Origin of the sequence: Mycobacterium cajalii (genome assembly GCF_045809005.2) — a bacterium.
Taxonomy (GTDB): Bacteria; Actinomycetota; Actinomycetes; order Mycobacteriales; family Mycobacteriaceae; genus Mycobacterium.
Genome location: NZ_CM141436.1, coordinates 55,952 through 170,116 on the forward strand (window position 1 = coordinate 55,952; position 114,165 = coordinate 170,116).

The 114,165-nt window shown below is 69.7% G+C and carries 108 protein-coding genes and 7 pseudogenes (2 of these 115 only partly in view); 52 read left to right on the forward strand and 63 right to left on the reverse strand.

The features are described from left to right. The 6 genes from ACJ512_RS00290 to ACJ512_RS00315 form a co-directional block, all read right to left on the reverse strand. A protein-coding gene (locus tag ACJ512_RS00290) for a sugar phosphate isomerase/epimerase family protein (RefSeq protein WP_407685436.1) crosses the window boundary here: on the reverse strand, positions 1-41 show its 5' portion. The gene continues 760 nt to the left of window position 1, outside the view; the window shows 41 of its 801 coding nt (coding positions 1-41); the start codon lies at positions 39-41; the stop codon falls past the left edge of the window. Positions 42-44: 3 nt separating this feature from the next. After that, positions 45-1,202: a sulfotransferase family protein gene (locus tag ACJ512_RS00295; RefSeq protein WP_407685474.1), complete on the reverse strand. Its 1,158-nt coding sequence runs from the start codon at positions 1,200-1,202 to the stop codon at positions 45-47. A 2-nt stretch (positions 1,203-1,204) separates the two neighbouring features. Next, entirely contained in the window at positions 1,205-2,332 is a 1,128-nt protein-coding gene (locus tag ACJ512_RS00300; protein WP_407685437.1) for an LLM class flavin-dependent oxidoreductase, read from the reverse strand. Between the two features lie 207 nt (positions 2,333-2,539). After that, entirely contained in the window at positions 2,540-3,637 is a 1,098-nt protein-coding gene (locus ACJ512_RS00305) for an inositol-3-phosphate synthase (RefSeq protein ID WP_407685438.1), read from the reverse strand. Positions 3,638-3,706: 69 nt separating this feature from the next. Beyond that, complete coding sequence (locus tag ACJ512_RS00310) at positions 3,707-4,249, reverse strand: PadR family transcriptional regulator (RefSeq protein ID WP_407685439.1); 543 nt, start codon at positions 4,247-4,249, stop codon at positions 3,707-3,709. Between the two features lie 175 nt (positions 4,250-4,424). Continuing rightward, positions 4,425-5,291 (reverse strand): DUF1707 SHOCT-like domain-containing protein, encoded by an 867-nt coding sequence (locus ACJ512_RS00315; RefSeq protein WP_407685440.1) that lies wholly within the window; start codon positions 5,289-5,291, stop codon positions 4,425-4,427. Between the two features lie 135 nt (positions 5,292-5,426). Here ACJ512_RS00315 and ACJ512_RS00320 point away from each other — a divergent pair, with 135 nt between their 5' ends. From ACJ512_RS00320 to ACJ512_RS00360, 9 genes are all read left to right on the forward strand, one after another. Beyond that, complete coding sequence (locus ACJ512_RS00320; protein WP_369736292.1) at positions 5,427-5,852, forward strand: DUF5318 family protein; 426 nt, start codon at positions 5,427-5,429, stop codon at positions 5,850-5,852. Next, complete coding sequence (locus ACJ512_RS00325; RefSeq protein WP_407685441.1) at positions 5,845-8,391, forward strand: transglycosylase domain-containing protein; 2,547 nt, start codon at positions 5,845-5,847, stop codon at positions 8,389-8,391. Before ACJ512_RS00320 ends, ACJ512_RS00325 begins: the two co-directional genes overlap by 8 nt. Continuing rightward, the gene (locus tag ACJ512_RS00330; protein WP_407685442.1) at positions 8,388-10,037 is read left to right on the forward strand and encodes a glycosyltransferase family 87 protein; all 1,650 of its coding nucleotides are present in this window, start codon (positions 8,388-8,390) and stop codon (positions 10,035-10,037) included. The genes ACJ512_RS00325 and ACJ512_RS00330 overlap by 4 nt, the downstream gene beginning before the upstream one ends. Continuing rightward, positions 10,034-10,675, forward strand: coding sequence for a DJ-1/PfpI family protein (locus ACJ512_RS00335; RefSeq protein WP_407685443.1), 642 nt, complete (start codon positions 10,034-10,036; stop codon positions 10,673-10,675). Before ACJ512_RS00330 ends, ACJ512_RS00335 begins: the two co-directional genes overlap by 4 nt. A gap of 142 nt (positions 10,676-10,817) precedes the next feature. Continuing rightward, positions 10,818-11,108 carry a 30S ribosomal protein S6 gene (gene rpsF, locus ACJ512_RS00340; RefSeq protein WP_407685444.1) on the forward strand — a complete coding sequence of 97 codons (291 nt, stop codon included), beginning with the start codon at positions 10,818-10,820 and terminating at the stop codon, positions 11,106-11,108. Positions 11,109-11,208: 100 nt separating this feature from the next. Beyond that, positions 11,209-11,745 carry a single-stranded DNA-binding protein gene (locus ACJ512_RS00345; RefSeq protein WP_407685445.1) on the forward strand — a complete coding sequence of 179 codons (537 nt, stop codon included), beginning with the start codon at positions 11,209-11,211 and terminating at the stop codon, positions 11,743-11,745. 42 nt (positions 11,746-11,787) lie between these two features. Continuing rightward, positions 11,788-12,042: a 30S ribosomal protein S18 gene (gene rpsR / locus ACJ512_RS00350; protein ID WP_407685446.1), complete on the forward strand. Its 255-nt coding sequence runs from the start codon at positions 11,788-11,790 to the stop codon at positions 12,040-12,042. Positions 12,043-12,075: 33 nt separating this feature from the next. After that, positions 12,076-12,534, forward strand: a complete 459-nt coding sequence (rplI, locus tag ACJ512_RS00355; RefSeq protein WP_407685447.1) for a 50S ribosomal protein L9 — start codon at positions 12,076-12,078, stop codon at positions 12,532-12,534. 534 nt (positions 12,535-13,068) lie between these two features. Further along, positions 13,069-15,717: a replicative DNA helicase gene (locus ACJ512_RS00360; protein WP_407685448.1), complete on the forward strand. Its 2,649-nt coding sequence runs from the start codon at positions 13,069-13,071 to the stop codon at positions 15,715-15,717. Between the two features lie 503 nt (positions 15,718-16,220). Here the strand turns inward: ACJ512_RS00360 and ACJ512_RS00365 are convergent. Together ACJ512_RS00365 and ACJ512_RS00370 are read right to left on the reverse strand one after the other, a co-directional pair. Then, on the reverse strand, positions 16,221-16,532 hold the full coding sequence (locus tag ACJ512_RS00365) for an iron-sulfur cluster biosynthesis family protein (protein ID WP_407685449.1): 312 nt from the start codon (positions 16,530-16,532) through the stop codon (positions 16,221-16,223). 157 nt (positions 16,533-16,689) lie between these two features. Beyond that, a complete protein-coding gene (locus tag ACJ512_RS00370; RefSeq protein ID WP_407685450.1) occupies positions 16,690-17,721 on the reverse strand; it encodes a fused (3R)-hydroxyacyl-ACP dehydratase subunits HadA/HadB in 1,032 nt (343 codons plus the stop codon). Between the two features lie 382 nt (positions 17,722-18,103). Between ACJ512_RS00370 and ACJ512_RS00375 the strand changes: the two genes are divergently transcribed. The 5 genes from ACJ512_RS00375 (at position 18,104) to ACJ512_RS00395 (ending at position 21,367) form a co-directional block, all read left to right on the forward strand. Further along, complete coding sequence (locus ACJ512_RS00375; protein WP_407685451.1) at positions 18,104-18,361, forward strand: hypothetical protein; 258 nt, start codon at positions 18,104-18,106, stop codon at positions 18,359-18,361. A 30-nt stretch (positions 18,362-18,391) separates the two neighbouring features. Further along, positions 18,392-18,613, forward strand: coding sequence for a hypothetical protein (locus ACJ512_RS00380; protein WP_407685452.1), 222 nt, complete (start codon positions 18,392-18,394; stop codon positions 18,611-18,613). Between the two features lie 83 nt (positions 18,614-18,696). Continuing rightward, positions 18,697-19,170, forward strand: a complete 474-nt coding sequence (locus tag ACJ512_RS00385; protein ID WP_407685453.1) for a GtrA family protein — start codon at positions 18,697-18,699, stop codon at positions 19,168-19,170. 16 nt (positions 19,171-19,186) lie between these two features. Further along, a complete protein-coding gene (locus ACJ512_RS00390) occupies positions 19,187-19,840 on the forward strand; it encodes a DUF1330 domain-containing protein (protein ID WP_407685454.1) in 654 nt (217 codons plus the stop codon). A gap of 177 nt (positions 19,841-20,017) precedes the next feature. After that, on the forward strand, positions 20,018-21,367 hold the full coding sequence (locus ACJ512_RS00395; RefSeq protein ID WP_407685455.1) for a DUF2254 domain-containing protein: 1,350 nt from the start codon (positions 20,018-20,020) through the stop codon (positions 21,365-21,367). Positions 21,368-21,379: 12 nt separating this feature from the next. Here ACJ512_RS00395 and ACJ512_RS00400 read toward each other — a convergent pair whose 3' ends face one another. Genes ACJ512_RS00400 through ACJ512_RS00410 form a run of 3 tightly spaced genes read right to left on the reverse strand, consistent with a single transcriptional unit; the run spans position 21,380 to position 24,361 of the window. Further along, positions 21,380-22,207, reverse strand: a complete 828-nt coding sequence (locus tag ACJ512_RS00400) for a mycofactocin-coupled SDR family oxidoreductase (protein ID WP_407685456.1) — start codon at positions 22,205-22,207, stop codon at positions 21,380-21,382. Then, complete coding sequence (locus tag ACJ512_RS00405; protein ID WP_407685457.1) at positions 22,204-23,766, reverse strand: flavin-containing monooxygenase; 1,563 nt, start codon at positions 23,764-23,766, stop codon at positions 22,204-22,206. The genes ACJ512_RS00400 and ACJ512_RS00405 overlap by 4 nt, the downstream gene beginning before the upstream one ends. Further along, the gene (locus ACJ512_RS00410) at positions 23,759-24,361 is read right to left on the reverse strand and encodes a TetR/AcrR family transcriptional regulator (protein WP_407685458.1); all 603 of its coding nucleotides are present in this window, start codon (positions 24,359-24,361) and stop codon (positions 23,759-23,761) included. Before ACJ512_RS00410 ends, ACJ512_RS00405 begins: the two co-directional genes overlap by 8 nt. A gap of 74 nt (positions 24,362-24,435) precedes the next feature. Between ACJ512_RS00410 and ACJ512_RS00415 the strand changes: the two genes are divergently transcribed. Beyond that, on the forward strand, positions 24,436-25,293 hold the full coding sequence (locus ACJ512_RS00415) for an acyl-CoA thioesterase (RefSeq protein WP_407685459.1): 858 nt from the start codon (positions 24,436-24,438) through the stop codon (positions 25,291-25,293). 16 nt (positions 25,294-25,309) lie between these two features. Further along, positions 25,310-26,029 carry an NUDIX hydrolase gene (locus ACJ512_RS00420; protein ID WP_407685460.1) on the forward strand — a complete coding sequence of 240 codons (720 nt, stop codon included), beginning with the start codon at positions 25,310-25,312 and terminating at the stop codon, positions 26,027-26,029. A gap of 1 nt (position 26,030) precedes the next feature. On the opposite strand, the gene ACJ512_RS00425 is transcribed toward ACJ512_RS00420, so the two are convergent. The 9 genes from ACJ512_RS00425 to ACJ512_RS00465 all read right to left on the reverse strand — a co-directional run bounded on the left by ACJ512_RS00425 (position 26,031) and on the right by ACJ512_RS00465 (position 33,822). After that, a complete protein-coding gene (locus ACJ512_RS00425; protein ID WP_407685461.1) occupies positions 26,031-26,657 on the reverse strand; it encodes a TetR/AcrR family transcriptional regulator in 627 nt (208 codons plus the stop codon). A gap of 2 nt (positions 26,658-26,659) precedes the next feature. Then, positions 26,660-27,727 carry an NAD(P)H-dependent amine dehydrogenase family protein gene (locus ACJ512_RS00430; protein ID WP_407685462.1) on the reverse strand — a complete coding sequence of 356 codons (1,068 nt, stop codon included), beginning with the start codon at positions 27,725-27,727 and terminating at the stop codon, positions 26,660-26,662. Beyond that, positions 27,724-28,596 carry an SDR family NAD(P)-dependent oxidoreductase gene (locus ACJ512_RS00435; RefSeq protein WP_407685463.1) on the reverse strand — a complete coding sequence of 291 codons (873 nt, stop codon included), beginning with the start codon at positions 28,594-28,596 and terminating at the stop codon, positions 27,724-27,726. Before ACJ512_RS00435 ends, ACJ512_RS00430 begins: the two co-directional genes overlap by 4 nt. 99 nt (positions 28,597-28,695) lie before the next feature. Further along, on the reverse strand, positions 28,696-29,043 hold the full coding sequence (locus tag ACJ512_RS00440) for a GNAT family N-acetyltransferase (protein ID WP_407685464.1): 348 nt from the start codon (positions 29,041-29,043) through the stop codon (positions 28,696-28,698). 288 nt (positions 29,044-29,331) lie between these two features. Further along, positions 29,332-30,231, reverse strand: coding sequence for a class I SAM-dependent methyltransferase (locus ACJ512_RS00445; protein ID WP_407685465.1), 900 nt, complete (start codon positions 30,229-30,231; stop codon positions 29,332-29,334). Positions 30,232-30,312: 81 nt separating this feature from the next. Then, entirely contained in the window at positions 30,313-31,170 is an 858-nt protein-coding gene (locus tag ACJ512_RS00450; RefSeq protein ID WP_407685475.1) for an LLM class F420-dependent oxidoreductase, read from the reverse strand. Positions 31,171-31,241: 71 nt separating this feature from the next. Beyond that, positions 31,242-31,931 carry a class I SAM-dependent methyltransferase gene (locus ACJ512_RS00455; RefSeq protein ID WP_407685466.1) on the reverse strand — a complete coding sequence of 230 codons (690 nt, stop codon included), beginning with the start codon at positions 31,929-31,931 and terminating at the stop codon, positions 31,242-31,244. Between the two features lie 83 nt (positions 31,932-32,014). Beyond that, complete coding sequence (locus tag ACJ512_RS00460) at positions 32,015-32,656, reverse strand: cutinase family protein (RefSeq protein WP_407685476.1); 642 nt, start codon at positions 32,654-32,656, stop codon at positions 32,015-32,017. Between the two features lie 419 nt (positions 32,657-33,075). Then, positions 33,076-33,822 (reverse strand): SDR family NAD(P)-dependent oxidoreductase, encoded by a 747-nt coding sequence (locus ACJ512_RS00465; protein WP_407685467.1) that lies wholly within the window; start codon positions 33,820-33,822, stop codon positions 33,076-33,078. Positions 33,823-34,025: 203 nt separating this feature from the next. Between ACJ512_RS00465 and ACJ512_RS00470 the strand changes: the two are divergent. Then, a pseudogene (locus ACJ512_RS00470) lies at positions 34,026-34,529 on the forward strand (formate/nitrite transporter family protein); the annotation flags it as partial. A 75-nt stretch (positions 34,530-34,604) separates the two neighbouring features. On the opposite strand, the gene ACJ512_RS00475 reads toward ACJ512_RS00470, so the two are convergent. Next, positions 34,605-35,537 (reverse strand): LLM class F420-dependent oxidoreductase, encoded by a 933-nt coding sequence (locus ACJ512_RS00475; RefSeq protein ID WP_407685468.1) that lies wholly within the window; start codon positions 35,535-35,537, stop codon positions 34,605-34,607. Positions 35,538-35,670: 133 nt separating this feature from the next. Here ACJ512_RS00475 and ACJ512_RS00480 point away from each other — a divergent pair, with 133 nt between their 5' ends. Then, positions 35,671-36,135, forward strand: a complete 465-nt coding sequence (locus tag ACJ512_RS00480; protein ID WP_407685469.1) for an ATP-binding protein — start codon at positions 35,671-35,673, stop codon at positions 36,133-36,135. Positions 36,136-36,160: 25 nt separating this feature from the next. Here the strand turns inward: ACJ512_RS00480 and ACJ512_RS00485 are convergent, their stop codons facing one another. Then, a complete protein-coding gene (locus ACJ512_RS00485; RefSeq protein ID WP_407685470.1) occupies positions 36,161-37,519 on the reverse strand; it encodes a WS/DGAT/MGAT family O-acyltransferase in 1,359 nt (452 codons plus the stop codon). Positions 37,520-37,636: 117 nt separating this feature from the next. Further along, positions 37,637-39,643, reverse strand: coding sequence for a 4-alpha-glucanotransferase (malQ, locus tag ACJ512_RS00490; protein ID WP_461479931.1), 2,007 nt, complete (start codon positions 39,641-39,643; stop codon positions 37,637-37,639). Positions 39,644-40,133: 490 nt separating this feature from the next. Here malQ and ACJ512_RS00495 point away from each other — a divergent pair, with 490 nt between their 5' ends. Continuing rightward, positions 40,134-41,363, forward strand: a complete 1,230-nt coding sequence (locus ACJ512_RS00495) for a transposase family protein (RefSeq protein WP_407689821.1) — start codon at positions 40,134-40,136, stop codon at positions 41,361-41,363. A 31-nt stretch (positions 41,364-41,394) separates the two neighbouring features. On the opposite strand, the gene ACJ512_RS00500 is transcribed toward ACJ512_RS00495, so the two are convergent. The 3 genes from ACJ512_RS00500 to ACJ512_RS00510 all read right to left on the reverse strand — a co-directional run bounded on the left by ACJ512_RS00500 (position 41,395) and on the right by ACJ512_RS00510 (position 44,518). Beyond that, the gene (locus ACJ512_RS00500; protein WP_407689320.1) at positions 41,395-41,787 is read right to left on the reverse strand and encodes an STAS domain-containing protein; all 393 of its coding nucleotides are present in this window, start codon (positions 41,785-41,787) and stop codon (positions 41,395-41,397) included. A 421-nt stretch (positions 41,788-42,208) separates the two neighbouring features. Then, complete coding sequence (locus ACJ512_RS00505) at positions 42,209-43,192, reverse strand: YihY/virulence factor BrkB family protein (RefSeq protein ID WP_407689321.1); 984 nt, start codon at positions 43,190-43,192, stop codon at positions 42,209-42,211. 78 nt (positions 43,193-43,270) lie between these two features. Next, on the reverse strand, positions 43,271-44,518 hold the full coding sequence (locus ACJ512_RS00510; protein ID WP_407689322.1) for a mechanosensitive ion channel family protein: 1,248 nt from the start codon (positions 44,516-44,518) through the stop codon (positions 43,271-43,273). Between the two features lie 225 nt (positions 44,519-44,743). Between ACJ512_RS00510 and ACJ512_RS00515 the strand changes: the two genes are divergently transcribed. After that, positions 44,744-45,628 (forward strand): cyclopropane mycolic acid synthase family methyltransferase, encoded by an 885-nt coding sequence (locus ACJ512_RS00515; protein WP_407689323.1) that lies wholly within the window; start codon positions 44,744-44,746, stop codon positions 45,626-45,628. A gap of 14 nt (positions 45,629-45,642) precedes the next feature. Here ACJ512_RS00515 and ACJ512_RS00520 read toward each other — a convergent pair whose 3' ends face one another. The 6 genes from ACJ512_RS00520 to ACJ512_RS00545 form a co-directional block, all read right to left on the reverse strand. Then, complete coding sequence (locus ACJ512_RS00520) at positions 45,643-45,903, reverse strand: YdeI/OmpD-associated family protein (RefSeq protein WP_407689324.1); 261 nt, start codon at positions 45,901-45,903, stop codon at positions 45,643-45,645. Further along, positions 45,900-46,376: a (2Fe-2S)-binding protein gene (locus ACJ512_RS00525; protein ID WP_407689325.1), complete on the reverse strand. Its 477-nt coding sequence runs from the start codon at positions 46,374-46,376 to the stop codon at positions 45,900-45,902. Before ACJ512_RS00525 ends, ACJ512_RS00520 begins: the two co-directional genes overlap by 4 nt. Positions 46,377-46,380: 4 nt before the next feature. Then, positions 46,381-47,256 carry an FAD binding domain-containing protein gene (locus ACJ512_RS00530; protein ID WP_407689326.1) on the reverse strand — a complete coding sequence of 292 codons (876 nt, stop codon included), beginning with the start codon at positions 47,254-47,256 and terminating at the stop codon, positions 46,381-46,383. Then, positions 47,235-49,457 (reverse strand): xanthine dehydrogenase family protein molybdopterin-binding subunit, encoded by a 2,223-nt coding sequence (locus tag ACJ512_RS00535; protein ID WP_407689327.1) that lies wholly within the window; start codon positions 49,455-49,457, stop codon positions 47,235-47,237. The genes ACJ512_RS00530 and ACJ512_RS00535 overlap by 22 nt, the downstream gene beginning before the upstream one ends. Before the next feature lie 11 nt (positions 49,458-49,468). Continuing rightward, entirely contained in the window at positions 49,469-50,512 is a 1,044-nt protein-coding gene (locus ACJ512_RS00540) for an amidohydrolase family protein (protein ID WP_407689328.1), read from the reverse strand. A gap of 82 nt (positions 50,513-50,594) precedes the next feature. Then, positions 50,595-51,350 carry a cutinase family protein gene (locus ACJ512_RS00545; protein ID WP_461479932.1) on the reverse strand — a complete coding sequence of 252 codons (756 nt, stop codon included), beginning with the start codon at positions 51,348-51,350 and terminating at the stop codon, positions 50,595-50,597. Positions 51,351-51,554: 204 nt separating this feature from the next. Between ACJ512_RS00545 and ACJ512_RS00550 the strand changes: the two genes are divergently transcribed. Beyond that, positions 51,555-52,442, forward strand: coding sequence for an SAM-dependent methyltransferase (locus tag ACJ512_RS00550; RefSeq protein WP_407687984.1), 888 nt, complete (start codon positions 51,555-51,557; stop codon positions 52,440-52,442). A gap of 36 nt (positions 52,443-52,478) precedes the next feature. After that, positions 52,479-53,255 (forward strand): PIG-L deacetylase family protein, encoded by a 777-nt coding sequence (locus tag ACJ512_RS00555; protein ID WP_407687983.1) that lies wholly within the window; start codon positions 52,479-52,481, stop codon positions 53,253-53,255. 39 nt (positions 53,256-53,294) lie between these two features. Here the strand turns inward: ACJ512_RS00555 and ACJ512_RS00560 are convergent, their stop codons facing one another. Then, a complete protein-coding gene (locus ACJ512_RS00560) occupies positions 53,295-53,867 on the reverse strand; it encodes a hemerythrin domain-containing protein (RefSeq protein WP_407687982.1) in 573 nt (190 codons plus the stop codon). A 204-nt stretch (positions 53,868-54,071) separates the two neighbouring features. Here ACJ512_RS00560 and ACJ512_RS00565 point away from each other — a divergent pair, with 204 nt between their 5' ends. Then, the gene (locus ACJ512_RS00565) at positions 54,072-54,800 is read left to right on the forward strand and encodes a hypothetical protein (RefSeq protein ID WP_407687981.1); all 729 of its coding nucleotides are present in this window, start codon (positions 54,072-54,074) and stop codon (positions 54,798-54,800) included. Positions 54,801-54,845: 45 nt separating this feature from the next. Here the strand turns inward: ACJ512_RS00565 and ctaD are convergent, their stop codons facing one another. Next, positions 54,846-56,573: an aa3-type cytochrome oxidase subunit I gene (gene ctaD, locus ACJ512_RS00570; RefSeq protein WP_407687980.1), complete on the reverse strand. Its 1,728-nt coding sequence runs from the start codon at positions 56,571-56,573 to the stop codon at positions 54,846-54,848. A gap of 194 nt (positions 56,574-56,767) precedes the next feature. Between ctaD and ACJ512_RS00575 the strand changes: the two genes are divergently transcribed. Continuing rightward, positions 56,768-57,922, forward strand: coding sequence for a DUF4185 domain-containing protein (locus ACJ512_RS00575; RefSeq protein WP_407687979.1), 1,155 nt, complete (start codon positions 56,768-56,770; stop codon positions 57,920-57,922). 30 nt (positions 57,923-57,952) lie between these two features. Here the strand turns inward: ACJ512_RS00575 and ACJ512_RS00580 are convergent, their stop codons facing one another. Both ACJ512_RS00580 and tnpA read right to left on the reverse strand, forming a co-directional pair. Then, positions 57,953-58,561: a TetR/AcrR family transcriptional regulator gene (locus ACJ512_RS00580; RefSeq protein WP_461480169.1), complete on the reverse strand. Its 609-nt coding sequence runs from the start codon at positions 58,559-58,561 to the stop codon at positions 57,953-57,955. A 138-nt stretch (positions 58,562-58,699) separates the two neighbouring features. Beyond that, positions 58,700-59,129, reverse strand: a pseudogene (gene tnpA, locus ACJ512_RS00585) (IS200/IS605 family transposase); the annotation flags it as partial. A 435-nt stretch (positions 59,130-59,564) separates the two neighbouring features. Between tnpA and ACJ512_RS00590 the strand changes: the two are divergent. After that, on the forward strand, positions 59,565-60,815 hold the full coding sequence (locus tag ACJ512_RS00590; RefSeq protein WP_407687978.1) for a cytochrome P450: 1,251 nt from the start codon (positions 59,565-59,567) through the stop codon (positions 60,813-60,815). On the opposite strand, the pseudogene ACJ512_RS00595 reads toward ACJ512_RS00590, so the two are convergent. From ACJ512_RS00595 to ACJ512_RS00610, 4 genes and pseudogenes are all read right to left on the reverse strand, one after another. Continuing rightward, positions 60,781-61,714: pseudogene (locus ACJ512_RS00595) on the reverse strand (NAD(P)/FAD-dependent oxidoreductase). The gene ACJ512_RS00590 and the pseudogene ACJ512_RS00595 sit on opposite strands and share 35 nt — an antisense overlap. 24 nt (positions 61,715-61,738) lie before the next feature. Continuing rightward, positions 61,739-62,956, reverse strand: a complete 1,218-nt coding sequence (locus tag ACJ512_RS00600) for a GNAT family N-acetyltransferase (protein ID WP_407687977.1) — start codon at positions 62,954-62,956, stop codon at positions 61,739-61,741. Between the two features lie 38 nt (positions 62,957-62,994). After that, a complete protein-coding gene (locus ACJ512_RS00605) occupies positions 62,995-64,206 on the reverse strand; it encodes an acyl-CoA dehydrogenase family protein (protein WP_407687976.1) in 1,212 nt (403 codons plus the stop codon). A gap of 4 nt (positions 64,207-64,210) precedes the next feature. Further along, positions 64,211-64,825, reverse strand: a complete 615-nt coding sequence (locus ACJ512_RS00610) for a TetR/AcrR family transcriptional regulator (protein WP_407687975.1) — start codon at positions 64,823-64,825, stop codon at positions 64,211-64,213. A 200-nt stretch (positions 64,826-65,025) separates the two neighbouring features. Here ACJ512_RS00610 and ACJ512_RS00615 point away from each other — a divergent pair, with 200 nt between their 5' ends. The 3 genes from ACJ512_RS00615 to ACJ512_RS00625 all read left to right on the forward strand — a co-directional run bounded on the left by ACJ512_RS00615 (position 65,026) and on the right by ACJ512_RS00625 (position 68,586). Further along, a complete protein-coding gene (locus tag ACJ512_RS00615; protein ID WP_407687986.1) occupies positions 65,026-66,354 on the forward strand; it encodes a sensor histidine kinase in 1,329 nt (442 codons plus the stop codon). 27 nt (positions 66,355-66,381) lie between these two features. Beyond that, positions 66,382-66,780, forward strand: a complete 399-nt coding sequence (locus ACJ512_RS00620; RefSeq protein ID WP_407687974.1) for a VOC family protein — start codon at positions 66,382-66,384, stop codon at positions 66,778-66,780. Positions 66,781-67,014: 234 nt separating this feature from the next. Then, positions 67,015-68,586 (forward strand): SulP family inorganic anion transporter, encoded by a 1,572-nt coding sequence (locus ACJ512_RS00625; RefSeq protein WP_407687973.1) that lies wholly within the window; start codon positions 67,015-67,017, stop codon positions 68,584-68,586. Between the two features lie 55 nt (positions 68,587-68,641). Here ACJ512_RS00625 and ACJ512_RS00630 read toward each other — a convergent pair whose 3' ends face one another. The 5 genes from ACJ512_RS00630 to ACJ512_RS00650 form a co-directional block, all read right to left on the reverse strand. Then, a complete protein-coding gene (locus tag ACJ512_RS00630) occupies positions 68,642-69,022 on the reverse strand; it encodes a hypothetical protein (RefSeq protein ID WP_407687972.1) in 381 nt (126 codons plus the stop codon). 50 nt (positions 69,023-69,072) lie between these two features. After that, complete coding sequence (locus ACJ512_RS00635) at positions 69,073-70,428, reverse strand: aromatic ring-hydroxylating oxygenase subunit alpha (protein ID WP_407687971.1); 1,356 nt, start codon at positions 70,426-70,428, stop codon at positions 69,073-69,075. 13 nt (positions 70,429-70,441) lie between these two features. Then, positions 70,442-72,214 (reverse strand): N-acyl-D-amino-acid deacylase family protein, encoded by a 1,773-nt coding sequence (locus ACJ512_RS00640; RefSeq protein WP_407687970.1) that lies wholly within the window; start codon positions 72,212-72,214, stop codon positions 70,442-70,444. Positions 72,215-72,394: 180 nt separating this feature from the next. After that, entirely contained in the window at positions 72,395-73,531 is a 1,137-nt protein-coding gene (locus ACJ512_RS00645; protein WP_407687969.1) for a phosphotransferase, read from the reverse strand. Between the two features lie 105 nt (positions 73,532-73,636). Further along, entirely contained in the window at positions 73,637-74,257 is a 621-nt protein-coding gene (locus ACJ512_RS00650; protein WP_407687968.1) for a TetR/AcrR family transcriptional regulator, read from the reverse strand. 400 nt (positions 74,258-74,657) lie between these two features. On the opposite strand from ACJ512_RS00650, the gene ACJ512_RS00655 reads away from it, so the two are divergent. Beyond that, complete coding sequence (locus tag ACJ512_RS00655) at positions 74,658-75,551, forward strand: fructose bisphosphate aldolase (protein WP_407687985.1); 894 nt, start codon at positions 74,658-74,660, stop codon at positions 75,549-75,551. Between the two features lie 10 nt (positions 75,552-75,561). Here ACJ512_RS00655 and ACJ512_RS00660 read toward each other — a convergent pair whose 3' ends face one another. Beyond that, positions 75,562-76,641 carry a DUF190 domain-containing protein gene (locus ACJ512_RS00660; protein ID WP_407687967.1) on the reverse strand — a complete coding sequence of 360 codons (1,080 nt, stop codon included), beginning with the start codon at positions 76,639-76,641 and terminating at the stop codon, positions 75,562-75,564. Positions 76,642-76,898: 257 nt separating this feature from the next. On the opposite strand from ACJ512_RS00660, the gene eno reads away from it, so the two are divergent. Beyond that, entirely contained in the window at positions 76,899-78,182 is a 1,284-nt protein-coding gene (gene eno, locus ACJ512_RS00665) for a phosphopyruvate hydratase (RefSeq protein ID WP_407687966.1), read from the forward strand. Positions 78,183-78,349: 167 nt separating this feature from the next. On the opposite strand, the gene ACJ512_RS00670 is transcribed toward eno, so the two are convergent. Both ACJ512_RS00670 and ACJ512_RS00675 read right to left on the reverse strand, forming a co-directional pair. After that, positions 78,350-78,643: a tRNA-binding protein gene (locus ACJ512_RS00670; protein WP_461479933.1), complete on the reverse strand. Its 294-nt coding sequence runs from the start codon at positions 78,641-78,643 to the stop codon at positions 78,350-78,352. A 356-nt stretch (positions 78,644-78,999) separates the two neighbouring features. Beyond that, entirely contained in the window at positions 79,000-79,596 is a 597-nt protein-coding gene (locus ACJ512_RS00675; protein WP_246133441.1) for a TetR/AcrR family transcriptional regulator, read from the reverse strand. Positions 79,597-79,715: 119 nt separating this feature from the next. Between ACJ512_RS00675 and ACJ512_RS00680 the strand changes: the two genes are divergently transcribed. From ACJ512_RS00680 to ACJ512_RS00710, 7 genes and pseudogenes are all read left to right on the forward strand, one after another. Beyond that, on the forward strand, positions 79,716-80,225 hold the full coding sequence (locus ACJ512_RS00680; RefSeq protein ID WP_461479934.1) for a carboxymuconolactone decarboxylase family protein: 510 nt from the start codon (positions 79,716-79,718) through the stop codon (positions 80,223-80,225). Positions 80,226-80,299: 74 nt separating this feature from the next. Continuing rightward, positions 80,300-81,697, forward strand: coding sequence for an IS1380 family transposase (locus tag ACJ512_RS00685; protein ID WP_407689789.1), 1,398 nt, complete (start codon positions 80,300-80,302; stop codon positions 81,695-81,697). Positions 81,698-81,970: 273 nt separating this feature from the next. Continuing rightward, a complete protein-coding gene (locus ACJ512_RS00690; RefSeq protein ID WP_407687940.1) occupies positions 81,971-82,573 on the forward strand; it encodes a carboxymuconolactone decarboxylase family protein in 603 nt (200 codons plus the stop codon). A 40-nt stretch (positions 82,574-82,613) separates the two neighbouring features. Further along, positions 82,614-83,618 carry a hypothetical protein gene (locus ACJ512_RS00695; RefSeq protein ID WP_407687939.1) on the forward strand — a complete coding sequence of 335 codons (1,005 nt, stop codon included), beginning with the start codon at positions 82,614-82,616 and terminating at the stop codon, positions 83,616-83,618. A 228-nt stretch (positions 83,619-83,846) separates the two neighbouring features. After that, the gene (locus tag ACJ512_RS00700; RefSeq protein ID WP_407687938.1) at positions 83,847-84,656 is read left to right on the forward strand and encodes an alpha/beta fold hydrolase; all 810 of its coding nucleotides are present in this window, start codon (positions 83,847-83,849) and stop codon (positions 84,654-84,656) included. Next, positions 84,634-85,176 (forward strand): carboxymuconolactone decarboxylase family protein, encoded by a 543-nt coding sequence (locus ACJ512_RS00705; protein WP_407687937.1) that lies wholly within the window; start codon positions 84,634-84,636, stop codon positions 85,174-85,176. The genes ACJ512_RS00700 and ACJ512_RS00705 overlap by 23 nt, the downstream gene beginning before the upstream one ends. Positions 85,177-85,242: 66 nt before the next feature. Beyond that, positions 85,243-85,380: pseudogene (locus ACJ512_RS00710) on the forward strand (dipeptidyl aminopeptidase); the annotation flags it as partial. Between the two features lie 263 nt (positions 85,381-85,643). Here ACJ512_RS00710 and ACJ512_RS00715 read toward each other — a convergent pair. Next, positions 85,644-85,772 carry a hypothetical protein gene (locus ACJ512_RS00715; protein WP_461479935.1) on the reverse strand — a complete coding sequence of 43 codons (129 nt, stop codon included), beginning with the start codon at positions 85,770-85,772 and terminating at the stop codon, positions 85,644-85,646. Positions 85,773-86,050: 278 nt separating this feature from the next. Between ACJ512_RS00715 and ACJ512_RS00720 the strand changes: the two genes are divergently transcribed. Then, positions 86,051-87,007, forward strand: coding sequence for a hypothetical protein (locus tag ACJ512_RS00720; protein WP_461479936.1), 957 nt, complete (start codon positions 86,051-86,053; stop codon positions 87,005-87,007). Here ACJ512_RS00720 and ACJ512_RS00725 read toward each other — a convergent pair. Beyond that, positions 86,967-87,563 (reverse strand): TetR/AcrR family transcriptional regulator, encoded by a 597-nt coding sequence (locus ACJ512_RS00725; protein WP_407687934.1) that lies wholly within the window; start codon positions 87,561-87,563, stop codon positions 86,967-86,969. The genes ACJ512_RS00720 and ACJ512_RS00725 overlap by 41 nt on opposite strands. Before the next feature lie 116 nt (positions 87,564-87,679). Here ACJ512_RS00725 and ACJ512_RS00730 point away from each other — a divergent pair, with 116 nt between their 5' ends. The 3 genes from ACJ512_RS00730 to ACJ512_RS00740 are packed head-to-tail and all read left to right on the forward strand — an operon-like array spanning position 87,680 to position 91,531. Further along, complete coding sequence (locus ACJ512_RS00730) at positions 87,680-89,899, forward strand: acyl-CoA dehydrogenase (RefSeq protein WP_407687933.1); 2,220 nt, start codon at positions 87,680-87,682, stop codon at positions 89,897-89,899. A gap of 8 nt (positions 89,900-89,907) precedes the next feature. After that, positions 89,908-91,116, forward strand: a complete 1,209-nt coding sequence (locus ACJ512_RS00735) for a thiolase family protein (protein ID WP_407687932.1) — start codon at positions 89,908-89,910, stop codon at positions 91,114-91,116. Position 91,117: 1 nt separating this feature from the next. Further along, positions 91,118-91,531 carry a Zn-ribbon domain-containing OB-fold protein gene (locus ACJ512_RS00740; protein ID WP_407687931.1) on the forward strand — a complete coding sequence of 138 codons (414 nt, stop codon included), beginning with the start codon at positions 91,118-91,120 and terminating at the stop codon, positions 91,529-91,531. A gap of 4 nt (positions 91,532-91,535) precedes the next feature. Here the strand turns inward: ACJ512_RS00740 and ACJ512_RS00745 are convergent. Further along, a pseudogene (locus ACJ512_RS00745) lies at positions 91,536-91,658 on the reverse strand (sulfotransferase family protein); the annotation flags it as partial. Positions 91,659-92,280: 622 nt separating this feature from the next. On the opposite strand from ACJ512_RS00745, the gene ACJ512_RS00750 reads away from it, so the two are divergent. The 6 genes from ACJ512_RS00750 to ACJ512_RS00775 are packed head-to-tail and all read left to right on the forward strand — an operon-like array spanning position 92,281 to position 98,522. After that, on the forward strand, positions 92,281-93,645 hold the full coding sequence (locus ACJ512_RS00750; RefSeq protein ID WP_407687930.1) for an amidohydrolase family protein: 1,365 nt from the start codon (positions 92,281-92,283) through the stop codon (positions 93,643-93,645). A 2-nt stretch (positions 93,646-93,647) separates the two neighbouring features. Continuing rightward, positions 93,648-95,954 carry a CaiB/BaiF CoA-transferase family protein gene (locus ACJ512_RS00755; protein ID WP_407687929.1) on the forward strand — a complete coding sequence of 769 codons (2,307 nt, stop codon included), beginning with the start codon at positions 93,648-93,650 and terminating at the stop codon, positions 95,952-95,954. 1 nt (position 95,955) lies between these two features. Then, positions 95,956-96,285 carry a hypothetical protein gene (locus ACJ512_RS00760; RefSeq protein ID WP_407687928.1) on the forward strand — a complete coding sequence of 110 codons (330 nt, stop codon included), beginning with the start codon at positions 95,956-95,958 and terminating at the stop codon, positions 96,283-96,285. Positions 96,286-96,295: 10 nt separating this feature from the next. Continuing rightward, positions 96,296-97,453, forward strand: coding sequence for a thiolase family protein (locus ACJ512_RS00765; protein WP_407687927.1), 1,158 nt, complete (start codon positions 96,296-96,298; stop codon positions 97,451-97,453). A gap of 5 nt (positions 97,454-97,458) precedes the next feature. Continuing rightward, entirely contained in the window at positions 97,459-97,866 is a 408-nt protein-coding gene (locus ACJ512_RS00770) for a Zn-ribbon domain-containing OB-fold protein (RefSeq protein WP_407687942.1), read from the forward strand. Positions 97,867-97,874: 8 nt separating this feature from the next. Continuing rightward, entirely contained in the window at positions 97,875-98,522 is a 648-nt protein-coding gene (locus ACJ512_RS00775; protein WP_407687926.1) for a MarR family transcriptional regulator, read from the forward strand. Here ACJ512_RS00775 and fadD1 read toward each other — a convergent pair. The 5 genes and pseudogenes from fadD1 to ACJ512_RS00800 form a co-directional block, all read right to left on the reverse strand. Next, the gene (fadD1, locus tag ACJ512_RS00780; protein ID WP_407687925.1) at positions 98,467-100,104 is read right to left on the reverse strand and encodes a fatty-acid--CoA ligase FadD1; all 1,638 of its coding nucleotides are present in this window, start codon (positions 100,102-100,104) and stop codon (positions 98,467-98,469) included. The two genes, ACJ512_RS00775 and fadD1, sit on opposite strands and share 56 nt — an antisense overlap. Positions 100,105-100,171: 67 nt before the next feature. Then, complete coding sequence (locus ACJ512_RS00785; RefSeq protein ID WP_407687924.1) at positions 100,172-100,939, reverse strand: SDR family NAD(P)-dependent oxidoreductase; 768 nt, start codon at positions 100,937-100,939, stop codon at positions 100,172-100,174. A gap of 38 nt (positions 100,940-100,977) precedes the next feature. After that, positions 100,978-101,538, reverse strand: coding sequence for a TetR/AcrR family transcriptional regulator (locus ACJ512_RS00790; protein ID WP_461480170.1), 561 nt, complete (start codon positions 101,536-101,538; stop codon positions 100,978-100,980). A 105-nt stretch (positions 101,539-101,643) separates the two neighbouring features. Continuing rightward, the gene (locus ACJ512_RS00795; RefSeq protein WP_407687923.1) at positions 101,644-102,933 is read right to left on the reverse strand and encodes a lipase family protein; all 1,290 of its coding nucleotides are present in this window, start codon (positions 102,931-102,933) and stop codon (positions 101,644-101,646) included. Positions 102,934-103,006: 73 nt separating this feature from the next. Then, a pseudogene (locus tag ACJ512_RS00800) lies at positions 103,007-103,993 on the reverse strand (extracellular catalytic domain type 1 short-chain-length polyhydroxyalkanoate depolymerase). Between ACJ512_RS00800 and ACJ512_RS00805 the strand changes: the two are divergent. Beyond that, on the forward strand, positions 103,992-104,441 hold the full coding sequence (locus ACJ512_RS00805; protein WP_407687922.1) for a MarR family winged helix-turn-helix transcriptional regulator: 450 nt from the start codon (positions 103,992-103,994) through the stop codon (positions 104,439-104,441). The pseudogene ACJ512_RS00800 and the gene ACJ512_RS00805 overlap by 2 nt on opposite strands. Positions 104,442-104,454: 13 nt before the next feature. On the opposite strand, the gene ACJ512_RS00810 is transcribed toward ACJ512_RS00805, so the two are convergent. From ACJ512_RS00810 to ACJ512_RS00825, 4 genes are all read right to left on the reverse strand, one after another. Next, positions 104,455-105,264 (reverse strand): polysaccharide deacetylase family protein, encoded by an 810-nt coding sequence (locus ACJ512_RS00810; RefSeq protein ID WP_407687921.1) that lies wholly within the window; start codon positions 105,262-105,264, stop codon positions 104,455-104,457. A gap of 219 nt (positions 105,265-105,483) precedes the next feature. Then, on the reverse strand, positions 105,484-106,848 hold the full coding sequence (locus ACJ512_RS00815; protein WP_407687920.1) for an alpha/beta hydrolase: 1,365 nt from the start codon (positions 106,846-106,848) through the stop codon (positions 105,484-105,486). A gap of 175 nt (positions 106,849-107,023) precedes the next feature. Next, entirely contained in the window at positions 107,024-107,236 is a 213-nt protein-coding gene (locus ACJ512_RS00820; RefSeq protein ID WP_407687919.1) for a heavy-metal-associated domain-containing protein, read from the reverse strand. Positions 107,237-107,312: 76 nt separating this feature from the next. After that, positions 107,313-108,134, reverse strand: a complete 822-nt coding sequence (locus ACJ512_RS00825; protein ID WP_407687918.1) for a mycofactocin-coupled SDR family oxidoreductase — start codon at positions 108,132-108,134, stop codon at positions 107,313-107,315. An 86-nt stretch (positions 108,135-108,220) separates the two neighbouring features. Here ACJ512_RS00825 and ACJ512_RS00830 point away from each other — a divergent pair, with 86 nt between their 5' ends. Then, positions 108,221-108,688 carry an SRPBCC family protein gene (locus tag ACJ512_RS00830; RefSeq protein WP_407687917.1) on the forward strand — a complete coding sequence of 156 codons (468 nt, stop codon included), beginning with the start codon at positions 108,221-108,223 and terminating at the stop codon, positions 108,686-108,688. Between the two features lie 118 nt (positions 108,689-108,806). Here ACJ512_RS00830 and ACJ512_RS00835 read toward each other — a convergent pair. Together ACJ512_RS00835 and ACJ512_RS00840 are read right to left on the reverse strand one after the other, a co-directional pair. After that, positions 108,807-109,034: pseudogene (locus ACJ512_RS00835) on the reverse strand (LLM class flavin-dependent oxidoreductase); the annotation flags it as partial. Further along, positions 109,031-109,672, reverse strand: coding sequence for a TetR/AcrR family transcriptional regulator (locus tag ACJ512_RS00840; RefSeq protein ID WP_407687916.1), 642 nt, complete (start codon positions 109,670-109,672; stop codon positions 109,031-109,033). The gene ACJ512_RS00840 and the pseudogene ACJ512_RS00835, both read right to left, overlap by 4 nt. Before the next feature lie 141 nt (positions 109,673-109,813). Between ACJ512_RS00840 and ACJ512_RS00845 the strand changes: the two genes are divergently transcribed. The 3 genes from ACJ512_RS00845 to ACJ512_RS00855 are packed head-to-tail and all read left to right on the forward strand — an operon-like array spanning position 109,814 to position 113,875. After that, a complete protein-coding gene (locus tag ACJ512_RS00845) occupies positions 109,814-110,443 on the forward strand; it encodes a TetR/AcrR family transcriptional regulator (protein ID WP_407687915.1) in 630 nt (209 codons plus the stop codon). A gap of 49 nt (positions 110,444-110,492) precedes the next feature. Continuing rightward, positions 110,493-112,292, forward strand: coding sequence for a flavin-containing monooxygenase (locus tag ACJ512_RS00850; protein WP_461479937.1), 1,800 nt, complete (start codon positions 110,493-110,495; stop codon positions 112,290-112,292). Continuing rightward, the gene (locus ACJ512_RS00855; RefSeq protein ID WP_461479938.1) at positions 112,289-113,875 is read left to right on the forward strand and encodes a flavin-containing monooxygenase; all 1,587 of its coding nucleotides are present in this window, start codon (positions 112,289-112,291) and stop codon (positions 113,873-113,875) included. Before ACJ512_RS00850 ends, ACJ512_RS00855 begins: the two co-directional genes overlap by 4 nt. Here ACJ512_RS00855 and ACJ512_RS00860 read toward each other — a convergent pair. Continuing rightward, on the reverse strand, positions 113,831-114,165 hold the final stretch of the coding sequence (locus ACJ512_RS00860) for a Zn-dependent alcohol dehydrogenase (RefSeq protein ID WP_407684995.1). It continues 823 nt past the right edge of the window; the window shows 335 of its 1,158 coding nt (coding positions 824-1,158); its start codon lies beyond the right edge, outside the window; its stop codon occupies positions 113,831-113,833. The genes ACJ512_RS00855 and ACJ512_RS00860 overlap by 45 nt on opposite strands.

Consider the following 114,165-nt stretch of genomic DNA (forward strand, 5'->3'; position numbering starts at 1 on the left):
AAGGTGACGCTGTGCACCGACAGGCGCTCGTGGGCCGGCATGGGTCAGGCCCGGTTCTCGATCGCGACGCCGAAGCGTTCGCGGAAGGGCCGGAACTCGGCGTGCAGGGCGTCGAGGTCCTCACCGATGTCGGTGAGTAGGCGGGTCGAGTAGGTGAACTTGCCGTGGCGGTCGCCGCGGTTGGCGGCCAGATAGTCCCGCATCGCCGCCTCGGGCCCGGCCGCCAGGTCGCGGCCGCAGAACGTGTAGTAGCGCCGCACCGTTTCGACCGGATCGGCGATGAAGTCGGTGTAGCGGACGTGCAGGATGCGCGGGTCGTCGACCAGGGGATTGCTCATCGTGTTGGCGATGCCGGCGCGGGTCAGCTCGAGGTGCATCGTGGCCGCGGCGTGCAGGTCGACCGGGCCGACCATGCCTTCGGCGATGTCGGCCATCATCATGGTGCGCGACGCGGCGACCTGGACCGGGTCGCGGTGCAGCCACACCATCCGGGCGTCGGGGTAGGTGTCGAACAGCTCCGCGAGCCGGAATCCGTGAAACCCTTTGAGAATCCAGCGTTTGCGTGGGCGCCGGTACTGCAGTTGCTGCAGCATGGCCTTGTGCAGCCGGTATTGTGCGGCCGCGTCGGTGGGCAGCCCGGCCACCAGCGACTGCATCGGCACCCGCCACCACGCGGTCGGCGTCATCACCCGGAAGTCGAAGGCCCAGGCGCGTTCGTCCTCGGGCAGCCCGTCACCCAGCATGTCGTTGTAGGGGTGGCTGTGCAGCCACTTGGGCATCTTGGCGTTGATCTCGCGCCAGTCGGCGTCGGCGCGGGCGCGGCGGGGGTCGTCCGGGCCGGCCAGTCCCGGCGGCGGCGACGGGTACATCACCTCCCAGAAGCGCAGCGCCCGCGCGTCCGGGTCGACGGACATCAGCGCGTGCATGAGCGTGGTGCCCGACCGGGGTTCGCCGGTGACGAACATCGGCGCCTCGATCACCTCGTCGCCGACGGGATGGCGGTTGCGGTCCTCGACGAACTCCAACCGCGAGGTCAGCAGCCAGTGGCACACCCGGGCCGCCTCGCGCGCGCCGTCGGCGTCCATGCCGAGCGCGTTGAGGTGGTCGACGGCGACGGCGAAGCGGTGCGGCAGCGTCGGGTCGGCGTAGTCGCGCAACCCGGTCTCGGCCTGCGCGGCCTCCAGCAGCGCCGCCGCGTCCAGGCTCACGAGACGGCCCCGCACAGCCGCAGCAGTTCGTCCTCGGTCGCGCGGACGTTGGCCGCCGAGGCCTCGGCGTACTTCTGGCCGGCCATGGCGCCGTAGTCGAGGATTTTGGGCACCCGCAGGCCCGCGTCCACGTACGCCTTGACGATCTCGGCGACCCGCCCCGGGGTGCCGTGCGGCACGACGGCCAGGACCATCTCGGGTTGCACCTTGTCCAGGAACTCCACGATCCGCTCGCGGGGCAGCGTCGCGGGGTCGATGTCCTGAAAGCCACGCCAGCCCCCGCCCATCGGGTGCTCGAACCCGAAGCCGCGCAACGTCTCCGCGGAGACCTGCAGCAGGAACGCCCGGACCAGCGGCGCCCGCAAGATCTCGGCGAGCGCGTCGTCGTCCGCGCCGATCAGGCACACCTGGATGAAGCACGGCGTGATCGCCATCGGGTCGCGGGCCGCGCGTTCGGCGGAAGCCCTTACCGCCGAAAGCATTTCCGCGTAGTGCTCCGGTGTCCAGGCGCCGGCCGGCCACCACCCGTCGGCGTGGCGGCCGACGATGTCGAGCATCCGCGGGCCGCTGGCGCCGATCCAGATCGGGGGGAACCGCCCGTCGTAGGGTTCGGTGTCCAACCGGGCGTGCCGCAGGGTGTAGAACCGCCCGTCGAAGTCGACCGGGCCGTCGCTCTCCCACAGCAGCCGGATCACGGCGAGCGCCTCCTCGAAGCGGGCGACCGGCCGGGCGAAGTCGAAGCCGTAGGGCACCGTGTTCTCGCTCTCGCCGCTGCCCAGGCCGAGGACGAAGCGCCCCCGAGCGAGGTGGTCGATGGTCAGCGCCGTCTGCGCGAGCATGCTCGGGTGGCGGCGGACCGTGTCGACGACGGCGCTGACCAGCGGGACGTTCTCGGTCAGCACCGCGGCCGCCGCCGCGACCGCCAGCCCGTCGAGGTGGCGGTGCGGCGACGGCGAGGCGGTGGCGAGGTCGGTGAACTCGGGGGTCCACAGCGCGTCGGGCCAGAAGCTGACCATGTGATCGGGAAGCCAGATCGAGTGGTAGCGGCCGGTGTCCAGTTCCGCGAGGCGAGACAGGTCCAGGGGCAGGGTGGTGCGCAGGAACGCGGCGGGCTGAACGGTCATCGAGAGATGATGCTAAGCAAGCGCACAGCATTCTGTCGACGAATTGGCGCTCGCGCGGGGCGGACGCCGGAGTGCTATCGGCCGCCGATCGCACCCGCCACTCCGGTACCGCCGAGAAGAGCACCACCCTTTCCCCCAAAGTGATAGCGCATGCGCTATCACTTTCGGGGAAAGCCACCTGATGCTCGGTGCGCCGCCGCGCGGTGCTTACGCCCCGATGATGAACTCTTCGAGCTGGGTGCGCGCGATGTCGTCGGGTAGCTGCTGCGGCGGGCTCTTCATCAGGTAGGCCGACGCCGGGACCACCGGGCCGCCGATGCCGCGGTCCTTGGCGATCTTGGCCGCGCGCACCGCGTCGATGATGACGCCCGCGGAGTTCGGCGAGTCCCACACCTCGAGCTTGTACTCGAGGTTCAGCGGCACGTCGCCGAAGGCGCGACCCTCCAGCCGCACATAGGCCCATTTGCGGTCGTCCAGCCAGCCGACGTGGTCCGACGGGCCGATGTGGACGTCCTTGGTGTTGAACTCGCGGTGCAGGTTGGAGGTCACGGCCTGGGTCTTGGAGATCTTCTTGGACTCCAGGCGCTCGCGCTCGAGCATGTTGAGGAAGTCCATGTTGCCGCCCACGTTGAGCTGCATGGTGCGGTCGAGCTGCACACCGCGGTCCTCGAACAGCTTGGCCATGACCCGGTGGGTGATGGTCGCACCGACCTGGCTCTTGATGTCGTCACCGACGATCGGGACCCCCGCGTCGGCGAACTTCTTGGCCCACACCGGGTCGGAGGCGATGAACACCGGCAGCGCGTTGACGAACGCCACGTCGGCGTCGATGCAGCACTGGGCGTAGAACTTGTCGGCCTCCTCCGAGCCCACCGGCAGGTAGGACACCAGGACGTCGACCTCGGCGTCCTTGAGCACCTGCACGACGTCGACCGGCTCGACGTCCGAGAGCTCGATGGTGTCGGCGTAGTACTTGCCGATGCCGTCGAGGGTGGGGCCGCGCTGCACCACCACGTTGGTGGGGGCCACGTCGGCGATCTTGATCGTGTTGTTCTCCGAGGCGAAGATCGCGTCCGACAGGTCGAAGCCGACCTTCTTGGCGTCCACGTCGAACGCGGCCACGAACTTCACGTCGCGCACGTGGTACGGGCCGAACCGGACGTGCATGAGGCCGGGCACCGACGACGTCTCGTCGGCGTTCTGGTAGTACTCGACGCCCTGGACCAGCGAGGACGCGCAGTTCCCGACGCCGACGATGGCGACTCGTACCTCCGTCAGCGCCCCTGACGGGTTGTGCTCGGTCATAGAGCGTTCTCCTAACTTCATAACTGTTTGAGCCTCGGTGTCTCGGCTGTCGTGCGTTTCGTGCGGGGATTACGTTTGTTCGGACAGGCCAGGCGCGGCCCGCTCCGCGGCGATGAGCTCGTTGAGCCACTTGACTTCACGTTCGCTGGACTCGAGTCCGAGCTGGTGCAGCTGCCGGGTGTAGCGGTCGAACGAGCTGCTGGCCCGTGCCACGGCTTCGCGCAGGCCTTCGCGACGTTCCTCCACCTGACGGCGGCGGCCTTCCAGGATCCGCATCCGGGCCTCTGCCGGAGTGCGATTGAAGAACGCCAGGTGTACCCCGAAGCCGTCGTCGGTGTAGTTGTGCGGGCCGGTGTCGGCCACCAGCTCCCCGAAGCGTCGGCGACCCTCGTCGGTGAGTCGGTAGACCCGGCGAGCCCGCCGCACCGGGGTGCCGGTCGGGGCGGCATCCTCGGCGATCAACCCGTCGGCTTGCATGCGCCGTAACGCCGGGTAGAGCGAACCGTACGAGAAAGCCCGGAACGCACCGAGGAGGCCGGTCAGCCGTTTACGCAATTCGTAGCCATGCATCGGCGACTCGATGAGAAGCCCCAGGATGGCAAGCTCCAGCATCGACCCACCTCCTTATGCATGTCCGGTTACGACGGCCCGACGCCTCGCGTCATCCTATCGCGTCGATATATTCGCCACAACACCGCCCATTCGCCCCGGCACCACCTGCGATTGGGGTGGCATTTGACCGGTGTTAACGCCGCGGGCGCGCCTCGGTAAGGCTGCGGCCCCGTCGTCACGACGACGGGTAATTCACCCGTTTGACGGTTCCGTCCGCGGCCAAGGTGATGTAGCCGCCACCGTAATCGCTCGAGACGTACACCGACAGCGACAGCGCGCCGGGCGTGGTGGGGGCCTCGCCGGGCTCCACGATCAGGTAGGTGCTCTTGACGTCGGCCGGTTTGATGCCGAGGGTTTCCGGGGCGCCCCGCAGGATGCCCACGGTCGTCTTGACGTCGAATTTGCTCAGGTCGACGAGGGTGGCGTCGGTGCTGCTCTTGGCGTTGCTGTTGGGGTCGCCCCACCCGCCCCGGTAGGTGTAGCCGAGCACGCGCCGGTCGTTTCCGGGGTCACGGCGGTCCAGCACCGCGTATTCGGGGTAGACCACGAGCCGGAAGCCCAGGGTGTCGCCGAACCGTTTGCGGGTCTGCTCCAGCAACCCGGTCAGCCCACCCAGGGACTGCAGCTGCCGGGGCGGGGTGAGCACCACGGCCGCGACCCCGTCGGGCTTGGCGCCGGGATCTTTCGTGAAGTCCAGCGGCGAGCCGGTGTTGCCGTAGAGGCCCCAGCCGATGCCGACGCCCAGCAGCACCGACGCGACGAAGGCGCCGGCCAGGATGCCCCACCGGCCCGGGATCGACGGCGGCTTGACGGCCGGCGGTGCGGCCGCGGTGTTGTCGGCCTGCAGGTCGGTCACCAGCTCGCGCAGGTCGCCGAGGGTCACCGCATTGGTGGCCGCGCTCACGCGTTGCCGGTGTTCCTCCATGGACAGTTCGCCGTCGGCGAGGGCGTTGTCGAGAACCTTGCAGATGTCTTGGCGGTCGCTGTCTTTTGCGCGCGTCCTGGCCCCACCACCGAGCGGTGTTCCCAGCCATTTCGCCACGCGGATGATCGTAGAAGCGCCGCGGCGAATCGGCACCGTAATCGGCGGTAGCCGGGCCGGGCCCGGGCCGACGAACGCGCCGGGCATCAGCTTGCCGCGTATCAGTGGGGCGGATGGCGACGTACTCTGGTGGGCGTGCGACTGCAGCGACAGGTAGTGGACTACGCGCTTCGGCGGCGCTCCCTGCTGGCCGAGGTCTATTCGGGCCGCACCGGAGTGTCCGAGGTCTGTGACGCGAACCCGTACTTGTTGCGCGCCGCGAAGTTTCACGGGAAACCGAGCCAGGTGATGTGCCCGATCTGCCGCAAGGAGCAGCTCACCCTGGTGTCGTGGGTGTTCGGCGAGCACCTGGGCGCGGTGTCGGGGTCGGCCCGCACCGCCGAGGAGCTGGTCTTGCTGGCGACCCGCTTCGAGGAGTTCAAGGTCCACGTGGTGGAGGTATGCCGCACCTGCAGCTGGAACCACCTAGTCAAGTCGTACGTGCTCGGCGCGACGCGGCCACCGAAGGGCACCCGCGGAACGCGCAGGGCACGCAACGGCGCCCGCACCGCCATTGAATGACGAAGGCCGCCACGAGCAGTCGTCCACCGGCTCGGACGGGTCGGAGACTGAGCGTTTCGGCAAGCATGCGAACACCGACGGTCCCGGCGACCCCGGCCGCCCGGGCCCCGGCCGGCGTCCGGTTCCGCCCGACGACCGGCTGACGGCGATCCTGCCGCCCGTCACCGACGATCGCGCCCCGCGGCGAGCGGACCCCATCGACGAGGTCAAGGCCGCGTTGGACAACCCGCCCTCGACGCCGCTGCAGGCCGAGCGGGATCAGCTCGCGGAGGTCAAGGCCGCCCTCGACGGCCGGCAGGACCGGCCGTTGTCCGGGCGACAGTCCGTGTCGGGTCCCCCGCCACCGCCCCGTCGGGGCGGCCCGGGTGGACCCCTTGGGCGTTCACCGGGTCCCGGCTCGAGCTGGGTGGAGCGGGTCAATTGGCGGTGGGTGCGACGGGCCTCCTACCTCGCGGCGGCGGTGCTGGTGCTGTTGCCGCTCGTGACCTTCGCCATGGCGTACGTCATCGTCGACATCCCCAAACCGGGCGACATCCGCACCAACCAGGTCTCGACTATTCTGGCCAGCGACGGCTCGGAGATCGCCAGAATCGTTCCGCCGGAAGGCAACCGGGTCGACGTCAACCTCAAGCAGGTGCCGGTGCACGTGCGGCAGGCGGTGATCGCCGCCGAGGACCGCAACTTCTACTCCAACCCCGGGTTCGACTTCGCCGCGTTCGCCCGGGCGATCAACCACGATCTGTTCGGCAACGGCGGCCTGCAGGGCGGGTCGACGATCACCCAGCAGTACGTCAAGAACGCGCTGGTCGGTTCGGCGCAACACGGGTTCAGCGGCCTGATGCGCAAGGCCAAGGAACTGGTCATCGCCACCAAGATGTCGGGGGAGTGGTCCAAGGACGACGTCCTGCAGGCCTACCTGAACATCATCTACTTCGGCCGGGGCGCCTACGGGATCTCGGCGGCCGCCAAGGCGTATTTCGACAAGCCCGTCGAGCAGTTGACCGTGTCCGAGGGGGCGCTGCTGGCCGCGCTGATCCGGCGGCCGTCCACGCTGGATCCCGCCGTCGACCCCAAGGGGGCGAGGGCCCGCTGGAACTGGGTTCTCGACGGCATGGTCGAGACCAAGGCGCTGTCCCCGGCTGACCGCGCCGCCCAGGTGTTCCCGGAGACCGTGCCGCCCGATCAGGCCCGTGCGGAGAACCAGACGACCGGCCCCAACGGGCTGATCGAGCGCCAGGTGACCAAAGAGCTGATGGAGTTGTTCAACATCGACGAGCAGACCCTGAACACCCAGGGGCTGCAGGTCACCACCACGATCGAACCGAAGGCCCAGCAGGCCGCGGAGAAGGCGGTGGCCAAGTACCTCCACGGGCAGGACCCCGACATGCGGGCCGCCGTGGTGTCGATCGACCCGCACGACGGCGCGATCCGCGCCTATTACGGCGGTCCCGACGCGAACGGCTTCGACTTCGCCCAGGCCGGGCTGCAGACGGGCTCGTCGTTCAAGGTGTTCTGCCTGATCGCCGCGCTGGAGCAGGGCATCGGCCTGGGTTACCAGGTGGACAGCTCCCCGCTGACGGTCGACGGCATCAAGATCACCAACGTCGACGGCGAGAGCTGCGGGACCTGCAACATCGCCCAGGCGCTCAAGCAATCGCTGAACACTTCTTATTACCGGCTGATGCTCAAACTCAAGGGCGGGCCGCAGGCCGTCGCCGACGCCGCCCACCAGGCCGGCGTCGCGAAGAGTTTCCCCGGCGTCGAACACACGCTGTCCGAAGACGGCAAGGGCGGGCCGCCCAACAACGGGATCGTGCTGGGTCAATACGAGACCCGGCCGATCGACATGGCGTCGGCCTACGCGACGCTCGCCGACTCGGGCGTCTACCACCGGCCGCACTTCGTGCAGAAGGTGGTCAACGCCGAGGGCCAGGTCCTGTTCGACGCCGCCAACTCCGACAACAGCGGTGAGCAGCGGATCGACAAGGCCGTCGCCGACAATGTCACCGCCGCGATGGAACCGATCGCGGGCTACTCGCGCGGCCACAACCTGGCGGGCGGGCGGCCGTCGGCTTCCAAGACGGGCACTACGCAGCTGGGTGACACCAAGGCCGACAAGGACGCCTGGATGGTCGGCTACACGCCGTCGCTGTCGACGGCGGTGTGGGTGGGCACCGTGAAAGGTGACCAGCCGCTGGTCACCGCTTCCGGCGCGCCGGTGTACGGGTCGGGGCTGCCGTCGGACATCTGGAAGGCGACCATGGACGGTGCGCTGAAGGGCACGCCCAACCAGTCGTTCCCCAAGCCGACCGCGATCGGCGGCTACGCGGGCGTGCCCGCCCCACCACCGCCACCGCCGCAGGCGCCCGCGCCACCGTCGGAGACGGTCATCCAGCCGACCGTGGAGATCGCGCCCGGGATCACCATTCCGGTCGGCCCGCCCACGACGATCCCGATCGCGCCGCCGTCGTCGGACACCGGGGCCGCACCGGGCGGCGTCCCGCCGGGCGGCCCGCAAGCCCCCCCACCGCCGCCGTGACCGGCGCCGCCGAGCAGAGCGCCGCCATCTCGCCTGGGCGGCTGGCCACCGACCGGCGCAGCCTGGACACCCGCGACTGCCCCAGCCGCACCGACTTTCTGGGCGCCGCCTTCGCCGACGTGGCCGGGGGGCCCGTCGGCCGGCACGCGCTGATCGGGCGCACCCGGCTGATGACCCCGCTGCGGGTGATGTTCGTGATCGCGCTGGTGTTCCTGGCGCTCGGCTATTCGACGAAGGCGGCGTGCCTGCAGAGCCACGGCACCGGGCCGGGGGACCAGCGGGTGGCCAACTGGGACAACCAGCGCGCCTACTACGAGCTGTGCTACTCCGACACGGTGCCCCTCTACGGCGCGGAGTTGTTGAACCAGGGCAAGTTTCCGTACAAGTCGAGCTGGGTCGAAACCGACGCCGACGGTGCGCCGCAGCTGCAGTACGACGGCCGGCCCGCGGTGCGCTACATGGAGTATCCGGTGCTGACCGGGCTCTACCAGTACGGGTCGATGGCGCTGGCCAAGACCTACACCGCGCTCAGCAAGCTGGTGCCGCTGCCGGTGGTGGCCGAGGTGGTGATGTTCTTCGACGTCGCGGCGTTCGGCCTGGCGCTGGCCTGGCTGGCGACGGTGTGGGCGACCGCGGGCCTGGCCGGGCGCCGGATCTGGGACGCGGCCCTGGTGGCCGCCTCGCCGCTGGTGATCTTCCAGATCTTCACCAACTTCGACGCCCTGGCTACGGGTTTGGCGATGGCCGGGCTGCTGGCGTGGGCGCGACGACGACCGGTGCTCGCCGGCGTGTTGATCGGGCTGGGCGCCGCGGCCAAGCTGTATCCGCTGCTGTTCCTGGGCCCGATGCTGGTGCTGGGCATCCGGACCGGGCGCCTCGGCGCGTGGGCCCGTACCGCCGCGACCGCCGCGGCGACGTGGCTGTTGGTGAATCTGCCGGTGCTGGTGCTGTTCCCGCGCGGCTGGTCGGAGTTCTTCCGCCTCAACACCCGCCGCGGCGACGACATGGACTCGCTGTACTCCGTGGTGAAGTCGTTCACCGGGTGGCGCGGCTTCGATCCCCACCTCGGTTTCTGGCAGCCGCCCACGGTGCTGAACATCGTGGTCGCGGTGTCGTTCGCAACGTGTTGCGCGGCAATCGCTTACGTCGTGCTCACCGCGCCGCGGCGGCCGCGGGTGGCGCAGCTGGCGTTCTTGGTGGTGGCGGTGTTCCTGCTGACCAGCAAGGTGTGGAGCCCGCAGTTCTCGCTGTGGCTGGTGCCGCTGGCCGTGTTGGCGTTGCCGCACCGCCGGATCCTGCTGGCGTGGATGACGATCGACGCGCTGGTCTGGGTGCCGCGAATGTATTACCTGTATTCCGAGCCGAACCGCTCGCTGCCGCAGCAGGTCTTCACCACGACGGTGCTGCTGCGCGACGTGGCCGTCGTCGCGTTGTGCGCGCTGGTGGTGTGGCAGATCTACCGGCCCGACGAGGATCTGGTGCGCATGCGTGGGTGCCTGGACGACCCGGCCGGCGGGCCGTTCGACCGGGCTCCCGACGCGCCGCCCGGCTGGCTTCCACAGTGGTTGCGCCCGGCCGGGCTGCGCCGGTCGGCGGCGCCGGCGGAGACTGACACCGAAGCGGCGACCATCCGGAGGATGGCATGACGCAAGTTGCGATCCCGTTGTTTCCCCGCTTCACCGCGCTCGACGCGGTGGGGCCCTACGAGGTGCTGCAGCGCGTCCCGTCGATCGACATCGTGTTCGTCGGTCACCGCCGCGGTGAGGTGCGGACGGAGAACGGGATGCTGGGCTTCACCTGTGACGCGACCTTCGACGAGGTCGCGGCGCCCGACGTGGTCGTGTTCCCCGGCGGCGTGGGCACCCGTCAGCTCATCCACGACGAGACGGTGCGCGGCTGGCTGCAGGCGGTGCACCCGAACACCACGTTCACGACGTCGGTGTGCACGGGCGCGTTGCTGCTGGCCGCCGCCGGCCTGCTCGACGGGCTGACCGCGACCACCCACTGGGGCGCGGCCGACGTGCTCAACGGGCTGGGCGGCAGCTACGTGGCCGAACGCGTCGTCGAGCACCTGCCGCAGCGGATCATCACCGCCGCGGGGGTGTCCAGCGGCATCGACATGGCCCTGCGGCTGGTCGAACTGCTCGTCGACCGCGAGGCCGCGCAGGCCGCGCAGCTGCTCATCGAGTACGACCCGCAGCCGCCGTTCGACTCGGGTTCGCTCGCCAAGGCCGACGAGGCCACGATGGCCAGGGCCGTGGAGTACGTGCGCGTCCGGGAGTGAGTGGCCGCCGGATTTCCCGGATTGCCCCGGATTTCGCTGGCCCGCCCGCCGTCCGGTACCCTGGGGCGGTTGCCGACGCAGGCGACTCTCCTGCCACGGAACGACCGTGGCCGTACAGACCAGAGGAGGTGGTGAGGTTTCCATGCGTCCATACGAAATCATGGTCATTCTTGACCCCACGCTCGACGAACGCACCGTCGCCCCGTCGCTGGAGACGTTTCTCAACGTCATCCGCAAGGACGGGGGAAGCGTCGACAAGGTCGACATCTGGGGCCGGCGCCGGCTGGCCTACGAGATCGCCAAGCACGCCGAGGGCATCTACGTCGTCATCGACGTGAAGGCCGCGCCGGCGACGGTGTCCGAGCTGGACCGCCAGCTCAGCCTCAACGAGTCGGTGCTGCGCACCAAGGTGATGCGCGCCGACAAGCACTGAGTCGACAGCACTGACTGTTCGCCGTCGGTGCGGCTGCGTAGGCTTCGCGAGAACATGCTCATGACATCGACCGTTGTAGCAGCGGACCCAGGAGGAAATTGTGGCTGGTGACACCACTATCACCGTCGTCGGAAACCTGACCGCTGATCCCGAGTTGCGGTTCACGCCCTCGGGTGCCGCCGTCGCGAATTTCACCGTGGCGTCCACCCCCAGGATCTACGACCGCCAGAGTGGGGAGTGGAAGGACGGCGAGGCGCTGTTCCTGCGGTGCAACATCTGGCGGGAGGCCGCCGAGAATGTTGCCGAGAGCCTGACCCGCGGGGCCCGCGTGATCGTCACCGGGCGGCTCAAGCAGCGGTCCTTCGAGACCCGCGAGGGCGAGAAGCGCACCGTGGTCGAGGTCGAGGTCGACGAGATCGGGCCCTCGCTGCGGTATGCCACCGCCAAGGTCAACAAGGCCAGCCGCAGCGGCGGCGGCGGCGGGGGCGGCGGCTTCGGTGCTGGCGGTGGCGGCGGCGGATCGCGTCAGGCGGCCCCTGCGGCTCCGCAGGCGAGCAGCACACCGGCCGACGATCCGTGGGGCAGCGCCCCGGCGTCGGGCTCCTTCGGCGGCGGCGACGACGAACCGCCCTTCTAGAACACGTGAACTTCACCCACGAGAACGGAAAGAACAACACACATGGCCAAGTCCAGTAAGCGGCGCCCCGCTCCGGAGAAGCCGGTCAAGGCACGCAAGTGCGTCTTCTGCTCGAAGAAGGGCCAGCAGATCGACTACAAGGACACCACGCTGCTGCGCACCTACATCAGCGAGCGCGGCAAGATCCGGGCACGCCGGGTCACCGGCAACTGCGTGCAGCACCAGCGCGACATCGCGATCGCAGTGAAGAATGCCCGCGAGGTGGCCCTGCTGCCCTTCACCTCCTCGGCGCGATAACCGCCGGAACGCTCAACCGAAAGTACGAAGACGATGAAGCTGATTCTGACGGCCGACGTTGACCACCTCGGGACCGTCGGCGAGACGGTCGAGGTCAAGGACGGGTACGGCCGCAACTTCCTGCTCCCGCGCGGCCTGGCGATCGTCGCCTCGCGCGGCGCCCAGAAGCAGGCCGACGAGATTCGCCGCGCCCGCGAGACCAAGATGGTGCGCGACCGCGAGCACGCCGACGAGCTCAAGTCCGCGCTGGCGGCGCTCGGGTCCGTCTCGCTGCCGGTGAAGACCGCGGCCGACTCCGGCAAGCTGTTCGGCTCGGTGACCGCCGGCGACGTGGTCGCGGCCATCAAGAAGGCCGGCGGCCCCAACCTGGACCGGCGGATCGTCCGGCTGCCCAAAGCGCACATCAAGGCCGTCGGCACCCACCGGGTGTCGGTGCACCTGCACCCCGAGGTCGACGTCGACGTCGCGATCGAGGTCGTCGCGCAGGGCTAACTCCCCCGTCTTTGCCTGCCTCCGGCAGCGGCCGTGCCCGGCCGCTGCCGGAGGCAGTCGTGGCGTCTGTGCACGCCGCTTTCGGCCGCGGGCGCGGTCGCACACGGCCGCTCCAGCGAACTCTTTCCGCGTAACGTCCGCGCGCGTTCCTTAACCCTGGTGTAACGAAGCGAAAATCTGGCCGAAAGGCAACACGCCCGGCGCAGTAACCTGGCCCGACACGCCGATCAGATTCTTGTCCACACCAAATGTGTGGCGTTGTATGACGCGTATCTGCGGAGATGCCGTAGTACGTCGATTTGATCCACAGGTTCTCCACACCCCGCTCAACACAGGTGTCGACGGATATGCACACACCATGCACAGCCTTATGAACAACGGCCCCTTTCAGTCCGCGCCAGCAACGTTTACCGTTCTCCCGGCACGAGGTGATGCGGGTGCTGTGGGTCGGGGGTGTCAGTGCCTTGGCTTATGGTCTGAATACCGGTTATCGAATGTACGTTCGGACACCTGAGTCAGAGGAGGATGCACCCGATGGCGGTCGTCGACGACCTGGCGCCCGGCGCGGAGTCCGCGCCGCCCAGTGAGGACTTCGGTCGTCAGCCCCCGCAGGATCTGGCTGCCGAGCAGTCGGTGTTGGGCGGGATGCTGCTGAGCAAGGATGCGATCGCCGACGTGCTGGAGCGGCTGCGGCCCGGGGACTTCTATCGCCCCGCCCACCAGAACGTCTACGACGCGATCCTGGACCTGTACGGGCGCGGGGAGCCGGCCGACGCGGTGACGGTGGCCGCCGAGCTGGACCGCCGCGGCCTGCTGCGCCGCATCGGCGGGGCGCCGTATCTGCACACCCTGATCTCGACGGTGCCGACCGCGGCCAACGCCGGCTACTACGCGGGCATCGTGGCCGAGAAGGCGCTGCTGCGCCGGCTGGTGGAGGCCGGCACGCGGGTGGTGCAGTACGGCTACGCCGGCGCCGAGGGCGCCGACGTCGCCGAGATCGTCGACCGCGCGCAGGCCGAGATCTACGACGTCGCCGACCGCCGGACGTCGGAGGACTTCGTCGCGCTCGAGGACCTGCTGCAGCCGACGATGGACGAGATCGACGCCATCGCCTCCAACGGCGGAATGTCGCGCGGTGTGCCGACCGGGTTCACCGAACTCGACGAGGTGACCAACGGCCTGCATCCCGGGCAGATGATCATCGTGGCGGCCAGGCCCGGCGTGGGGAAGTCGACCCTGGGACTGGACTTCATGCGGTCGTGCTCGATCAAGCACCGGATGGCCAGCGTCATCTTCTCGTTGGAGATGAGCAAGTCCGAGATCGTGATGCGGCTGCTGTCGGCGGAGGCGAAGATCAAGCTCGCCGACATGCGGTCGGGCCGGATGAGCGACGACGACTGGACGCGGCTGGCGCGGCGCATGAGCGAGATCAGCGAGGCACCGCTGTACATCGACGACTCGCCCAACCTGACCATGATGGAGATCCGCGCCAAGGCGCGCCGGCTGCGCCAGAAAGCCAACCTCAAGCTGGTCGTGGTCGACTACCTGCAGCTGATGACGTCGGGCAAGAAGGTCGAGTCCCGGCAGATCGAGGTGTCCGAATTCTCTCGGCACCTGAAGCTTTTGGCCAAAGAGCTCGAGGTGCCGGTGGTCGCGATCAGCCAGCTCAACCGCGGTCCCGAACAGCGCACCGACAAGAAGCCGATGCTCTCGGACCTTCGCGAGTCGGGATGCCTGACCGCCGCCACGCGAATCCTGCGCGCCGACACCGGCGCCGAGGTCACGTTCGGTGAGCTCATGCGGACCGGCGAACGGCCGTGGGTGTGGTCGCTGGACGAGCGGATGCGCATGGTCGCCCGGCCGATGACCAACGTCTTTCCCAGCGGGCACAAAGAGGTGTTCCGGCTCCGGCTCGCCTCGGGCCGCGAGGTCGAGGCCACCGGCAACCACCCCTTCATGAAGCTCGACGGCTGGACGCCGTTGGAGCAGTTGCAGGTTGGCGATCGCATCGCGGCGCCCCGGCGTGTCCCGGAGCCCGTCGACACCCAGCGCATGGACGAGTCCGAGCTGATCCTGCTGGCCCACATGATCGGCGACGGATCGTGCGTGAAGCGCCAGCCGGTCCGCCACGCGTCGATGGACGAGGCGAACCTCGGCGCGGTGACGATCGCCGCCGCCCACTTCGGCGTGCGGGCCATCCGCGACGAATACCCGGCGGCACGGGTGACCACGCTGCGCCTGCCGGCGCCGGAGCGGTTGACCCACGGCAAGCGCAACCCAATTGCGGCGTGGCTGGACGGCTTGGGGCTATTCGGCAAGCGTAGCCACGAAAAGTTCGTGCCGGAGGCGGTATTCCGCGCTCCCAATGACCAAGTCGCGCTGTTCCTGCGGCACCTGTGGGCGACGGCCGGGTCGGTGCGGTGGGACGACAAGTCCGGCCAGGGGCGTATCTACTACGCGTCGACCAGCCGGCGTCTCATCGATGACGTCGCGCAACTTCTGCTTCGGCTGGGCGTACAAAGCCGACTTACGCGAGCTCGCAAGGCGGGATATCGCGACTGGTGGCATTTACGCATCGACGGCTCGACCAACCAAACGGCGTTCCTCACCAAGGCAGGCGTCCACGGGGCTCGGAGCATGACGGCGCGGGAAGTTCTCCAGCAGCTCACCTTGCGAACACGGCGACCGGGCGCGGACACCATACCCAAGGAGGTTTGGACGAGCGTACGGGCGACCATGGCTGCCAAAGGAATTACGAATGACGCCCTCGGGCGCGCTACAGGATCGCCGTTTGGAGAGTCGAAATGGAACTATTCACCTGGCCGACTGAAATTGCATCGCGTCGCTGCTCTGCTAGGCGACGACTGCATTCATGATCTGGCTACCAATGATGTGTTCTGGGATTCAGTCGTTGAGATTACTAGTCTCGGAGAACAAGACGTCTACGATGGAACCGTAAGCGGTACACACAATTTCGTTGCTAACGGGATCGCAGCCCATAATAGCCTTGAACAAGATGCCGACATGGTGATCCTGCTGAACCGGCCGGATGCGTTCGAACGCGACGACCCGCGCGGGGGAGAGGCCGACTTCATTCTCGCCAAACACCGCAACGGCCCGACCAAGACGGTCACCGTCGCGCACCAGCTGCACCTGTCGCGATTCGCCAACATGGCGCGGTAACTGTGGGTTCTTGTTTCCTGAATGCAGAGGTGTCGGCCTTCTCGAGTCTGTACGAGGCGCTTCGCCGTTCCGCTTGAGAATGGCGAGAGTTAGCCATCCGTCATACTCCAATGGCAGGCGAAGCGTTGCACTCCTGGCTCGATGGAATTGCGCGGCGGAGCGGAGGTGGGCCCCTCTGAGTGGTCAACTGGACCACCAAACGGGTCCCCCTCAATCCCACTCGGCGATGCGCGCCGGATGAGACATCTCCGTGCAGACGTCCAACCTGTGGGCAGTGAGGACGCCGCGTTCACCGCGCACGCCTACCGGCGCAACGAACGGTTCTCGAGGACGCGCGCGACCCCGACGGCGAGGATGTGCAGACCTACCGTTCTGCCCCCGGCAAATGCCGTCGAGAGTCTCACTACTACCACCGCCGGGAAGGGGCGGGCGCCTTCATGGCGCGGCATCGGTCGATGCGCATCGGAACACTTTCGCCGGCGCCGGAACCGTTCCAAACGGTGTCAGACCGTGGGCGCCTGATTGTCCGGCTGCGGTGTGACCGCGAAGCTCAGCTGACCCTGGGCGTCCTGCTGAACGTCGAGGACCTTGTCGTCGAGGAACGCGGTGGCCTGCGGTCCCAGAAAGACCTTGGCACCGTTCTGGGTGCCGACCACCTGGTCACCGGCCTCGGGCTGGTCGGTCACGGACAGTGTGAGCCGAGCGCCCTCCGGATGCTCCTGCACCGCGAAGCGCAGTCCCGCGGACTCCTGCTTGCCTTGCTGGTTGGTCAACGCGCTGATCGCCTCGGCGGCTGGATCGGTAATCGCGAGCATGGTCATCATCCCTTCGGTTAGCGTGCGCTCGTCACTCCGACGGTAGGCGCCCGGCGCGCCCGTGTCAGGGGGGAAGGGGTGAAAGCCGATACCGGCTGACGGTCGCGATCCGCGCACGACGAGCGCGCCGTGCGGCTGTCACCAGCGCATAGTCGTTTCAGCGGAAGCGGACGTGCACCGTCGCCAGGCCGAAGATTTTTCTGCCTCCGGACTTCGCGGCGACGATGATCACGCCGGAGCGGGTCTCGGGATCCAAAGACTTGATCCGGCCGCTGAATTCGATGTCCGCACCCTTTGCGGCGGACACGATCGCGGGCTGGGACAGCCGCACCGCGTACCGGGTGACCGCGCCGGGGTCGCCCGACCATGCGGAGGCGAAGCCGGCGCCCAAGCCCATGGTGAGCATCCCGTGGGCGATCACGTCGGGCAGCCCGGCCAGTTTGGCGATGCCCTCGTCCCAGTGAATGGGGTTGGCGTCCCCGGCCACGCCGGAATAGTTGACCAGGTCGCCGCGGGACAGTCGGGCGTGGCGCACCGGTAGCTCGTCGCCGACCGCCAGGTCGTCGAAGGACCGCGTCCCCGGCGTGCGGGCAGCGCCTGCCCCGGCGATCCGAACCTCGCCTTCGGGGCGGACCGTCTTCTCGTAGGCGCCGCCGGAGTTGCCGATCGCCACGAGGTCGACGTCGTGCATCATGATTTTCGGCGCGGTCAATTTGACCGCCGGGTCGACGTCCTCGGCGGTGACGCCGACGACGGTGGTGTGCAGGGTGTGCACCCGCTCGCCGGCGGTGTCGGTGAAGGTGTTGGTCACGGTGATCAGGTCTCTGCCGGCGAACCGGCGCACGGACGTCAGTTCGACGTCGACGCGCAGCTCGTCGCCGGCCACGATCGGGCGGTGCTGCTCGAAGACCTCTTCGGTCTGCATGTAGGTGTCGTAGCCGACGACGACCGATTCGAACATGCGGCGGTTACAGGCCATGCCCGGCACCGAGGTGAACGTCAGCGGCGCCACCAGACCCGCATACCCCAGGTCGGCGGCGGCGGCGACATCCCAGTGCGCGGGGTGGTAGTCCTGCACGGCGCGGGCGTACTCGCGCACTTTCTCGCGGCCGACCAGGTAGGTGCCGTCCATCTCGTAGTAATGGCCGACCCGTGATTCGAGCACCGACGCTTCTGTTGTTGCGGTCATGAATTTGCTCAACTCTTCTATCGGCCTGTTCGCTGAGGCCAACCCATGCACACTAGCGTGCGAACTCCGCGGCGACGCGGTCCGATGCGCTTCGGCGGTTTGTTCCCCAGGGAGTCGCGACACCGCCATCCTGGCGCAGGCTGCCCGCGGCCGCGCGTTGCGGAAAGGCCCGCGATTAGGCTGAGCGGCGCGGGACAGCCGGGCCGGGCGCCGGTGAACGCCGCTGACGGCGCGACATCCGCCAAAGGGGCCGGTATGAGCCGATTGCCGCAGATGCACCACGTCGTCTACGCAGTCGCCCGAGATCGGCTCGACGCGGCCGCCACGTTCTTCACCGAAATCGGGTTCGAGTCCTCGAACTGGCCGAACTGGGGCCGGCGGCGTGGAACTGGTGATCCCCCTGGACACCGAGGCGGGACGCAGCAGTGCGGTGGCCGAATTCCTGGCGGCACACGGTGACGGTGTCTTCTCCATCGCGGTTCGCGTGGCAGACATGGCGGCCGCCGAGCAGGTGCCCGCGCGTTACGGCGCGGTGACGAAGTTCCGTTCGCACCGGGAGGGCGAGGGTTTCGAATCGGACGAATCCGAGATGACGGTGCAGGGGCTGCCCCTGACATTCCTCGCGACCGACTTGCCCTGAAACCGCGAACGCCGGAGCAAGATGTAACGCGTGAGTTGGGCGAGGCACGAGGGACGCGCGCTGGTGGATACCACCCTGAGCGGGGATGCGCTGTTGGCCGCGCTGGAAGACCGTGTCCGCGCGCAGAATCCGACGCTGACGGACGTGCGACTGGAGGACGCGACCGCGACCGAGGAGTACGACCCGGGCACACAGCCGCCCGGCCGGTGGTATTCGGTCACCTACCTGGCCGATGACGGCGAGGGCTACTAGCTGGGCCACACCGGGTCGTGCGCGTCGCGACGAGTTGGCCGACTGCTCACACGGCCGCTACCCGGGCGTGGCACGGTACACGCGTGCAACCCGACGTGAATGCAGGCCGGCTGCCCCTGGTCGAGCGATTCCACGGCGGGTGTGAGGCGTTCGTCGCCCGCCTCCCGTTGGGGCTCAGCTCGGTCGTCGCGCCGACGTTCGTCGGGTACTGCCTGATCAACGGCCTGAGCTTCGGCGCGGATCTGTCGCTGCTCACCGGCCTGCACAGCGGGCTCGGCGTGCCGGTGCCGGTCGCCGTCACGCTCGCCTACGTGTGCGCCTTCGCCCTCAGCTACGCGCTCAACCGCAGCGCCAACTTCCGGTCCCACGCGCCCGTCGGGCCGCAGGTCGCGGTGTATGCCGCGGTGGTCGTCGTCAACTACCTGGCGTTCATCCTCGGGGTCACCAGCCTGCTGGCGGCCCTCGGCGTGCAGTACCAGCTGTCGCGGCTGGTGGCGGGGACCTGCGAGGCCGCGTACATGTACTGTGCGATGCGATGGATCGTGTTCCGCTGCTGAAGTCCAGGTGAGCGACTTGTCCGTACCGAACGCCGGCTCCGGCGCACCGATCGCGATGCTGAACGCGTTGTGGTTCAAGCCCGGCGGAATGGAACTCTACGGCGAATACGGCGGGGCCGTCCTGCCGATCCTGGCCGACGTAGGCGCCGAGCTGTCGACCCCGTTCCTGCAAGTCGAGCAGTCGCTCGAGGGTGGCTTCGATCCCGACCTGGTCGGATTCGTCCGGTACCCTTCGGCGGCCGTGTTCGACGAGATGTGGCACAGCGAGCGCTATCGGCAGGTCGCGCACCTGCGCACCGACGCCGTCCACCGGGCGGTGCTGACTCGTTGCGCCATCGACCCTTCCGACGGCGGTGAGGCGGTGCTCGACAGCGGTGTCGTCGTGCTGAACATGTTGTGGTTCCACGAGGGTGGCCGCGAGCGCTACGACGAATACCTCGCGGCGGCAGCGCCTTTGGTCGAGGCCGTCGGGGGCCGCTACGTCGTTCCCCGGTTCCTTCCCGACTTGGCCTACGACGACGACTTCGTACCCGACCTGATCTTTTTGGGCAACTACCCCTCCACGGCGGCGGTGTTCGATCTTGTGACGGGGCCGGCCTACGCGGCGGTCTCCGAGATCAGGACGGCCGCCGTCGCGCGGTCGGCGACCACCGTCCTGCGGGTGCCCTGAGTCTGCGGCGCGAACCAGCACCGTTGCCCCGGCTCGAATAGCGCTGCGGTGTGGCGGCTTTGGACAGCGCCGCTGGGATGGAGCGGGCCATCGACGCGATTGGCGGCCTGGCCGGGCGCAAATCGGGCTATGGTGTGCTCGCGAGGATGCGTTCGGCAGGCGCACAACGGAGGTGGGATGCCGTCGACGAGATGGCGCGATCATGTCAGCGACGCCTTGCGGACGCGGCTGTGGCCGGTGCCCTTGATCGGCGTGCTCCTCGCGATCGCGGCCGGGATACTTCTTCCCGCGTTCGATCAGACGATCGGGCGCGCGTTGGCGCCGCTCCGGCCGGTGTTCGCGAGCAGTCCCGACGCCGCGCGCGAGCTGCTGGGCACGATCGCGACCGCGCTGGTCACCGTGACCTCACTGACCTTTTCCCTCACGGTGGTGACGTTGCAGCTGGCCAGCGGGCAGTATTCGCCGCGGCTGTTGCGGACCTTCGCCCGGGACAGGTTCGTGCAACGAACGCTGGCGCTGTTCCTGGCGACCTTCGCCTATTCGCTGACCGCGCTGCAAAACGCACACGACGAGCACGCCGGCGACACCGCCCAGGTCTCCGTGAGCGTCGCCGTGTTCCTGGCGCTGCTGAGCGTCATCGGGTTGGTGTTCTTTCTCGCTCACCTGGTCGCCGAGATTCGGGTCGAGACCATGATGCACACCGTGTGGGCCGACTCGATTGCGGCGGCCGGCCAGATCTTCGAAGCGACCGATGCCGCGGAAGAAGACGCGCGGATGCCCCAGCCGCCGCACGACGCCGATCTGGTCGACGCCGGCTCAACGGGGTTCTTGGTCAGCGTTGACGAGCAATCGCTGATGTCGGCCGCCGCGCAAGCCGAAGCGGTGGTTCTGGTCAACCGGGCTCCGGGCGATTGGCTGGTCTGCGGCGAACCGCTGGCCTACGTGTGGAGCTGCGACCGGCGCGACCCACTGGATCGCCGGCGGCTCGAGCTGCTCGCCGGCGCCGTGACGGCCGCCGTGCGGACCGGAAACGAAAGGACCCCGGTCCAGGACGTCGGTTACGGCCTACGGCAGCTGACGGACGTTGCGGTGAAGGCACTCTCGCCGGGAATCAACGACCCCACCACCGCCGTGCACGCACTGGGATACAGCTCTGCGCTGCTGTGTGATCTGGCCCAGCGCCGCCTGGGCTACAAATCGCTGCGCTGCGGCGAGGTGACCCAGGTGGTGATACGCCAGCCCACGTTCGCCGAGCTGCTGGATCTGGCGATCGCCCAGCCGCGCCGGTACGGCGCCGGCGATCCTGCCCTGCTCGCCCGCGTCTTCACCTTGCTCCGCGAGGTTGCGCGACAGGCCACCGACGCCAGGCACAAGGACCCGATTGCCGCTCAGCTCGAACGGCTTCGGCGCACCGCGTCCGCACAGGACTTCGATGCCGCCGAGCGCGAATTCCTGGTCGATCTCGGGCGCGACGTGGAGGCGGTGCTGGCCGGCACCTGGCGACCCCCGGTCGGTGACCGGTCGTGAGCGAACGCGACGCTAGATCTTGAGATAGCCCTTGTCGGCCGGGATCTGGGCGGCGGTGATCAGCGACGACGCGTCGCCGGCGAGCCACACCACGATGTCGGAGACCAGGTCGGGGTCGGCCAGCGACTCGGTGGGCAGCGCGCCCGGCGAGAAGCTGTAGATGTAGTGCGGGTGGTCTTGAAACACTTGGTACATCGACACGTCGTTGCCCATCGGGGTATCGGTGCCGTAGGGGTGCACGGAGTTGACGCGGATGCCGTACTCGCCGAGTTCGACCGCCAGCGAGTTGGTGAGCCCGACCACGCCGAACTTGCTGGCGCAGTAGTGGCCACAGCCCGGGACGGCCTTGATGCCGGCGGCCGAGCTGATCGCGATGATGGACCCGCCGTTGCCGGCCGCGATCATCGGCGGGACCGCGGCTTTGACGGTGTTCCACAGCCCGGTCAGGTTGACGTCCAGCACGTCCTGCCACTGCCGGGGCGAAATCTCCCACAGCCGGCCCCAATTCAGCACGCCGGCGTTGGCCACGACGATGTCGAGTCGGCCGAACTGCTCGACCGCGTTCGCCACGATCCGCTGCTGGCCGGCCAGATCGCGGACGTCGATCTCCCCGGCGAGGATCTTGCGGCCCTCGCCCTCGACGAGGCTGACCGTCTCGGCGAGGTCCTCCGGCGCCGCGGGCGGATAGCCGTTGTGTTCGGCCACGGGGGCGCAGGCGTCGATCGCGACGATGTCGGCGCCGGCGCGGGCCAGCCGGATGCAGTGCGAGCGGCCCTGGCCGCGGGCGGCGCCGGTCACGTAGGCGACCTTGCCGGCCAGCGGGGTGACGGGATCGGTCATGCCGACATCTCCTCTGCGTGCGGCGCGGCGCGCCGATGGTGGAATTCGTAGTCCGGCAGCGGGGAATGGCGGCTGAATCGCCTTGAGCCGGTGATTGTTTGGGGGCGGTGATAGACGGTGTCGCGCTGGGAGTTGACGAAGTAGGTGGACAGACCGGGGTTGCACGCCGTCAGGTACAGGTGCACGGCCTTGCCCCGGCGGTGCATCTGCTCGTTCCACCGGTCGAACGCCGCCGGGCTGACCGCGACGCTGTCCGCGCCACGCTGCCGGGTCTCGTCGATGACGCGCACGGCGTGGGCGGCCATCGTCCCGACGAAGTCCGGCCAGGCGAAGCCGACGAAGCCCAGGGGCCCGACGATCTCCCACCGGTTGGGCAGCCGGGGATGCGCGGTGCCGGCGTAGCTGCGCAGCCCGTGGGCGCGGTAGTCCTGGGCGAGGTCGAAGTCGTCGGAGCCCAGAATGGTTCCGGGGCGGTAGGTTTCGGGATCCGTCCACAACTCGTAGCCGGTGGCCAGCACGATGAGGTCGGCGGGGCGCTCGGCGCCGTCGGCCGTGCGGATGCCGGTGGGGGTGACCCGCTCGATCGGGGTGGTGATCAGCCGGGTGCCGGGGTGGTTGAACACCGGCAGGAAGCTGCTGGAGATCACCGGGCGTTTGGCGAGCAGGCCGTAGCGGGGAACCAGCGCGCGGCGGGTGGCCGGGTCGTCGACCACGGCACGCAGCAGCGCCCGGTACAGCAGCCGGCACCACGCGTCGTACAGGGGCATGAGCCGCACGAGGATTCGGTCGGGGAGCCGCGGCAGCAGGTGCACCAGCGGGGCGACCATGAACGCGTCCATGCCCGCCCGGCCCAGCGCGTTGGCGGCGCCGACGACGCCGGGCACCCGCCACAGCACCCGCATCCAGCGCGGGATGTCGAAGTCGATCTTGGGCAGCACCCACGCCGGCGTGCGCTGGTAGATGTCCAGGCCGGCCGCGCGGGCCGACAGTGCCCCGGCGATCTGCACGCCGCTGGACCCGGTGCCGATGATCGCGATGCGTTTGCCGGCGGGGTCGTAGTCGTCGTCCCAGGCGTTGGGGCGCAGGAGGGTTCCGGCGAAGTCGTCGAGACCGGCGATGCCGGTGACGTCCTTGGCGTTGACGTAGCCGCCGACGGAGTTGACCACGAAGCGCGCCGACACCGGTTGTCGGCCCGTGATCGCGAGGCGCCACAGGCCGGCCGACGCGTCCCAGCGCTGTTGGACGACTTCGGCGTTGGTGTGCAGGTGCGCGTAGAGCCCGAGGCGCTGCGCCGTGTCGCGCAGGTACCGGTAGATCTCGGGACCCGGAGCGAAGAAGCGCGTCCAGTCGGGGTTGGGGGCGAACGACAGCTGGTACCAGAGCACCGGGATGTCGACGGCCAGGCCGGGATAGTGGTTGTCGCGCCAGGTGCCGCCGAAGTCGTCGCCGCGCTCCAGAATGACGAAGTCGTCGATGCCCTTGTCCCGCAGTATTTTCGCCGTCGCGATGCCGCCCGGCCCGGCCCCTATGATCGCCACCTCGTAGTCGGGTTCAGCCACGGCCGGCGCCTTTGAGACCGGTGACGATGTGGTCGCCCACGAAGCGCCGCACCGCGCGGGGGTGATCCAGGTTGACCGCGATGGGCGGCACCAGCTCGAAACTGAACAAGATCCGGATGATCCATTCGCTCGCGCGCGCCGGGTCGAGCGTCGCATCGACCTCCCCGGTGCGCTGGGCGGCTTTGACCAACGGCCGCCACAACTCGACCGAGCGGCGCATCAACTCGTCGCCGCCGTGTTCGAGCAGCAGGACCAGGATGCTCCGGTCGATGCCCCGCGGCGCCGACCGGGAGCGCCGGCGGTGCGCGCAGATGAGCACCGCCACGGCCGCCGCCTGATCGGCCAGGGTCGCCTCCTTGGCCACCTCGACGGCCATGGTGTCGATGAAGCCGGCCGCCAGGTGATCGAGCGCGGTGGCGATGGCGTCGTTGCGGGTGCCCAGCGCGTTGTGCACGGTGCCCCGCGACACGCCGGCGGCCTCGGCGACCGCGGTCAGGCTGAATCGCCGCGGCCCGAGGTGGCGCAGCGTGTCGGTGGCGGCGGTCAGCAGGGCGCTCGGCACGGGCTTGGCTTCCGGGGGCGCATCGACCGGCATTTGCACACATTAGCGATATGTGTTCAAGCCGGTCAACATGCGGGCGCTCCGGTGGCCTACGGCATGATGCCAGGGTGACCTACCGTTCTCCGTCCCTCGCCGACGTCATCGCGACGCTGCGCGTCGACCGCACGGGCGAGCGGCACTTCGTCGCCGCCCAGCTTGACAACCCGGCGCACCACATCGTCGGCGGCCACATCGCCGGGCAGGCGCTGATGGCGGCCGGGCTGACCGCGCCCGGGCGCACGCCCCACAGCGTCCACGTCTACTACGTGCGCGCCGGGGACGCCCGGCTGCCGGTCGATCTGCACGTCGACGTCGCACGCGACGGGGGCACGCTCTCGACCCGGCAGGTCACGGCGCGGCAGGACGGTCAGATCCTGCTGGAGGCGCTCGCGTCGTTCAGTGCGCCGGTCGAGTCGTTCGCCTACCAGCAGCCCATGCCCGAGGTCCCCGACCCGGACACGCTGCCGCCGGTGCAGGAACAGCTGGCCGCCTATGCCGACGAGCTGGGCGGGCACTGGGTCAGGGAGCAGCCGTTCGAGCTGCGCTACGTCGACGCGCCGCTGCGGCTCGCCATCGAGGCGCCGGCACCCTCGCCCCGCATCCGCATGTGGTGGCGGCCAACCGAACCCGTGCCGGACGACGAGATGCTGCACTGCTGCCTGCTGACCTATCTGTCGGGCACGACGATGCTCGAGACCGCGCTCGCGATGCGGCGGGCCACGCCGCCGACCACGTTCAACGCGCTGATCGACCACGCGCTGTGGTTTCACCGGCCGATCGACCTGTCCGATTGGGTGCTCTCCGATCAGGTTTCGCCCAGCGGCGTCGCGGGACGCGGACTTGCGACGTCGACCATGTACAACCGCGCCGGCCAGCTGGTCTGCGTCGCCACCCAGGAGCTCTACTTCGGCCGGGGCAAGGGCTGAACGATAGGGTCGAGCGGTGACGATCAGCTACGACGACGCGCTGCGGGAGCGGATCCGCGCGCACGTGGCCGGTCACGCGCGCCGCACCGTGACCGACCCGAGCAAGCGGCACGCGGCCGTCGCGGTGGTGCTGGTCGATTCCGAGGTCGGCGAGGACCGGGTTGACCCGGCGCCGGTCGACGAGTGGATCGGCGGGCGGCCGATGCCCGAGGCCAACCTCGACGGCCGCATGGTCGACGTGTCGGGCGGTGCTGCTTTCCTGTTGTGCCGCAGGGCCATTCGGCTGTCGTCGCATTCGGCGCAGTGGGCCCTGCCGGGTGGCCGCCTCGACCGCGGCGAAACGGCGGTCGACGCGGCGCTGCGGGAGCTGGACGAGGAGGTGGGCGTCGCGCTGCCCGGGTCGGCCGTGCTGGGGCTGCTCGACGACTACCCGACGCGGTCGGGCTACGTCATCACCCCGGTGGTGATCTGGGGTGGCGGCCGGCTCGACCCGCGACCGGCGCCCGAGGAGGTGGTCGCGGTCTACCGGGTGGGGCTGCACCAGCTGCAACGCGACGACTCGCCGCGCTTCGTCTTTATCCCCGAAAGCCCGCGCCCCGTCGTGCAGATCCCGTTGGGCAACGACCTGATCCACGCGCCCACGGGTGCGGTGCTGCTGCAACTGCGGTGGCTGGGCCTGGAGGGGCGGCACGACCCGGTCGACGAGCTCGAACAACCGGTGTTCGCCTGGAAGTAGGTCAATCCGCGCGATGCCGTTCGAGGTAGGCGCAGATCACCTCGACGAGCGCCCGCTGTTCGCGGGTGGTGTCGACCGGTATGCCGGCGACGAGCTGAGAGACCACCAGCCCGCGCATCGCCGCCCAGATCAGGTCCCCGATCGCGGACGCGTGCGGGCTGTCGAGGCCCGCGGCGACGTCGCGGCTCAGGTCGTTGACGGCTTGCTGCAACCGGCGCAGGTGCCGGGTGGCGCGCCGGTCGCGCCGCGCCCTGGTGGCGATCAGGATCTCCAGCGACGCCCGCGTCGTCGGGCTGGAGAACACCTGCCAGACCGCGTCGATGACCAGGCGCACCCGCTCGTGGCGGGTGGCGCCCGCCGTGGCGGGCGGCAGGGTGCGCAGGGCGCCGACGAGTTCGGCCAGCCCGCGGTCGGCGACGGCCATCAGCAGGCCGTCCCGGTCGCCGAAGTGGTACTGCACCACGCCCCAGGTGACCCCGGCCCGCTCGGCGATGTGGCGGGCGCTGGCGGCGGCGAAGCCCTCCTCGTTGACGCAGCGCACGGTTTCGTCGAGCACCCGTTCGCGGGTGCGCTCGGCGCGCTCCTGACCGCCGCCGGGTGGCCGGCGGGGCGCGATCTTGCCCGCCACGCTCACCACATCGCGGTGTGCGCATGGGCCGCCGGAAGATCCTGCGCGGCAAGCAGTCCCGGCGGCGCGGCGCACACGTCGCCGATGGCGTTGACGGCCCGCGCGGCGGTGGCGACGACCCCGCCCTGGTTGTGGTCGACGCCGTCGAGGCCCAGGTGGGTGTTGATCTCCACACCCGGATTTCCCCGCACCACCACGCGGTGCACGCCCGGCCTGCCGTCGGGCGGGTAGGGCCAGTGGGGGGCCGCCGCGGCGGTGAGCCTGTTGACGTGCTCCATGGTGATCACGGGTTCGCCGCGGTGGATCCCCTCCACCGCGAACCGGACCGCGGCCACCCGCCCGGGCGGGACCGTCATCATCGTGCAGTCGATCTGGGCCGGTGTCACCCAGTTCTCGTGCCGCTCGCGGACCTCGTCGAGGGCGACGCCGAGCAGGGCGGCCAGCGACCGGACCTGCCCGCCCCACAGCGAGGCCAGCACGCCCGGCTCGAACATGATCGGACGCTGATCCGGGGCGAAGCCGAAACCGAAACTGACGCCGGTGAACTCGGCGTCGTCGTAACTTCCGTAGTCGCAGATCTCCGACACCGTGATCGCGGTGGCCCGACCCGCCAGCGTCAACGCGGTGTAGACCAGGCTGTCCCCGGAGAATCCCGGGTCGACGCCGTTGATGTACAGCGACGTGCCGCCGTCCTGGCATGCCTTGGTCAGCGGCTCGGTCAGCCACGCGTCGGCGTGCCGCGGGGCGACCAGCCAAACCATCGACGTGCCAACCACATTGGTGCCCGCGCGCAGGAAGCGGCAGATCTCGGCGATCGCCTGGTGGGGGCGGGTCTCGGCCTGGGCGGTGTACACCACGCAGTCGGCGCCCAGCGCCACCAGCGCGTCGACGTCGTCGGTGGCCACGATCCCCGTCGGCTCGGCCAGCCCGCACAGCCGCGCGGCGTCGCGGCCCACCTTGTCGGCGCCGTGGGCGTGCACGCCGGCCAGGCGAAGATCGGGACGCTCGACGATCATCTGCAGGGCGTGCCGGCCGACGTTGCCGGTGGAGAACTGGACGACGCTCTTCACAGCAGGTCCGTGATCGTCTTGAGGCCCGCCTCGTAGAGCACGCCCGGCAGCATGCCGCCGTCGATCTCGATCGTGGTGCCGTTGATGAAATCGGCTGCGCCGCTGCACAGGAACACCGCGGCGCGCCCGACCTCGGCCGGCTCGCCGGCGCGGTGCAGCGGTACGTCGGCGAAGTACCGGGCGCCGTCCGGGTCGTCCTTGGGCAGCACGAACGACTTGAAGTTGTCGGTCATCGTCGGCCCCAGCGCCAGACAGTTCACCCGCGCCTTCGGGCCCCACTCCTGGGCCAGCGACCGGGTCAGGTGGTTGAGCCCGGATTTGGCGGCGCCGTAGGACACCAGCGTCGGCGAACCCGCCGGATGACCCGCCCCGCTGGAGATGTTGACGATCGAACCCACCCCGTCCTGCGTGCGCATCTGGCGGAACACCCGGATGGCGAACCACAGGGGACTGATCAGGTTCATCTGGATCGCGAACGCGTGGAACAACATCGTGCGTTCGAGGTCGTCGGCCCCTTTGGGGGCGCCCTGGATGCGCTGGACCAGTTCGGGAACGTCCTCGACGTGCGGGGTGGGGACCGTGCCGCCGGCGTTGTTGACCAGGATGTCGACGCGGCCGTAGTCGGCCACCACCGCCGAGACGAACTCGTCGATCGCCCGATAGTCGCCCTGATCGCAGACCCGCTGCGACGAACGCCGCGCCCAGTCCGGGTTGTCGCTCACCCCCGGCATCGCGTCCAGTGCGCCCCGGGAGCAGCCGACGACGGTCGCCCCGGCCCGCAGCAGTTCATGTGCGATGCCGACCCCGACGCCGCGGCTCGTTCCCGTGACGATGGCGACCTTGCCCTCCAGCGGTGTCCCGTCGTGCATCGCGGCCGTTCCCTTCCGGAATATGCTTCCCCGAAGTAACATTGAATGCGCAATATAATTGCATGCTCAATGTTTCGGCGCAACGGTCGCGGCCCCGTATCAGCCAAGTTCTCTCGAGAAATGATGCGCCGATATCCGCAGGTGGTTCCTCATGTACAGCCGGTGGGCTGCGGCCCGGTCATCGCCGACACCCGAATCCAGATGGATTGCTTCACATTCGCGATTTCGCGCTTCGGCGATCACCCACCGCAGCAGCGCGTCGGCGTACCCGCGGCCGCGTGCTGAGGCCACGGTGCTCACGTCGTCGACATACAGGGAATGCCCCCACGCCGCCGACCACGCTTCCCGGAAGCCGACCACCGACACGGCCGCATCGGAGGGGCGTTCAAAAGCGCCGGCGAGCCGGTAGCCGGCGGGCCGCAGAACGGTATCGATGAAGTCGACCATCGCATCGGCGGTCTTCCATCTCGGCCGCAAGGCGAGCATTGCCCCGGCGGCCTGCGCTGTCTGCCCCGTCGCGATCTCACGTATTTCCACCATGCCAGGGATCCGACCAGACGAAACGGCATCGCATCAACCCGTTTTCCGATGGGTGCGGCGACCGCCGCGGCGTAGCCTCCGTTGACGACGAGAGAGTCACGACGATGCGAATAGGCATCATGCCCAACACGATCAACCCGAAGTCTGGCCCGAAACCGGCGCCGATTGCTGCGCCGACTGAAAAAGCTTTGACCGCTACGCCAGGGTCGCCGTCAGGTAGCCGGACGCGTCGCCGAACGAGGCCAGGTCGTCGTTCGGCAACTCGAAGCCGTGCTCGGCGTAGGCCCGCTCGGTCGTTCGGATGTCGATCCGCCAGCCGTGGCCGGCGAGGTACTCGGCGGCGGTGTTGCGGTCGCCGGTGTAGAACAACTCAGCCAGGTTGATGTTGGAGCCCAGCCGCCGCGACCGCTCGGTGAGCTTCTGGGCCCAGTCCGACGGGATGTTACGCAGGTCCAGGTGTTCGGTGGCGATCCTGCTGCCCGGCGCCGACAGCGCGGCGATGTTGTCGAACAGGCGGTCCTGCGCCTCGGGCGGCAGGTACACCAGCAGGCCTTCGGCGCTCCACGCCGTCGGTCGCCCGGCGTCGAAGCCGGCCGCTTGCAGCGCCGCCGGCCAATCGTCGCGCAGGTCGATCGCGACGGTGCGCCGCTGCGCGGCGGGTTCGGCGCCCAACCCGGCCAGCGTCCGCGTCTTGAATTCGATGACCTCGGGCTGGTCGATCTCGTAGACCACCGTGTTCGCAGGCCACGGCAGCCGGTAGGCCCTGGTGTCGAGCCCGGAGGCCAGGATCACCGCCTGCCCGATCCCGGAGCCGGTGGCCTGGATGAAGAAGTCGTCGAAGAACCGGGTGCGCACGGTGATCTGCTCATTCATGGCCTGACGGTTCAGCAGGGGATCGTCGGCCCGCTGCAACTCGCCGTCGATGAGCTTGATGAACGTGTCGATGCCCACCGCCCGGACCAGCGGGTCGGCCCACGGGTCGTTCAACAGCGCGTCCGGACCCTGGGACGCCGTCGCGCGCGACGCGGCGACCGCCGTGGCGGTGGCGCCGACGCTGGACGCGAGATCCCAGGTGTCGTTTTCCGTGCGGCTCATCTGCCGAACCCCTCTCTGCGGCCAAATCAATTAATTAGTTGAGTTAAGTATACCCGGAGCGGGGAGTGAGGCGCGGCGGCGCTACTTCAGGTCGGCGGCGACGCGTTCCAGGACGGCAAGATGGTCGTCGACCGTCGTCAGGCCGGCGTTCATGGTGTTGACCGAGACATGGGTGGCCCCGGCGGCCTTCCAGGCCTCGAGGTCGGTGGCGACCTTGTCCGGGTCGCCGGTCCAGCTGACCCGGCCCTCCATCCCGAGGCCGTCGACGTCACGGCCCGCGGCCGCCGCCGCGGCGTTGACCTGCTCGCGTGCGTGGTCGAGCTTGGGGCCGGGCTCCACCATCGGGAACCAGCCGTCGCCGAGACGTCCGGCGCGTTCGTAGGCGCGGTCGGAGGCGGCGCCGAACCACACCGGGATCGGCCGTTGGGTGGGCAGCGGGGCCAGACCTGCCGCGGTCACGGTGTGGTACTTCCCGGAGAACGTGACCGAGCGTTCGGTCCACAGCTTGCGCATGAGCTCGACCTGCTCCTCCGAGCGCCTGCCGCGGTCGCGGAAATTCTCGCCGAGGGCCTCGTACTCGACGGCGTTCCAGCCCAGGCCGACTCCGAGCCGGAAGCGCCCCTCGGTCAGCAGGTCGACCTCGGCGGCCTGCTTGGCCACCAGCACCGTCTGGCGCTGCGGCAGGATGATGATGCCGGTCACGAGCTCCAGCGAGGTCACCGCGGCCAGATAGCCGAACATGACGAACGGCTCGTGAAACGTCGAGTCGATGTCGTAGGGGCCCTGCCAGTCCCGGTGCACCCGCGGGTCGGCGCCCACCACGTGGTCGTAGGCGAGGATGTGGGTGAAGCCGAGTTCTTCGACGCGCTGGCCGTAGGCGCGGACGGCCGCCGGATCGCCGCCGAGTTCCGTCTGTGGGAATACCGCTCCGATACGCACCCGACGTTCAACCATGCCGCACCGCCATTGCTTCCCCCTACCCGCTTTCGGGGCGGGTAATCGGCAGCGGGCTAGCCCAGATGCGCGGACAGCAGCCACGCCCGCATCGACGTGCGGCCGTTGCCCTCGTCGCGCATGTCGACGCCGGCGAAAGACTCGTGGCCCTGCACCAAGCTCTCGGGCATGTTGGCGTGGATGCGCGCCGGCCGGATCTCGTCGACCACCCAGTACGGCGAAACCGCTTCGCGCAGTTCGGCTTCGGTGACCGGATTGACCGGACCGTCGGCCGGCATGCCCGCGCGGTCGAAGGTCAGCACGAAGTAGGACGCGCCGGGCGCCGCCGCGCGCACGATCGAGCGCTGGTAGCCCCCGCGCAGCTCGACGGGCATCGAGTGGAACAGCGTGGAGTCCACGATGGTGCCGAAGCGGCCGTCATGGCCGGTGAAGGTGCTGATGTCGGCGACCTCGAACGTGGCGTTGCTCAGACCCCGCCGGGCGGCTTCCTCGCGGGCCATGGCGATGGCGGTTGGCGACTGGTCCAGGCCCACCGCGGTGAAACCGCGCTCGGCCAGGTACAGCGACACCGCCGCCTCGCCGCAGCCGGCGTCGAGCACGTGGCCGCGGAACTTCCCGGCGTCGATGAGCGCCGCGATCTCGGGTTGCGGCTCGCCGATGCTCCACGGCGGCCGGTTGCCCTCGCCCATCTCGGGGGTTTCGCCCCGGTAGGCGGATTCGAACATTTCTCGCGTCGGTTGTGACATGCCCCCTTTATATCAACCGGCCTGATTCATGTAAACCTAGTTGATATACGGGGCGGCCATGACCGCCGTCGGGGCGGGCCGGCTCAGCGGTTGCCGTGAATCGTCGAGGCCGCGAAGTCGGCCGCCTGGTCGGTCATGCCGTTGAACCGGTAGGAGCTGTGGGCGGCCCGGTTGAACCCCGTCGAGGAGCACACCGGGTCGTCGGTGGCGCACAGCTCGATCGTCTTCCCGGCGTAGAGATGCCCGATGGAGATGGGCGGCGCGCTGCGGTCGACGATGTCGAGGAAGCGGTTGGACGGCTTGGCGAACAGCGTCACCGCCGACACGTGCCGCGCGGTGCTGGCCGGCATCGGGCCGCTGATCCCGGGCGGCAGGGGGTAGCCCGGCGGGATGCTGTCGGCAGTCAGGTACGCGGCGATCGCCGCGCCCTGCGAGTAGCCACCGACCACGATCTTGGTGTTGGGGCAGCCGGCGGCCGTGTCGAGGACCTTGTGGCTGGCATCGACGACGCCGTCGGCCGCGGTGTTGAAGTCGAGCGACGCCGGGTAGTCGACCGGGTACACGTCGATGGAGGTGCCGGGCAGGCGTTCGGTGAGTGCATCGGTGAAGGCCTGTCCGGTGGCCCCGGGCCCCGGGGGTTCCAGCGTGCCGCGGGCGAACACGACCTGCACGTCAGGGCAGGGGTCGCCGTCGGCGGCCGCGCTGACCGCCGGCGTCGCCACCATGGCCGCGCCCGTCAGCACCAGCACGGATGCCCACGCGGAAAAGGTCTTGACGGGGCCGGTCGGTCGGGGTGCTGAATCGCGTGGCGGCGGTGCGGTGTTCACTCGGGTCTCTTTCCGTGTCTTCTGCAGGCAATCGGAGGCCGGCCGGGGATGATGCGGCCTCGGCGTCGTCGCCGATAAGGGGGATTGCCGAAGAATAATGCCCACAAACGGTGCGCGCGCGGTGACTTCGGCTACTGCTCCCCGCCGGGTGGCGGGGCGACGATGCCCGGCTTCTCGCCTCTCGGCAAGTGGTCGCTCGCGGCGACGGTTCTGGTGTGGTACCCAGGGGAAGCCCGGCACCGTCGCGTCGGACAACGGCGCGCCGCGGCCGGTTATTCCGCTTGTTCCGCGGCCGGCCTTTTCGGGCGCTTCGAAGGTCACACGGTCAGGTAGCCGCCGTCGACGGCGATGCTGGTGCCGGTGATGTAGGACGCGGCGGACGTACACAAGAACAGCACCGCGCCGGCACAGTCCTGCGGCGTGCCGGGCCTGCCCAGCGGGGTGTGGAAGCCGATCTCGGCGTCCACGATCTCGGGGATGCTCATCATCGGCTGGGTCATGCGGGTGCCGATGATGCCGGGTGCGACGGCGTTGACCCGGATGCCGTCGCCGGCCCAGCGGCGGGCCAGGTTCATGGTGAGCGCGAGCAGGCCCATCTTCGAGGACGCGTAGCCCGGCACCAAGGTCGCCGAACGGAACGCCGACATGGATGCGATGTTGACCACGCTCGCGCCGCCGGGGGCGCCGCTGGCTTTGAGTCGCTCGTGGCATCTCACGGTCAGCCGCATCGGCCCGAACATGTTCTGGGTGACCGAGGCGATGTAGCCGTCGGGGTCGTACTCGTCGCCGGCCGGGTAGGGGCCGCCGGCGTTGTTCACCAGGACGTCGAGGTCGCCAAGCGAATCCGCGAGGGCGTCAATGGCTTCGGGATCCCGCATCTGGCACTGCCGGTAGCCGAACGCGCTCAGGTCGTCGTCGTAGTCGGCCGCCGACGACCGGGTGCCGGTGATGGTCACGGCGCCGCCGGCGTCGGCGAAGGCGGTGGCGATGCCGTTGCCGATCCCGGAGGTGCCGCCGGTGACCAGGACGTGGGACCCGCTGAAGTCGAAGGTGACCGTGTTCAACCGGTGCTCCTGAGTTCGTCGATGGATTTGGTGAGCCACGCTACGAGGCCGCCGAGCCGGCATCGCCGCCGACCGCGCCGTCGGCGACGCGGACCCACCCGCAGCGCCCCTGTCGGACGCCTCACAGCGCGGGCATGTGGCCGCACCGGCGCATAACGGGTATAGGAGGGGTTCGCCGTGGTCTACCTGTGAGGAACGTCGCCATGCCTGAGACGACCCGACGCCAGCTCGGTGAGCACGACAGCCTGATCGAGGACGAGCTCGAGGACGCCTTCACCAGGATGCTGAGCGAGGGCACCCAGCGCCTGCACCGCACCTGGCGCGGGGTGCTGGTCACCAGGTTCCTCGGCGGTACCGAGGTGGCGCTGGGCATCCTCGCCTACCTGTCGGTGCTCGACGTCACCCACCGCCCGCTGGTCGCGGGCCTGGCGTTCTCGATCGGCTTCCTGGCGTTGCTGCTGGGCCGTGGCGAGCTGTTCACCGAGGGCTTCATCATCCCCGTCGTCACGTTGGCCGCCAAGCGCGCCGGCCTGCGGCAGCTGGCCAGGCTGTGGGGCGGCACGCTGTTGGCCAACCTCGTCGGCGGCTGGGTGATCATGTGGCTGATCATGATCGGGTTCCCGCAGCTGCGCGCGCAGACCATCGAAGCGGCCACCCACTTCGCCACCGCGCCGGCCTCGGCGCAGACCCTGTCGCTGACGCTGCTGCGCCTGCTGCGCAACAAGGACCGGCTGCAGGAGGAACGCGCCGAGGTGACCAACGGCGCGTGACGGCGGCGGGCGTCAGCGCAGCTGGGGAATGACCTCACCCGCCAGCAGTTCCAGGTGCTCCAGATCGGACAGGTCGAGCAGCTGCGTGTAGACGCGGCGCACGCCGATGTCGCGCCACGGCGCCAGCTTCTCGACGATCTCGCCGGGCGTGCCGACCAGCGGGCTGTTGGAGCGCAGCTCGTCGACGTCGCGACCGATCGCGTCGGCGCGCCGGGCGACCTCGGCGTCGTCGCGTCCGGCGCAGACCACGAACGCGCACGAGTAGACGATCGAGTCGGCCGGCCGGCCCGCCGCGACGACCGCCTCGGCCACCCGCCCGAACTGCGTCGCGACGGCGTCCAGCGGCTGGAACGGCACGTTGAACTCGGCCGCGTACTGCGCGGCCAGCCGGGGGGTGCGGTTGGCGCCGAGGCCGCCGATCACGATTGGCGGGTGCGGACGCTGGACCGGCTTGGGCAGCGCCGGTGAGCCGGCGATCGTGTAGTACTCGCCGGCGTGGTCGAACGTCGTGCCCGGTTCGGCCGTCCACAGCCCGGTGACGATCGCCAGCTGCTCGGCGAGCCGGTCGAAGCGCTCCCGCAGCGGCGGGAACGGGATGCCGTAGGCCCGGTGCTCCTTCTCGAACCAGCCGCTGCCCAGGCCCAGTTCGACGCGCCCGCCGCTCATCTCGTCGACCTGGGCCACCGCGATGGCCAGCGGGCCCGGGTAGCGGAACGTCGCGGAGCTCACCAGGGTGCCCAGCCGGATGCTCGACGTCTCGCGCGCGAGGGCGCCGAGCGTCACCCAGGAATCGGTCGGCCCGGGCAGGCCGTCGCCGCTCATCGCCACGTAATGGTCGGAGCGGAAGAAGGCCGCGAAGCCGAGTTGTTCGGCGGTGCGGGCGACGGCGAGCTGGTCGGAGTAGCGGGCGCCCTGCTGCGGCTCGACGAAAACGCGAAACTCCATGGCATCCTTCTGTGTCTCGTGGGGGTGCGACCGATCTTGAACCTGTACCCAATCTGTGTCCAAACCGAGACTTGGAACGTTATCGCCCGGGCCGGAACTGGGTATGTCCACCGGCATGGGTCGACGTTCACCGATGGCCGCTCCCGGGCGGCTGGTCTGCGCCGGTGCCGCGGACGCCACGACCGCGGCGCAGCTGCGCCGCGCCCTGCAGCGCTGGCTCCGGGAGGTGGCGCGGCCCTCCGCCGAGGTGCGCGAGGACATCATCCTCGGCGTCAACGAGGCGCTGGCCAACTGCGTCGAACACGCCTACTGCGCCCGGGACACGGTCGGCACCATGCGGCTCGAGGCCAGCCACGACCCGTCCGCGCACTGCATCAGCGTGCGCGTCAGTGACCGCGGAACCTGGCAGCGGCCCCGGACGAGGAAACCCGACGACCCTGCCGCGTCGCGCGGCATCATGCTGATGCACACCCTCGCCGACCACTGCACCATCAGCGCCCGGCCCAGCGGTACCACGGTGTGCCTGGACTACGCCACCGGGTCCACCGGCGGGGTGGCGTCCGGGGGCGTGTCCGGGTCGGCCATGTTGGTGCCCTGAGCCGCCGTCGCGGTCTCGGGTCCTCTCACGCGCCGGCGGCGCGTTCCAGGTCTTTCAGCGACGTCTCCAGCTGGCCCAACAGCCGCTGTAGGTGCGGGACGCTGCGGCGGCAGCCGACCAAGCCGAAGTCGAGGTTGTCGGCGTTGTTGGTCACGGTGATGTTCATCGCCTGCCCGTCGAGCGCGATCGACAGCGGATAGCTGCCGTCCAGGCGCGCACCCCGCCAGTACAGCGGCTCGGAGCGGCCGGCCGAGACGTTGGAGATGACGATGTTGAACGGCGGCGCGGCGTTCGAGAGGTAGCCGGGGATCAGCCCGAAGGCGAGCCCCCCGACGTTGAACGCCGACAGGGCCAGCTGCTGCACCCGGGGCAGCTGGCCGAACACGTCCTTGGTGTCGCGGATCGATGCGCTGATGACCTCGAGGCGCTTGGCGGGATCGTCGACGTCGGTGGCCAGGTTGCACAGGAACGTGCCCACCATGTTGCCGCTGCGGTCGTCGTCCTCCTTGCGCAGGTTGACCGGCACCATCGCGGTCAGCGGGCGGTCCGGCAGGGCGCCCTGCTCGAGCAGGTAAGCGCGCAGCGCCCCGGCCGACATGGCCAGCACGACGTCGTTGACCGTCACGCCGGCCGCGGACTTGACCGCCTTGATGCGGTCCAGCGACCAGGACTGCGCCGCGACCCGGCGCGCGCCGCCGATGCGCACGTTGAACATCGTGCGCGGCGCCCGGAACGGCAGGGTCAGTTGCTGTTCGAGCAGCGCAGCCCGCGCGAGCCGCAGCGTGGACGGCGCCAGCGTGAACGCCGAACCTGCCGTGCGGCCGGCCTGCTCGAGCAGCGACGGCCGCCGCCGGGGCGCCTTGCGTTGGCGCGGGCCCAGGCTCCACGGCGTCCGGATCTCGTCGTCGTCGGGGTCGGTGGTGAACGCGCGCTGCATCAACCGCAGCGCCGACACCCCGTCCATGAGGGAGTGATGGAACTTCGTGTACACCGCGTAGCGCCCGTCGCGCAGGCCCTCGATGAGGTGCGCCTCCCACAGGGGGCGGTGCCGGTCGAGCAGGCTGCCGTGCAGCCGGGAAGCCAACTCGAGCAGGTCGCGGACGCGGCCCGGCTCGGGCAGGGCGGAGCGGCGCAGGTGGTAGTCGAGTTCGACGTCCTTGTCCGAGGACCAGGCGAAGTTGGTGACGCCGCCGAAGAACGCCGGATGCTTGCGGAAAGTCGGCTGGATCTGCGTGCGTTCGAGCATGGCCTGATAGGACTCGCGCACGAAGTGGGGTCCGGCGTCCTCGGGTGGCTGGAAGAGTTGCAACGACCCCACGTGCATCGGGTGTTCGCGGGACTCGCCGAGCAGGAACATGGCGTCCATGGGCGAAATCGGTTTCATCGTTGTCGACCCCATTCCTTCGGGCTGAGCCGTCCACCGCAGAACCGCTCTACTCCCCCTTTAGCCAATGCGGGCCTCGGCTACACGCGAATGCCGCAACGGACTTTCCGGGCCGCCCTAGGGGCTGTCGGGGGCCGCGAACGCGTCGACGATCTCGCCGACCCGGGGATCGGCGCGCAGCTGCTCGAGGGTTTGCGGCAGCGGCAGCCGCCAGTTCGGGTACGCGTCGACCGTGCCGGGCAGGTTCGGCTGGCGGGGTTCGGCGAGCACGTCGTAGGGCGAGACGAACTTGAGCCGGCACGGGGTTGCCGCCAGCAGCCTGTGCATCGCGGCGATGATCGCCGGCTCGTCGGGCTCGTCGGGCTCGCCGGCATCCGGCAGCAGGCCCTCGGAGCGCAGCAACGCCAGCCACTCGGCCCGCTCCCGGTCGGCCGCGGCCCGTTCGGCCGGCACGTCGTCGAGCAGCCCCAGATCGGCGCGCGCCTGCACGTGCTCGCCCCGCAGGAATCCCGCCGCGGTGGGCAGGTCGTGGGTGGACAGGCTGGCCGCCGCCCGCGACGGCCACCGCTGCGGCGGCAGCAGCGGCTCGCCGGGCGCGGACTCGTCGCGGGTGAACCACGACACCGCACACCCGAGCATCCCGTTGCCGGCCAGCGCGTCGGTGACCTCCGGTTCGACGGTGCCCAAATCCTCGCCGACGACGGTGGCGCCGGCCCGGTGCGCCTCCAGCGCCAGCACCGCGAGCATCACGTCGGCGTCGTAGTGCACGTAGGTGCCGCGGTCCGGGCCGTCGCCCGGCGGGATCCACCACAGCCGCCACAACCCGGCGACGTGGTCGATCCGCAGGCCGTCGGCGTGGGACAGGACGGCGCGCAGCATGTCGCGCAGCGCGGCGTAGCCCGTGCGCGCCAGGCGGTCCGGCCGCCACGGCGGCAGCCCCCAGTCCTGGCCGCGCGGGGTGAAGTTGTCCGGCGGCGCCCCCACGCTCACCCCGGTGGCGAGCACGTCGGCCAGCGCCCACGCGTCGGCGCCGTCGGCGTCGACTCCCACCGCGAGGTCGTGCAGCACGCCCAGGGCCATGCCCGCGCCCCGCGCCGCGTCGCGCACCGCGACCAGCTGCTCGGCGCAGCGTTGCTGGACCCACGCGTGAAACGCCACCCGCGGCGCCAGCTCCCGGCGTGCGGCGGCGACTGCGGGCCCCGCGACGTCGCGCAGCGGCCGCGGCCATCGGGACCACCGGCCGCCGTGCCGCTCGGCCAGCGCGCAGTAGGTGGCGAAGTCCCCCAGCGCGGCCGAGCCGGCCGGCGGCGCGTCGAACGGGTCGGGGCGGCCCTCGGCGCGCCAGAGCAACTCCAGCGCCGACCGCTTGGCCGCCCACACGAGGTCGTAGTCGATCCGCTCGGTCGTGGGCGAGACCCGCAGCGCGTCCACCTCCGCGCGCGTGACCGGGTCGGCTCGCCGGTAGGCGTCGAGGTCCTCGACGCGCAGGGCCAGCGGGTTGGCGAACCGCCGGCTCGACGGCGTGTAGGGGGACGGTTGCACCGGGTGCGTCGGCCCGGGCGCATGCAGCGGGTTGAGCAGCACCGCGCCGGCCCCGTGCTCGGCGCCGGTCCACTCGACGAACTCCCGCAGGTCGCCCAGGTCGCCGACGCCCCACGAGCGGGCCGAGCGCAGCGCATACAGCTGCAGCATCCACCCCCAGGCGGCCGGGGCCGTCGGCACCTGCGGCGGGGCGGCCACCAGGGTGGCCTCCCGGCCGTCGCGGGTGTGCAGCCGGTACCAGCCGGGTAACAGCCCCGCCGGTATCTCGTCGCGCACCTCGAACCGGTAGCCGTCGTCGCGCACCAGCGCGGCGGCCCCGGGCATCGGCCGGGGGCGGCCGTCCACCCGCACGGCCACGGTCGGCGGCAGCGCCCCGGCCCGGTTGCGCTCGGCCAGGCGGGCCAACTCGCGCCGGCGTCCGGCTTCGGTGCCGGCGTCGACGTCGAGCAGCCCGAGGACCCGGACCACCACCTCTGCGTCGACCTCGACCGGCTCGCGGCGCTCGTTGCGGTAGGAGGTCGCCACCCCGTGCGCCGCGGCCAGGCGGCGCAGCGCGTCGGAGACCGGTCGGGGATTTGCCATCACCGGGTCCGCACCGGCACGGCGACGGCGGCGGCCGGCGCCATGCTGTTCGGGGACACGACGCGGGCGCTGACACGATCCTGGGCGGACGGCACCCGAGCGATATACCCGCGCGGGGATTTTCCACACGATCGATGCTGCCGCGACGGCCCTTGCCGGATGCGGCCCACCGTGGCGCCGGCCCCGCGGGCGCGGTCCCCGGCGCCGCGCCCCCCCGGGCGATCCGTTTGCCGGGGATCACCCCGTCAGCGGGTCACGATGGCGGTCGCCGGGGACGGCAGGAGCGCATTCCCGATGTTCGCCGCCGGATCTCGGCGGCCCTCTCGGCCGCCTCGACGCGGCGAAGCATCCGCTGCACGTCGTCGCGGGTCAACGGCGCGCGTTGACTCACCAAAAATGCGCGCGTAGACCCATTCGTTGCCTCAGCTGAGAATGCGCGCGTGCGGCGCGCCTACCCGGCCGGAGATGTATCGCTGGATAGGCCCAGAGGATGGGACTGACGGTGAGTCAACGCAAGGCTGTGACGAAGGCGATCGCGACCCGCTACGCGCGAGCTGACAAGGCCGGCAAGGGCCGGATCCTCGATGAGTTGTGTGCTACCACCGGCTGGCACCGCAACCATGCACGCAAGGCATTGAAGAATGCACTGCGCCCGAAGGTCGTCAAGATCAGGGCGCCGCGTCCACCGAAGTATGGGCCGAAAGTTATTGCGGCGCTGACGTTCTGCTGGGCGGTGCTGGGAATGCCCGCCGGCAAACGACTGGCGCCGATGCTCGACGAGTTGGTGGCGATCTTGCGCCGGTTCGGCGAGCTGATCATCGATGACGACACCGCGGCGCTGCTGGTGGGCATGTCGGCGGCCACCATCGACCGCCGCCTGGCCCCCGAGCGCAAGCGCCACGAGCTCAAGGGCCGCAGCCATACCAAGCCGGGATCACTGCTCAAATCCCAGATCCCGATCCGCACCTGGGCGGACTGGGACGACGCGGTGCCCGGGTTCGTTGAGATCGACCTGGTCGGCCATGAGGGCGGCAACGCCGCTGGTGAGCACGCTTACACGCTGACCGTCACCGACATCGCCACCGGGTGGACCGAGAACCGCAGCGTGCCCAACAAGGCCCGTAAATGGGTGCTCGCGGCGTTGGACGATATCGCGAAGGCCATGCCGTTCCCGATCCTGGGCGTAGACAGTGACAACGGAAGTGAGTTCATCAATCATCACCTGTTGGCCTGGTGCGAGCAGCGGAAGATCACCTTCACCCGCTCACGGCCAGGCAACTCCAACGACGGTTGCCACGTGGAGCAGAAGAACTGGGCGATCGTGCGCACCGTGGTCGGCTACCACCGTTACGACACCACCGCGGAACTGTTGCTGCTCAACAAGATCTGGGTATTGCAGTCACTGCTGACCAACTACTTCTACCCGCAGCAAAAACTCGTTTCGAAGACCCGTGTCGGCGCGAAGGTCAGCAAAAAACACGACAAGGCCACCACCCCGCATCGTCGCGCGGAGCGCCACGAGGCGGTCTGCGCCCAGGACAAGGCGATCCTCGCCGACACCTACACCGGCATCAACCCAGCCGCCGTGCAACGCCAGATCCAGGCCCTGACCACAGAGCTACTCACGATCACCACCAGCAAGGCCGGGCCGGCCAAAAAAGCCCCCGTTACGCGCGCATCCTCGAATGAGGCAACGAATCAATCCTCGCGCGCATCTTGACACGAGGCAACAGGGGTGCGGCATCCGTCGTTCAGCACCGGGTGTGCGGCCGCGCGACGATGGGTGGCCCGGACGTTCGGGACGGATGCGTGCGCCGGGCCGGCCCCAGCCGCCGCATGGCTTGGTCCAGCGACCCGGCGACGGCGAGTACCGAAGAGTCCTCGAGCGAACCCAGGTGGGGCCGTAGCGCCGGCCCCTCGACCGCGACCATCGGCACGCCGGCTTCGCGGTACCAGTAGCTCAGCGCCACGAGGGCCCGCCACCCGGACCGGCTCAGCGAACGGAGCTTGCGCAGGTCCACCACCAGGGGCGTGCGCACCGAGATGAACCGGATGAGCGCGGCCGTCACGCTCTCGATGTTGGCGCGCTCGACGTCGCCGCCCAGCCGGATGACCATGGCGCCGTTGCGCGCCTGTGCCTGCACCCAGGCCCCGTCGCAATCGGTGAGACGGCCCCCGCCGTAGCAGGTAACGCCGGACCCTATGTTGCTTTGGCTCAACGTCATTGACTGCCCCCTGATCTGAACCTCTGAATCGTTGTCGCAGAGACACACGGCAGCCCAGTCCGCGGCGATGGCACGGCCGGCGTCGCCCGGCTGCACACTCGACCGCCCGCAACTCTGCCGGCAGCGCCGGTCACCCGGGCCCGGCTATCGGCAACGCGGACAACGGATCTGTGTCCGCCGACGCTGATCCGGACAGTTCAGTCTCGGTCGGCGCCGCTCCCGGAGCGAATCGGGCGTTCGTTCGCCGGACATCTGCGCGCGGTCCTTTTCGTTTCGTGACCGGCCCCCCGCGGGCGCGCACGAAGGCGTTCTGCCGCAGCGGATTCGGCGGCTCCATCGCTCACCCCACGCGGGTCGGTCTGTCGTCGAGGTCGCCGAACCTGACGCTGACGCGCTGAAAGCCCTTGAGCCGTTCGGCCCGGACCTTCTTGGCGTAGATCCTGCGGTCGGCGGGCGTCAGGTCCGCGTCGTCGGTGAAGGGGCTCAGCAACGCCCGGGGGTGGAGCCGCTCCACCAGGACGACGTTGATCTCGGCGCAGAGCACCAGCGTCACCGACACCAGAAACAGGAAGCCCAGCAACCCCAGCACCAACGCGAAAACGCTGTTGATGGCGCTGGCCTTCTTGACGGTGTGCCCGACGAATCCGGCTCCGAACGACTGCAGCAGCTGCCAGACGAACGCGGCCGCCAGCGCCCCGGGCAGCACCTGGCGGTAGGTGAGGTCGCGCGCGGTGGTGACCCGGTAGGCCACCAGACAGATGAAGGCGTTGATCACCACCGCCGCCACGGCGGCGACGATCTCGCCGAAGACACCCAGGGCTCCGGTCACCTGGCCGACCGCGGACAGCAGGGTCGCCGTGATGGCCGCCGAGCCGAGCACCAACAGCAACAGCAGGCTGCGCAGCCGCGATCGGATCGGGTTCGGGCGCCGGTCCCGGGGGACGGCCCAGATCGAGTCCATCGCGTTCTGCACGGCCTGGCCGATGCCCAGCCCGCCGTACAGGGCTCCCAGCAGTCCGATGACCACGGCGGCCGCGCCGCCGCCGAGTCCCTCCGGTTGGTGCAACTGGCTGCCGATGACCGGGAACTGGCTCAGCGTGCTGTGCACGATCTGCTGCTGCAGGCCGGGCCGGCCCGCCAGCACCACGCCGAGGCCGGTGGCGGTGGTCAACACCAGCAGGAGCGGAAACAGCGACACGAACCCGTAGTAGGCGATCAGCGCGGCCAGATAACCGCCCTGGTCGTCGGCGTACTTGTAGATGACGGCGACGATCAACCCGACGGCCCGGTTCCGTCGCTGGAGCCTGTCGAGCCAGCCGACCATCGCCCTTCCCCCGCACGTAGATGAGTCGGCCGGGGCATACCCGGATCGGTCAACCGCCAACCGCGCGGGCCCGCGGGCTCACTCGCCGCGGGAGCGGGCGTGCGCGAACTCCCGGTCGTCGGCGCGGCCCTCGTCGTCCGCGCTGCCCGGGCCCTCGAAGGCGCGGCCGCGTTCCTCGGCCCCGGGGCTGCCGGTGAACAGGCTGGAATCCGCGCGCGGCTGCCCGGCGCCGACGTGGGGCCGCACGGTGTCCGCGTCGCGGGCGGTCGCGTGCTCGAGCCGGTGGCGCAACAACGCCCCCGGCTGGGTGCGCTGCAGCCAGGTGACCATGCCCTCGCGGACGTGACAGCGCAGGTCGAACAGCGAACCCGCGTCGGCGGCGCTGACCAGGATGCGCACCCGCACCGAGCCGTCCACCGCATCGATGACCTGCAGCACGCCGGCGCGGCCGTCCCAGAGCTCGTCGGCGCGCAGGAGGCGGTCCAGTTCGGCGCGCATGGCCTCCAGCGGCACCGTGAAGTCGACGTCGAGCTGGACCGTGCCCAGCAGCGCGGTGGCGTTGCGGGTCCAGTTCTGGAACGGCGTCTTGATGAAGTAGGTGCACGGCAGCACCAGGCGCCGTTCGTCCCAGATGTGCACGACCACGTAGGTCAGCGTGATCTCCTCGATGCGGCCCCATTCGCCTTCCACCACCACGACGTCGCCGACGCGGATAGCGTCGGAGAACGAGATCTGGATTCCGGCGAACGCGGCACCGAGCGAGGTCTGTGCGGCCAGGCCGGCGACCACCGAGAACACGCCGGCCGAGGCGAACAGCGTCTTGCCGATGTTGGTGAATGCCGGGAACGTCATCAGAACCGACGCCAGACCGAACACCACGACCAGTGCGACGACCAGCCGGCGCAGCACCGTGATCTGGGTCCGGACCTTGCGCCGGTGCCGGTCGGCGTCGGTCATCGCCTTGTCCCCACCGGCGAAACCGGCGATCGCGCGCCGCTCGGCGACCAGGATCAGGCTGGCGACCAGCCAGGTGTTGGTCGCCATCAGCGCGATGACCAGCGCGTGGTCGATTCCTGCGCGCCACATCGAAGACGGGTCCGAGGTGTGGTGCACCGCGGTCTTGGCGGCGATCACCATCAGCATCGCGCGCAGCGGACGCCGCGTGAGCTCCTCGATGTCGTCGACGACGGCGCTGCGGCCGTGGATGCGCTGCAGCAGCCACGACAGCGCCATGCCGAGGCCGTAGGCGACCGCCGCGGCGCCGACCACCCAGGCGACGTTGACGGCGACGTGGGTTACCGGTTCGAGCTGGATCGCTTCGGGCATGAAGAAGTCTGCTCCTGGATCGGGGATGAGCATGGGCTGCAGATAGACGTTCCCGTTGCGCGGCGGCCAGAAAACGTCGGGCGGAAGTGTTTCGCGATCGAGACCGGGGTCACACCGGTCGCGGTCGGCGGCCCGGTCGAACGGGCCGGATAGACTAGCACGGCAGCGCGTCGGCCGGCTTCGACCACGCGCGGCCGTACCCGACACGAAACCAGAGGTTGTGACTTGCCCGACGAACGCAGCGAATCCGACAGTCTGGAACCGCATTTCGAGGACGTACAAGCCCATTACGACCTCTCCGACGAGTTCTACCGGCTGTTCCTGGACCCGACGCAGACCTACAGCTGCGCCTACTTCGAGCGCGACGACATGACGCTGGAGGAGGCGCAGCTCGCCAAGGTCGACCTCTCACTGGGCAAGCTGGGGCTGCGGCCGGGCATGACCCTGCTCGATGTCGGTTGCGGGTGGGGCACCACGATGGTTCGCGCGCTCGAGCGCTACGACGTCAACGTGGTCGGCCTGACGCTGAGCCGCAACCAGCAGGCCCATGTGCAGCAACGGCTCGACCAGCATCCGTCCCCGCGCGACAAGCGGGTGCTCCTGCAGGGCTGGGAGCAGTTCGGCGACAAGGTGGACCGGATCGTGTCGATCGGGGCCTTCGAGCACTTCGGGCGCGACCGCTACACCGACTTCTTCAAGATGGCCTACGAGGCGCTTCCCGCCGACGGCGTGATGCTGCTGCACACCATCATCAAGCCCAGCGACGAGGAGTTCGCCGAGCGCGGCCTGCCCATCACCATGACCAAGATCCGGTTCATGAAATTCATCATGGACGAGATCTTCCCGGGCGGAGACCTGCCCAATGCCAAGGCCGTCGTGGACCACGCGCAGGCCGCCGGCTTGGCCGTCACGCGGGTCCAGCAGCTGCGCCTGCACTACGCGCGCACCCTGGACACCTGGGCGGCCGCGCTCGAGTCGCACCGCGACGAGGCCGTCGCGATCCAGTCCCAGGAGGTCTACGACCGGTACATGAAGTACCTGACCGGTTGCGCCGACCTGTTCCGCGAGGGCTACACCGACATCGCGCAGTTCACCCTCGCCAAGGGCTGACGGGCGGGGACGGGCTACCGTCCGGTGCGCTCGCGGTGCCTGCAGCCGGGCCAGCAGCAGGGCCGGCGCTTGCCCTCCTCCAGCTCCTCGCCGGTGCGGCGGATGCGGTGCTGCCGGGTCTTCTCCTGCTTGGCGTCCTCGACCCAGCAGATGAACTCGTTGCGCGCCAGCGAGGTGATGTCCTGCCACGCCGCCAGTGGGTTGGCCACGAGCGCGTCGCGCAGGTCCGCGGGCAGTTCGTGGACCACCCCGCCGAGCACCCGCTGGTCGCTCACCGGCTCAGGGTAGCGCGGGCGGCGCGGACGACGGCGCGGCGGATCGCCTCGTAGCCGGTGCAGCGGCACAGGTTGGAGGTGAGCAGCTCCCGCAGCCGCTCGGGATCCTCGGCGAGGCCCGGATCGGCGTCCAGCGCGCCCGCGACCAGCATCAGGAAGCCCGGCGTGCAGAAGCCGCACTGCAAAGCGTGTTCGGCCGAGAACGCCGCCTGCAGCGGGTGCTCGGAGCCGTCCGCCGCGGCCAGCCCCTCCACGGTGCGGACCTGCCGGCCGTCGCACTGGACGGCGAACATCAGGCACGAGCGCACCGCGTCGCCGTCGACCAGCACCGTGCACGCCCCGCAGACGCCGTGCTCGCAGCCGAGATTGGTTCCGGTCAGCCCGCACTCCTCCCGCAGCGCGTCCGCCAGCGTGCGGCGCGGCGGCACCTCGATGTCGTAGCCGGCTCCGTTGACCCGCAACGTTATTCGCATCCCGTCAGCCTCCGGCCCGGGCCTGGGTGAGCGCGCGCCGGGTGAGCACGGCCACCGCGTGGCGCTGGTAGGCGATGTCGGCGTGGGGCTGCGGGCGCGGGTCGGCGTCGTGCGCGGCGGCGGCCGCCGCGGCGCCGGCGATGGCGTCGTCGTCGAACGGCCGGCCGATCAGCGCCGCCTCGGCCGACGTCGCCCGCACCGGGCGATCGGCGGCGTTGACCAGCCCCACCGAGGCGGACACGACACGGCCGTCGCCGACGGTGACCGCGGCCAGCACCGCGAGCTGGGCGAAGCTGGCGTGGGTCCGCCGGTGTTCGACGAAACCCACGCCGGTGCCGGGCGGCAGCAACGGCAGGCGCACCTCGGCGAGCAGTTCGTCGGGGCGTCGGGCGGTGCGGAACGGGCCGGTGAAGAACTCGCCGGCCCGCACGACGCGACTGCCGGCGGGGCCGCGCAACTCGATCTCGGCGTCCAGCGCGGCGGCGACCGCGGGCCACTCGGCGGCCGGGTGGGCGTAGGCGAGGCTGCCCGCCATCGTGCCGCGGGCGCGGATCGGCGGATGGGCGATGTGGTGGGCGGCCCGCTGCAACAGCGCGCCCAACGGACCGGGTATCGCGGCGGACTCGAAGGCGCGGTGCCGCACCAGCGGGCCGATCCGCAGGACCGTCGCGTCCAGGGCGATGTCGCCGAAGCCGGCGACGCCGTTGATGTCGACGAGCCGGCGCGGCCGCGCGCGGCGGAAGTTCATCTCCAGCACCAGGCTCTGCCCGCCCGCCAGCACGTGGGTGTCGCCGTCGGCGAGGGCGGCCACGACGTCGTCGGCGCTCTGCGCGGCGACGTAGTCGAACGGCGCGGGCTTCATCGCGCGGCGCTCCAGCACGTGTACGGGGTCAGCGGCATCTGCAGCGCCGACGGGTCGTCGACGCCGAGCGCGTCGACGACGGCGTTGACGATCGCCGGAGGCACCCCGATGCAGCCGGACTCGCCGGCGCCCTTGGCGCCCAGCGGCGTGTTCGGGTTCGGAGTGCACGTCTCGGCGAAGCCCAGCGGCGGCACTTCGGACACCGTCGGGATGAGGTAGTCGAGCAGGCTGCGCGCGGCGGGGGTGCCGTCGGGTTCGTAGCGGACGTCCTCGTACAGCGCCTGACCGAGGCCCTGCACGGTCGAGCCGTAGGCCTGACCGTCGACGATCAGCGGGTTGACCACGACGCCGTAGTCGTCGACGGCGACGATCCGCAACACCGTGACGTCGCCCAGCTCCGGGTCCACCTCCACCACCGCGGCGTAGGCGCCGAACGGGAACGCCTCCGGCGGCGCGGTGGTCACCTCCGCCCGCAGCTGCCCCGCACCGGCCAGCTCGCCCAGCGGCATGCGCCGGTCGCCGGCGACCAGCTCGCCGCCGTCGTAGCCGACGTCGTCGACCGGCACCGCCCACTTCTCGGCCGCCCGCTGCCGGGCGACGTCGATGAGCTCACCGGCCGCCCGGTAGAGCGCGGCGCCCCCGATCTGCATCGACCGGCTCGCGAACGACCCGATGCCCCGGGGGATCACGGCGGTGTCGCGCTCGACCAGCCGCACCCGGTCGACGTCGACGTCCAGCACGTCGGCGACGACCTGCGGGAACGACGTCGCGTGGCCCTGGCCGGTCGAGCAGCAACCCGACAACGCCACGAAGGCGCCGTCCGGGCACGCCTCGACGGCGCCGAATTCCTCGCCCATGCCGGAGCGTTCGACATAGGTGCACAGCCCGATGCCGATCGGGCGCCCGCCGGTGTCGCGGCGGCGGGCCTGTTCGGCGCGCCACCCGGCGTAGTCCAGGTCGCGCAGCGCGGCGGCCAGGGCGCCCGCGTAGTCACCGCTGTCGTAGGTGAAGCCGGTCGGGGTGGCGTAGGGAAAGTCTTGCGGCGCGATGAAATTGCGCCGCCGCAGCTCCGCCGGGTCCATGCCGAGCCGCCGGGCCAGCAGCTCGACGGTCCGCTCGATCGCCGCCGCGGCCTCCGGCCGCCCGGCGCCCCGGTAGGGGCTGGTCGGGGCGGTGTTGGTGACCACCGAGCGGGTCTTCACGTGCACGCGGGGGATCGCGTAGGCGCCGGTGGCGATCATCGCCGAGATCATCGGCACGATCGCGCCGGTGTGCGGATAGGCGCCCACGTCGGCGTCGATGTGCAGCTCGTAGGCCAGGATGCGGCCGTCGGCGTCGGCGGCCATGCGGGCCCGCTGGTTCTGGCCGCGCCCGTGCGGTGGACCGGTCAGGGCCTCGGCGCGGTCCTCGGACCACCGCACCGGCCGGCCCAGCTGGAGCGCCGCCGCCACCACCGCCAGGTATTCGGGCCAGGTCTGGCTCTTCCCACCGAAGGCCCCGCCCACGTCGGGCACGATCACGCGCACCTGTTCGGTCCGCAACCCGAACGCGCCGGCCAGGTCGGCGCGCAGCCGGTGGGGCGCCTGGTGCGAGGCCCAGACCGTCATGCCGCCGTCGGGGCGCGGGTCCACCAGGATCGCCCGGGCCTCCAGGTAGGTGTGGGCGAGCAGCTGCTGGCGGTAGCCGGCCTCGACCACCACGGCCGCGTCGCGCCACACCGCGTCCTCGATAGGCTCGCCGAAATCTCGCTGCAGGGCCACGTTGTCCGAGCCGGGGAACAGCCGTACGGCGCTCGCGGCGGCCTCGGTCGGGTCGAGGACGACCGGCAGCGGCGCGATGTCGACCCGCGCGGCGTCGCGGGCGTCCTCGGCCAGGTAGCGGTCGGCGGCGACGACGATCGCCAGCGGCTCCCCGACGTAGCGCACCCGCCCGGTGGCCAGGGCCGGCCAGGGGCGCCCGCGCACGGACTCCGGATCCAGCATCGGCGGGGTGTCGGGCAGCGCCGGCAGATCGGCGTGCGACCAGGCGCCGGCCACCTCCGGCAGCCGCCGGGCCGGCGCCAGGTCCACCGCGCGCAGCTCACCGTGGGCGACGTCGCTGCGGACGAACGCGGCCTCCAGGCAGCCGGGCACGCGCAGGTCCCCGACGTAGGTGCCGGCCCCGCGCACCAGGGGCGGATCCTCGCGGCGCTGCAGGCGGGCGCCGATCAGCCGGGTCATCGGCCGTCGGCTCACAGCCCGAGCAGGCGCTCGGCGTTGCGGTGGGCGATCTTCTCCTTGTCGGCGGGGCTGATCGGCATCTGGTCGAGGAAGCGCCGGCACGCCGTCATGTTGCCGTAGGGATAGTCGGCGGTGAAGACGATGCGGTCGATGCCGATGGCGTCGACCATGGCCTGGTAGGCGGTGAACGACAGGCTCCACGTGGGATCCAGCGCGCCGGGGTCCTGGCTGTAGAAGTCGCCGGCGAGGATGCCGCCGTAGAAGTTCTCTCGAAGGTAGTCCTTGACGGTGCGTTCGAGGCCGGTCGCTTCGGGCGGGAACGAGTAGTCGGCGCGCCAGCCCATCCAGGTCAGCGCCTCGAAATGGTGGCCGACGATGACCTGCAGCGTCGGGAACCGGTCGAACACCCCGCCCAGGATCAGGCGCAGGCAGTGGATCCCGGTGTCGATGTGCCAGCCGACGCCGGCGGCCGCCAACCGCGCCGATATCTTCGGGTCGAAGCCGCCGTAACACGCGTCGATCACCGGCTGTGGCGGGATGGTGGGGTGCAAATAGATTGGCACGCCCAAGCTTTCGGCGGTCTCGAAGACCGGCCAGAAGAAGCGGTCGTCGAGGTAGCGGCCGTTGACGTGACCGTTGACCAACGCCCCGACGAAGCCGCGCTCGCGGACGGTGCGCTCGAGCTCGGCCGCGGCCGCTTCCGGGGCGAGCATCGGCAGCGTGGCGAAGCCACGGAACCGGTCGGGGTACTCGCCGACCGCGGCGGCCACGGCGTCATTGGCCTGCCTGGCCAGCTCCACCGCCACCGACGGCTCGAGGGTCTCGGGTCCCGGGACGCTGTGCGAGAGGATCTGGACGTCGATGCCCGCGGCGTCCATGGCCGCGATCCGCCCCGCACCCAGGTCGTAGATGCCCGGTGGCCACTCGCCCTGGGGGCCGGTGCCCCCGTAGCCGGCCGCCGCGAGCAGGTCGGTCGCCGACGTGCTGCCCTGCCTGCGGTGTTCCTCCGACACGGCCGCAAGCTTGTAGTGCTCCTCGAAACCGATGACCTTCACGCCACCTCCTGGCTGTCGCGTTCACCCGCATTACTCAACGCGAGTGGGGGCCCGTCATTCCGGGGGCGCGCGGCCGGTGGTGTCAGTTGCCGAAGCCCCCGCCGGTGGTAGCTCCCGCGACGGAGACCGGTGCCTGGGGGTCGGGGGTGCCGTTGATGCGGCTGGCGGCGAAGGCGGCGCCCTTGTCGATCATGCTGACGTCGTCGATGTAGGTGTTGTGGGCGGCGAAGTTGAGCCCGTCGGAGCACACCGGGTCGTCTTGGACGCAGACCTTGATGGTCTTGGCCTGATACAGCGGGCCGATGGTGAGGTTGGGTTCGCCCAGAAAGCTCATGGCGCGCTCGTTGGGTGTGCCGAACAGCACGACCGAGGAGACGTGGTTGGCGACCTCGGGGCTCAGGGGTTTGGGCACGGTGGCGGGGTTGATGCCGTCGGGCACCGCGGGGGAGGTGACGAAGCCCATGATGGCCGCACCCTGGGAGTAGCCGCTGAGCACCATCTTGGTGTTGGGGCATTGGTGGGCCATGGAGAGCACGTGTGCCCCAGCGTCTTTGACGCCCTCGACGCCGGTGTCCCATTGGTCGCTGGCGGGGTAGTTGACCGAGTAGACGTCGAAGGACTTGCCGGCCACGCGGGGGCGCAGGTTGTCGATGAAGGCCTGCACGGTCGGGCCGGGGCCGGGGTCTTCCCCGGTGCCGCGGGCGGCGACCACTTGGACGTCCGGGCAGCCCTGGGCGGCGGCGAGCGGAACGGCGGACGAGGTGAGGACGGAGGCGCTGAGTCCGGAGGCGGCGACGACGGCCGGACCGAGAAAACGAGCGAGGTGACGTGCGATCATGCCGGGATAATCCCCCCTGCCCGCGGAGCCCAAACCTGCGAGATCGTGGGCGGCTTGTGACCGTCGTCGCACACCGGCACGCCCGCCCGCGACCGCGCCGGAATCCGGCGTACACTGTAGTTAGTTATACGAACGAAATACCGGTTGCCGGGTGCGGTCCTGCGCGCAGACCCGCGGCGGTACCGGCGAAGAGGGGAGGTCGTGGTGGCCCGCACTGCCGGTGACACCTGGGACATCGTCACGAGCGTCGGTTTCACGGCGCTGGCCGTGTGCGCGGCGCGGGCGCTCGATGCCGCGCTGGACCCGCCGTTGGCGGACGACGTGTTCGCGGGCGGCTTCGTAGCCGCCGCCGGCGAGCCGAATCTCGCTGCGGCGGTGGCCAACACGGACCTGTCGAGCACGGCGGGAGTCAACGCCCAGTGGGTGGGCGTGCGCACCCGATTCTTCGACGACTTCTTCGCCCGCGCCGGTCGGAGCGGAGCGCGGCAGGCGGTGATCCTGGCGGCGGGCCTGGACAGTCGCGCCTACCGGTTGTCGTGGCCGGCGGGCTGCACGGTCTTCGAGGTCGACCAGCCCCGGGTGCTCGAGTTCAAGCAGCAGGTGCTGGACCGGCGCGGGGCCGTCCCGGCGGCACCGCGCGTCGCCGTCGCCGTCGACCTGCGGGAGGACTGGGGCGGCGCGCTGACCGCGGCCGGCTTCGACCCCGGCCAACCGACGGCGTGGGCGCTGGAGGGCCTGCTGCCCTACCTGCCCGGGCCCGCCCAGGACGCGCTGTTCGAAAAGCTGCACGAACTGTCGGCCGCGGGGAGTCACGTCGCGGCCGAACTGGGCCCGCGGCCCGGGGAGCTGGCCGAGTTCGCCGCGAGCATGCCGCCCGGCGACGACGGTACCCAGCCGCCGGTCGCCGACCTCTGGTACGACGATCCGCGCCGGGACACCAAAAGCTGGCTCGCCGAACGGGATTGGGAGGTCACCGGCGTCGACCTGGTGGACAAGGCCGCCAACGAGTACGGAAGGCCGTTCCAGGGCCTGCCGCCGGTCTTCGAGCGCCTCCTCAGCAGCAAGTTCTTCACCGCCGCCCGCATGCGTTGAGCAACCACCGGCCGTGCCCGCTCGATAGGCTGCGCTATGGCCACCGTCGTCGCGTTCCACGCCCATCCCGACGATGAGGTGTTGCTGACCGGCGGAACGCTCGCCCGTGCGGCGGCTGAGGGCCATCGGGTTGTCGTCGTCGTCGCCACGGATGGATTCGTGGGCGAGCCCGGCGACCGGCCGGCCGTGGATCGCATGGTGGAGTTGCGCGCCAGCGCCGGCGTGCTCGGTGTGCATCGGGTGGCGCACCTCGGCTATGCCGACAGCGGTTACGGGCCGGTCCTCTTCCCCGATCCGCCCGGCCGCACCCGCTTCGCGCGGGCCGACGCCGACGAGGCCGCGCGGCGGATGGCCGACGTCCTGCGAGAAGAGCACGCGGACCTGCTCATCAGCTACGAGGCCAACGGCGGGTACGGCCACCGCGACCACGTCAAGGTGCACGAGGTCGGCGAGCGCGCCGCACGGCTGGCGGCCACACCACGCATCGTGTACGCGACGATGCCGCGTGAACTGCTCATGCGCGGGCTCCGGATCGCCCGGCGCCTGCGCCTGCCCTACTTCTACGACGCCGCAATCGTTCCCTCCGCGTACAGCCCGCAGTCCTCGATCACCCACCGGATCGACGTGCGAGCGTTCGTGGCGCAGAAGAAGCGGGCGCTCGCGCAGCACCGGTCCCAGCTGCCCGGGCCGGCGGAACCGCTGTTGGCGCTGCTGCCGTCGGCGGCGTACGGGTTGGTCGCGGGGCGCGAGTGGTTCGTCGATCCCGACGCGCGGGACGCGACCACGGTGCGCGACGACATCTTCGCCACCTGAGGGTCCTGAGGGTCCTGAGGGTCCTATGCCGCCCGGCGCTCACTCGCCCTTCAGGCTGCCGATGCCGAGCGAATAATCACTGCGCCGGGGCCGCGCGTTCTCGACGTCTTCGACGTAGCCTTCGGGGTCGCGATCGACGATCGGCACCCCCTCGGTGGTGGGATGCTCGGCCACGAACTCGCTGTACTGCCGGCCGAGTGCCTCGCGAAGGCCGATCGGGGCATGGCGCCGGAAATCCGAGAGCCCTTCTCGCTCCTCTTCGCTCATGTGCTCGTCGTTGGCCTGGCGCGCGCGGCCGACAGCGTCCCACCACCCGGCGGAGCCGGCCTCCGCCGAGTCGGCGGCGCGCACCGCGTCGCGGATGTCGTTGTGATCGCCGATGGCGTCGAGCGTCTCGCCCTCGGGGTCGTCGGCGCCGCGCTGCAGGAGCTGCGGGTAGAAGATCTTCTCCTCGATGTAGGCATGCACGTCGAGTTGGTCGGCGAGCGGTCGCCAGACCCGCTCGAGCGCGGCGCCGTCGACCTCCGGTTGCGCCTGCAGCAGGTCCAGCTCGGCGAACTGCTCGCGAAACCGTTCATGGTCGGCGAGGATCAACATGGTGATGTCAGCCATTCCCACCCCCGGTATTGCGGTTCACTTGGCCTTTCCGCCATCGTGTCCCATGCCGGAGCGGGCCGTCAACCCGGCCGGTACCGGCGCGAACCAGTCGCCCCCAACCGGTCCCGCAGGCGCAATGCGGCACCCGAAACGAAAGGCGAAGTGTCGGAGCGCCGCGCGGTTCCCCCGGCCATAAGATGCCCCCCAGGAGGCGATCCCATGGACTTTGACCGCATCACCCACCCGCTGAGGCTGGCCCGTGGGTCCCACCAGCCCGGCTCGGGCAAAGGGTGCGCCATGAACGTCATCTCCTACATCAACGGCGACGCGCGGGTCACCGACTTCCCGGCCACGTCGGCGCGTCCGCTCGCCTCCTTCGTGCAGTTGTGCAACGACTGGCTGGCCGGACCGGACGGCTATCTGTCCCCGGCGGACGCGGTCCTCGTCCTCGACCTGGGCTGGCTGACGGTGGGCACCGCCGACGTCGCCGACCACGTCATTCACACGTGGGTGGTCAAACTGCTGACCAGCCCGCCCTGGGGTGTCATCCGGTACGCCAACGGTGCTGCGGCACAAGCCATCACCGATATCGCCGGACTGCATCGCCGCCTGGTCCCCGGCGAGACGCCGCCGGTCGCGGCCTGGGACGCCGCCGCCCGCGCCGCCCGCGACGTGAGTGCACCGATGTCGGCATGCGCCGAAAAGTACGCCGTGCGGGCCGCTTACCAGTCGACGTCGCTCGTCGACACCGAGGACGCGGACACCCTGGATGCCGTCGCCGGCAATGCACTGCGCGCCCACCGGCTGGCCAATCTGGACGACGAAGCCACCCGGATCGTGGACGTCACCCGCCACGCCATCCGCTCCTGGCGCCGGCTGGCGGGGTTGAGCGTCGTCAACAGCGCGCCGGTGCCGGCCGTCGTTCCGGGCAAGGTGACCGCGGCATGAGCCGGGCCGTGGCGTGCGCCGGCCGAGTGTGACCGGGCGTCGAGCTCATACCTGCGCCGGCTCCGCGGTTTTGGCGTGGGCCTTGCCGCGGCCGACGTAGGATTCGGCGCGCATCCGCTGCACCATGTGCGGATGATGCAGTTCGAACGCGGGCCGCTCGGAGCGGATCCGGGGCAGTTCGGTGAAGTTGTGCCGCGGCGGCGGGCAACTCGTGGCCCATTCCAGCGAGTTGCCGTAGCCCCACGGGTCGTCGACCGTCACCAGTTCGCCGTAGCGCCAGCTCTTGAACACGTTCCACACGAACGGCAGCACCGACACCCCGAGGATGAAGGCCCCGGTCGTCGACACGAAGTTGAGTGTCTGCCAGCCGTCGGTGGGCAGATAGTCGGCGTAGCGGCGGGGCATCCCCGAATTGCCGAGCCAGTGCTGCACCAGGAAGGTGGTGTGGAAGCCGATCAGGGTCAGCCAGAAGTGCAGCTTGCCCAGCCGCTCGTCGAGCAGGCGACCCGTCATCTTGGGGAACCAGAAGTAGATGCCGGCGTAGGTGGCGAACACGATGGTGCCGAACAGCGTGTAGTGGAAGTGCGCGACCACGAAATAGGTGTCGCTGACATGGAAGTCCAGCGGCGGGCTGGCCAGCATCACGCCGGTCAGGCCGCCGAGCAGGAACGTGGCCATGAAGCCGACCGAGAACAGCATCGGAGTCTCGAACGTCAACTGCCCCCGCCACATCGTGCCGATCCAGTTGAAGAACTTGATCCCGGTCGGGACGGCGATCAGGAAGGTCATGAACGAGAAGAACGGCAGCAGCACCGCCCCGGTGGCGAACATGTGGTGGGCCCACACCGCCACCGACAGCGCGGCGATCGACAGCGTCGCGTAAACCAGTGTCGTGTAGCCGAATATCGGCTTGCGGGAGAACACCGGGATGATCTCGGAGGCGATGCCGAAGAACGGCAGCGCGATGACGTACACCTCCGGATGCCCGAAGAACCAGAACAGGTGCTGGTAGAGGATCACCCCGCCGTTGGCGGGGTCGTAGACGTGCGCGCCGAGGTGGCGGTCGGCGGCCAGCCCGAACAGCGCGGCCGTCAGCAGCGGAAAGACCACCAGCACAAGGATGCTGGTGATCAGGATGTTCCAGGTGAAGATCGGCAACCGGAACATGGTCATCCCCGGTGCCCGCATGCACACCACGGTGGTGATCATGTTGACCGCGCCCAGGATGGTGCCCAGGCCGCCGACGCCGATGCCCAGGATCCACAGGTCACCGCCCGCCCCGGCACTGTGCGCCGCCTGCGACAGCGGGGTGTAGGCCGTCCACCCGAAATCGGCCGCACCGCCGGGAACGATGAACCCGCCCAGCGCGATCAGCGCGCCGAACACGAACAGCCAGAACGACAACGCGTTCAGCCGCGGGAACGCCACGTCGGGCGCACCGATCTGCAGGGGCAACACCAGGTTGGCGAACCCGAAGACGATCGGGGTCGCATAGAACAGCAGCATCGCGGTGCCGTGCATGGTGAACAGCTGGTTGTACTGCTCGTTGGACAGGAACTGTAGCCCGGGCGCCGCCAGCTCGAGTCGCATCAACAACGCCATCAGGCCGCCGATGAAGAAGAACGCGAAGCAGGCGACCATGTACATGATGCCGATCGTCTTGTGGTCGGTGGTGCTGATGATCTTGTAGATGAGGCTGCCCTTGGGGCCGAGCCGCGGTGGAAAGGGCCGACGGGCTTCGAGTCCGGCGACGGGCGGTGCTTCCGCGGTCATCGAGTTACCTCCACAAGGTTCAGCAACGGGCGCAGCATTCGATACGGCGCCTCAGTATTCCGAGCCGTGAGCGCTCGTCCCTAGGGCCAAACGTCCCTAAATCAGGCCATTTTGGGTGCTCCGCACGCGCGGGAAGGAAAGGCTCACCATGCTCGCCGGCCGGGTCGTTCGCCGAGCAGGGCTATCGTGTGACGGTGCGGCGTGGACCGGGGCGACGGGCCGGCGGGCTGCTCGTCGCCCTGCTGATCACCGCGCTCGCCTCGGGTCCGGCCACGCCGTCGCCGGCGCCGCGCGCGGTGCCGCTGACCTGCCTGGACACCGCGCTTGCGGACTACGCGAACTCCGGTGCCGGGTGGACCGGCGGGGATTCCACGTGGACGTCGCCGCTTCCCGACGGGAGGGAGGTCTTCGCCTTCTCGGACACGTTCCTGGGCCCCGTCACCGCGCGGGCCCGGCCACCCGACGCGGCCTTCGTGCACAACTCGTTCGTCGTGCGTGACGCCGTGGGACGCTTTTCCACCATCGTCGGCGGGACCGCCGCCCGACCCGCGGCGCTGATCGCGCCGGCCGATCCCACCCATTGGTTCTGGCTGGGAGCCGCGACGTACCTCGATGGGGCACTGCAGGTTCCGGTCACCGAGTGGCGGCCCACCGGTCCCGGTCCGTTCGACTTCGCCTTCGCGGGATCCGCGTTGGCCCGGTTCGACGTCCGCGATCTGCGGGTGCCGGCGGTGACGCCGCTGCCGTGGTCGCGCGGCATCCAGTGGGGTCAGTGGGTGCAGCCGGCCGGCGCCTGGACCTACGTGTACGGTGCCGAGACCGACGGCGAACACAGGTATCTGCACGTGGCCCGCGTCACGGGAGGCGATCTGCGCCAACCTTTCTCCTACTGGACCGGCCGGGGCTGGTCGACGGCGGAGTCGGATTCGTTGCGGGTGACCGACGGCATCGCCGGCGAGTTCTCGGTGCACAGGCTGCGCCCCGGCGCGTACATGCTCACAACGATGCAGGGCGGCACGGGATTCAGCGACCGGATCGTCGGCCGGTTCGGCCCCGCCCCGACGGGGCCGTTCGGGCCCGCGACCACCCTGTACGTGACGCCCGAGAGCGGCAGCTCGGGGATTTATCACGACGCCGACGTCTACACCTACAACGCCCACGTTCATCCCGAGTACTCGACGCCCACCGCCGTCGTGGTTTCCTACAACGTCAACAGTGTCGACACCTCGCCCGGCGGCGACCTGTACCGCCGGGTGGGCCTGTACCGGCCGCGGTTCGTCCTGATCTCGCTGGGCTGGAACGGTGCCGGGCAGACGTCTCCGGGCGCGATGCGGCGTCCGTGCCCCTAGCGAAAACGGCTGCGCTACAAGGCGAACCGGCTAGAGGGCAGTTGCCGCCCCGCCGGCCGCGGCGGTCAGGGTGGCGACCAGGGTGTCCTCGTCGGTGTCGATGTCGCCGTGCAGCCAGGCGACGATGAGGTCGGTGGTCCCGGCGACCAGCGCGCGCGTCGCCAACTTCCGGTCGACGGATGGCCTGGGGCGTCCGGTGAAGACGATGGCGTCGGCCGCCATGCGGTCGGTGAAGTCGCGCACCGCACGCCGTTGATGTTCCCGCAGCCGCGGAAAGCCCGGGCACTCCATGTACAGCCGCGCGTCCGCGCGGTCGGATGCCAGAGCGCGCACCACGGCGCGCAGGGTGCCCTCGACGCGATCGGCGAGCGGGGCGGTGGTCAGCACCTCGTCCATCCGGGCCACCAACCGCCGGAACAGATCGTCGGCGCAGGCGTCGAGCAGGTCGTCCTTACCGGCGAATTCGGCATAGAAGTACCGCTTGCTCAAATTCGCCTGCTGGCAGACCAGATCGACGGTCAGTGAGGCCACGCCGCCCTCGGCGACGAGCATGCGGGCGGCCTCGATCAGGCGTTCGCGGCGTCCCTGCGCACGCTGTTCGGGGGTGAGCCCGCCGTAGTTGCGGCCCGCGGCAGTCATGATGACCAGGAATCGTAGCGCGCAAGCCGCGCTGGTTTGGAGCGCGGTTAGCGCATCAAGTTGGTGGATGAGGTAACCACTGGCGCAAACCAGCGGCGTAGCCGCTGCGTGGATCGGCCCGTGTCGGGCGTAGCCCGATGTTATGAGGGGCCGGGTTTGGTTTTCGCTGTAGCGTTTGATCACCGACAACGGCGCTCCGCCAGCGGAGGCGGCGAAATACGATGGCGACCACAGGTGGCTGCGCATGCGGGCCCGCACGCACGGTGCGGTGTATTCGCGGCGTATCTCGTAGCTGGAGCGGCCTTTGCGCCGCCGTAGCAGTGTGGCGACCGCCGGGGTGGGCGGGTGAGAGACCAGCAGGTGCACGTGCTCGGGCTCGCCGTTGAACTCAAACCAACTCGGCGCCCAGATCGGAGCAGACACCCGACATGGTGTGCTCGCAGAAGTCCAGCATCGCCGAGTTGAGAATCCGCCGGCGGTATGTGGTCACGAAAACAAGATGTGCCCACGGCGCCGACACGCTGTGGGCGGCGCGCCGGTAGTCGTAGCTGCCCGCTGGCGCCGCGATGTCGGTGGTGTCTTTTACCGTCGTGGCATGCACACCGAAGGTGTCTACCCGCCGGAACCGACAACACCTGTTGGCGCCGGTGATCGGGCGCGCGGTGAGCGCAAGCCGCGGGCGCGCAAGCGCCCGAAGGACGCGCCCACAAGCGGCGAGGCCGCAGGCATCCGCCCTCGCGGAGGTCCGTGGCGCGCATCAAAGCCAGGCGTAAAGCCAAGGCCGCGATGCGACAGAGCCGCTCGGCGCGAACCTCCACTACCGACCAGCCCACGGCGATAGCCGCATGAACGCCTATCGAGACAGCCGGCCGGCACGAGGAATCCCCGCAGTTTCACTGCGGGGAGGACGTCAAACCTTGACGCACGCGCGCGACGCGCCATAATTCAGGAACGAATCCGTTCTAGATTCCGTGAGACGGCGAACCCTACCCGAGGAGCACCTATGAGCACCCGCATCATGGACGACGCCGCGCGGCTGCTGACCGACCCTGAGGCCTACACCGACGAGAAGCGGCTGCACGAGGCGCTGGCCCACCTGCGCGCCCATGCCCCGGTGTCCTGGGTCGACGTCGAGGGATACAAACCGTTCTGGGCGGTCACCAAGCACGCCGACATCATGGACATCGAGCGGCAGAACGACCTGTTCACCAACGACCCGCGCCCGCTGCTGATGAACACCGAACTCGACGAGAAGCTGCGCGCGGACCGGGAGGCCGGCATCGGGCTGCGCACGCTGATCCACATGGACGACCCGCATCACCGGGACATCCGCAAGGTCGGGGCGGACTGGTTCCGCCCGGCGGCCATGCGGGCGCTGAAGGCCCGCTGCGACGAGCTGGCCAAGATCTATGTCGACCAGATGCTGGAGAAGGGCCCGGAGCTGGAGTTCGCGCAGGAGATCGCGGTCAACTACCCGCTGTACGTGATCCTTTCGCTGCTGGGCCTGCCGGAGTCGGACTTCCCCCGCATGCTCAAACTCACCCAGGAGATGTTCGGCGGCGAGGACACCGAATTCCAGCGCGGCGGCACCCCCGAGGACATGCTGGCCGTGCTGCTGGACTTCTTCAACTACTTCGCGGCGCTGACCGCCTCGCGTCGCGAGCACCCGACCGAGGACCTGGCCTCGGCGATCGCCAACGCCACGATCGACGGGGAACCGTTGTCGGACATGGACACCGCGTCGTACTACGTGATCGTGGCCAGCGCCGGTCACGACACGACCAGCGCCGGCATCGCCGGCGGGCTGCTGGCACTGCTGGAGCACCCCGGCGAGCTGGCGCGGCTGCAGAACGACATGAGCCTGATGGGCACCGCGGTCGAGGAGATGATCCGCTGGGTGGTGCCGGTCAAGGAATTCATGCGCACCGCTCAGGCCGACACCGAGGTGCGCGGCATACCGATCGCCAAGGACGAATCCGTGCTGCTGTCCTACGTCTCGGCCAACCGCGACGAGGACGTGTTCGCCGACCCGTTCCGGTTCGACGTCGGGCGGGATCCCAACAAGCACCTGTCGTTCGGCTACGGTGTGCACTTCTGCCTGGGTGCGGCGCTGGCCCGCATGGAGATGAACAGCTTTTTCTCCGAACTGATTCCGCGGCTCAAGAGCATCGAGCTGGCCGGCGCGCCCGAGCTCGTCGCCGCGACGTTCGTCGGCGGTGTCAAGCGCCTGCCGATCCGCTACTCACTGAGGTGAGCTCGCCCGGCAGCTCGTCGCCCAGCGCCGCCTCGGCGAGCAACTCGCCGAGCAGCGGGCCGAACTTCATGAGGTTGGCGCCGACGAACGCGACGACGCGGCCGCGCCGCGCGACCGACCATCCGTCACCGCCCGCGTCGAGCCACGGCGCGCGCACCGTGACGCAGTCGACCCGGCCCACCGGTGACAGCGAGGGGAACAGCGCGCGCACGGCGGCCGGGTCCGGGACGTCCTGGCCGAAGGCCCAGCGGCCGGTGCCGCCGAGCGGCAGCCCGTAGCCCTCGGGCGCCGACAGGCAGGCGGCACCGGCCGCGTCGGCGCCCTCGTAGGTGAAGCGGGTGTGCGGGGCGAACTCGACGCCGATCGGGCCGAACAGCGCGGCGGTGTCGGCTCCCGCGCAGATCAGCACGCGCTCGCCGCGCAGCACGGTGCCGTCGGCAAGCGTCGTCGAGCCGTCGTCGGCGACCGACCGCACGTCGCAGCGGTCGACGGTGACGCGCCCGGCCAGGGCCGACAGCGCGCGGCGGCTGCGCAGGCTGCCGCCCAGGGGGTCGAACAAACCGGTGTCCCAAGGGTTCTGCAGGAACGGGATGCGCGCCGTGAGCTGGCGCCGGTCCAGCCGCGAGAACGGTGCGCCGGCCGGCGGCGACGAAGCCCTCCGCGCCCAGCAGGGGCCCTGCGCCCAACTCGGATTCCCAGCGCTGCCAGGCCAGCCGGGCCCGCAGGGCCAGCCCGCACAGCGCCGGACGGCGGTGCGCGATGCGGAAGATCCGCGCCTGCCCCGCGGACTGTTCGGCGAACGGTTCGCCGCGCTCGAGCACGACGACCTGCTCCCCGCGACGGGTCAGCTCGTAGGCGGCCGCGAGCCCGCAGATGCCCGCCCCGACGACGACGATCACGGCTGCGCCCGCCGTGCGCCGCCGCTAGAAGAAGAACCCGGCGTAGGGGGCGTCGGGCACCTCGAACAGCCGGTCGGCCGCGGCGACCGCCTCGGGGTCGTCGGCGCGGGCGAGCCCCGCCACGGCCAGGCTGCGCCACGTCGCACCGCCGAGCAGGACGGCGGCCAGTCCCTCGATCCCCACGTGCAACCGGGCGCGCCGGTCGGTGCGCTCGGCGCCCGCGGCGCTGACGGCGAAGTGGGCCGAATTGTGCGGCAGGACCAAGTCGTTGACGGCGATGGTGAGCTCACCGTCGCCGGAGTATCGGCGCGCCGACAGCGCCTTGCCGCAGTCGACCACGCGCAGCCACGTTTCGTCATGCACCGCGGTTACCCGCATCGCGCGCCGATCAACAAGCAACCACGGCAGCGGATCGTCGAGCGGCAGCGACCAGAACACCACGCGGTCGATCAGGTCGAGTCCCAGCAGGAAGCGCAACAGCCCCAGGTAGGCGTCCTCGGTGGGGGCGAAGAAGTCCTCGACCACGATCGTGCGCTGTTTGCTGACGAACCACCGTTCGGTGTCGACGGGGCGATAGCGGACGAACCCCGTTTCCTGCCCCGGCTCGCCGTGCACCGCGACATACCAAGGGGCCGAGGATGCTTCGGTGCGCAGCCGCACGCTTCGCCACCACACGCCCGGGCGGTCGACGGTCCCGGGCCGGGACGGCCGGTTCGCGGCGCCGATCCGCGGCAGGACGTCCCAGGCCCCGGCGCCGTCGAGCAGCCGCACCGGACCGCCGCGCCCGACGTCGGGGCGCAGCGCCGCCCGCGCTGTCGCCACCTCCACGCTCTGCGACGAGCTCGCCACGCCGTAGCCGAACCGTTCGTAGATCGTGGCCTCGGACGCGCGCAACGTGGCCACGACCTCGCCCCGCGCGGCGATGTCGCGCAGCTGATGACCGACCAGGTCGGTGGCGATGCCCTTGCGGGTGAACGACGGCAGCACCCCGATGTGCGTCACGGCGGCATGGCCCACGACCGCACCGCCGGGCAGCGTCAGGCCGCTCGTTGCGGCGTCGGCGGTGCCGACCAGTTCCCCGTCGACGAACGCCCCGATGGTGCGGCCGGGCTCCAGCAGTTCGGTGATCCGGCCGGGCGGCAGGTCGGGCAGCGGCGGAAGGCCCACCATCGAGGCCCGGAACACGTTGGCCGCGGCGATCAGGTCGTCTTCGTCGTCGAGTACGCGGATGTCGGTGGTCACCAGGCCATCATGTCTGGTGCCCGCCGCCGCCAACATGGCTACCGGATGGACAGCCCCGTCAGCGCCCGCGAGATGACCAGCCGCTGAATCTCGCTGGTTCCCTCGAAGATCGTGAAGATCTTCGCGTCGCGGTGCATCCGCTCGACGGGGTAGTCGCGGGTGTAGCCGTTGCCGCCGAGGATCTGGATGGCCTCGTCGGTCACGTAGACCGCGGTCTCGCTGGCCACCAGCTTGGCCATCGAGCCCTCGGCCGAATCGAAGTCCTGGTTGTTGTTTGCCATCCAACCGGCCCGCCACACCAGCAGTCGCGCCGCGTCGATACGGCTCTTCATGTCGGCCAGCTTGAACGCCACCGCCTGGAATTCGCCGATCTTCCGGCCGAATTGCTCGCGCTGGCAGGCGTATTCGAGCGCGTACTCATAGGCGGCCCGGGCCACGCCGACGGCCATCGCGCCGACGCCCGGCCGGGTGCGTTCGAACGTCTTCAGCGCCGCCTGCCCGCCCGCGGACCCACCGGACTTGACCCGGGCGATGCGCTCCTCGAACTTCTCCCGGCCGCCCAGGATGGCGTCCTCGGGCAGACGGACGTCGTCGAGCACCACCTCCGCGGTGTGCGACGCGCGGATCCCGTGCTTCTTGAACTTCTGCCCCTGCGCAAGGCCTTGGGTGTCCGGCGGGATCAGGAAGGTCGCCTGGCCGCGGGTGCCGAGCTCGGGGTAGACCGATGCCACCACGATGTGCACGTTGGCGATACCGCCGTTGGTCGCCCATGTCTTGGTGCCGTTGAGCACCCACTCGCGGGAGGCCTCGTCGTACCGGGCGCGGGTGCGGATGCCGCCGACGTCGGAGCCCGCGTCGGGCTCCGACGAGCAGAACGCGCCGAGCTTGGGTTCTTCGGGGGTGCCGAACATCTCGGGCAGCCAGCGGCCCAGCTGTTCGGGGGTGCCGTTGCCGGCCAGCGCCGCCGCGGCCAGCGCGGTACCCATGAAGGACAACGCGATACCGGCATCGCCCCAGAACGTCTCCTCGAACGCGATGAGCATGCCCAGCCCCGACGGCTCGGCCGCCTGCTGCACGAAAAAGTCCGACGAGTAGAGCCCCACCTTGGAGGCCTCCTGGATCACCGGCCACGGGGTTTCCTCGCGCTCGTCCCATTCGGCCGCCGCGGGGCGGATCACTTCGGCGGCGAACTGGTGCACCCAGTCGCGCATCTCGATCACGTCGTCGCTGAGTTGCAGTGAAAAAGCCAAGGTTCTACTCCTGAATCTCATGGTGTCGGTATTGGGTGAGGACGCTGACCGTCTGGCCGACCCACGCCTCGAAGTAACGTTTTGCATCGATGTTTCCGGGCAGGCGACCGGTCAGCGCCTGCAACGTCGCGGCATAGGACAACGACCCGATGGCCACGGCGGCGGCCGCCTCGGGATCGGGAATGCGGGTGCGCCCGGATCGGTTGGAGGCGGCCAGTTCGTCGGCGAACCGCTGGTAGGCGTTGTCGGTGATGACCTGCCAGGTCTTCTCGTCGAGGTCGCCGAGCTCGTCCGGTTCGCGCAGCATGACCTTGAGCAGGTCCTCGCTGTGCCGCAGGTTGTCCCAGATCAGCTGGCCGGCGGTGCGTACCGCGGCCTCCGCGCTGCCCGGCTCCCCGGCGTCGTACTGCTCGCGCGCGGCCACGATGCGCTCGATGCGGTGCGCGACCGCGGCCTCGAGCAGTTCGCGCTTGGAGCCGAAGTGCTTGTAGAGCGCGCCCGACCCCGGCGCCAGGCCGGATGCCCGCTGGATGTCGGCCACCGACGTCGCCGCGTATCCCTTGGCCGCGAAGAGTTTCAGCGCCTCGGCCAGCAGGCGGTCGCGACCGGAGATGACCATAGTGAGAGAGTACTCACTCACCAGCGGCGCGGCAAACGGGCGCGGTGAGACGCTCGTCACCCGGGGACCGCTTGTCGGGGGCCGGCCGGCGCGGCCGTGCACCATAATCGACCCATGATTTCCGCCCCGCCGCAGCCCGACTGCCGGCCTGTCGCCTGATGGAGCACGGGTCTCGCATGCTTCGGCTGGTGCGGCTGCCGATGCGGGTGCTGTCGTTGCGCACCATTGTCATCATCGCCCAACTCGGGGTGATCGGCTTCGCCGTCGCCCTGGCCGCATGGGTGTGGATCGGCGTCACCAACGACCAGTACAGCCAGCTCGACCGGCGGCTGGATTCGGTCAGCAGCCTCGGCGATATCAACACGCTGCTCAACAGTGCCCAGCTCAGCAGCCCCGACCGACCGACACCGGACGGCAACCTGGTCCGCACCGCGCGCATCGGCGGTGTGACCGTCTCCGTGCCCAGCGACATAGTGCTGCCCAAGCTGCCCAACGGCTATGCGAACACCACCATCAACGGCGTGCAGTACCGGGTCCGCACCTTCACCGCGGGCCCGGCCTCGATCGCGCTCGCGGCCCCGCTGGCCGAGGCGCAGCACCGCATCGACGAACTACACCTGCGCGTGATGCTGATCTGCGCCAGCGTGATCGGCGGCACCGTGCTCGTCGGCTGGGTGATCTCGCTGATCATGGTCAACCCGTTCCTGCTGCTCGCCCAGCAGGCGCGGGCCATCAACGCCCAGTCCAGTCCGGACGAGGTCCAGGTGCGCGGCGTGCGCGAGGCCGTGGAGATCGCCGAGGCCGTCGAGGGAATGCTGGCACGCATCGGTAACGAGCAGCAGCGCACCAAGGCGGCGCTGGAATCGGCACGCGACTTCGCCGCCGTCGCCTCGCACGAGCTGCGGACCCCGTTGACCGCCATGCGCACCAACCTGGAGGTGCTGTCCACCTTGGAGTTGGCGCCCGAGCAGCGCCACGAGGTGATCAGCGACGTCATCCGCACCCAGAGCCGCATCGAGTCGACGCTGACGGCACTCGAACGGCTCGCGCAGGGGCAGCTCACCACCTCCGACGATTTCGTGCCGTTCGACATCACCGAACTGCTGGATCGCGCCGCCCACGACGCGCTGCGCGTCTACCCCGATGTAGACGTATCGCTGTTGCCCTCGCCGACCGTGCTGATGGTGGGCCTGCCCACCGGGCTGCGCTTGGTCATCGACAACGCCATCGCCAACGCCGTCAAGCACGGCGGCGCCACCGAGATTCAGCTCAACGTCACCAGTTCCGTTGAGGGCGTGCAGATCACGATCGACGACAACGGCACCGGGGTTCCGGAACACGAACGCACCGCCGTCTTCGAGCGCTTCTCCCGCGGCTCGACGGCCTCGCGCTCGGGCTCCGGGCTGGGGCTCGCGCTGGTGGCACAGCAGGCCGAATTGCACGGCGGGCAGGCATCTTTGCACGCCAGCCCGCTGGGCGGGACGCGACTGCTGTTGAAACTCGCCGGCGACGGGCGCGGCCCGGCGTGACGCACGTAGCCCTCGGATACTGAGCCGATGCTGGGTCACCTGGGTGTCAACGTGCCGGATCTGCCGGCCGCCAGGCGCTACTACGACGCGCTCATGCCCCTCGTCGGATTCGAGCCGTTTCTCGCCGCTGACGACGAATTCGCCTACCGGCCGGCCGGTGGCAAGCCCGGCACATACGTGTTCTTCTACCCGGCGACAAGCCCGGGGAAGTGCTCGTCGCAGCGAACGGGGTTGCAGCACTTGGCCTTTATGGTGCAGCGCCGGGCAGCGGTGCGCGCCGTGCACGACCATGTCATGGCGATCGGCGGCACCGTCATCGACCCGCCCGGGCATTTTCCCCAGTATCCCGGGCATTACTACGCGACATTCTGGTACGACCCGTTCGGGCTCAAGCTCGAAGCGGTCTGCCACCACGACCGCGCCTGAGAAGCCCCGACGCCCGTCGGCGCCGAAGATTTGCATTCGATATGCGCTCGGCTCGCCGGGTTGACCCGGCCCGGCCACCCACCTACCTTCGAGCGTAGAAGCCAGGCCGGGCCGGCCGGATGACGGCGTTGGGATATGTGATCGCCTGGCCTTCAAAGTATTACGCGGGCATGACCGGCTGCGACATGCGGCGGGCGGCGCGGCACTTGCCAGGACACCACGAGGGAGGGATCGATGCAGCGCATCCAAATGCTCGACGACGCGGGCGTCGAGCAGGGGCCGCCGTCGCGTACTGACCGGCTGCGCGCGGTGGTGCGCCACGACCTTCCGGCCTCGCTGGTCGTCTTCCTGGTGGCACTGCCGTTGTCGCTGGGGATCGCGATCGCCTCGGATGCGCCGGTGCTCGCCGGCCTGACCGCCGCGATCGTCGGGGGGATCGTGGCCGGCTTTCTCGGTGGCTCGCCGTTACAGGTCAGTGGCCCCGCCGCGGGCCTGACCGTCGTCGTGGCCGACCTCGTCACCCAATTCGGCTGGGGGGCGACGTGTTTGATCACCGCGGTCGCCGGTGCTCTGCAGGTGCTGCTGGGGCTGAGCCGCGTCGCGCGGGCCGCGCTGGCGATCTCGCCCGTCGTGGTGCACGCCATGCTGGCGGGCATCGGCATCACCATCGCCCTGCAGCAGATGCACGTGCTGCTCGGCGGCAAGTCCAAGAGCACGGCCTGGCAGAACGTCGTCGGCCTGCCGGGGCAGATCGTCGACGCGCACCGCCCGGGCGTGATCCTCGGGGTGCTGGTGATTGCGGTCCTGATCGGCTGGCACTGGGTGCCGGCCGGCCTGCGCCGCGTCCCGGGCCCGCTGGTCGCCATCGTCGCGGTGACGGTCCTCTCGGTCGCCTTCCCGTTCCAGGTTCCCCGGATCCGGCTGGAGGGATCGGTGCTGGACGCGATCCGGCTGCCCGAGATGCCCGACGGCAACTGGGCAGCCGTCGCGATGGGCGTGCTCACCGTCACGCTCATCACCAGCGTCCAGAGCCTGCTCACCGCGGTGTCGATCGACCGGATGCACAACGGGCCCCGCACCGACTTCGACCGCGAGCTGATCGGCCTGGGCGTGGCCAACGTCGCGGCCGGCGCGATCGGCGGGCTGCCGGTCAGCGGTGTCATCGTCCGCAGCGCGGCCAACGTCAACGCCGGCGCGAAGACACGCGCCTCGGCGATCATGCACGGGATCTGGATCCTGCTGTTCACCATTCCGTTCGCGGGGCTGGTCGAAGAGATTCCCACGGCCGCGCTGGCGGGCCTGCTCATCGTCGTCGGCGCCCAGTTGCTCAAGCCCGCCCACATCGAAACGGCGCTGCGCAACGGGGACCTGGCGGTGTACGTGGTGACCACCGTCGGCGTGGTCTTCCTCAATCTGCTGCACGGCGTCATGATCGGACTCGCGCTGGCCATCGTCCTGACCGGATGGCGGGTGATCCGGGCCCGGATCGAGGCCGCGCCGGTGGGCGACGAATGGCACGTCGTCGTCGAGGGCGCGTGCACGTTCCTGGCGCTGCCGCGGCTGACCCGCGTGCTCGCCTCCGTCCCGCAACGGACCACGGTCACCGTCAGTGTGCTCACCGACTATCTCGATCATGCTGCGCACCAGGCGATCAGCGACTGGCAGCATCAGCACCGCAGCACCGGCGGAACGGTACACATCGATGGCGACACCGAGGCGGGCGTGCTGGTGGCGGCGCGGTCGGAGGCCAACCGCCGCAGGGCCCGGCTGACGTTGGTCGCCCGCCAACACCGCGAGCAGACGTAAATGCCCCCGACACGCCGGTGAATGGGGAGCTTTTGCGGCTGCTCGCGGGGTGCCGCTAGAGCGCTGCGCCCTGCTGGGCCAGGTTCAGCAGCAGGTAGGCGACGCACAGCAGGAAGTGCAGGACCACCAGAACCAGACCGGCAAGCAGCAACGAGCGGGAGCCGCGCCGCTTCAGCCGCTTGATCCTGGCCGCGCGCGTCGCCCGGTTCATCTCGAGCGCGATCAGCGCGAAATGGACATCCGTCACCTCGTCGGCCGCGACGGGCAGCCCGGCCGCGATCGCCCGCAGGCGTCCCGGCGCGGTCCGGACGCCGACGCTCGCGAATTGCTGACACAGCCGCCGTGCCCGGACCCGGCCCAGTGGCTGATATCGCATCTGCAGTTGATGCGAGAGGTGGTGGCGTTCGTCGCCCCAGCGGTCAGACGGGGTCGTCACAGGCGGAAGTCTAGTGGGCCGCACACCACTTTTCCGAGTGTCTGCGCCGATTACGTCGGTGGAGTTTCGTCGGCCGTGCCGCCACGCATGCGTTCGGGCCCGGGGAGGTCGAGATAGCGCTCGAGGTTGCGGTGCATGTTGATCACGCGCCGCTCCTCACCGGAGAGCACCAGATGGGTGAAGCCGGGCTGATGCATGCCCCGCTGCACGCCGGGGAGCACCCGAATGTCCTGCGTCAGAACCACACCCGGCTCAGCCGTCTCAGCCGTCACGCGAACATTCGCCGGCTTGGTGCGTGGCGCGCCCGGTGCCATCCGCGTCATCAAGAACATCACCAGCTCGCCCTTGTCGGGATCGGGGTCGGCGTCCCGCGGCCGCGAGCACATGACGGTCAAGTGGTCCGCGTTGGTCAGCAACGTCATGTTCGGGAACACGTTGTACTGGTGCAGTCGGGTGATCCGGTCGGTATCGGCCCAGCTCAGGTCGACCCCGCGCCCGGCGGCGAAAGCCCGGGTTTGTGCCGCGATCGCGTCCGCCACCGTCTGCCCGGGTTCGCGTTCCGGCAACGGCGTGCCCTCGGCCACGCCCATCAGCGCACCCTGGGTGTGCACGTAGGCGTCCCACACCTCCTCGTCGCTCAACACGCCGGCAAAACGCGGGCTCTGCACGCCGTAGGGCTGGTCGGACTTGCCGGTGTGTCCCCAGATGCGTTGCGGCGCATGTATGTCGTCCACGCAGCGCAGCAACTCCGGATGCAGCGTGGCGATGTGGTAGGTCTCGCTGTATCCGTCGGCGATGGTCTTCCAGTTGGCGTCCACCTCGACGGTCAGCGTGGCGTAGCAGCGGAAGTCGCCCAGCCCGCACCAGGCGATGTCGTCGGGTACCGCCTCCAGGTAGTCGGCCAGCGGCACCGCGGCGGGGTCGAGGTTGACGAAAACGAGCCCCTCCCAGACGTCGACCCGGACGGAAACCAGCGGAAAATCCGACATTCGCAGCGCGCCGAAGCCCTTGCGGCCGGGCACCCGTTTCAGCGCGCCGGCCAGGTCCCAGGTCCAGCCGTGATAGCCGCACCTGATCTCGCGCAGCCCCTGCCCGGAGCCCACGCACAGCGAGTTGCCGCGATGGCGGCAGGCGTTCTGGAAGGCGCGCAACCCGCCTCCAGATTCCGCGTCCCCGCGGACGATCAGCACCGAGTACGGCCCGCAGCGGTACTCGAAGTAGTCGCCCGGCTCGGCGAGGTGGTCGACCGTGCAGGCGAGTTGCCACACCTTCGGCCACATGCGTTCGACCTCGAGCGCGGCGAACCGAGGTGAGTAGTAGCGCACGGCCGGCACCAGCGTCGGGCCCGGCGGCGGGGTGCCGATCGCGTCCTCGTCGTGCGCCCGGACGGGATGGCCGGCGGTCACGTTGGGCGACTCCTCAGCGCGCCCCGCGCACCAGGCGGCCGGGACGGGCTCCGGTGTCGACGTCGTCGCGGCGGGTCACCGTGCCGCTGACGATGGTCGCGGCGTAGCCGCTGGCGCCCTGCAGGATCCGGTTCCCGCCGGCGGGCAGGTCGAAGGCCATCGCCGCGGGGTGCAGGGTCAGCGCAGCCATGTCGATCACGTTGATGTCGGCTTTCTTGCCCGGCTCGATCGTGCCGCGGTCGGTGAGGCCGAACAGGTGTGCCGTGTCGCGGGACTGCTTGCGGATGACGTACTCGAGCGACAACTTTTCGCCGCGGCGGCGGTCCCGCGCCCAGTGCGTGAGCAGGAAGGTGGGGTAGGACGCGTCGCAGATCATGCCGCAATGTGCGCCGCCGTCGGACAGCCCCAGCACCCCGGCGGGGTGCAGCAGCATCTCCCGGATGGCGTCGCAGTTGCCGTCGGCGTAGTTGAACAGCGGCAGCATCAGCATCGAGGTCGCCTCCGCCTCGAGCATCAGGTCGTAAAGGGTCGACAGCGGGTCCTCGCCGCGCGCCGCGGCGATGGCGGCGACGGTGCGGTCCGGGGTGGGCTCGTAGTCGGGCGGGTTGCCCAGCGCGTAGAGCCGGTGCAGCGAGTGCTGCACCAGCGCGAACATCCCGTCGAACAACAGGGTGGGGTCGACGGGCAGGTCGTCCTCGGCCAGGATGGCCGCCTTCACGGCGGGGTCGGCGAGGCGCTGCGCGAGTTCCTCGCGGCTACACTCGGCCTTCAGCCGGCGGTAGGTGGGCCGGTGACTGAAGCCGTGATGCCCCTGGAAGCCGATCATCATCCCGAACGGGCGCGCCGCGATCTGCGGGTAGAGCCGGGCGCCGGCAGCGTGGGCGTCCGCGGAGAGGTCCAGCATCTCGCGCCACAGCTTCGGGTCCGCGTCCACCTGGATCAGGGCGAACGACACCGGCCGGTCGATCTCGCCGCTCAACCGGCGCATCCAGTCCAGTTCCTTCTTCGGGCCGATGATGTCCTCGCCCGCCGCCCCCTGCGGCGCCAGCTCGAACACCGCCTGCCCGCCGGCGGCCATGGCGCGGCCCAGGCCGAACAGCTCCTCCTCGGCGGCGAACGTACCGGGCACGGGTTCGCCGTCCATCGCGCGGTGGCCCAGGGTCCGCGACGTCGAAAACCCAAGGGCGCCGGCCTCGATCGCCTCGGTGACCAGCCGCCCCATCGCCGCGATGTCATCGGGGGTGGCCGGCTCGTTGCGGGCGCCCCGCTCGCCCATCGCGTAGGCGCGGACGGCGCCGTGGGCGACCTGGGAACCCACGTCGACCGCGAAGCGCTGCTTGCCGATGGCGTCGAGGTACTCCGGATAGCTCTCCCAGCCCCAGGTGATGCCCTCGGTCAGCGCGGTACCGGGAATGTCCTCGACGCCCTCCATCAACTCGATCAGCCATTGCTCACGGCCCGGCCGGACCGGGGCGAAGCCCACGCCGCAGTTGCCGGTGACCACGGTGGTGACGCCGTGGCCGCTCGACGGCTCCAGTGAGCTGTCCCAGCTCACCTGGCCGTCGTAGTGGGTGTGGATGTCGACGAAGCCGGGGGTCACCACGCGGCCCGTCGCGTCGATGGTCTCGGCCGCCTCGGCGGTTTGTAACCCGCCCGGCCCAGGGTCGTCGGCCCCGCGGCGCACGACGTCGACGATCTTGCCGTCCTTGATCCCGATGTCCGCGCGGTAGCGCTGCGCGCCCGTGCCGTCGACGACGGTGCCACCGATGATTTTCAGGTCGAACATGTGGGCTTCTCCTTGTCGTCGTGCGGCATTACGCGACGCGACGTAGCGTAACTACAGACGATATTCCCGGAGCCGGGCCGAGTCAATGGACTGCGGGTGACGGCCGCCGCCGCGGGCCGGGCCGCCCGACCTATGGCGACAAATCAAGGGGCACAACGAGATTGCCGGGCGCAGCGGAGGCTACAGCGACGCCTGCAGCGCGGCGACGGTCTCCAGGTCCTCCAGCGCCGCCACACCGCGGCGCAGGCCTTCCATCGCGATGTCGTCGGCCTGCATCCCGCCCATTCCGGCCGTGATCAGCGGGGCGACGTAGGCGTACAGGGCACCCTGGCGGTACCGCAGCCACAATTCGTCGCGGTCGAGGCCGGGGCCGCCTGCTGCGGCCAGGCCGCGCCGGTAGTCGTCGAGCAGGTCGCGCTGGGCCGCGCGCCGGTCTTCCGGTGTCAGGCTGGTGATCAGGGTGTAGGCGAGTTCGCGGCCGGGGTGTCCGCGCCGCACCGCCTGCCAGTCCAGCAGCCCCGCCTTGCCGCCGTGAAAGTACATGTTGCCCGGGTGTGCGTCGCCGTGCATGACCGTGTGCGGCGGGGTGTCGATCAGCGCCGCCACGGCGCGGTAGTTGTCGGCGATGAACCGGCCCCGCTCGACGGGGATGTCGGTGCGCCCGGCGAGGCGCTGCATCGAGGCGTTCATCAGGGACCCGGTCAACAACGAGGTCACGTCGCCCGACGGGGTGTAGAGCCACCCCAGCGGGCCGCGCCCGTCGCGGGGCAGGCGGTTCCAGAAGGTGGCGTGCAGGTCGGCCAGCAGGTCGACGATCAGGGCCGCCTGGTCGGTGGAGATCGGGTGCAACGTGTCGGGAAACTCGCACGCCTCGGCGGGCAGGTCCTCCAGAACCAGCAGATACCGGCCCGTCCAGCCGTCGAAGGCGGCGCCATAGCAATACGGCACGCCGTTGACCTGCGGTGCGAGTTCGCGGTAGAAGCGCACCTCGGTGTGCCCGAGGCGGCCCAGTTCCCCCATCAGCCGGGTGGCAGCTGACTTCGCGCCGATCTTGACGAATACCGATTCGGGAACGTCCGTGCCGGTCAGCACCAGCCGGGCCCGCGACGACGTCCCCGCGTCGCTGCTCAGGACGCGCACCGACCTCACGGTGGCCCCCGTGACCCTGGACAGCACCGTGGCGTCGATGTCGTCGACCGTGCGGGAAAGGCCCGCCCGGCCGCCCACGATCGCGTCGTTGCTCACCCGGCCGAGCCCGCGGGCCAGGTGGGCGCCCAGCCCGACGACGGAGACCGCTTGTGCTGCAGCAGTTTTCATGTCCGTCCATTCTGGTCACGAACACCGGGCCCGGCGGCCGCCGGGCCCGGCGCAACGCTCCTCGGACAAAAATAGCTCAGCGTCTCGACATCAGACAATATAAAATTATTGTCTGATTGGTGGCACCAGGGCGCGCACCACGAACTGCTCGACGAACTGGCGCTTGTCGGCCACGGGGCGATAGCGCCACGACGGTGCCAGCAAGAACAGCGTCGTGGTGTGCAACCACTGGACGACCGAGCGGGGATCGAGGTCGTCGTAGAGACGGCCCGCCGCCTTCCACCGCTTTAGCAACGGCCCATAGTGCCGCAGCAGCAACTCCACGAGGGGTTCCGAGCCCTTCTCCAGGGCGCTGGACACGGCGGTGCTCTCGGCGGCGAACAGCGCCTCGTTCAGCGGATTGCCCGCCACCGACTCGACGCGGGCCAGGACCATCTCGGGCAGCGACCGGCCCGGATCCTCCGGGGCGGGCAGCGAGCGGACCAGCTCCCCGAGCGCACCGTCGACGCGCATCAGCAGCATGCCCAGCAGGACGTCGTCGCGGCCGGGAAAGTAGCGGTACACGGTCGAGCGCGACACCCCCGCCTCGTCGGCCACCTCGCCCATCCGGAACTGGGTGTTGCCCCGGCGGACGATGCAGCGTCCCGCGGCGTCCAGGATGCGCCGGCGGGCCTCCTCGTCGTCGAGGATCGCGCGGTCATCGCCCCACCGGCGGCTCGGTTCCATGCCGCCGATGTTACGGGATGCGTTGCGCCACGCAAGATCCCAATGGCAGCTACTCGAAAGGCCAATAGTGGGAACGGACGCGGCGGACCAGTCGTTCACCGGCCGGCACGTCGCCGGCCCGGCGGGGTGGAGTTGCGGTGGGCCACTGCAGAACTGGCGTCTCGACCTGGCTCCCTGCAATTCGGGGATCGACGGCGGCACCGCCCGCAGCGACGCGCCCCGCGCCTTGCCCGAGGAAACCGCCGAGCCCGTCGGGGGCCGGCCGCGCCGAGCGCATCCGGCGGCTGCTGACGCCCGCACCATGACCGGGCTGTTCCCGGCGTCCACCGACCCGAATATGATCGGGCCAGGCTCAAGCTGCGCCGCGATCACAGGGGACCACGAGGGAGTGGAGAGTTCCATGCCGAACGAGAAGCAAGCGGACCGGATGACGTCGGGCAAGGGGTTCATCGCGGCGCTCGACCAAAGCGGTGGATCGACCCCGAAGGCGCTGCGCCAATACGGCATCTCCGACGACGCGTACTCCTCCGAGAAGGAGATGTTCGACCTCATCCACGAGATGCGGTCCCGCATCATCACCTCACCCGCCTTCACCGGAGACCGGGTGCTGGCGGCGATCCTGTTCGAACAGACCATGGACCGCGACATCGAGGGCAGGCCGTCGACCACCTACCTGTGGGAGACCAAGGGCGTGGTGCCCATCCTCAAGATCGACAAGGGGCTGGCCGAGGCGTCCGACGGCGTCCAGCTGATGAAGCCGATGCCCGGTCTGGACGAGTTGCTGGAGCGCGCCGTCGGCAAGGGCGTCTTCGGCACCAAGGAGCGTTCGGTGATCGGCGGCGCCAACCGCGACGGCATCGCCGCGGCGGTCGCCCAGCAGTTCGAGGTGGGCCACCAGGTGCTGCGCCACGGGCTGGTGCCGATCCTGGAACCCGAGGTCACGATCTCCATCCCGGACAAGGCGGAGGCCGAGGCGATCCTGCGCGAGGAGATCACCAAGCAGCTCGACACCGTGCCCGACGGGCAGCGCGTGATGATCAAGCTCAGCCTGCCCAGCGAGGTGAACTACTACCGGCCCCTGATCGAACACCCGAAGGTGATGCGGGTGGTGGCGCTTTCCGGCGGCTACTCCCGCGAGGAGGCCAACGAGCTGCTCGCCAAGAACACGGGCCTGATCGCCAGCTTCAGCCGCGCGCTGACCGAGGGGCTTTCCGCCGACCAGACCGACGAGCAGTTCAACGCCACGCTGGACAAGGCGATCCAGTCGATCTACGACGCCTCGGTCGCCGGCTGAGCCGGCGGGCTCAGTAGCGGTGGTCGGCCATCGGCGGCCGGCCCTGGCGTGCGTCGCGCTCGTCGGAGACCAACGCGGGCACCATCTCGCTGGTCACCAGCCCGTCCTCGCGGGTCAGTTCGTCGACCACCTCGAACGACTCGGCGATGTTGGCCGGGGTGTCGATGATGGTGGTGACGACGGGGACGCGGCGGCCCAGGGTGAGCACCTTGTCGCCGTGCGGCGGGTGATCGCCGTGAAAGCCCCAGATACCGCGCAAAACCGTCGCGCCGTCGGGCGTCTTGCGCCGCCAGAGCCGCTGCACCAGCGCGCGGTGGATCGGCACGCCGCCGCGGCGCGCCGACTCGGAGGTGTACACCGACAGCTTCTGCCACAGCGGCAGGCCGTGCTCGTCGGCTTTCGGCAGGGCGTGCGGCGGTTCCAGTAACGCCCCGTCCCGCTTGCACACGCGCACCCGCTCCAGCGTGATCATCGGCTGTTCGAGCAGGCCGCCGAGCTCGGGCAGCACGCGGCCGACGAGCTCGCCGGACCCCACCACCACGACCATCAGGGGCACGTCGGCGTTGACGGCGAAGAACCGCGCGCGCCGCCGTTGCCCGTGCGCGACGCCGTCGACGCCCAGGAACACCGAGGCGCCGGCGATGTGGCGCCGATGCATCAGGTCGCAGATCGCGATGTAGGCGGGAACTCCGTAGACGCGCTCCTTGCGGCCCAGGTAGATCGTTAATTTGACGGCTTCGTGGAGCCCGTCGCCGAGTTCGAGCGCGCCGATTTCCCCGCGCAGCAGCCGCGCACGTTCGAGGGTGACCAGCCCGCGTTGTTGGACGGCGAGCACGTCGTCGAGCAGTCCTTCGATGACCGGCCTACTGTCCACCGCTGTGATCAGCACGGGCGGGTCCTCCGAGAGCGTCAGGGACTGGTCGGAGCGGTAGTGGCGGCCCGTCCCGAAGCCGCCGACCCCGCGCAACAGCACGCTGCTGGCGACGCCGCGCCGCTGGTAGAGGCCCAGCAGCACATCCGAGACGAACCCGTTGTCGGTGCGGCGGCGTTCGGCCAGATACGTGCTCAGCTTCAGGCACTCTTCATCCACGACGACTCCTAAGGCCCTGTTATGCAACAGTTTTCGATACCGTCACCAACATGCCCGCCTGTCCCCGTCCAAGTGCCCCGTGACCTTGCGGATATCTTACCCGCGGCGGCCCTATGCGATAGGCTGCTCACTGGCCATGGCGGTGGGGCTCGCCATAATCGTCCGTCATACATCGGCGGCCAACGGTCCCTGCGACTCAATACATCGATGCCGGACTGACCAACATGGAAATCCCAATGTGACGCGGAGGACGCAACGTGACGATCCAATTTTCGTCGGTATCTGCAATCGAGATCCTCGATTCTCGCGGCCGCCCCACGCTGGCCGTGTCGGCAACGCTGGGGGATGGTAGCCGGCTTCGCTCGGGCGTACCCGCTGGTGCGTCGACCGGCAGCCGCGAGGCCGTCGAGTTGCGCGACGGTGACAAGCGTTACGACGGTATGGGTGTGCGCCGCGCCGTGGCATACGTCAACGGGCCGATAGCGGAGTCGTTGACCAGTCGCCCGTTCACCGCTCTGGAGGACGTCGATTCGGCGCTGCGGCAGCTGGATGGCACACCCGATAAGTCTCGATTGGGTGCCAATGCGATTGTCGGCGTCTCCATGGTTGCTGCCCGGGCGTTCGCGCGCCAGTCCGGACGACCGCTGTGGCAGTGGCTGACTCCCGCCGGTGTGCAGGCGCGGCTGCCGGTGCCGCACTTCAACGTGGTCAATGGTGGAGCCCACGCGCGCAATCCCCTGGATTTCCAGGAGTTCATGATCGCACCGATCGGGGCGCCGTCCTTGCCGGAGGCGGTCCGCGCCGGCGCCGAGGTGTACGCCAGGTTGCGGTCGGTGTTGGCCGAGCGCAACCTGGCGACCGGGTTAGGCGACGAGGGTGGCTTCGCGCCTGAGATCGGCTGTCCGGAAGATGTTTTGGCCCTTCTCGTGCAGGCGATCGTTGACGCCGGCTATGTCACCGGGACCGCGGGCGTCGCCATCGCGCTGGACCCCGCGGCCAACGGCTTCCACCGGGACGGCTTTTACCGGGTCAACGGCGAAACTCTGTCCAGCGACGACCTCATCGAGCGTTACACCAATATTGTTCAGAAGTTTCCGGTCTGGAGTATCGAAGACGGGATGGACGAACACGACACGGCGGGTTGGCGAAAGCTGACCGAGAAGCTGGGTGACAGAGTCCAACTGGTCGGGGACGACAATCTGGTGACCAATCCCGACCTGATCGCTTCGGCGGTCCGCGCCGGCATCGGCAACGCCGCCCTGATCAAGGTCAACCAGATCGGTACCGTTTCGGAAACCCTTGAGGCACTGGCCGTGTGCCGGGAGGCGGGCTACGGCGCGATGATTTCGCACCGATCAGGGGAAACCACCGATTCCTTCATCGCGGATCTCGCCGTCGCGGCGGGTTGCGGCCAGATCAAATCGGGCGCCCCTGCACGCGGAGAACGCGTCGCCAAGTACAACCGCCTGCTTGAGATAACGGCGAGCGTGTCCGACCTGCCGTTCGGGTTGCCCATGGCGCATCGTCCGGATCCGCGCTGACCCGGGTCGCTGCGTATCACGTCGCGTAGGCTATCTGTACTCGTTTTTTCGAAAGTGCTTGTTGTTCAGCGTATTTATGTGTCCGATACGTGAGGCACGTGGAAGGTTGTGTAGCCCGGCTATGTCAGTGCCTCAGTGCCCTGCGCCGCTTCGGCAAAGGGTGGTGTTTATTGCAGTGGAAAATCTGAGCGGCTCAACCCACGCGCTGCGCCCGGTGCGGGATTGATCAAGAGCCCCCGTCCGTCAGAGTAGGTACCAAGCACCAGGACCTCCGAGCGCACGGGACCTACTTGGCGCGGCGGAAAGTTCACGACGCCAAGGACCATTCGATTGAGCAGTTCATCGCGAGAGTAGTTCGCAATCTGTGCTGAGGACCGCTTGAGCCCGATCTCGGGACCGAAATCGATACGCAGCTTCCAAGCGGGGCGCCGCGCTTCTGGGAAGTCGTCGACTTCGATCACACGGCCCACCCTGATATCGACCGCTGCGAACTGCTCGAAGGTCGAAGTCTACCCTGCAGTCAATGCCGAATCAGCTGTGCCAGTGGTTGGTGTCGCCCAACACTACGACCGGCTGCGCGAGCGCTTTGCGCCCAGTGCACCGTCCTGGTGCCCGACCGCCGCGGGCTAGGTGTGCGCGTCGGTGAATGCTGTCGCGCTCATGCCTCGGTTCGAATTGCACGGCGGCCTTACCAAGTACACCGCAAAAATCCCAGACTGCACTGATTCCGTTGTGGCATTGACGATTTGATGGCTTATCCATGGTGGTGACGCCAAAAGACGAACAGTGTTCACCAAACATGCTGCCGATTAGGGAATTACGCCGACTTGGGCTTCGATGCCGAGACGGAAAACACTTTCTCGACGGCGGCCGGGACGTTCTCGATGGCCTCGGGACCGCCGAGGGCCAGCCGCATGAGATACCCGGGCAGCACACACAGCAAGAGGTCGGCAAGGGCGGTCGGGTCGAGTGAACCATGCCTCCCACGTCCCGGTTTCGGGTCGCCCAACGCGGCGAGGGCGTTCGCAGTGGCGTCGCGCAGGTGTGCGGCCAGCGTGGGGTTGCGCAGGGCTTCTGACCACACCAGCAGGGCTATCGCCGCGAACCCGTCCTCTGTATGGCGTCTGGTGACGAACTCGAGCACCGTGGCGATCGCCGCCGGGGGGCTCGCGCCATCCTCGATGGCCTGTTCCAACACCGTGACGACCTGTGCGAGGTTCTCGGCGGCGATCGCCTCGATCACCGCGTCCTTGCTGGGGAAGTAGCGGTAAACCGCGCCGGAGGACATGCCGGCCTCTTCGACGAGGTCCTGCATGGAGGCGGCGTGGAATCCGTCGCGAACGAAACAGCGCCGCGCAGCCGCAATCACCTGAGCGCGGCGCTCGGCACGGTATTGCTGGGTCACCTTCGGCACCAAGTCACCGTAGCACAAAAAACATGAGCGTTCGCGTTTGACAACTCAGGGCGAGGGATACTATAAAAAGTGAACGTTCGCTCGCGGATATCTCTCGGATGGTGAGGAGATGACGGCTTATGAGTACCGACACCGACACCGACTTCGGCACGTTCGGCCGATTCGTGGAAACACCAGTCGACGAGATGCCACCGGCCATGAAGCAGGCCTATGAGTTCACCCGCAAACTGCGGGGACTGGTGCCCGGCCCGCACAAGATCTGGCTGGCCAACCCGGCCCTGTCCACGACGATCGTGCCGACCGGCGCCTATTTTCAGCACGACTCCACGCTGAGCAAGGCCGAGATCGAAATCGTCACCGTTCTGATCACCGCACGATGGCGCAGCGCTTACGCCACCTACGAACACGAGATCATCGCCGAGCGCGACGGCCACCTCGAGGCGCGGCAGGTCCAAGCGCTCATCGCTGGGCTTGCGACGTCATTCGATGACCCGCGAGAGCAGGTGGTCTACGAGCTGGCGTCGGCACTGAGCGCGCAACGGGTGGTACCGACAGGGCTTTACCGACGCGCTCATGATCTGTTAGCCTGGATTTTGCGCGCGAGTTGGCGTGACACGCTGCTGATTTAGCGAAAGTGCCTGTCCTGCAAGGGATAATAAGACTGCTGAAGGTCCATCATTCCGAGCGGGAGGGCACTTTCTAGGTGAAGGGTAGCGCAGCGGTTTCTCGGTTCAAAGTGTCGGCGGACGGCCATGGCGTGGTGTCGCACGCCGGGGTGGGCATGTTGCGTGAGATCGCTGATTCGACCGGGCTGTCCTCGCAGGTCACAGCCGCGTTGGCCGACACCTACCAAGGGCCGTGGATTCATGCGCCCGGGGATGTGTTCGCCGATCTGGCCGCCGCGGTGGCCGACGGTGCTGATTGTGTCGATGGGGTTGGCCAGTTGTGGGGGGATCGTGAGCACGTGTTCGGTCAGGTCGCCTCGACAACCACGCTGTGGCGGTTGGTCGATGAGCGCATCGACGCCGTTCACCTACCGCGGATCCGGGCCGCCCGTGCCCATGCCCGCCAACAGGCCTGGGCCGCCGGTGCTGCCCCCGACCGTGATGGTTGGCTGCATCTGGATGTCGATGCGACCATCACCGTCGATCATTCCGATCACAAAGAAAACGCCGCGGCGACCTGGAAAAAGACGTTCGGGTTTCACCCGCTGCTGGTGTTTTTGGACCGCCCCGACATCGCCGCCGGGGAGGCGCTGGCCGGGCTGTTACGCAAGGGCAACGCCGGAAGCAATACCACCGCCGATCACATCAGCGTGCTTGAGCAGGCGTTGGCGTCGCTGCCGGCGCAATACCGCCCCGACCCGGACAATCCGGATGCCCCCAAGGTGCTGATCCGCTCGGACTCGGCCGGCGCCACCTACGGGTTTGCGGCCGTCTGCCGCAAATCAGGGGTGGGGTTTTCCCTGGGAGCAGCAATCGACGCGCCGATCCGCGACGCGGTCGAGGTGCTCCACAGCGCCGATGGCTGGTATCCAGCGATCGATTCCGGCGGCGGCATCCGAGAGGGCGCCTGGGTCGCCGAAGCCACCGAGCTGGTGGACTTGTCCAAATGGCCGAGCGGTACCCGGTTGATCCTGCGTAAGGAACGCCCGCATCCGGGTGCGCAGCTGCGGTTCACCGACTCCGAGGGACACCGCATTACCGGTTTTCTCACCGACACCCCCGACGGTGTGGTGCTCGGTCAGCTCGCCGGGCTGGAACTGCGGCATCGCCAACACGCCCGCGTCGAAGACCGGATCCGTCAAGCCAAAGCCACCGGCCTGCGCAACTTGCCGTTCAACGCCTTCGACGCCAATTCCGCCTGGCTCGAAATCATCATGGCAGCAACCGATCTGATCGCCTGGGCCAAACTCATCGGCTTCACCGACCACCCCGAGTTAGCGCGCTGCGAAATAGCGACATTCCGCTACCGCGTCCTGCATGTGGCCGCCCGCATCACCTGCAGCGCCCGACAAACCCGGCTGCGTATCGACGCCAGCTGGCGCTGGGCACACGCTATCGCCGCGGCCTGGACCCAAATCCGCGCCGCCTTTGGCTAACCGCTTCCCCCTGGCCCAACCACATGAAAGACCATCCCGGCCCTGGAAAGCCCGCCACCGAGCGACACCGGGCGAACGGTCACACCCACACGCCACAATCAACATCACCAGCCCGCCCCAGCTGGGTCAGCCCGCCCCGGTCAAGCCGCGCGAAAAATCGAGGTTAGGTGAGGCAGGCATCGTCGATGTCGCGGTGCTGCTGGGCTGGTTCACCATGGTGTGCATGACGCTGGGCGCCTTCGATGTCCCGGCCAACGCGCGGGGACTCGACCAGTGAGCGATGCTGACGTTCTCGGCGGTCGCCTGGCCCTGGCCGATCGGAACGCTCTCGACGACCCGGCGCGAGAGTTGTTCGACGACATCACGGCCACCGCCGTGCCGTGGGCCCAGCGCAGTGGATTTATGGCGAGCACCACAGACGGGCGGCTGATCGGGCCGTTCAATCCGTGCCTGCTCAACCCCGGGCTTGCCGCCGCCTTCCTCAAACTGCAAGCAGCCGAACAGCAATGCACCTCGCTCGACGAGCGCACCCGACAGGTCGTCATCCTGACCGTCGGCGCGGTATGGGATGCCCCGTATGAGCTGTACGCGCACTCCGCGGTGGCCCGTCACGCCGGACTCCCAGAACCTGTCATCGCCGAACTGGTCGCCGGCCGCGAACCTCAGGCGCTCCCCGAGGACCAACGGACGGCCCACCGCCTGGCCCGGGCACTGTCCACCGCCCATCAGGTCGACGAAGCGCTCTATAACCAAGCGGTGCAACGGTTCGGCTCCGCCGGGGTCTTCGACATCACGGCATTAACCGGGATCTACCACACCGTCTGCGGCATCCTCAATGCCTTCGCGATCCCGGCCCCCGGCCGGCACTCGCAGTGACCGTCGCGCCCGCCCGGCGCCATCCTCATGGAGAACGACCATGTCCCTTCCGCCCCTGCCCGCCGTGACCCTTGCCCCGGTGGCCCATTTCCCCCGGGGTTACTTCCTGGAGAATCTCGCCGTGCGCGCCGATGGCTCATTGTTGGTCACCGCCGTCCTGCAGCGCGAGCTGTGGTGGGTGCCACCAGCCCGGCACGGCACGCTGGTCGAGCCCGTCCTGGTGCACACCTTCGATCACCCGATCACCGGGATCGTCGAGGTCGCACCGGAGGTCTTCGTCGTCAGTCTCACCGAGGGCTACACCACTGGCGAATCGCATTTGGCACGAGTCGATCTCACCGGCTGGGCACCCCGACAACCGGTGACACCAGAGATCATCTGCACCTTCGACGAACGAGCCCGCGCACTCAACGGCAGCTGCCTCCTTGCGCCCGGAGTGCTGGCGGTCGCCGACTGTTTCGCCGGGCTGATCTGGCGGGTCGATCTCACCCAGGATGCTCGACACGGCACCGCTCGGGTGTGGCTCGCCCACGACACGATGGCCTTCGACCCCGACAGCGACCTACCGCCGCCACCGCAGCCGGGCGTCAACGGCGTGAGGTACAGCCCACGCACCGGCTACCTTTACTACACCTCGACCGCGCAGAAAGTGTTCATGCGCGTGGCGGTCGACCCGTCGACACAAAACCCGGTCGGCTCAGCGGAATTCGTCGCAGCGATCGATAACGCCGATGACTTCTGCGTCGACGAACACGCCGGGTTCGCCTACATCACCAGGCACCGCGCCAACACGATCGAGCGGGCGCCGTTGGAGCCGAGGCGCGGCAGTGAGGTCCGTCACATCGCCGGCGACCCGTTCGACGACACCTTGATCGGGCCGTCTGGTGCGGCCTGGGGCCGAGCAGGCGGCGAGCCCGGCCGGGTCGCCTACGTCACGACTGATGGCGGCACCACCGCCCCACCGGATGGAGTCGTTCGGCGCGCCGCTGTACTGCGCGTCCAATTGGACTACACCGCCGCGCTGACGAGCGAGGCGACCGCGTGACTCGGCGCATCGTCAGGACCGGGCAGGCGTCGATCGACACCCGCGTCGAGGGAAACGGACCGGCCGTCCTCGTCATCCCCTCCTACGGGCGCGATGCCGGACCTGACTTCGACCCGTTGGCTGCTGCGCTCGTCGCCGCCGGCTACCGGGTGCTGCGCCCCGAGCCGCGCGGCGTCGCCGGGTCTTCGGGACCGATGAGCGGTGTGACCTTCGCCGACATGGCCCAACGTGATCGACAACTTGGCCGACGGGCCTGCGGTCATTCTCGGGCATGCGTTCGGAAACGGCGTGGCCCGCGCGACAGCCGTACACCATCCCGATAGCGTGGCCGGGCTGATCCTGGCGGCTGCGTCCGGGAAAACCGTTGACCCACAAATCAATTCAGCACCGATGCGCGCAGGCGACCTCACCCTGCCCGAGGCAATCCGCATGGCGGCGCTGCGGCTGGCGTTCTTCGCTCCCGGCCACGACCCCACACCCTGGCTGGTCGGCTGGTATCCCGAAACGCTTGCCATGCAAGTGGACTGCGTGCAACGCACCGACGTCGCGCGCTATTGGGGAGCTGGGAACGCACCGGTGTTTGAGATCATCGCGGCCTGCGACCCATTTCACCAGCGCGACGAATGGGGTGACTTGCGTGCCCGTTACGGCGACCGGGTTACCACCACCGTCATCGACGACGCCAGCCATGCTCTGTTTCCCGAACAGCCCGACGCGGTTGCCGCCGCGGTCGTCGACTACCTGCGCACCGTCGAATACGTCGCTCGACGAGGAGAGCAACCACGCAACAGCCCGTCGCCAACAACCCCACCCAGGACAGCACCCGGCGAGACCCCTGGGCGGGAGAATGACTCAACCGACGAAGGATTGACCGCTTCTTATGCATTGCGATGGGATGCCGTGGCTTGCTGCGGACAACATTGTCTATCAGACACACCGTTACAACCGTACAGATCGGTTGACGAGCACCAGGAGGTAAACGCAAATGGCGAAGCCAAGCCCTTACAACGCGGCCGTGGTGGTTCCGCTTCCCGATGATGCCGAGTTGACGGCGCTGCTCGGCGATGCGTACAACCCCGATACCGCGCTCAACGTCATGAAGATGATGAGTGGCACCGGCGACATGTTCCCTGCCCTTATCGGTATGGTGCAGGCCGTCTTCAATGAACCGGATATTGACGCCAAACATCGGGAAGTCATCATCTTGCGTGCTGCATCCGTGCTGAACTGTCCCTATGAGTGGCAGGCCAACGAGCAGATGGCCAAAAACGCCGGACTCACCGATGCCGAGATTGGCGCGGTCGCTGGGGAACCCACGGATGACGGCCTCAGCGCCGATTACAAGCTCTTGATCGCCGCCACAGATGAACTCCTTGTTTCGGGCACCCTCACCGATCATGTGCTCCAATCTCTACTCGATGCGTTCGGGGTCACCGCCACACGCAAGTACATCGCGACGATCGGCTGGTTCAGCCTCTTGAGCTTGTTCCTTAACGGCACAAGGGTGCCGTTGGAAACCACTGACAAGATCGGTTCACGGACCTCGCCGTTAGGGTGATGTCATTTCGCGTACAGCTACACGACGTGCTATTGCAAGTTAGCTTGCGGTAATAAGGAATTGATCATGCGATTCATGTTCGACACCGACGAATCGTTCTCGTTCGAGACGTTGCGTGCGGTCGGATACACCTCCTTCGGAGGGGCCGATATCGGCGAGGTCATCACAACCGCGGAACGGATCACGCCCGGCGACACTGAGTCGTGCCCGCGGCTGTCACCGACCCGGACGTCATCATCTATCGGCAGCAAGTACTGGCTGACTGCCTGGCGAATCGGGAAGCGGTGCAGCGAATGTATGCCATCGCTGTCGACGGTGTCGAAGTTCGGCGCAAAGTGTTTCTCGGGGGATTGATGTCCCGTGACCCGCAGGCAATCCTGCGCCGCTCCGTGCGGACTCTTGAATTTCTCGCGACCAACCTCCGTCAATTGCGCAGTGTGTGTGACAAGCACGCCGGAGCGTTCGCCTCACCGGGATTTCGGCAACTGCTGGAGATGATCACGGAACAGCTCAGCGTGGATTACCTGGAGCGGCTCGGCGCAGAGCTGGCGGAGTTGCACCTCCCGCGCGGTGCCCGAACCGGTCTCGATGCCCATGGTGACGAAGGTAACCGCGTGGCGGATCGGTAAACGGTCCGGTGGCCCGGGCGGTTTCGCGGAACCTGACAATGCCCGCACCGGCAAGACGAGAGTGGCTGTCGGGCGACGCCTTTGGTGACCGGGAGCCGCGCCCGACGTCGACGCCGTTCGGTGCGCGGCGGTGACATTGGACCCTATCGCCCGCCGCCTGCCCGCCGTTCGATGTAGCCATGCCGCCGCACCCCGGGCCGTCGACGTCGCACGGGAAGGATGGTGGTCGGCCCGCCGGCGCAGCGGTGCTCGATCACCGGGCGGCGGCCGACTACGTACTGAGACGGCAGACTCCTGCCGGCGGATTCTGCTTTTATCGCACTCCGCAGTGGGGCGTCGAGGAACCGAACGCGCCGGACACGTTGGCGGCGCTGGCGTCGTTGCTACTGCTCGGTGTCGAGCCTCCCGCGCCCGAAGCGACCGGTCAATGGCTGCGGCACCTGCAGAACGACGAGGGCGGCTACCCCAGCCTGACCATCGGCTGGGCAGCGCTGCGGGGACTGGAACTCCTCGGGTCAGCACCGTTGCGTTCACCGCGGACGTGGCTGGCCGGCTGGGCTCAGCGGTTGCTGACAACGAGACGAGCCGTACCGCAGGACACGCGCGCCGCAATCCAGGGTCTCCTGCGATTGGCTGAACTGCTGGCACTCGACCCGGACCAGTCGACGGAGGTGGCCCACCTGCTCGCCGTCTCGGCCGAGCCCCGCGGCGGCTGGACGCGTCCGGGTGCAGATGTCGAGACCACCGCGTTGGCCGTGCAACTGGCCCGCCGCGCCGGTGAAATTCCCGTGGATTCCCGCGCGGTTGGCCGCTTCCTGCGCGGCTGTGAGGATTCGGCGGTTGGAATTCGGGTGCGCCCCGATTCGCACGCGACGACGGTCGGCGCGCTATGGGGAGGGTTGGTGATCGCCGCCGCGCTGGAAATGCCGCCTCGGTGGCCCGCGGCGATCGCCGCAAGCCTGGTTCTTCTCCAGCGTCCGAACGGCGGTCTCGGGGCGCGTCACGGTGCGGTGGCCACTTTGCGCGACACCTGGCGCGGGCTGTGCGCTGAACACCTGCTGCGGCACGAGCCACGCCGACCGAACGAAGGTACCGCATTCCCGCAGCTCGAGCGGGCATCGGAAACCCCCGGGCCACCGCTTGGCGCCCCCCGCAGCACGCTCAGCACGCGCCCCGCCCCCCCGCGAGCGCACCGACGATGAGGCGCGTTGTCAGCTCGGCCCGGGACAACGAATACGCTTGTGCGTCAGACAGTATCGGATACACCACGCCCCCGACGACGGCGTCGGCGGCCGACTCCGCAGTCGCCTCGTCGGTGCCGTGTGCCAGCAGCCGTGCCCGGACGCTGTCGTGCAGCGGAGCGCTGAAGCCGGCCCGCAGCTTGACGGCGGTGTCCTCGTGTTCCATGCACGCGACGGTCAGGATGCGCAGCATCGCCGAGCCGCGGGCCGTGGTCAGGGCCGCGGCGAGCTTGCGCACCCACCCCACGAGGTCGGCGGCCAGGTCGGGGGTGTGGTCGACAGATCCCAGGATCCGGTCGGCGTCTTCGAGGACGACGTCGGCGACCAGCGCGGGACGGCTGGGCCACCAGCGGTAGATGGTCTGCTTGCCCACCCCGGCCCGGGCCGCGACCGCCTCGATGGTCAGGCCGTCGAACCCGCGCTCCATCAACAGCTCCCGGGTGGCGGTGACGATCGCGGTGCGCGACCGCTCGCTGCGGCGGCGCGGCGGGTCGACCCGGGTGAGATCGGTTGGCATCCGGTGATCCTCCCGCTTTACAGATCGTGGCCCGCCCCGTAGTCTGCCACAAGACGAGACGGTTCGTCTTGTAAGGAGGGATGGCAGTCCGTGCGGTTCACGCAGAACACGTTGTCATGACGCTCGGACTGACCCCGGAACAGCAGGACCTCAGCGACGCCGTCGGGCGGTTCGCCGGCCGCTACGCACCCATCGCCGAGACGCGCGCCGGCTTCGGCGCCCTGGCGGCCGGTGAGCTGCCACCGTGGTGGGACACCCTGGTGGCGAACGGATTTCACGCTGTGCATCTGCCTGAGCGAGTCGGCGGGCAGGGCGGACGGCTGATCGACGCGGCCTGCGTGCTGGAATCGGTGGGCAAGACGCTGCTGCCCGGCCCGCTGCTGGCGACGGTGACGACGGGAGCCGTTGCGCTGCTGGCCGATCCGGCGCCGGACGCCGAATCGCTGCTGCGCGATCTCGCGGCCGGCCGGCCCGCGGCGGTCGTGCTTCCCGGCGACGGCGATCTGCGCGCGCGTGCCGACGGTGCCGTATGGCGGGTCACGGGAACGTCGGCGGTCACCGCGGGCGTGTGCTCGGCCCGGGCGATCCTGGCCGCCGCCCGCACCCCCGACGACGACGTCGTCTGGGCGGTCGTCGAACCCGGAACACGCACGGCCACGGTCGAACCCGTCGCGGGCACCGACCTGGTCGGCGACGTCGGAGTGCTACGGCTGAGCGATCACGCCGCGTCGGCGGTGCTGACCGGCATCGACGCCGACCGGGCCCGCTGCGTCGCGGTGGGCCTCGTGGCGAGCACGACGGCCGGTATCACCCAGTGGTGCGTCGAGGCGGCCACCGCGCACCTGCGGACCCGCGAGCAGTTCGGCAAGGTGATCGGGACCTTCCAGGCGCTGCAGCACAACGCGGCGATGCTGTTGGTCAACAGCGAACTGGCCACCGCCGCGGCCTGGGACGCGATGCGGGCCGTCGACGATCCCCTCGAACAGCACCGGATCGCCGCCGCCGGGGCTGCGGTGATGGCAATCTCGCCGGTGCCCGACCTGGTGCTCGACACGCTGACGCTGTTCGGCGCGATCGGCTTCACCTGGGAACACGACCTGCACCTGTACTGGCGGCGCGCGATCAGCCTGGCCGCGTCGATCGGTCCGGCGAATCGCTGGGCCAGGCGGCTGGGGGAGCTGACCTGCACGCGGCAACGCGACATGTCCGTCGACCTGGGTGCCGCGGAAGCGGAGTTCCGGTCGTGGGTGGCCGAGACCCTCGATGCTGCACTGCAGTTGCGCAACGACACACCGGCACCGCACGGCGACTACCCGGACCAGGCCTCCGGGCCCCAACGCACCTTGCTGGCCGATGCCGGCCTGATCGCGCCGCACTGGCCGGCACCGTGGGGCGTCGACGCGGGTCCCCTCAAGCAGCTCATCATCGACGAAGAGTTCGCCAAGCGACCCGGGCTGGTCCGGACGTCGCTCAACATCGCTGAGTGGATCCTGCCCTCGGTGCTAGCCGCCGGACCGAAAGACCTGCAAGAAAAGCTGATTCCGCCGACCCAACGCGGCGAGATTCATTGGTGCCAGCTGTTCAGTGAGCCGGGCGCCGGCTCCGACCTCGCGTCGCTGGCCACCCGGGCAACCAAGGTCGACGGCGGTTGGCGGATCAATGGCCATAAGATCTGGACGTCGTTGGCGCAGTACGCCGACCTTGGCGCCCTGCTGGCGCGTACCGACCCCGACGCCGGCAAGCACCGTGGCATCGGTTACTTCATCCTGGATATGCGGTCGCCCGGTATTGAGATCCAGCCGATCAAAACGGCCACCGGGCAGGCGCACTTCAACGAGGTGTTCCTCCACGACGTGTTCGTCCCCGACGAGATGTTGCTCGGCGGGCCCACCGACGGCTGGAACCTCGCTATCTCCACCATGGCCGAAGAACGCACGGCCATCAGCGGTTACGTCAAGTTCGACCGGGCAGCCGCGCTGCGCCGGCTCGCCGCCGAGCCGGGACCCGACCGCGGCGACGCGCTGCGCGCCCTCGGCGAACTCGACGCCTACACCAACGCGATCAAGGCCCTCGGTGTCCGCGAGACCATCCGCCTGCTCGGCGGCGAGGCCTCCGGCCCGGCGTCGAGCATCGCCAAGGTGGCGATGAACGTGTTGCTGCGCAGGACGTTCGAGGCCACGCTGGAGCTGACCGGCCGCGCGGCGATGGTCGCCGACTCCGACCCCGACGTCGTGGAGCGCTACCTGCACCTGCCCGCCGAGTTGATCGGCGGCGGCACCCGGGAGATACAACTGAACATCATCGCGCAGATGATCCTCGGACTACCCCGAAAGTAGGCGGCGCCATGGGATTACGCGGCGAGGCGGCGATCGTCGGATACGTCGAGCTACCCCCCGAGCGGCTCAACAAGGCCTCGCCCGCGCCGTTCGTGCTCGAGCAGTGGGCCGAACTGGCCGCGGCCGCGCTCGACGACGCGGGCCTTCCGGCCACCGTCGTGAACGGCATCGCGGCGTCACACCTGGCCGAGTCACAGATTTTCGTGCCGTCCACCATCGCCGAATACCTCGGCATCGGTGCGCGATTCGCCGAACTGGTGGATCTGGGCGGGGCCAGCGCCGCGGCCATGGTCTGGCGGGCCGCCGCCGCGATCGAACTCGGCATCTGCGACGCGGTCCTGTGCGCGCTGCCGGCCCGCTACATCACGCCGTCGTCCGACAAGAAGCCCAGACCGGTGGTGGACGCGATGTTCTTCGGCTCGTCCAGCAACCAATACGGCTCTCCGCAGGCCGAATTCGAGATCCCCTACGGCAACCTGGGGCAGAACGGGCCCTACGGCCAGGTGGCCACGCGATACGCGTCGGTCTACGGCTACGACGAGCGGGCGATGGCCAAGATCGTCGTCGACCAGCGGGTCAACGCCAACCACACCGACGGCGCGATCTGGAAGGACAAGCCGCTCACCGTCGAGGACGTGCTGGCCAGCCCGGTGATCGCCGACCCGCTGCACATGCTGGAGATCGTCATGCCGTGCGTCGGGGGCGCCGCCGTGGTGGTCGCCAACGCCGACCTGGCCAGACGGGCCCGAAACCGTCCGGTGTGGATCAAGGGGTTCGGGGAGCACGTGCCGTTCAAGACGCCCACCTATGCCGAGGACCTTCTGCATACCCCGATCGCCGCGGCGGCCGACACCGCCTTCGCCATGGCCGGTCTCGCGCGCGACGAGATGGACATGGTGTCGATCTACGACTGCTACACGATCACCGTGCTGCTGTCGCTGGAGGACGCGGGGTTCTGCCCGAAGGGCACCGGCATGCGGTTCGTCGCCGAGCACGACCTGACGTTTCGCGGCGACTTCCCGCTCAACACCGCCGGCGGGCAACTGGGCTTCGGCCAGGCGGGCCTGGCGGGGGGCATGCACCACGTGTGCGACGCGACCCGGCAGATCATGGGCCGCGCGGGGGCGGCGCAGGTCGCCGACTGCAACCGCGCCTTCGTGTCGGGCAACGGCGGAATCCTCTCCGAACAAACCACGCTCGTGTTGCAGGGAGACTGACGTGACCACCTTCGAGCGGCCGATGCCGGTGAAAACGCCCACCACCGCGCCTTTTTGGGATGCGCTGGCCCAGCACCGCATCGTCATCCAGTATTCACCGGCGTCGCAGAGCTACGTGTTCTATCCCAGGGTGCGCGCCCCGCGCACCCTGGCGAACGACCTGGAGTGGTGCGAGATCTCCGGCCTGGGAACGCTGTACACCTACACGGTGGCCCGCAGGCCCGTCGGCCCGCACTTCGCCGACGCCGTGCCGCAACTGCTCGCCATCGTCGAATGGGACGAGGGGCCGAGGTTTTCCACCGAGATGGTCAACGTCGAGCCCAGCGGGCTGCGGGTCGGGATGCGGGTGCGGCCGGTGTTCGTCGACTACCCGGAGCACGACGTCACGATGCTGCGCTACGAACCGTCGGACTAGGGTCTTAGCGCAGCTGCTCGGTCGGCACCCCGTAGCGGTCCTGGTAGGCGGCGACCCGGGCGCGCACCTCGCCGGTGTCGAGGCCGGTGTCGGACCACGTGTAGCGGCCGCGGCCGCCGTCCGAGGGGCGAATCACACGTCCAGGCCACCCTCGCGGCGGTGCGCTCCGCGAGCGCCGCGATATCGGGTGCCGCCTGGCAGCCGCCCGGCCCGTCGGCGGTGCCGATCGAAGAGGGACCGAAGATCTTGCGGCAACACGCGGTCGAGTTGCTGGGGACCCGCCCCGCCCATCGCATGGCACGGATCATGGTCACGCTGCCGTCGGAGGCCGCCACCGACCCCGACTTGGTACGCGGGTTCGTGCAGCGGGGCATGAACATCGCACGGATCAACTGCGCCCACGACGATATACGGGCGTGGCGAGCGATGGTTCCGCCATCCGCTCGTAACCGGCCCGAAGCTCTACTCCTGGAACAGCCGTGGGCCGCGCAGCGTTGTTCGTGGCCACTCCGGTCACCTTTCAGGCCCAGCCCGGAGCCGCACTAATAGTCTTTCCTCGAAGCGCCGGCACGGACGCCGCGCCAGCCTCCGCAACCGCCACACCGCGCCGGTTCAGCCAGTGTGCGCCAGCGAGTCTCCCACGCGTGCCACCACCCTCGGGCCATACGACGGCCCGGTAACAACGTTGACACTGTGATGACGGTCATTGTCTACTAGTCGCTGAATCCACCGAGGCGAGGAGTGTGGCTGTGATCAAGGACGATCTGATCCTGATCAGCGTGGACGACCACATCGCCGAGCCCGCGGACATGTTCGACGCCCACGTCCCGGCCAAGTACAAGCACCTCGCGCCGCGGGTGGTCACCGAGCCCGACGGCATCCAGCAGTGGTATTACGGCGAGGTGCGCGGCCGGAACATGGGCCTGAACGCCGTCGCGGGCAAACCCCGCGAGATGTACAACGTCGACGCCTCCCGCTACGACGAGATGCGCCCGGGCTGCTTCAACGTCGACGAGCGGATCCGCGACATGAACGCGGGCGGTCAGCTGGCGGGCCTGAATTTCCCGAACTTCACCGGCTTCTCGGGCCAGGTGCTCAACCAGGGGCCCGACCGCGAGGTCAACCTCGTGATGATCAAGGCATACAACGACTGGCACGTCGACGAGTGGTGCGGGGCCCACCCCGGGCGGTTCATCCCCTGCGGGATCCTGCCGCTGTTCGACGTCACCGAGGCGGCCAGGGAAGTGCAACGACTGGCCGGCAAGGGCTGTCACGCGGTGACGTTCTCGGAGAACCCGGAAGCGTTGCAGATGCCCAGCATTCACACCAAGTACTGGTACCCGCTGTTCGAGGCGGCCTGCGCGAACAACACGGTGCTGTGCACGCATGTCGGCTCGGCGTCGCGGTCGCCCATGGTCTCCAGCGACGCGCCGCCCAGCGTGATGATGACGGCGTCGTCGATGATGAGCATGTTCACCTTCACCGAGCTGATCTGGGCCCAGTTCTACGCCGACTTCCCCGAGATCAAGTTCTCGCTCACCGAGGGCGACGTCGGCTGGATACCGTATTTCCTGTGGCGCGCCGAGCACGTCTACAACCGGCACTCTGGCTGGACGCAGGCGAAATTCCCGCCCGGCTACGGCGGTCCCGCCGACGTGTTCCGGCGCCACTTCTACACCTGCTTCATCAGCGACAAGGTCGGCGTGCACAACATGGACTGGTTCAACGAGGACATGCTCTGCTGGGAATCCGACTTCCCCCACTCCGACAGCAACTGGCCGTTCGCGCCCGAGGACGTGATGGCGACCATGGGCCACCTCGACGACGCGGTCATCGACAAGATCACCCACGAAAACGCCATGGCGGCCTATTCTGTCGACGCGTTTCGGCACATCCCCAAGGAGCGGGCCCGGGCCGGGTACCTGCGCGGCCAGGCCGCCGACGTCGACGTCGTCACCCACGTCGGGCACGAGGCCAGCCAGCGGGACCGCGACGCCTGGACGCGCATGACCCAGTTCGCCCTGCGGGCGCAGGAAGCGGCGCCGGTGACGGCCGAGGCTAGTGATATTTCCGGGCGATCCGCCCGGCTGCGCGCCACCACCCTGGGCAACTGAACGTGGCAGCCCGCGCGCCGTTCGGGGACTGGCGTGTCCTCGAGTCCTCCAACGGCATCGCCGCGTCGTACTGCGGCAAGATGTTCGCCGACGCGGGCGCCGACGTCGTCAAAATCGAAACGCCACGGGGTGATTCGCTGCGCGGCTGGTCGGCCGGCGGGGCGGCCGGGGCGCTGTTCGACTACCTGGCTGCCGGGAAGCGCTCGGTCGTCCGCCGCGACGAGGCGGAGATCGACGCGCTGCTGGCCGGCGCCGACATCGTGGTCACCGACCTGACCGACGGGTGGACGCTCGACGACATCACCGCCCACACCGGCCCGGCGGCGGTGGTGGTGGCCGTGACGCCGTTCGGGACGACCGGCCCCTACGTCGACGAACAGGTGATCGCCAACGAGTTCATCCTGCAGGCGCTGTGCGGCTCGATCGCCGGACGCGGCTGGCCGGGCGACGAACCCGTCCAGGCGGGCGGACGGCTCGGCGAGTGGCTGGCCGGCACCTTCGCCGCGGCGGTGGCCGCCGCGACGGCGCGGCACGCGTCGCGCAGCGGGCGCGGTGAGGTCGTCGACGTCTCGACCTACGAGGCGATGGCCATCGCGATGGGCGGGCTGTCCGCCATGTCGGCCAGCGTGCTCGGCGCGGATTCGCTTCTCCACCAACGCAGTCTGGAACTGCCGTCGATCGTGCCCACGGCCGACGGGTTGGTCGGTTTCTGCACCATCACCGCGCAGCAGTTCCAGGACTTCCTGGTGATGATCGAGCGCGCCGATCTGGTCGACGACGCCGACCTGGCCTCGTTCGCCGGCCGCGTCGAGCGCCGCGACGAGTTCCTGGCCATGGTCACCCGATGGACCCGGGCCCGCACCACCGCGGAGATCGTCGACATCGCGGTCGCGTTCCGGATACCGGTGGCCCCCATCGGCACACCGGAAATGCTGCCGAAGATCGACCACTTCGTCGAGCGCGGCGTCTTCGTCGAATCGGCCGCCGGTTTCCTGCAGCCGCGGGTGCCGTATCGCAGCGACGCGATGACGACGATGCCGCCGCGGCGCCCGCCGCGGCTCGGCGCCGACAACGGCGGCGTGCGCTGGCCGCCGCGTCCCGCGCGATCCCCCGGCCCCGACTCGCTTCCGCTGGCGGACATACGCGTCGCCGATTTCACCGCGTTCTGGGCGGGGCCGTTCGCCACGCAGCTGCTGGGTGCCCTCGGCGCCGACGTGATCAAAGTCGAGGGCGTGCGGCGGCCCGACGGGATGCGCTTCTCCGCCGGCCGCCCACCCACCTGGGAGCAGTGGTGGGAGACCGGCCCCGTCTTTTTGTGCAGCAACAACAACAAGCGCGGCGTCAGCATCGAACTCAGCACCGAGGCCGGCCGGGCCACCGCCCTGGACCTCGTCGCCGCCAGCGATCTGGTCATCGAGAACTTCTCGCCGCGGGTGATGGCGAACCTCGGCCTACAGTGGGACGCCGTCCACGCCGCCAACCCGCGCGCCATCATGGTGCGCATGCCGGCCTTCGGCCTCGACGGCCCGTGGCGCGACCGCGTCGGCTTCGCCCAGACGATGGAGCAGGCGACCGGAATGGCGTGGCTCACCGGGCACGCCGACGGCCCGCCGGTGATCCCCCGCGGGGTCTGTGACCCGATCGCGGGGCTGCACGCCGCGTTCGCCGCCGTGGCGGCGCTGAGGATCCGCGACCGCGAGGGAATCGGCCTGCACGTCGAGTCCACCATGGTCGAGGCCGCGCTCAACGTGGCCGCCGAGCTGATCGTGGAGTACTCGCGTAACGGGATCGAGCTGCACCGCAGCGGAAACCGCGGTCCCGGGGCGGATCCGCAGGGGCTGTACCGCTGCCGCGGGGATGACGAGTGGGTCGCGATCGCCGCCCCGGACGACGCGGCCCGCGCGTCGCTGGCGCGGCTGGTCGGCCTGCGCGGCGCCGGACCGGACGAGGCCGACACGCTCGTCGCGGACTGGGCTGCACGGCGTTCGGCGCCGGAGGCGGTCGAGGCGCTGCGCGCCGGCGGGGTGGCCGCGGCGCGGGTGACGCCGGCCGCGGAACTGCTGGGCGATCCGCAGTTGCTGGCCCGCGGGTTCTGGGAGACGATCGACCATCCCGTCGCCGGCACCTTCCTGTGCACCGGCATGCCGTTCGCGTTCCGCGGCCGGCCGCGGTGCTGGCTCCGGCGGGTGCCGCCGCTGTACGGCCAGCACACGGACGAGGTGCTCAAAGGCATGCTGGGCCGAGACGAGCACGACCTGGCCGCGCTGCGGGCGGCCGGGGCCACCAGCGCGCGGCCGGCGGGCCTGTGACGTGGCCGTCACCCTGTGCGTGCCGCCGCGTGCCGGCGAGTTGTGCGCACCGGTGCGCTTCCTGCTGCGTCGGGACTCCGTGGTGATGGAACTGACCGCGCGCCACCGCATCACCGGCGTCGAATGGGACCAGGCCGAGCGGGCGGTCGCGATGACCGTCGAGATCACCGACCCGCAGACGGCGCGGCCGGTGGACGTGCGAATCGACGTGGTGCCGGCCGGCGCGCAGCACACCGACGTGCGCACCCGCAAGATCGGCACCATCGCACGCGACGGGCGGCACCACGACGTCGTCGGCACCTACCTCGGTGTCGTCGCGGACGAAAACTGAAGGGCGACAAATGGGTAGAGCTTGCACCGCGGCCATCGTCGGAGTGCACAACACCCGGCAGGGACGCCGACTCGACGGCGAGACGTCCCGCAGCCTGGCGCTGCAGGCCATCCGCGGCGCGCTCGACGATGCCGGCCTGCGCCTGGACGACGTGGACGGGATCAGCGCGGGGCCGTTGTCCACCGCGCTCATCTACGACCTGCGCCTCGGCCCGGCCTGGCAGGGGCTCGGGTTCGGGGTCGGGATGATCACCGAGGCGGCCACCGCCATCGAGCACGGCATGGCCGACGTGGTCGTGCTCGTCGCCGCGCAGGCCGGCGAATACCGCGACCACGAGGCCACCGCGCCGTGGACGCGACCCGAGAACGAGTTCGTGGCGCCGTGGGGGATGTTCACCACCGCCGAGTTCGCGCTGATCGCCCGGCGCCACATGCACGTCTACGGCACCACGCGCGAACAACTCTCGATCGTGGCGGCGACCGTCCGCAACAACGGGTCCCGCAACCCCGAGGCCGTCTACTACCAGCGTGGGCCGTTCACGCCCGAGGACATCACCGCCTCGCGGCCCATCGCCGATCCGTTCCACCTCCTCGACTGCGCCACCACCTCCGAGGGTGGTTGTGCGCTCGTCGTCGCCAATCTCGACAAGGTCGACACCGCAGGCCAACCGGTCTACGTGCTGGGCAGCGGCGCGGACTTCCACGGCCCGTCGTATCAGCACCCCCCGGCGTGGGACCTCGCCGGGCGGCGCGGCGATCACGCGAACGGCGTCGTGGGCAGGCGCGCGGCCGACCGCGCGTTCACCCACGCCGGGCTGCGCCGCGACGACGTCGACGTGCTCGAACTCTACGACCCGTTCTCCTTCGAGATCATCCGCCAGCTGGAGGCTTTCGGTTTCTGCGGCGACGGCGAGGGCGGGCCGTTCGTCGCCGACGGCCACATCGCCCTGGACGGCAGCCACCCGATCACGACCGACGGGGGGACCATGTCGTTCAGCCACGCCGGCTCCAACCCGCAGATGATGCAGCGCGCCGTGCGCGCCGTGCAGCAGCTGCGCGGCCGGGCGGGCGACCTCCAGGTTCCCGACGCCCACATCGCGTTGTGCAGCAACGGCGGCGCCGGAGCCCTGTTCACCACCGTGCTGATCCTGGGAGACGAACCGCGTTGAACACCATGCGACCGCAGACCGGGCCCGTCCCGCACGCCAGCAGCCCGCTCAGCGTCCCGTTCTGGGCCGGCTGCCGGTCGGGGGAGTTGCGCTACCAGCGCTGCGCGGATTGCGGCGTCGCGAACTTCCCGCCGACCGAGCACTGCCGCCACTGCCTGTCGGACGGCCTGAGCTGGCAGCGCAGCGGCGGGCGCGGCGAGATCTACAGCTGGACGGTGGTGCACCGGCCGGTGACCGCGGAGTTCGCGCCGCCCTACGCCCCGGCGATCGTCACGCTGGACGAGGGCTACCAGATGCTGACCAACGTGATCGGCGTGGCGCCCGAGCAGCTGGCGATCGGAATGCGGGTCCGGGTCGAATTCCGTTCGTTCGGAGACGATTTGACGCTGCCGTATTTCACCCGCCAGGAATAGACGGCCCCGTGAGTCACGCCCGCACCACCAACGGCCTGCCCGTGACCGCCTACCTCGTCCTGGGGGTCCTGGCGGCCAACGACGAGCAGCTCACCGCCGGCGAGATCAAGACGCGCGCCGAGCTGTCGGTCGGGCACTTCTACTGGTCGCCGTCGGTCAGCCATGTGCGCCGCGAACTGAGCCGCCTGCTGGTGCGCGGGATGGTCAACCAGACCGGCGCCCGATCCGGCAAACGCGCCATCACGCTCTACGAGACGACCGAGGCCGGGCTCGAGGCGTTGCGCCGCTGGGTCCAGCACTTCCCGGGGCAGGACCAGGTCGTCGTCAAACACCCCGTCATCCTCAGAACGTGGCTGGCCCGCGGCGAGGATCCCGAACGCATCGTCGACACGCTGGACCGCCATCTCGAGGCGACCCGGGTGCGCCTCGACGAGGCGCTGTGGTCACGGCAGCGCTCCCGCGACCTGGGCATCACCGACGACCCGGAGCAGCGCTTCTCCTTCGCCGTCCTGGACTACGCGATCCGCGGCCTGTACGCGGAGATCTCCAACATCGCGCAACTGCGCGACGAGATCGCCCGCGGCACAACGCGAGACCCCATCAAACGGGTGCGGCGGTCGAAGGGGCAGATCCGCCGCCGCGCACCGCGGGAGTAGGCGCGGCGCTGCGGTAGGCGGTGCCGCGCGGTTCGCGCTCCCAGAGCGTCTCACCCTCGCCTATCGCCGTGCCCTCGGCGATCAGCCGGCGTTTGAGCACCTTGTGGGTGGCGGTGCTGGGCAGGTCGGCGGCGATGCGGACATACCGCGGGCGGGCCTTGGGTGACAGGTCGGGTTGGGCGTCGAGGAACGCCGCGAACGAGTCGGGGTCGAGGGTGTGGCCGTCGTTGAGCACGACCGCGGCCATCACCTGGTCGCCGACGCGCTCGTCCGGGACGGCGTACACCGCGACGCGGTTGATCGCGCCGTGGCGCAACAGGATCCGTTCGACCGGCGCCGCGGTCAGGTTCTCGCCGTCCACCCGCATCCAGTCGGCGGTGCGGCCGGCCAGGTAGATCCAGCCGTCGGCGTCCTTGTAGGCGAGGTCGCCAGACCAGTACATGCCGTGGCGCATGCGTTCCGCGTTGGCGTCGGGGTCGTTGTAGTAGCCGGTGAAGAAGCCCGAACCGGTCGTGTTGACCAGCTCGCCCACGGCCTCGTCGGCGTTGGCGAGCGCACCGTCGGCGTCGAAGCGCGCGATCGCGCACTCGGTGACGGTGTCGCTGTTGTACACCGCGACCCCCTCGGCCCCCCGGCCGATCGAGCCCTTCGGCGTGCCGGGTTCGCGGATCACCATCACGGCGTTCTCGGTGGAGCCGAAGCCGTCCTCGACCTGGACGCCGAAGCGGCGCGCGAACTCCTCGATGTCCTTGTCGTTGGCCTCGTTACCGAAGGCGACGCGCAGCGGGTTGTCGGCGTCGTCGTCGCGTTCGGGGGTGGCCAGGATGTAGGCGAGCGGCTTGCCCACGTAGTTCATGTAGGTCGCGCCGTAGCGGCGGACGTCGTGCAGGAAGCTGCTCGCCGAGAACTTCGCCGGCACGATCGCCGCGCCGGAGACCACCGCGGGAGCCCAGCCCGCGACCACCGCGTTGGAGTGGAACAGCGGCATGGACACATAGCAGGTGTCCCGCTCGGTAAGGGCGAAGCGCTGGGCCAGGTTGAGGCCGGCGAAGGTGGCCATCAGGTGGGAGACCTGCACGGCCTTGGGGTTTCCGCTCGTGCCGGAGGTGAAGATCATCATGAACGGGTCCATCGCGGTGACCTGCCGATGGGGGACGAGTTCACCGGCGGCCGCGACGAATTCGGCCCACTGCGGTGTCGAGGTGTCCAGCACCCGCGTTCCCTCGAGGTCCAGGCCGTCCAGCAGCGGCCGGTGTTCGGCGTCGGTCACGACGAACTGGCAGTGTGCGCGCGAGATGTCGGCGGCCAGCGCCTCGCCGCGCCGGGTGGTGTTCAGCCCGCACAGCACGTAGCCGCCGAGCCCGGCCGCGGCCATCTGGCTCAGCATCTCGGGGTTGTTGCCCAGCAGCGCGCCGACGTGCAACGGCCGCTCCGGGTCGGCGGCGGCGATCAGGGCCGCCGCGCGAGCCGCCGACTCGCCCAGGTATCGATCCCAATCCCATTGCAGATCACCGTGTTTGACGGCCACCGCCGCGTCCGACATGCGCTTGCGCAGCAGCGCCTGAATCGTGTCCTCGGTCATCGGGGCCACCTACTCAACGTTAACGAGACGAGACGGTCCGTCTTATAGTAGCGGGCGCCGCGGCCCCCTACCCGCCCACCATCATCAGCCCGCCGTCGACGGCGAGCAGTTGCCCGGTGATGAAGTCCGAGCCGGAGCCGGCCAGGAATACCAGCATGGGGCCGACGTCGCGCGCGGGATCCCCCAGCTTGCCGCCGAGCGGGATCATCATCTGCATCTGCTGGTCGATGAGCGCGCCGGCCTCGGGGCCCAGGAACTCCCGCAACCGCTCGGCGCCGGGCGTCTGCACCGCCGGCGCCAACGCGTTGACGGTGACCTTGTCGGTGGCCCACGCCTTGGCGGCCGACCGCGTCCACGCCTGCACGGCGCCCTTGGTCGCGGCGTAGACGGCCGAGATCGGGCTGCCCATCGCGGCTTCCGACGACCCGAAGTTGATGATCTTGCCGCCCTTGGGATCCTGGTCCTTCATCACCGCGTAGCCGGCCTGGTTGGTCAGGATGGTCGCCTTGACGTTGGTGTCCAGCAGGAACGAGATCTCGTCGGCGCCGATGTATCCCGGTATCCCGGCCTGCCACAGCCCGGCCGCGTTGACCAGCACGTCGAGCCCGCCCAGGTGATCGGCCGCACCGTGCACCGTCGCCGAGACCGCGTCGGGGTCGCGGGCATCGCACTGCAGCCAGGTGGCCGCGAGGCCGTCGGGCGGCGGTGTCCGGTGGTAGGTGGCGACGACCTCGGCGCCCGCCCGTGTGAGGGCTCCGACGGCGGCCGCGCCGATGCCGGTGGCCGCGCCGGTGACCAGGATCCGTCGGCCGTGCAGTGGTGTCACGTTTGACATGGACCAAGACGCTACCGCCGGTGGTGTCGGCCGGTGCGTCAGCCGCCGCGGACCTCGGCCACGCCCGCGATGACGCCCCGGATCAGCCGGTCGAGGCGTTCCGCGTCGTCGACGGCCGGCTGACCCGCCACGAACGTCAACATGACCCCGTTGATGAACGCCAGCGTGGCGACAGCCTGGTCTTCGATCAGCGCCGGATCCGGCGTGCTTCCGGCGGGATACCACTGCGTCACGACCTGGCGTGCCAGCGCATGCAGCCGTTCCGCGGACTCACTCAGGATCGCGGTCAGTTCGGGGTCCCGACCGGCGAGCAGAACGAGCTCGTAACGCGCCTTGGCGCGGGTCAACCAGGGCTCGCTGTTGACGTACATGACGATGCGGGCCAGCCCCGCGGTGCCGGCTAATTGCGTCGACTGACCCTCGGCAAGTTCGGCGACCAGCGAGAAGTCGGCCACGTCGAGTTCGGCGAGCCGGGCGGCGACGGCGTGCAGCAGCGCCTTGCGGGTCCGGAAGTAGAACGAGGCGGTGCCGGCCGGGACGCCGGCGTGCTCGTCGACCTTCGGGTGGCTGACGCCGTGGACCCCGTTCTCGCCGAGCAGTTCGATCGCGGCGTCGGCGAGTTGGCGGCGCCGCGCGGGCGCGTTGTGCTTTCTACGTGCAGCGATGCGTCCAGTCTATCCGCCGGCGGAGGAACCCCGGAGGCTTCAGAAGTCGCCGCAGTTGGGCGCGGTGGGTTCGCCGTTGAAGCGGGCGGCGACCCACTGCATGGCCCGTTCGCCGTCGACGAGCATAGGCAGGGCGTGGTTGATGACGAGCTTGTTGAGGAAGGGCGGCTCTTCGTTGGTGCGGAATTCGACGTCGGCACCCTGGTCGCACCAGTCGCGGCCGAGTTGGTTCGCCGCCGTCCACGGCACCAGCGGGTCGTAGCGGTTGCTGTCGATCAGTACCGGCGCGTTGGGTTTGTGGCGGCCGATCCGCTGCTCGTCCAGCAGGGTGCTGAACGGTTCCTCGTTGACCAGTTGGCCGATGTCCTCGGTGAAGTAGGGCTGCAGGTGGCGGAACATGAAGTCGAGGATCGTCTGGCCCACGCACTGGCGAGACACCGACTCCAGCATCGCGAGCCCGCGCGGTGTCATCTTCGAGCGGATCAGGTCGGCGGCTTCGGGATAGGCGGCCAGCACGCTGTTGAGCGCATACCCGACGACGCCGACCAGGGCGCTGCCGTCGGCGTAGGGGAACAGCTCCTTGAGGTTGGCCGGTGGCGCCCCGGCGTAAGTACCCACGATGTGCAGCTCGGGCGCATACGACGAGGCCAGTTCGGCTGCCGACGCGGTCGCGCCGCCGCCCTGGGAATATCCCCAGAAGGCAACGGGCCCAGACGGATCCAGGGACGTTTCGGGCAGGTGCATGGCCGCCCGCGCGGCGTCGAGCACCGCCTGGCCCTCGGCCACCCGGCCCACGTAGGTGTGCATGGACACGGTGCCGAGGCCTTCGTAGTCGGTCATCACGACGGCGAAGCCGCGGGCGACCATGGTGGCGACGAACATCTCCTCGTAGTTGAACATGATGTCCCAGCCGCCCGAATAGTGGATGCCCTGGTTGAACATCCGGGACGGGGCGCATTGATTGCCCTGACCTTGCGTGCCGGGCGCGTAGCTGATCAGGGGCCGCGGTCCCTTGCCGGGCCAGTCGTCGTGCGGCTCGAAGTAGGTCCCGGTGACCGCGATCGGGTTCCCGCGGGTGTCGGTGCTGCGGTACATGATCCGGGTCCCGGTCGCCATGATCGCGCCGAGCTGGCCGGAGGGCTCGAGCACCAGGCGCGAGGGCTCGGTGCGGATCAGGTCACCGGGCCGGCCGGGCGGCAGTGGGTCCGGCGGAAGGTAGAACTCGGCGTATCGCGGCTCGTCGCCGCTGTCGGCCCGGGCGTCCGCCAGGCCGGCCGATGCGGCAACGAGCAGCAGTAGGACCGCGAAAATCCCCCCAAACCCGCGCATTACGGAACGGTAACAATCAACCACCCGTGAGCGGAAGGCAATCTCTAAAATTTTAGAGATCGGTGTGGCTGGCCTAACCGCGGTGCGCGTCGAAGAATCGCCATATGGTGTCGGTCGCATCGAATGCCGTCGACGGCTCGGGGACGCCGGCGAGTTCTGCCGGCGGCGTGCGCTGGCCGCCGGGCCACTGGTGCCCCGCACCGGCCACCGAGATCAACTCCACGGTCCGCCCGTCGGCGCAGCCGGCGGTTTGCGTGGTGACGTCGCCGGCGGTGGCGGAGGTGGGCGGCCCGCAGGCGTCGATCGAGCGCCAGGTGGCGTTGACCGACTCCACCGGGGGGCCGTCGACGCGCGGATTCCCGTTGACTGCGAACGCTCTTCCGGGTCCGCCGGCATAGGGCACCCGGTCGTCGGCGGTGCCGTGGATCTGCAGGACCGACACCGGCCGGGCCCGCGAGCAGTCGGTCAGCAGGGTGCCCGCCACCGGAGCGATCGCGGCGAAGGTGTCGCTCTGGCAGCCCAGGCGCAGCGCCATCATGGCCCCGTTCGACATCCCGGTCACGTAGACGCGGGCGCGGTCGATCGGCATCTGTTCCTCGATGGCGCCGACCATGGCCGTGATGAATCCGACGTCGTCGACGCCGCCGCGCTGGGTTTCGCCGCAACAGGTCCCGGCGTTCCAGGCGCGGTTGAGGCCGTCGGGTTAGGCGACCAGGAAGTGCCCGTTGTCCGCCTCGGCGTCCCAGTGGTAGGAGCGCTCGGCCTGGGCGCCGCTGCCGAAGCCGCCGTGCAGCATCACCACCAGCGGCACCGCGTCGGTCAACCCCCGCGGGCGGTACAGGTGGAAGGTCCTGGCGATCCCGCCAGAGTCGATGACCTGGGTGGACTGCCCCACCGGGATCGGCTGGGGCCCGCGCGTTCCCGAGGCGGGCCCGCCGCCGAGGCACCCGCCGAGCACGGCGACCAGGGCCGGCAGCAGGCACAGTCCCAGCGGCCGGGCGCGGCGCGATTTTGACAAGAAGCTCGTCAATGGTGGGGATCGTGGCACATTGTTCGCCATGCGTGACGTCGACGGGGAGCCCACCCTGCCGACCCTGGTGAACCTGCTGGCGGCGTCGCGGGCCCCGCATCTGCGCGATGCGTTTGCTGCGGCGGGGCTCGACGGGATCCGCCCCGCCCAGGCGGTCGCGCTGGTCCCGCTGATGAACGGGGGGATGCACGCGTCCGACCTCGCCGACCGCCTCAAGGTGAGCCGGCAGGCGGTGGCGCAGGGGATCGCCGCCCTGGAGGGGCAGGGCTACGTCGCCCGGGTGCCCGATCCCCACGACGCCCGCGCGCGGATCGTCGAACTGACGGCGCGGGGCCGCCATGCGCTGCGCGTAATGCACTCCAGCGCCAAGGAATTGGAGTCGCAATGGGAAAATACCCTGGGGCGCCGCCGGTTGACCGAACTGCGGGAGAGCCTGCAGCTGCTGCTCGCTGCCCAATCTCCCACGACCGACGGCTGACGGCGCTGCCCCGCTACGGGGTTCTGAGGAAGACGTCGTCGAGCGTGACGGTGCGCAGGTTCCGCGACCGGATGATGTCGATCAGTTGCGGGTAGACGTGCGTGACGGGCGGGTGGTTGAGGTGACCGATCACAATGGCCTGCGGCGTGAAGTACTGGTCGGCCATCTGCAGGATGTAGTCCTCGGTGATCAACGTCGAATCCGACAGCGAGCCGGACCATAGCGTGGGGGCGCTGTAGCCGAGGTCGGCCGCCACTGCGTCGACGGTGGCGTTGCGTTTCGCATAGGGGGGCCGGTAATACGGTTTCGCGCCCACGCCGTACGTCTTCTTCAGGAACGCGTCGTTGCGGGTGAGTTCGTCGGCAATCCTGTTGGGGGACAACGCCGTCAGGTCCGGATGCGACCAGGTGTGGTTGCCCAGCTGAATCTGCCCGGATTCCACCAGCGGCAGCAGCATGTCGCGGTTCTCGGTCCACGAGGCGTAGATCCCGTTGACGAAGAACGTCATCCGCACACCGGTGTCCCGCGCGAGCTGCGTGTAGGCGCGGACCACGTCGCTGTTTACCCCGTCGTCGAGGGTCAGCGCGAGCAGATCGCCCTCGCCGGGCAGCGTTCTCAGGGCGCCGCCCCCGGGCAGCGGGACACGGGCGCTCGGCGGCGGGGGCGGTAACAGTGCCCGCGGGGCGAGGGGACCGGAGGTGGGCACGGAACCGGCCGGCGCCTGCGCGAACGTCCGGGGTTGCGGGTCGACGACGAGGCGGGCGGCGCCGACGCCGGCGACCACCGACGCGGCGAGCGACCCGAGGAAGCGGCGGCGGTTCATCGCCGGGTCGGGCCCGTACCGGTCGGGCGGAGCACCCGTGGGCCGCGCGCACCGGGCCGCCCCGCGTGCCGACCGTCCGCATAGCCCGACCTTGCCGTCACAGCAGCGAACGTAGCACCGCCGCAGCAAATGCGCGGGGTTCGTGACGGGAAGGTCAGCTGTGAAATTCGTATCGAATCGGCAACGGTTTCTCGCCGGCGCGGCCGCGCCGGGCCGCGGTCAGTGCCGGAACGGGACGGGTTCGGTCTCGGGGGTGTTCAGTGTCGCGGCCAGCCACGGCAGCGAGGCGGCGAACGCCTGGGCGGCGAACGGCCAGTCGTGCCGGCCGGGCTGGGTGACCACCGCGCAGTCGATGCCGTGTGCGCCGGCGATCTCGCACAGTGCCCGGGCGGCGGCGTCCTGGCCCTCGGGGTTGGCGGCGGGGTCGACGCTCGCGGCGGCGAGGGTGGTGCCGGCCTCGGCGAGGTTCCGGGTCCTCGACGACGGAACGTCGAACCATCCCGACACCCCGGAGTAGTGACCGTGCCGGGCCATGACGGTCGCCGGGTCGAACGACGCCCAGGCGGCGGCGTCGCCGGCGAACAGCTGGGTGATCGTCTGCTCCCGCCCGCCGATGTCGGGCCCGCGGTCGCCGGCGATGTCGACGAACGCGCTGAACGTCTCCGGGTGCATGACGGTCAGGTCCACGGCGCACGTCCCGCCCATCGACCAGCCCACGACGCCCCAGTTCGCGCGGTCGGCGCTCACGCCGAAGTTCGAGACGACGAACGGGACAACGTCTTTGGTCAGGTGGTCGGCCGCATTGCCGCGGCGGCCGTTGACGCACTCGGTGTCGTTGTCGAACGAGCCGGTGGCGTCGGCGAAGACCAGGGCCGGCGCGAAACCGTGGTGGCGGGCCGCGAAGTCGTCGACGGTGTTGAACGCGTTGCCCGCGCGCAGCCAGTCGGCCGGGGTGTTGAAGGCCGAACTGATCATCAGCACCGCCGGCAGCCGGGGCGGCGGATTGCTGCCGAACCAGGCCGGCGGCAGGTACACCAGTTCCTGGCGGTGCGGGAAGTGCGACCCCTCGGTGCCGGTCATCACGGGCACCACGACGCCCTTGGTCGGCCGCGTCCGCGCGATCTGCATCTCCGTCACCCGAAGCCGATCGATCTGATCGGGCAGCGGCACCCCCGTGAGCTGATTCCACGCGGCGAGCACGGTGGAGAAGTAGCCGACCCAGCCGTTCAGCGCCAGGGTCGCGCACAGCACGCACAGGGGCACCGACAGCAGCGCCAGCCCGCGCCGCCACCACCGGGCACCCGGCCAGCCGAGCACGAGCACCGCGGCGGCGAGTCCGCTCATCGCTATCCAGAGCCACAGCGTGACCGGGGCAGGGTCGCCGGCCACGCCCAGCGTCGTGATGTACCAGTACGACAGCGCCGTCACCGCGGCCGCGACGCCCAGCGCGGCGGGCAGCGCCCAGCTACGCCAACGCCGCCGGTGCCACCCGGCCGCAGCGACGGCCACGGACAGCGCCAACCCCTGGGCCGTCGCCGGCAACCAGCCGTGCAGCAAAGACAGCCGGTCGAAGAAGTTGCTCAACAGTCCTGACCTTCGCTAATTCCGATCGCGGCCGGCATCATGTTCCCCCAGCGATGACGCGAAAGGCCGGAATCAACTATCCCATACCGCCCGGGCGTGTCGCGGCGGCAAACGAGCGCAGGCGCAAACCGTTACCGGCGACGGCGGCGCCCGCAGGCATCCGTTGGTCCACTCTTTAGGCCACGGGGACCGCTTCGTAGCCGGCCTCGTCGACGGCCGCCAGCACCGCCGCGGGGTCGAGTGGCGCGGAGCTCGTGACGACGAGCCTGCCGGTGTCCGCGGTCACGTCCACGCGCTCGACTCCCGGGATCTGGCTGACCTCGCCGCGGACGGCGGCCTCGCAGTGCGCGCAGGTCATCCCGGTGACCTGGTACTCGCTCGTCGCCACGACGCTCCTTCCCTCATACCCGGAAGGGTATGAACCCGGCGAACACATCCGCTCCCCACGGTATTACCCGCCGGCCTCAGACATAGCCGACCCCGATGTCCACCGACACCTGACTGGCCGTCACCAGCCGGGACGCGTCGGAAACCAGCCAGGCGACCGCGTCGGCGACGTCCTCGGGCTGCGCGACGCCCTCCGGCAGCAGCGGCTTGTGCAGGCCGCGCAGGTGCGGATAACTGTCGGCGGCCGAACGCAGCGCGTCGCGCATCCGGCCGGTGCCCATCGGGGTGGCGACCGCGCCCGGGTTCAGGCTGTTGACGCGGATGTTGTGCCGGCCGAGTTCGGCGGCGAAGGCGCGCGCCATCCCGACGACGGCGTGTTTGCTGGCGGTGTAGTGGATCATGAACGCCTGCATGTTGATGCCCGCGGCCGATCCGATCAGCACGATCGAGCCGCCGCGACCGCCGTCGACGATGTGCGGCGCACCGGCCATCACGGTGTTCCAGGTGCCGGTCACGTTGGTGTCGATGGTGTCGCGGAACGCCTCGGGGGTGATCCGATCCCAGGGCGCCGGGCTGCAGATGCCGGCGTTGGCGACGATGATGTCGAGCCGGCCGAGTTCGCCGACCGCGCCGTCGACCGCGACCTTGAGCGCGTCGAGGTCGCGGATGTCGACCACCGCGGTGATGGCCCGCCTGCCGTTGGCGCCGACCAGGCGCGCCGTCTCGGCCAGGTCGTCCGGCGTCGGCGAGTCGTAGGGAACGCTGGGCGGCAGGGGTCCGGCGATGTCGACCGCGATGATGTCGGCGCCTTCGGCGCTGAGCCGTAGCGCGTGCGCTCGGCCCTGTCCGCGTGCGGCGCCGGTGATCAGCGCCACCCTGCCCGGGATCGACTGGCTCATGGTTGTGGACTTCCTTTCTCACCAAGACCGACTCGGCGAAGCGTAATGTTCGTCCCGGCGCCGCTGCCTGATCGGAGGGAGACAACGTGACCGTCACTGTCGTCGATGCCGGGCCCCGGCAGGTAAGCCGGTCGGTGGAAGTGGCCGCGCCGGTGTCGGAGCTGTACGCGCTGGCCGCCGACCCGCGCCGCCACTGTGAGCTCGACGGGTCGGGCACCGTTCGCGAGACCGTCAAAGCTCCCGCGAAAGTCGTGGTCGGGTCGAAGTTCTCGACCAACATGAAGCTCTATGGTGTGCCGTACCGCATCACCAGCACGATCACCGCCCTGACGCCGGACGAAGTGGTCGAGTGGCGTCATCCGATGGGCCACCGCTGGCGGTGGGAGTTCGAGTCGCTGTCGCCGACGCTGACGCGGGTCACCGAGACGTTCGACTACCGCGACGCCGGTCCGATCAAGAACAAGTACTTCGAACTCAGCGGCGCCCGTAAGACCAACGCCGCGGGCATCGAGGCGACGCTGACCAAGCTGCGCGATCGCTACGCCGCGCGCTGATTCGCACGCGGGCCGGAACCCCGTCGGTCAGCAGGTGAAGGCTGGCCCAGCCCGCCTCGATCGGCAGCCCGCCGACGAGCGGGTTCATCAGGATCTCTTCCCGGCCGCCGCGGATCTGGCTGATGCGCACGTTGCGCGTCCGCCCGGCCAGCGCCGCGGCCAGGATGAGCGGCGACGGGAGCCGGCCGGTGGCCGCCAGGTGGTGTTCTTCCGCGCCGACCGCGGTGAATCCGTGCCTGTCGGCGTACTCCGCCATCTCCAGCGCGGCCCGGTAGCGCGTCGCGTGCCGAGCCGACGGGTCGGCGACATCGGTCATGTTGAGCCGCAGGGCGGTGAGCAGGCTCATCGGCGGGAACCACCGGGCCCGCGCGCGAACAACGTCCCCCGGATCAGCCCCTTGGCCGAGGCCAGCGTGGCGGCGTAGCGCGCGGGGGTCAGGCTGGCCGCCCGCTCCGTCAGACCCCGCGTCAGGGCGTAGAGGGCGTCCACCGCGGCGCCCGGATCGGTGTCGGCGGGCAGCGATCCCCGGGCCCGGGCGTCCTCGATGATTTCGCCGATGACGGCGCGCAGGGCCTGCAGTCCCGCGTGCGCCGGCCGGCCGGGCCCGGCGACGGCGGTCTCGGCGCGGAGCGCCCGCTCGAAGGCGGCGAGGTCGGGATACTCGCGCATCAGCCGATCCGACTCCTCCAGCACGGCCTCGAGGCGCCCGACGACGTCGCCGGCTTGCGCGGCGGCCGCCCGCAGCCGGGGCACGGCGATCTCCTGGATCTCGCGCACGGCCGCGTCGAGCAACTCGGACTTGTTGGGAAAGTAGTGGTATAGGCTGCCGCTGGTCATCTCGGCGGTCCGCGCGATCTGGCGGATCGTCGCCCGCGAGTAGCCGACCTCGGCCACGCAGCGCCTGGCTGCGCCGAGGATTCGCGCGCGGGTCTGGGCACCGTCGGCGCCCACCGGGCGGCCCGGTCGGGCCCGGGTGCCGGTCATGCCGTGTGACGCCCGCCGCCGGGCGGTCGAACTCCCACCGCGCACCTCCGCGCCCGTGCCACACTAATCGATCACCCGATCGTATTCGGCCGTGCCGACGCCGCGCCCGACGGACCGCGCGTCGCCAGGAGGAAGACCACGATGACCAAGACGCGACTGGGTCGCCCGGTCGGCTCCAGCGGCGAGGAGACCCGCCGGCGGATCATCGCCGCGACCATGCGCTGCGTGGCCGAGGTCGGCTACTCGCGGGCGACGATCCGCCAGATCGCCCGCACGGCGCGGGTGACCAGCGCCAGCCTCTACAACTACTTCCCGAACAAGTCCGACCTCATCGAGGCCGCCGTCGCGGAGCGGACCGAGGTGGCGCTGCCGCGGTTGCGGGCGGCCGCCGCCGGGCCCGGCGACGTCGTCGACCGAATCGAGGCGGTGCTCGAGGAGTCGGGCCGGCTGATGCGCGAGTATCCCGACCTGGCCGCCTTCGAGTGGGCGATCCGGGCCGAAGGCGCCGCCGCGCCGGGCTCCCGGGCCCCGCACGACACCGGCTTCCACGCCTTGCGCGAGATCATCGAGGCCGTCGTCGCCGACGGACACCGGCGGGGCGAGCTGGCCGGATGGGTGGATCCGCACGGCGCGGTCGAAGCCGTCTACTCGCTGGTCTACGGCTTGACCGAACTGGCGGCCACCCTGCCGCCGGAGGACTACCACGCGGCACTGGCGTCGGCCAAGCGGATGGTCGGGGGCACGCTGCTCGGCGGCGCACCCTTGATGTGATCAAACGATTGATTATATAGTCGGGATCGCGGAACAGGAGCCCGAGACCTTGACCGAGACCACCGGCCTGGCGTTCGACGTCGAGGCGCTGCGCGCCAAATACGCCGAGGAGCGGGCACGCCGGCTGCGGCCCGACGGGATCGCGCAGTACGTGGAGACGTCGGGCGCCTTCGCCCGGTTCGCCGAGGACCCCTGGGTGGACGGGACCTTCACCCGCGACCCGCTCACCGACGAGGTCGACGTGGCGGTCATCGGCGCCGGCTTCGGGGGCCTGCTCACCGGTGCGCGGTTGCGCCAGTCGGGCGTGGACAGCGTGCGGCTGATCGACCGGGCGGCCGACGTCGGCGGCACCTGGTACTGGAACCGGTACCCGGGGATCGCCTGCGACGTCGAATCCTACGTCTACATCCCGTTGCTCGAGGAACTCGGCTACATCCCCACGCAGAAGTACGCCACGGGTGCGGAGATCTTCGCGCACTGCCAGCGCATCGCGCGCCACTACGACCTCTACCGCGACGCGTGCCTGCAGACCGACGTGCACGAAATCCGCTGGGACGCCCAGGTTTCCCGCTGGCTCATCCGCACCAACCATGGTGACCAGATGCGCGCGAAGTTCGTGTCCATGGCCAACGGCTACCAGGCCAAGCCCAAACTGCCCGGTATCGACGGCCTCGACAGCTTCCGCGGTCACGCCTTCCACACCAGCCGGTGGGACTACGGCTACACCGGCGCGCAGCTGGAGAACCTGGCCGGCAAGCGCGTCGGCATCATCGGCACCGGCGCGACGGCGGTCCAGTGCGTGCCGCATCTGGCCGCGGCGGCGCAGCGGCTCTACGTATTCCAGCGCACCCCCTCGTCGGTGGACGTGCGGGCCAATCGCCCCACCGAGCCCGGTTGGGCCGACACGCTGCGGCCCGGCTGGCAGCGCGAGCGCATCGACAACTTCCAGATCCTCACCGCCGGAGGGCAGGCCGCCGAGGACCTCGTCGCCGACGCGTGGACGAGCATCACCCGCAAGCTCCCGGTGATGCGCCACGACGCCGCGGGTGTGGCCGATCCCGAGCAGCGCGGCCGCGACATCGAGCTGGCGGACTTCGCCAAGATGGAGGAGATCCGGGCGCGGGTCGACGACATCGTCGCCGACCGCGCGACCGCCGAGGCGCTCAAGCCGTGGTACGGCTACTTCTGCAAGCGCCCCTGCTTCCACGACGAGTACCTGCAGACCTTCAATCGTGACAACGTCACCCTGGTCGACACCCACGGTCGCGGGGTGCAGCGCATCACCGAGTCCGGCGTAGTCGTGGACGGCGTGACCTACGAGCTCGACTGCCTCATCTTCGCCACGGGTTTCGAGGTCGGCACGGACTACTGCCGCCGCACCGGGTTCGACTTGGTCGGCCGCGACGGGGTGACGCTCACGCAGCGGTGGCGCGACGGCGTGCGCACCTTCCAGGGCCTGTGCGCCAACGGTTTTCCGAACTGTTTCATCGAAAGCATCGCCCAGGCCGGGCTGACCGTGAACTTCCCGTATCTTCTCGACGTGCAGGCCACCCACGCCGCGTGGATCATCGCGTGGGCGCTGCGACACGGCGTCACCGAGGTCGAGGCGTCACCGGACGCGGAAGCCGCCTGGGTCGACACCGTCGTGGTTCGCTCGGCCGCCACCGCCGAACGCGCCGCGACCTGCACCCCCGGCTACTACAACCGGGAAGGCAAGGCCGACGCCAAGACCCGGCAGGGCAGCTTCTTCTTCGGCGGGCCCACCGAGTACGCCGACATCCTTGCGGCGTGGCGGGACCGGGGAGAGATGGAGGGGCTCGTGCTCCGCGGCGCCGCGGCCGGCCCATGACGAGCCGGCGGGCCCGCCGGCGCTACGCCGTCGGGCGGGTGCGGGCCGCGACCCGGCGCAGGCGCGCGCCGCGGGTCGCGATCATCGGCGCGGGCTTCGGCGGCCTCGGCGCGGCGGTGGCGCTGCGCCGCAAGGGCATCGACGACCTGGTGATCATCGACGGGGAAGACGGGGTGGGCGGCACCTGGCGGCGCAACACCTACCCCGGCGCAGCGTGCGACGTGCAGAGCCACCTCTACTCGTTCTCCTTCGCGCCGAACCCGAACTGGAGCCGCACGTATGCCCGGCAACCCGAGATCCTGGCGTACCTGGAATCCGTGGCCGACGACTTCGACCTGAGCCGGCACCTGATGCTGCGGACCCGGGTGCGGCATGCGCGCTGGCGCGAGGACACCGGGCAGTGGGAATTACAGCTGCAGCAGGCCGACGGCGACACCAGCACGCTGGTGGTCGACGTCGTGGTCAGCGCCGCCGGCCTGTTCGGCGCCTCCAGGCTGCCCGACATCGAGGGCCTGGCCGGCTACCGCGGCCACCTGATGCACACCTCCGCCTGGGACCGGGACGTCGACCTGACCGGCAGGCGGGTCGCGGTGATCGGCACCGGCGCCAGCGCGGTGCAGGCCGTCCCGGAACTGGCCCGAATCGCCGCGCGTGTCACCGTATTTCAGCGCACGCCCCCGTGGATGGTGCCCAAGGACGACCGCCCGTTCAGCGCCGGCGAACTGGCCCGGTTCCGCCGGCACCCCTGGGCCACCCGGCGGGAACGGTGGCGGGTCTGGAAGCAGTTCCACGACTTCACCGGCAACGCACTCGACGATCCGACGGCCGCCGGCCGCGCACAGATCGCGGCATCCTTCCTGGAGCGCACCGTGCCCGACGAACGGTTGCGCCGCGCGCTCACCCCGGACTACCCGTTTCGCTGCAAGCGGGTGCTGCTGGGCGCCGACTACTACCTGGCGCTGCAGCGCGAGCACGTCGACCTGGTGACCGACCCGATCGCGCGGGTCACCGAGACGTCGATCGTCACGGCCGGCGGCGACGTGGTCGGCGTCGACGCGATCGTGTGCGCCACCGGATTCCAGACCAGCCACTACCTCAGCGGTATCGAGGTGATCGGCCGCGGCCGCGAGAGCCTGCACGAACGCTGGGGCGAGGACCCCAGCGCCTACCTCGGCGTGGCGGTCAGCGGGTTCCCGAATTTCTTCATGTTGTACGGCCCCAACACCAACCAGGGCGGCAACTCGATCGTCTACATCCTGGAGGCCGGCGCGCGACTGGTGGCCGGCGCGGTGAGCCGGCTAGCGCGCCGGGGCGGCTTCCTCGACGTGCGCCCCGAGGCCGAAAACCGCTACAACGAAGAGCTTTCCGCCGCGCTCGAGCGGACCATCTGGACGCAGTGCGACAGCTATTTTCGCTCGCCGACGGGCCGCATCGTCACCCAGTGGCCCTACACCGAGCTGGAGTACGCCCGCCGGACCTGGCGGCTGCGGCCGCGTGACTGGGTGCACCGCACCGCGGGCCCGCCGACCGGTGACGGGTCAGCCGGTGCCGAAGTCGATGACGCCGCGGATCAGCCGGCCTGAGGCCAGGTCGGCGTAGGCGTCGTTGATGTCGTCGAGCCCGTAGCGCCTGGTGATCATCTCGTCGAGCAGCAGTCTGCCCGACCCGTAGAGCGTGGCCAGCAGCGGAATGTCGCTCTTGGGGTTGCAGGACCCGAACACGGTGCCGCACAACGTCTTGTTCATCAGGATGAAGTCCTGCAACGCCATGGGCACCGAGCGCAGTGCCGGCGCCGGCAGGCCGGTGAGCACGCAGGTGCCACCCTTTCGGGTGAGCGCGAGTGCCGCGCCCACGTCGGCCTCGCCGATCATCG

Coding starts and splice junctions, on each gene's coding strand:
- ACJ512_RS00300 (WP_407685437.1), bottom strand. CDS start 2,332: ATGACCGTTCAGCCCGCCGCGTTCCTGCGCACCACCCTGCCCCTGGAC.
- ACJ512_RS00305 (WP_407685438.1), bottom strand. CDS start 3,637: ATGACCGAGCACAACCCGTCAGGGGCGCTGACGGAGGTACGAGTCGCC.
- ACJ512_RS00310 (WP_407685439.1), bottom strand. CDS start 4,249: ATGCTGGAGCTTGCCATCCTGGGGCTTCTCATCGAGTCGCCGATGCAT.
- ACJ512_RS00335 (WP_407685443.1), top strand. CDS start 10,034: ATGACGCAAGTTGCGATCCCGTTGTTTCCCCGCTTCACCGCGCTCGAC.
- rpsF (WP_407685444.1), top strand. CDS start 10,818: ATGCGTCCATACGAAATCATGGTCATTCTTGACCCCACGCTCGACGAA.
- rpsR (WP_407685446.1), top strand. CDS start 11,788: ATGGCCAAGTCCAGTAAGCGGCGCCCCGCTCCGGAGAAGCCGGTCAAG.
- rplI (WP_407685447.1), top strand. CDS start 12,076: ATGAAGCTGATTCTGACGGCCGACGTTGACCACCTCGGGACCGTCGGC.
- ACJ512_RS00360 (WP_407685448.1), top strand. CDS start 13,069: ATGGCGGTCGTCGACGACCTGGCGCCCGGCGCGGAGTCCGCGCCGCCC.
- ACJ512_RS00365 (WP_407685449.1), bottom strand. CDS start 16,532: ATGCTCGCGATTACCGATCCAGCCGCCGAGGCGATCAGCGCGTTGACC.
- ACJ512_RS00370 (WP_407685450.1), bottom strand. CDS start 17,721: ATGACCGCAACAACAGAAGCGTCGGTGCTCGAATCACGGGTCGGCCAT.
- ACJ512_RS00395 (WP_407685455.1), top strand. CDS start 20,018: ATGCCGTCGACGAGATGGCGCGATCATGTCAGCGACGCCTTGCGGACG.
- ACJ512_RS00400 (WP_407685456.1), bottom strand. CDS start 22,207: ATGACCGATCCCGTCACCCCGCTGGCCGGCAAGGTCGCCTACGTGACC.
- ACJ512_RS00410 (WP_407685458.1), bottom strand. CDS start 24,361: ATGCCGGTCGATGCGCCCCCGGAAGCCAAGCCCGTGCCGAGCGCCCTG.
- ACJ512_RS00435 (WP_407685463.1), bottom strand. CDS start 28,596: ATGCACGACGGGACACCGCTGGAGGGCAAGGTCGCCATCGTCACGGGA.
- ACJ512_RS00440 (WP_407685464.1), bottom strand. CDS start 29,043: ATGGTCGACTTCATCGATACCGTTCTGCGGCCCGCCGGCTACCGGCTC.
- ACJ512_RS00445 (WP_407685465.1), bottom strand. CDS start 30,231: ATGAGCCGCACGGAAAACGACACCTGGGATCTCGCGTCCAGCGTCGGC.
- ACJ512_RS00455 (WP_407685466.1), bottom strand. CDS start 31,931: ATGTCACAACCGACGCGAGAAATGTTCGAATCCGCCTACCGGGGCGAA.
- ACJ512_RS00460 (WP_407685476.1), bottom strand. CDS start 32,656: ATGGTGGCGACGCCGGCGGTCAGCGCGGCCGCCGACGGCGACCCCTGC.
- ACJ512_RS00475 (WP_407685468.1), bottom strand. CDS start 35,537: ATGGAGTTTCGCGTTTTCGTCGAGCCGCAGCAGGGCGCCCGCTACTCC.
- ACJ512_RS00480 (WP_407685469.1), top strand. CDS start 35,671: ATGGCCGCTCCCGGGCGGCTGGTCTGCGCCGGTGCCGCGGACGCCACG.
- ACJ512_RS00485 (WP_407685470.1), bottom strand. CDS start 37,519: ATGAAACCGATTTCGCCCATGGACGCCATGTTCCTGCTCGGCGAGTCC.
- malQ (WP_461479931.1), bottom strand. CDS start 39,643: ATGGCAAATCCCCGACCGGTCTCCGACGCGCTGCGCCGCCTGGCCGCG.
- ACJ512_RS00495 (WP_407689821.1), top strand. CDS start 40,134: ATGGGACTGACGGTGAGTCAACGCAAGGCTGTGACGAAGGCGATCGCG.
- ACJ512_RS00505 (WP_407689321.1), bottom strand. CDS start 43,192: ATGGTCGGCTGGCTCGACAGGCTCCAGCGACGGAACCGGGCCGTCGGG.
- ACJ512_RS00510 (WP_407689322.1), bottom strand. CDS start 44,518: ATGCCCGAAGCGATCCAGCTCGAACCGGTAACCCACGTCGCCGTCAAC.
- ACJ512_RS00525 (WP_407689325.1), bottom strand. CDS start 46,376: ATGCGAATAACGTTGCGGGTCAACGGAGCCGGCTACGACATCGAGGTG.
- ACJ512_RS00535 (WP_407689327.1), bottom strand. CDS start 49,457: ATGACCCGGCTGATCGGCGCCCGCCTGCAGCGCCGCGAGGATCCGCCC.
- ACJ512_RS00545 (WP_461479932.1), bottom strand. CDS start 51,350: ATGATCGCACGTCACCTCGCTCGTTTTCTCGGTCCGGCCGTCGTCGCC.
- ACJ512_RS00555 (WP_407687983.1), top strand. CDS start 52,479: ATGGCCACCGTCGTCGCGTTCCACGCCCATCCCGACGATGAGGTGTTG.
- ACJ512_RS00560 (WP_407687982.1), bottom strand. CDS start 53,867: ATGGCTGACATCACCATGTTGATCCTCGCCGACCATGAACGGTTTCGC.
- ACJ512_RS00565 (WP_407687981.1), top strand. CDS start 54,072: ATGGACTTTGACCGCATCACCCACCCGCTGAGGCTGGCCCGTGGGTCC.
- ctaD (WP_407687980.1), bottom strand. CDS start 56,573: ATGACCGCGGAAGCACCGCCCGTCGCCGGACTCGAAGCCCGTCGGCCC.
- ACJ512_RS00580 (WP_461480169.1), bottom strand. CDS start 58,561: ATGACTGCCGCGGGCCGCAACTACGGCGGGCTCACCCCCGAACAGCGT.
- ACJ512_RS00590 (WP_407687978.1), top strand. CDS start 59,565: ATGAGCACCCGCATCATGGACGACGCCGCGCGGCTGCTGACCGACCCT.
- ACJ512_RS00610 (WP_407687975.1), bottom strand. CDS start 64,825: ATGGTCATCTCCGGTCGCGACCGCCTGCTGGCCGAGGCGCTGAAACTC.
- ACJ512_RS00615 (WP_407687986.1), top strand. CDS start 65,026: ATGCGGGTGCTGTCGTTGCGCACCATTGTCATCATCGCCCAACTCGGG.
- ACJ512_RS00620 (WP_407687974.1), top strand. CDS start 66,382: ATGCTGGGTCACCTGGGTGTCAACGTGCCGGATCTGCCGGCCGCCAGG.
- ACJ512_RS00625 (WP_407687973.1), top strand. CDS start 67,015: ATGCAGCGCATCCAAATGCTCGACGACGCGGGCGTCGAGCAGGGGCCG.
- ACJ512_RS00640 (WP_407687970.1), bottom strand. CDS start 72,214: ATGTTCGACCTGAAAATCATCGGTGGCACCGTCGTCGACGGCACGGGC.
- ACJ512_RS00645 (WP_407687969.1), bottom strand. CDS start 73,531: ATGAAAACTGCTGCAGCACAAGCGGTCTCCGTCGTCGGGCTGGGCGCC.
- ACJ512_RS00650 (WP_407687968.1), bottom strand. CDS start 74,257: ATGGAACCGAGCCGCCGGTGGGGCGATGACCGCGCGATCCTCGACGAC.
- ACJ512_RS00655 (WP_407687985.1), top strand. CDS start 74,658: ATGCCGAACGAGAAGCAAGCGGACCGGATGACGTCGGGCAAGGGGTTC.
- ACJ512_RS00680 (WP_461479934.1), top strand. CDS start 79,716: ATGAGTACCGACACCGACACCGACTTCGGCACGTTCGGCCGATTCGTG.
- ACJ512_RS00695 (WP_407687939.1), top strand. CDS start 82,614: ATGTCCCTTCCGCCCCTGCCCGCCGTGACCCTTGCCCCGGTGGCCCAT.
- ACJ512_RS00715 (WP_461479935.1), bottom strand. CDS start 85,772: ATGGGCATCGAGACCGGTTCGGGCACCGCGCGGGAGGTGCAACTCCGC.
- ACJ512_RS00725 (WP_407687934.1), bottom strand. CDS start 87,563: ATGCCAACCGATCTCACCCGGGTCGACCCGCCGCGCCGCCGCAGCGAG.
- ACJ512_RS00730 (WP_407687933.1), top strand. CDS start 87,680: ATGACGCTCGGACTGACCCCGGAACAGCAGGACCTCAGCGACGCCGTC.
- ACJ512_RS00735 (WP_407687932.1), top strand. CDS start 89,908: ATGGGATTACGCGGCGAGGCGGCGATCGTCGGATACGTCGAGCTACCC.
- ACJ512_RS00765 (WP_407687927.1), top strand. CDS start 96,296: ATGGGTAGAGCTTGCACCGCGGCCATCGTCGGAGTGCACAACACCCGG.
- ACJ512_RS00770 (WP_407687942.1), top strand. CDS start 97,459: ATGCGACCGCAGACCGGGCCCGTCCCGCACGCCAGCAGCCCGCTCAGC.
- fadD1 (WP_407687925.1), bottom strand. CDS start 100,104: ATGACCGAGGACACGATTCAGGCGCTGCTGCGCAAGCGCATGTCGGAC.
- ACJ512_RS00785 (WP_407687924.1), bottom strand. CDS start 100,939: ATGTCAAACGTGACACCACTGCACGGCCGACGGATCCTGGTCACCGGC.
- ACJ512_RS00795 (WP_407687923.1), bottom strand. CDS start 102,933: ATGCGCGGGTTTGGGGGGATTTTCGCGGTCCTACTGCTGCTCGTTGCC.
- ACJ512_RS00805 (WP_407687922.1), top strand. CDS start 103,992: ATGCGTGACGTCGACGGGGAGCCCACCCTGCCGACCCTGGTGAACCTG.
- ACJ512_RS00810 (WP_407687921.1), bottom strand. CDS start 105,264: ATGAACCGCCGCCGCTTCCTCGGGTCGCTCGCCGCGTCGGTGGTCGCC.
- ACJ512_RS00825 (WP_407687918.1), bottom strand. CDS start 108,134: ATGAGCCAGTCGATCCCGGGCAGGGTGGCGCTGATCACCGGCGCCGCA.
- ACJ512_RS00840 (WP_407687916.1), bottom strand. CDS start 109,672: ATGACCGGCACCCGGGCCCGACCGGGCCGCCCGGTGGGCGCCGACGGT.
- ACJ512_RS00845 (WP_407687915.1), top strand. CDS start 109,814: ATGACCAAGACGCGACTGGGTCGCCCGGTCGGCTCCAGCGGCGAGGAG.
- ACJ512_RS00855 (WP_461479938.1), top strand. CDS start 112,289: ATGACGAGCCGGCGGGCCCGCCGGCGCTACGCCGTCGGGCGGGTGCGG.